103 protein-coding genes (2 of these 103 only partly in view) are annotated in these 112,715 nt (G+C 72.1%); 32 read left to right on the top strand and 71 right to left on the bottom strand.

Annotation, left to right across the window (positions count from 1 at the left end; genetic code table 11):
* A protein-coding gene (locus ABZ370_RS14735) for a VOC family protein (protein WP_358620189.1) crosses the window boundary here: on the top strand, positions 1-112 show its 3' portion. 209 nt of this gene lie to the left of the window's left edge; the window shows 112 of its 321 coding nt (coding positions 210-321); its start codon lies off the left edge, out of view; the stop codon is at positions 110-112.
* A gap of 45 nt (positions 113-157) precedes the next feature.
* Here the strand turns inward: ABZ370_RS14735 and ABZ370_RS14730 are convergent, their stop codons facing one another.
* The 3 genes from ABZ370_RS14730 to ABZ370_RS14720 all read right to left on the bottom strand — a co-directional run bounded on the left by ABZ370_RS14730 (position 158) and on the right by ABZ370_RS14720 (position 3,775).
* Positions 158-1,480: a methyltransferase domain-containing protein gene (locus tag ABZ370_RS14730; RefSeq protein WP_358620187.1), complete on the bottom strand. Its 1,323-nt coding sequence runs from the start codon at positions 1,478-1,480 to the stop codon at positions 158-160.
* Positions 1,481-1,520: 40 nt separating this feature from the next.
* Positions 1,521-2,003, bottom strand: coding sequence for a molybdopterin-dependent oxidoreductase (locus ABZ370_RS14725; protein WP_358620186.1), 483 nt, complete (start codon positions 2,001-2,003; stop codon positions 1,521-1,523).
* Between the two features lie 227 nt (positions 2,004-2,230).
* Complete coding sequence (locus ABZ370_RS14720) at positions 2,231-3,775, bottom strand: cytosine permease (protein ID WP_358620184.1); 1,545 nt, start codon at positions 3,773-3,775, stop codon at positions 2,231-2,233.
* Between the two features lie 260 nt (positions 3,776-4,035).
* Between ABZ370_RS14720 and ABZ370_RS14715 the strand changes: the two genes are divergently transcribed.
* On the top strand, positions 4,036-5,340 hold the full coding sequence (locus ABZ370_RS14715) for an MFS transporter (RefSeq protein WP_358620182.1): 1,305 nt from the start codon (positions 4,036-4,038) through the stop codon (positions 5,338-5,340).
* Positions 5,341-5,381: 41 nt separating this feature from the next.
* Here the strand turns inward: ABZ370_RS14715 and ABZ370_RS14710 are convergent, their stop codons facing one another.
* From ABZ370_RS14710 to ABZ370_RS14680, 7 genes are all read right to left on the bottom strand, one after another.
* Positions 5,382-6,419 carry an LLM class flavin-dependent oxidoreductase gene (locus ABZ370_RS14710; protein WP_358620181.1) on the bottom strand — a complete coding sequence of 346 codons (1,038 nt, stop codon included), beginning with the start codon at positions 6,417-6,419 and terminating at the stop codon, positions 5,382-5,384.
* Positions 6,416-8,272, bottom strand: a complete 1,857-nt coding sequence (locus tag ABZ370_RS14705) for an ABC transporter ATP-binding protein (protein ID WP_358620179.1) — start codon at positions 8,270-8,272, stop codon at positions 6,416-6,418. The genes ABZ370_RS14710 and ABZ370_RS14705 overlap by 4 nt, the downstream gene beginning before the upstream one ends.
* Positions 8,269-9,132 carry an ABC transporter permease gene (locus ABZ370_RS14700; RefSeq protein ID WP_358620177.1) on the bottom strand — a complete coding sequence of 288 codons (864 nt, stop codon included), beginning with the start codon at positions 9,130-9,132 and terminating at the stop codon, positions 8,269-8,271. Before ABZ370_RS14700 ends, ABZ370_RS14705 begins: the two co-directional genes overlap by 4 nt.
* Positions 9,133-9,151: 19 nt before the next feature.
* A complete protein-coding gene (locus ABZ370_RS14695; protein ID WP_358620175.1) occupies positions 9,152-10,096 on the bottom strand; it encodes an ABC transporter permease in 945 nt (314 codons plus the stop codon).
* A gap of 2 nt (positions 10,097-10,098) precedes the next feature.
* Positions 10,099-11,688, bottom strand: coding sequence for an ABC transporter substrate-binding protein (locus ABZ370_RS14690; protein ID WP_358620173.1), 1,590 nt, complete (start codon positions 11,686-11,688; stop codon positions 10,099-10,101).
* Positions 11,689-11,946: 258 nt separating this feature from the next.
* Positions 11,947-12,042, bottom strand: coding sequence for a putative leader peptide (locus ABZ370_RS14685; protein WP_358620394.1), 96 nt, complete (start codon positions 12,040-12,042; stop codon positions 11,947-11,949).
* A gap of 55 nt (positions 12,043-12,097) precedes the next feature.
* Positions 12,098-13,324 carry an ROK family transcriptional regulator gene (locus tag ABZ370_RS14680; RefSeq protein ID WP_358620171.1) on the bottom strand — a complete coding sequence of 409 codons (1,227 nt, stop codon included), beginning with the start codon at positions 13,322-13,324 and terminating at the stop codon, positions 12,098-12,100.
* A gap of 419 nt (positions 13,325-13,743) precedes the next feature.
* Between ABZ370_RS14680 and ABZ370_RS14675 the strand changes: the two genes are divergently transcribed.
* Positions 13,744-14,706: a TauD/TfdA family dioxygenase gene (locus ABZ370_RS14675; protein WP_358620169.1), complete on the top strand. Its 963-nt coding sequence runs from the start codon at positions 13,744-13,746 to the stop codon at positions 14,704-14,706.
* 63 nt (positions 14,707-14,769) lie between these two features.
* Here ABZ370_RS14675 and ABZ370_RS14670 read toward each other — a convergent pair whose 3' ends face one another.
* Positions 14,770-15,753, bottom strand: a complete 984-nt coding sequence (locus ABZ370_RS14670; protein ID WP_358620167.1) for a chlorophyllase — start codon at positions 15,751-15,753, stop codon at positions 14,770-14,772.
* Between the two features lie 451 nt (positions 15,754-16,204).
* Between ABZ370_RS14670 and ABZ370_RS14665 the strand changes: the two genes are divergently transcribed.
* From ABZ370_RS14665 to ABZ370_RS14655, 3 genes are all read left to right on the top strand, one after another.
* A complete protein-coding gene (locus ABZ370_RS14665; RefSeq protein ID WP_358620165.1) occupies positions 16,205-17,617 on the top strand; it encodes a family 2B encapsulin nanocompartment shell protein in 1,413 nt (470 codons plus the stop codon).
* Positions 17,618-17,733: 116 nt separating this feature from the next.
* Positions 17,734-18,960, top strand: a complete 1,227-nt coding sequence (locus ABZ370_RS14660) for a family 2 encapsulin nanocompartment cargo protein terpene cyclase (protein ID WP_358620163.1) — start codon at positions 17,734-17,736, stop codon at positions 18,958-18,960.
* A 17-nt stretch (positions 18,961-18,977) separates the two neighbouring features.
* Positions 18,978-19,877 (top strand): geranyl diphosphate 2-C-methyltransferase, encoded by a 900-nt coding sequence (locus ABZ370_RS14655; RefSeq protein ID WP_358620161.1) that lies wholly within the window; start codon positions 18,978-18,980, stop codon positions 19,875-19,877.
* A gap of 93 nt (positions 19,878-19,970) precedes the next feature.
* Here the strand turns inward: ABZ370_RS14655 and ABZ370_RS14650 are convergent, their stop codons facing one another.
* Complete coding sequence (locus ABZ370_RS14650; RefSeq protein ID WP_358620159.1) at positions 19,971-20,159, bottom strand: DUF4236 domain-containing protein; 189 nt, start codon at positions 20,157-20,159, stop codon at positions 19,971-19,973.
* Between the two features lie 155 nt (positions 20,160-20,314).
* Between ABZ370_RS14650 and ABZ370_RS14645 the strand changes: the two genes are divergently transcribed.
* Together ABZ370_RS14645 and ABZ370_RS14640 are read left to right on the top strand one after the other, a co-directional pair.
* Positions 20,315-24,922, top strand: a complete 4,608-nt coding sequence (locus ABZ370_RS14645) for a hypothetical protein (protein ID WP_358620158.1) — start codon at positions 20,315-20,317, stop codon at positions 24,920-24,922.
* Positions 24,919-25,581, top strand: a complete 663-nt coding sequence (locus ABZ370_RS14640) for a hypothetical protein (RefSeq protein WP_358620156.1) — start codon at positions 24,919-24,921, stop codon at positions 25,579-25,581. Before ABZ370_RS14645 ends, ABZ370_RS14640 begins: the two co-directional genes overlap by 4 nt.
* Here ABZ370_RS14640 and ABZ370_RS14635 read toward each other — a convergent pair.
* The 21 genes from ABZ370_RS14635 to ABZ370_RS14535 are packed head-to-tail and all read right to left on the bottom strand — an operon-like array spanning position 25,569 to position 50,061.
* Positions 25,569-25,844 carry a hypothetical protein gene (locus ABZ370_RS14635; RefSeq protein WP_358620154.1) on the bottom strand — a complete coding sequence of 92 codons (276 nt, stop codon included), beginning with the start codon at positions 25,842-25,844 and terminating at the stop codon, positions 25,569-25,571. The genes ABZ370_RS14640 and ABZ370_RS14635 overlap by 13 nt on opposite strands.
* 6 nt (positions 25,845-25,850) lie before the next feature.
* Positions 25,851-27,965 carry an ATP-binding protein gene (locus tag ABZ370_RS14630; protein ID WP_358620153.1) on the bottom strand — a complete coding sequence of 705 codons (2,115 nt, stop codon included), beginning with the start codon at positions 27,963-27,965 and terminating at the stop codon, positions 25,851-25,853.
* A gap of 5 nt (positions 27,966-27,970) precedes the next feature.
* Entirely contained in the window at positions 27,971-29,848 is a 1,878-nt protein-coding gene (locus ABZ370_RS14625; RefSeq protein ID WP_358620151.1) for a hypothetical protein, read from the bottom strand.
* Positions 29,845-30,387 (bottom strand): hypothetical protein, encoded by a 543-nt coding sequence (locus ABZ370_RS14620; protein WP_358620149.1) that lies wholly within the window; start codon positions 30,385-30,387, stop codon positions 29,845-29,847. The genes ABZ370_RS14625 and ABZ370_RS14620 overlap by 4 nt, the downstream gene beginning before the upstream one ends.
* A 2-nt stretch (positions 30,388-30,389) precedes the next feature.
* Positions 30,390-31,526: a hypothetical protein gene (locus tag ABZ370_RS14615; RefSeq protein ID WP_358620148.1), complete on the bottom strand. Its 1,137-nt coding sequence runs from the start codon at positions 31,524-31,526 to the stop codon at positions 30,390-30,392.
* A complete protein-coding gene (locus ABZ370_RS14610) occupies positions 31,523-33,547 on the bottom strand; it encodes a hypothetical protein (protein ID WP_358620147.1) in 2,025 nt (674 codons plus the stop codon). The genes ABZ370_RS14615 and ABZ370_RS14610 overlap by 4 nt, the downstream gene beginning before the upstream one ends.
* A gap of 2 nt (positions 33,548-33,549) precedes the next feature.
* Positions 33,550-34,860, bottom strand: a complete 1,311-nt coding sequence (locus tag ABZ370_RS14605) for a hypothetical protein (RefSeq protein WP_358620146.1) — start codon at positions 34,858-34,860, stop codon at positions 33,550-33,552.
* 11 nt (positions 34,861-34,871) lie between these two features.
* Entirely contained in the window at positions 34,872-36,827 is a 1,956-nt protein-coding gene (locus tag ABZ370_RS14600; protein ID WP_358620144.1) for a phage tail protein, read from the bottom strand.
* A complete protein-coding gene (locus ABZ370_RS14595) occupies positions 36,824-38,881 on the bottom strand; it encodes a putative baseplate assembly protein (RefSeq protein ID WP_358620143.1) in 2,058 nt (685 codons plus the stop codon). The genes ABZ370_RS14600 and ABZ370_RS14595 overlap by 4 nt, the downstream gene beginning before the upstream one ends.
* Positions 38,878-40,824 (bottom strand): putative baseplate assembly protein, encoded by a 1,947-nt coding sequence (locus ABZ370_RS14590; RefSeq protein ID WP_358620141.1) that lies wholly within the window; start codon positions 40,822-40,824, stop codon positions 38,878-38,880. Before ABZ370_RS14590 ends, ABZ370_RS14595 begins: the two co-directional genes overlap by 4 nt.
* The gene (locus ABZ370_RS14585; protein ID WP_358620139.1) at positions 40,821-41,243 is read right to left on the bottom strand and encodes a GPW/gp25 family protein; all 423 of its coding nucleotides are present in this window, start codon (positions 41,241-41,243) and stop codon (positions 40,821-40,823) included. Before ABZ370_RS14585 ends, ABZ370_RS14590 begins: the two co-directional genes overlap by 4 nt.
* On the bottom strand, positions 41,240-41,935 hold the full coding sequence (locus tag ABZ370_RS14580) for a phage baseplate assembly protein V (protein WP_358620138.1): 696 nt from the start codon (positions 41,933-41,935) through the stop codon (positions 41,240-41,242). The genes ABZ370_RS14585 and ABZ370_RS14580 overlap by 4 nt, the downstream gene beginning before the upstream one ends.
* A 2-nt stretch (positions 41,936-41,937) precedes the next feature.
* The gene (locus ABZ370_RS14575; RefSeq protein ID WP_358620136.1) at positions 41,938-43,119 is read right to left on the bottom strand and encodes a type IV secretion protein Rhs; all 1,182 of its coding nucleotides are present in this window, start codon (positions 43,117-43,119) and stop codon (positions 41,938-41,940) included.
* A 10-nt stretch (positions 43,120-43,129) separates the two neighbouring features.
* Entirely contained in the window at positions 43,130-43,801 is a 672-nt protein-coding gene (locus ABZ370_RS14570; RefSeq protein ID WP_358620135.1) for a LysM peptidoglycan-binding domain-containing protein, read from the bottom strand.
* Entirely contained in the window at positions 43,798-43,992 is a 195-nt protein-coding gene (locus ABZ370_RS14565; protein WP_358620134.1) for a putative phage tail protein, read from the bottom strand. The genes ABZ370_RS14570 and ABZ370_RS14565 overlap by 4 nt, the downstream gene beginning before the upstream one ends.
* Positions 43,989-44,507, bottom strand: a complete 519-nt coding sequence (locus tag ABZ370_RS14560; RefSeq protein WP_358620133.1) for a phage tail protein — start codon at positions 44,505-44,507, stop codon at positions 43,989-43,991. Before ABZ370_RS14560 ends, ABZ370_RS14565 begins: the two co-directional genes overlap by 4 nt.
* Positions 44,504-45,997: a phage tail sheath subtilisin-like domain-containing protein gene (locus tag ABZ370_RS14555; protein ID WP_358620131.1), complete on the bottom strand. Its 1,494-nt coding sequence runs from the start codon at positions 45,995-45,997 to the stop codon at positions 44,504-44,506. Before ABZ370_RS14555 ends, ABZ370_RS14560 begins: the two co-directional genes overlap by 4 nt.
* A 1-nt stretch (position 45,998) precedes the next feature.
* Positions 45,999-46,454 carry a phage tail protein gene (locus ABZ370_RS14550; protein ID WP_358620129.1) on the bottom strand — a complete coding sequence of 152 codons (456 nt, stop codon included), beginning with the start codon at positions 46,452-46,454 and terminating at the stop codon, positions 45,999-46,001.
* A 31-nt stretch (positions 46,455-46,485) separates the two neighbouring features.
* Complete coding sequence (locus tag ABZ370_RS14545; RefSeq protein WP_358620128.1) at positions 46,486-48,750, bottom strand: phage tail sheath C-terminal domain-containing protein; 2,265 nt, start codon at positions 48,748-48,750, stop codon at positions 46,486-46,488.
* A 10-nt stretch (positions 48,751-48,760) separates the two neighbouring features.
* Entirely contained in the window at positions 48,761-49,486 is a 726-nt protein-coding gene (locus tag ABZ370_RS14540) for a carboxypeptidase regulatory-like domain-containing protein (protein WP_358620127.1), read from the bottom strand.
* Complete coding sequence (locus tag ABZ370_RS14535) at positions 49,483-50,061, bottom strand: DUF4255 domain-containing protein (RefSeq protein WP_358620125.1); 579 nt, start codon at positions 50,059-50,061, stop codon at positions 49,483-49,485. Before ABZ370_RS14535 ends, ABZ370_RS14540 begins: the two co-directional genes overlap by 4 nt.
* Before the next feature lie 183 nt (positions 50,062-50,244).
* Here ABZ370_RS14535 and ABZ370_RS14530 point away from each other — a divergent pair, with 183 nt between their 5' ends.
* Entirely contained in the window at positions 50,245-50,442 is a 198-nt protein-coding gene (locus ABZ370_RS14530; RefSeq protein ID WP_358620124.1) for a hypothetical protein, read from the top strand.
* Positions 50,443-50,735: 293 nt separating this feature from the next.
* Positions 50,736-51,428: a bacterial transcriptional activator domain-containing protein gene (locus ABZ370_RS14525; RefSeq protein ID WP_358620123.1), complete on the top strand. Its 693-nt coding sequence runs from the start codon at positions 50,736-50,738 to the stop codon at positions 51,426-51,428.
* 21 nt (positions 51,429-51,449) lie between these two features.
* Here the strand turns inward: ABZ370_RS14525 and ABZ370_RS14520 are convergent, their stop codons facing one another.
* Positions 51,450-51,965: a hypothetical protein gene (locus ABZ370_RS14520; RefSeq protein WP_358620121.1), complete on the bottom strand. Its 516-nt coding sequence runs from the start codon at positions 51,963-51,965 to the stop codon at positions 51,450-51,452.
* Between the two features lie 291 nt (positions 51,966-52,256).
* Between ABZ370_RS14520 and ABZ370_RS14515 the strand changes: the two genes are divergently transcribed.
* Positions 52,257-53,816 (top strand): serine/threonine-protein kinase, encoded by a 1,560-nt coding sequence (locus tag ABZ370_RS14515; protein WP_358620120.1) that lies wholly within the window; start codon positions 52,257-52,259, stop codon positions 53,814-53,816.
* A gap of 25 nt (positions 53,817-53,841) precedes the next feature.
* On the opposite strand, the gene ABZ370_RS14510 is transcribed toward ABZ370_RS14515, so the two are convergent.
* The 17 genes from ABZ370_RS14510 to ABZ370_RS14430 form a co-directional block, all read right to left on the bottom strand.
* Positions 53,842-54,882, bottom strand: coding sequence for an MBL fold metallo-hydrolase (locus ABZ370_RS14510; RefSeq protein WP_358620119.1), 1,041 nt, complete (start codon positions 54,880-54,882; stop codon positions 53,842-53,844).
* Positions 54,883-54,962: 80 nt separating this feature from the next.
* On the bottom strand, positions 54,963-56,480 hold the full coding sequence (locus ABZ370_RS14505) for a class I adenylate-forming enzyme family protein (RefSeq protein ID WP_358620118.1): 1,518 nt from the start codon (positions 56,478-56,480) through the stop codon (positions 54,963-54,965).
* 12 nt (positions 56,481-56,492) lie between these two features.
* Positions 56,493-56,813 carry an EthD family reductase gene (locus ABZ370_RS14500; protein ID WP_358620116.1) on the bottom strand — a complete coding sequence of 107 codons (321 nt, stop codon included), beginning with the start codon at positions 56,811-56,813 and terminating at the stop codon, positions 56,493-56,495.
* A 30-nt stretch (positions 56,814-56,843) separates the two neighbouring features.
* Complete coding sequence (locus ABZ370_RS14495; RefSeq protein WP_358620115.1) at positions 56,844-57,221, bottom strand: hypothetical protein; 378 nt, start codon at positions 57,219-57,221, stop codon at positions 56,844-56,846.
* Entirely contained in the window at positions 57,218-57,586 is a 369-nt protein-coding gene (locus ABZ370_RS14490) for a nuclear transport factor 2 family protein (protein ID WP_358620114.1), read from the bottom strand. Before ABZ370_RS14490 ends, ABZ370_RS14495 begins: the two co-directional genes overlap by 4 nt.
* Before the next feature lie 201 nt (positions 57,587-57,787).
* A complete protein-coding gene (locus ABZ370_RS14485; protein WP_358620112.1) occupies positions 57,788-58,408 on the bottom strand; it encodes a TetR family transcriptional regulator in 621 nt (206 codons plus the stop codon).
* A 120-nt stretch (positions 58,409-58,528) separates the two neighbouring features.
* Complete coding sequence (locus ABZ370_RS14480) at positions 58,529-59,677, bottom strand: acetyl-CoA C-acetyltransferase (protein ID WP_358620111.1); 1,149 nt, start codon at positions 59,675-59,677, stop codon at positions 58,529-58,531.
* A gap of 64 nt (positions 59,678-59,741) precedes the next feature.
* The gene (locus tag ABZ370_RS14475) at positions 59,742-60,533 is read right to left on the bottom strand and encodes an enoyl-CoA hydratase-related protein (RefSeq protein WP_358620110.1); all 792 of its coding nucleotides are present in this window, start codon (positions 60,531-60,533) and stop codon (positions 59,742-59,744) included.
* Entirely contained in the window at positions 60,530-61,321 is a 792-nt protein-coding gene (locus ABZ370_RS14470; protein WP_358620109.1) for an SDR family oxidoreductase, read from the bottom strand. The genes ABZ370_RS14475 and ABZ370_RS14470 overlap by 4 nt, the downstream gene beginning before the upstream one ends.
* Positions 61,318-62,094, bottom strand: coding sequence for an SDR family oxidoreductase (locus tag ABZ370_RS14465; protein ID WP_358620107.1), 777 nt, complete (start codon positions 62,092-62,094; stop codon positions 61,318-61,320). Before ABZ370_RS14465 ends, ABZ370_RS14470 begins: the two co-directional genes overlap by 4 nt.
* Positions 62,091-63,314: an acyl-CoA dehydrogenase family protein gene (locus ABZ370_RS14460; RefSeq protein WP_358620106.1), complete on the bottom strand. Its 1,224-nt coding sequence runs from the start codon at positions 63,312-63,314 to the stop codon at positions 62,091-62,093. The genes ABZ370_RS14465 and ABZ370_RS14460 overlap by 4 nt, the downstream gene beginning before the upstream one ends.
* Before the next feature lie 30 nt (positions 63,315-63,344).
* Positions 63,345-64,319 carry a phosphotransferase family protein gene (locus ABZ370_RS14455; protein WP_358620104.1) on the bottom strand — a complete coding sequence of 325 codons (975 nt, stop codon included), beginning with the start codon at positions 64,317-64,319 and terminating at the stop codon, positions 63,345-63,347.
* A complete protein-coding gene (locus ABZ370_RS14450; RefSeq protein ID WP_358620103.1) occupies positions 64,316-65,518 on the bottom strand; it encodes an acyl-CoA dehydrogenase family protein in 1,203 nt (400 codons plus the stop codon). The genes ABZ370_RS14455 and ABZ370_RS14450 overlap by 4 nt, the downstream gene beginning before the upstream one ends.
* A gap of 56 nt (positions 65,519-65,574) precedes the next feature.
* Positions 65,575-66,720 (bottom strand): thiolase family protein, encoded by a 1,146-nt coding sequence (locus ABZ370_RS14445; protein ID WP_358620102.1) that lies wholly within the window; start codon positions 66,718-66,720, stop codon positions 65,575-65,577.
* The gene (locus ABZ370_RS14440) at positions 66,717-67,097 is read right to left on the bottom strand and encodes an OB-fold domain-containing protein (protein ID WP_358620101.1); all 381 of its coding nucleotides are present in this window, start codon (positions 67,095-67,097) and stop codon (positions 66,717-66,719) included. Before ABZ370_RS14440 ends, ABZ370_RS14445 begins: the two co-directional genes overlap by 4 nt.
* 5 nt (positions 67,098-67,102) lie before the next feature.
* On the bottom strand, positions 67,103-67,891 hold the full coding sequence (locus tag ABZ370_RS14435; RefSeq protein WP_358620099.1) for an enoyl-CoA hydratase/isomerase family protein: 789 nt from the start codon (positions 67,889-67,891) through the stop codon (positions 67,103-67,105).
* Between the two features lie 123 nt (positions 67,892-68,014).
* Positions 68,015-69,169: an acyl-CoA dehydrogenase family protein gene (locus ABZ370_RS14430; RefSeq protein WP_358620097.1), complete on the bottom strand. Its 1,155-nt coding sequence runs from the start codon at positions 69,167-69,169 to the stop codon at positions 68,015-68,017.
* A 226-nt stretch (positions 69,170-69,395) separates the two neighbouring features.
* Here ABZ370_RS14430 and ABZ370_RS14425 point away from each other — a divergent pair, with 226 nt between their 5' ends.
* Positions 69,396-70,436, top strand: coding sequence for an NAD(P)-dependent alcohol dehydrogenase (locus ABZ370_RS14425; RefSeq protein WP_358620096.1), 1,041 nt, complete (start codon positions 69,396-69,398; stop codon positions 70,434-70,436).
* Positions 70,437-70,527: 91 nt separating this feature from the next.
* A complete protein-coding gene (locus ABZ370_RS14420) occupies positions 70,528-71,274 on the top strand; it encodes an SDR family oxidoreductase (protein ID WP_358620094.1) in 747 nt (248 codons plus the stop codon).
* A 37-nt stretch (positions 71,275-71,311) separates the two neighbouring features.
* Here ABZ370_RS14420 and ABZ370_RS14415 read toward each other — a convergent pair whose 3' ends face one another.
* Together ABZ370_RS14415 and ABZ370_RS14410 are read right to left on the bottom strand one after the other, a co-directional pair.
* The gene (locus ABZ370_RS14415; protein WP_358620092.1) at positions 71,312-72,613 is read right to left on the bottom strand and encodes an MFS transporter; all 1,302 of its coding nucleotides are present in this window, start codon (positions 72,611-72,613) and stop codon (positions 71,312-71,314) included.
* 185 nt (positions 72,614-72,798) lie between these two features.
* Positions 72,799-73,602, bottom strand: a complete 804-nt coding sequence (locus tag ABZ370_RS14410; protein WP_358620090.1) for an SDR family NAD(P)-dependent oxidoreductase — start codon at positions 73,600-73,602, stop codon at positions 72,799-72,801.
* Between the two features lie 170 nt (positions 73,603-73,772).
* Between ABZ370_RS14410 and ABZ370_RS14405 the strand changes: the two genes are divergently transcribed.
* On the top strand, positions 73,773-75,113 hold the full coding sequence (locus ABZ370_RS14405) for an FAD-binding protein (RefSeq protein ID WP_358620088.1): 1,341 nt from the start codon (positions 73,773-73,775) through the stop codon (positions 75,111-75,113).
* A gap of 21 nt (positions 75,114-75,134) precedes the next feature.
* On the opposite strand, the gene ABZ370_RS14400 is transcribed toward ABZ370_RS14405, so the two are convergent.
* Entirely contained in the window at positions 75,135-76,154 is a 1,020-nt protein-coding gene (locus ABZ370_RS14400) for a glutathione S-transferase C-terminal domain-containing protein (RefSeq protein ID WP_358620393.1), read from the bottom strand.
* A 142-nt stretch (positions 76,155-76,296) separates the two neighbouring features.
* Here ABZ370_RS14400 and ABZ370_RS14395 point away from each other — a divergent pair, with 142 nt between their 5' ends.
* Entirely contained in the window at positions 76,297-77,151 is an 855-nt protein-coding gene (locus ABZ370_RS14395; protein WP_358620086.1) for a GNAT family N-acetyltransferase, read from the top strand.
* Here the strand turns inward: ABZ370_RS14395 and ABZ370_RS14390 are convergent.
* Positions 77,141-77,923 (bottom strand): aminoglycoside phosphotransferase family protein, encoded by a 783-nt coding sequence (locus tag ABZ370_RS14390; protein WP_358620084.1) that lies wholly within the window; start codon positions 77,921-77,923, stop codon positions 77,141-77,143. The genes ABZ370_RS14395 and ABZ370_RS14390 overlap by 11 nt on opposite strands.
* Before the next feature lie 179 nt (positions 77,924-78,102).
* Between ABZ370_RS14390 and ABZ370_RS14385 the strand changes: the two genes are divergently transcribed.
* A complete protein-coding gene (locus ABZ370_RS14385; protein WP_358620083.1) occupies positions 78,103-79,209 on the top strand; it encodes an amidase domain-containing protein in 1,107 nt (368 codons plus the stop codon).
* Positions 79,210-79,269: 60 nt separating this feature from the next.
* Here the strand turns inward: ABZ370_RS14385 and ABZ370_RS14380 are convergent, their stop codons facing one another.
* Complete coding sequence (locus ABZ370_RS14380; protein ID WP_358620081.1) at positions 79,270-79,941, bottom strand: helix-turn-helix domain-containing protein; 672 nt, start codon at positions 79,939-79,941, stop codon at positions 79,270-79,272.
* 215 nt (positions 79,942-80,156) lie between these two features.
* On the opposite strand from ABZ370_RS14380, the gene ABZ370_RS14375 reads away from it, so the two are divergent.
* The gene (locus ABZ370_RS14375; protein ID WP_358620079.1) at positions 80,157-81,113 is read left to right on the top strand and encodes an ADP-ribosylation family protein; all 957 of its coding nucleotides are present in this window, start codon (positions 80,157-80,159) and stop codon (positions 81,111-81,113) included.
* A gap of 10 nt (positions 81,114-81,123) precedes the next feature.
* Here ABZ370_RS14375 and ABZ370_RS14370 read toward each other — a convergent pair whose 3' ends face one another.
* Together ABZ370_RS14370 and ABZ370_RS14365 are read right to left on the bottom strand one after the other, a co-directional pair.
* Positions 81,124-81,663, bottom strand: a complete 540-nt coding sequence (locus ABZ370_RS14370; RefSeq protein ID WP_358620078.1) for a hypothetical protein — start codon at positions 81,661-81,663, stop codon at positions 81,124-81,126.
* A gap of 12 nt (positions 81,664-81,675) precedes the next feature.
* Positions 81,676-82,929 (bottom strand): cysteine desulfurase-like protein, encoded by a 1,254-nt coding sequence (locus tag ABZ370_RS14365; RefSeq protein WP_358620076.1) that lies wholly within the window; start codon positions 82,927-82,929, stop codon positions 81,676-81,678.
* Between the two features lie 338 nt (positions 82,930-83,267).
* On the opposite strand from ABZ370_RS14365, the gene ABZ370_RS14360 reads away from it, so the two are divergent.
* The 7 genes from ABZ370_RS14360 (at position 83,268) to ABZ370_RS14330 (ending at position 89,998) form a co-directional block, all read left to right on the top strand.
* The gene (locus tag ABZ370_RS14360; RefSeq protein WP_358620392.1) at positions 83,268-84,278 is read left to right on the top strand and encodes an AI-2E family transporter; all 1,011 of its coding nucleotides are present in this window, start codon (positions 83,268-83,270) and stop codon (positions 84,276-84,278) included.
* Positions 84,279-84,314: 36 nt separating this feature from the next.
* Entirely contained in the window at positions 84,315-84,764 is a 450-nt protein-coding gene (locus tag ABZ370_RS14355) for an Rrf2 family transcriptional regulator (protein WP_358620075.1), read from the top strand.
* Between the two features lie 111 nt (positions 84,765-84,875).
* Positions 84,876-86,096 (top strand): globin domain-containing protein, encoded by a 1,221-nt coding sequence (locus tag ABZ370_RS14350; RefSeq protein WP_358620074.1) that lies wholly within the window; start codon positions 84,876-84,878, stop codon positions 86,094-86,096.
* 209 nt (positions 86,097-86,305) lie between these two features.
* Positions 86,306-87,124 carry a class I SAM-dependent methyltransferase gene (locus ABZ370_RS14345; protein ID WP_358620072.1) on the top strand — a complete coding sequence of 273 codons (819 nt, stop codon included), beginning with the start codon at positions 86,306-86,308 and terminating at the stop codon, positions 87,122-87,124.
* Between the two features lie 106 nt (positions 87,125-87,230).
* Positions 87,231-88,967 carry a right-handed parallel beta-helix repeat-containing protein gene (locus ABZ370_RS14340; protein WP_358620070.1) on the top strand — a complete coding sequence of 579 codons (1,737 nt, stop codon included), beginning with the start codon at positions 87,231-87,233 and terminating at the stop codon, positions 88,965-88,967.
* Between the two features lie 39 nt (positions 88,968-89,006).
* Positions 89,007-89,486 carry an Appr-1-p processing protein gene (locus ABZ370_RS14335; RefSeq protein WP_358620068.1) on the top strand — a complete coding sequence of 160 codons (480 nt, stop codon included), beginning with the start codon at positions 89,007-89,009 and terminating at the stop codon, positions 89,484-89,486.
* Positions 89,487-89,524: 38 nt separating this feature from the next.
* Positions 89,525-89,998, top strand: a complete 474-nt coding sequence (locus tag ABZ370_RS14330; RefSeq protein ID WP_358620066.1) for a nuclear transport factor 2 family protein — start codon at positions 89,525-89,527, stop codon at positions 89,996-89,998.
* Between the two features lie 13 nt (positions 89,999-90,011).
* Here ABZ370_RS14330 and ABZ370_RS14325 read toward each other — a convergent pair whose 3' ends face one another.
* Positions 90,012-90,182 carry a hypothetical protein gene (locus ABZ370_RS14325; protein WP_358620064.1) on the bottom strand — a complete coding sequence of 57 codons (171 nt, stop codon included), beginning with the start codon at positions 90,180-90,182 and terminating at the stop codon, positions 90,012-90,014.
* A gap of 156 nt (positions 90,183-90,338) precedes the next feature.
* Between ABZ370_RS14325 and ABZ370_RS14320 the strand changes: the two genes are divergently transcribed.
* Together ABZ370_RS14320 and ABZ370_RS14315 are read left to right on the top strand one after the other, a co-directional pair.
* Positions 90,339-92,273 (top strand): glycoside hydrolase family 97 catalytic domain-containing protein, encoded by a 1,935-nt coding sequence (locus ABZ370_RS14320; protein ID WP_358620063.1) that lies wholly within the window; start codon positions 90,339-90,341, stop codon positions 92,271-92,273.
* 122 nt (positions 92,274-92,395) lie between these two features.
* Positions 92,396-92,968, top strand: coding sequence for a YceI family protein (locus tag ABZ370_RS14315; protein ID WP_358620061.1), 573 nt, complete (start codon positions 92,396-92,398; stop codon positions 92,966-92,968).
* Between the two features lie 59 nt (positions 92,969-93,027).
* Here ABZ370_RS14315 and ABZ370_RS14310 read toward each other — a convergent pair whose 3' ends face one another.
* The 4 genes from ABZ370_RS14310 to ABZ370_RS14295 all read right to left on the bottom strand — a co-directional run bounded on the left by ABZ370_RS14310 (position 93,028) and on the right by ABZ370_RS14295 (position 98,209).
* A complete protein-coding gene (locus ABZ370_RS14310) occupies positions 93,028-94,074 on the bottom strand; it encodes a PHP domain-containing protein (RefSeq protein WP_358620060.1) in 1,047 nt (348 codons plus the stop codon).
* A 27-nt stretch (positions 94,075-94,101) separates the two neighbouring features.
* On the bottom strand, positions 94,102-96,447 hold the full coding sequence (locus ABZ370_RS14305) for a glycosyl hydrolase family 65 protein (RefSeq protein ID WP_358620058.1): 2,346 nt from the start codon (positions 96,445-96,447) through the stop codon (positions 94,102-94,104).
* Positions 96,444-97,187, bottom strand: coding sequence for a beta-phosphoglucomutase family hydrolase (locus ABZ370_RS14300; RefSeq protein WP_358620057.1), 744 nt, complete (start codon positions 97,185-97,187; stop codon positions 96,444-96,446). The genes ABZ370_RS14305 and ABZ370_RS14300 overlap by 4 nt, the downstream gene beginning before the upstream one ends.
* A 125-nt stretch (positions 97,188-97,312) precedes the next feature.
* Entirely contained in the window at positions 97,313-98,209 is an 897-nt protein-coding gene (locus tag ABZ370_RS14295) for a Gfo/Idh/MocA family oxidoreductase (protein ID WP_358620055.1), read from the bottom strand.
* Between the two features lie 316 nt (positions 98,210-98,525).
* On the opposite strand from ABZ370_RS14295, the gene ABZ370_RS14290 reads away from it, so the two are divergent.
* The 3 genes from ABZ370_RS14290 (at position 98,526) to ABZ370_RS14280 (ending at position 101,537) form a co-directional block, all read left to right on the top strand.
* A complete protein-coding gene (locus ABZ370_RS14290; RefSeq protein ID WP_358620390.1) occupies positions 98,526-99,683 on the top strand; it encodes a beta-propeller fold lactonase family protein in 1,158 nt (385 codons plus the stop codon).
* Between the two features lie 174 nt (positions 99,684-99,857).
* A complete protein-coding gene (locus tag ABZ370_RS14285) occupies positions 99,858-100,289 on the top strand; it encodes a MarR family transcriptional regulator (protein ID WP_358620389.1) in 432 nt (143 codons plus the stop codon).
* 12 nt (positions 100,290-100,301) lie between these two features.
* The gene (locus ABZ370_RS14280; RefSeq protein ID WP_358620053.1) at positions 100,302-101,537 is read left to right on the top strand and encodes an MFS transporter; all 1,236 of its coding nucleotides are present in this window, start codon (positions 100,302-100,304) and stop codon (positions 101,535-101,537) included.
* Positions 101,538-101,553: 16 nt separating this feature from the next.
* Here the strand turns inward: ABZ370_RS14280 and ABZ370_RS14275 are convergent, their stop codons facing one another.
* From ABZ370_RS14275 to ABZ370_RS14265, 3 genes are all read right to left on the bottom strand, one after another.
* The gene (locus tag ABZ370_RS14275; RefSeq protein WP_358620051.1) at positions 101,554-101,928 is read right to left on the bottom strand and encodes a toxin Doc; all 375 of its coding nucleotides are present in this window, start codon (positions 101,926-101,928) and stop codon (positions 101,554-101,556) included.
* A gap of 2 nt (positions 101,929-101,930) precedes the next feature.
* Positions 101,931-102,170 carry a hypothetical protein gene (locus tag ABZ370_RS14270; protein WP_014057435.1) on the bottom strand — a complete coding sequence of 80 codons (240 nt, stop codon included), beginning with the start codon at positions 102,168-102,170 and terminating at the stop codon, positions 101,931-101,933.
* A 79-nt stretch (positions 102,171-102,249) separates the two neighbouring features.
* Positions 102,250-103,224 carry a carbon-nitrogen hydrolase family protein gene (locus ABZ370_RS14265; protein WP_358620049.1) on the bottom strand — a complete coding sequence of 325 codons (975 nt, stop codon included), beginning with the start codon at positions 103,222-103,224 and terminating at the stop codon, positions 102,250-102,252.
* 268 nt (positions 103,225-103,492) lie between these two features.
* On the opposite strand from ABZ370_RS14265, the gene ABZ370_RS14260 reads away from it, so the two are divergent.
* The gene (locus ABZ370_RS14260) at positions 103,493-104,476 is read left to right on the top strand and encodes an aldo/keto reductase (protein WP_358620048.1); all 984 of its coding nucleotides are present in this window, start codon (positions 103,493-103,495) and stop codon (positions 104,474-104,476) included.
* Positions 104,477-104,523: 47 nt separating this feature from the next.
* On the opposite strand, the gene ABZ370_RS14255 is transcribed toward ABZ370_RS14260, so the two are convergent.
* Together ABZ370_RS14255 and ABZ370_RS14250 are read right to left on the bottom strand one after the other, a co-directional pair.
* Positions 104,524-106,380, bottom strand: a complete 1,857-nt coding sequence (locus ABZ370_RS14255; protein ID WP_358620047.1) for a cellulase family glycosylhydrolase — start codon at positions 106,378-106,380, stop codon at positions 104,524-104,526.
* A gap of 188 nt (positions 106,381-106,568) precedes the next feature.
* Positions 106,569-107,975 carry an FG-GAP and VCBS repeat-containing protein gene (locus ABZ370_RS14250; protein WP_358620046.1) on the bottom strand — a complete coding sequence of 469 codons (1,407 nt, stop codon included), beginning with the start codon at positions 107,973-107,975 and terminating at the stop codon, positions 106,569-106,571.
* A 314-nt stretch (positions 107,976-108,289) separates the two neighbouring features.
* Between ABZ370_RS14250 and ABZ370_RS14245 the strand changes: the two genes are divergently transcribed.
* A complete protein-coding gene (locus tag ABZ370_RS14245) occupies positions 108,290-109,114 on the top strand; it encodes an SDR family oxidoreductase (protein WP_358620045.1) in 825 nt (274 codons plus the stop codon).
* Positions 109,115-109,162: 48 nt separating this feature from the next.
* On the opposite strand, the gene ABZ370_RS14240 is transcribed toward ABZ370_RS14245, so the two are convergent.
* Complete coding sequence (locus tag ABZ370_RS14240; RefSeq protein WP_358620043.1) at positions 109,163-109,906, bottom strand: GntR family transcriptional regulator; 744 nt, start codon at positions 109,904-109,906, stop codon at positions 109,163-109,165.
* Positions 109,907-110,059: 153 nt separating this feature from the next.
* Here ABZ370_RS14240 and ABZ370_RS14235 point away from each other — a divergent pair, with 153 nt between their 5' ends.
* Positions 110,060-111,043, top strand: coding sequence for an alpha/beta hydrolase (locus ABZ370_RS14235; RefSeq protein ID WP_358620042.1), 984 nt, complete (start codon positions 110,060-110,062; stop codon positions 111,041-111,043).
* Here ABZ370_RS14235 and ABZ370_RS14230 read toward each other — a convergent pair.
* Together ABZ370_RS14230 and ABZ370_RS14225 are read right to left on the bottom strand one after the other, a co-directional pair.
* Positions 111,018-111,545, bottom strand: coding sequence for a carboxymuconolactone decarboxylase family protein (locus ABZ370_RS14230; protein ID WP_358620040.1), 528 nt, complete (start codon positions 111,543-111,545; stop codon positions 111,018-111,020). The two genes, ABZ370_RS14235 and ABZ370_RS14230, sit on opposite strands and share 26 nt — an antisense overlap.
* Positions 111,546-111,565: 20 nt before the next feature.
* Positions 111,566-112,715, bottom strand: partial view of a carboxylesterase family protein gene (locus ABZ370_RS14225; RefSeq protein WP_358620038.1) — the 3' portion only. It continues 332 nt past the right edge of the window; only the last 1,150 of its 1,482 coding nucleotides appear in the window; the start codon falls outside the window, past its right edge — the gene reads right to left on this strand; it ends in the stop codon at positions 111,566-111,568.

Here is a 112,715-nt window from a genome sequence, read left to right as displayed (position 1 = left end):
TGTGCGGCTGGGCTTCACCGTCGACAGCCGGACCGTGACACCGCCGCTGGCTCCCGGCCGACACGTCGTGGAAGACCCGGATGGGCGTGCCGTGGAACTCTACGTGGCCTGACGGCGCGGCGTGTGATGGCCTCGCGGGACGCGGGCCCCGAGGGGGTCAGCCGGTGCGCACCGCTCGGGCCAGGAAGTGGTGTGCCGCGTCCTCGTAGCGGTGCAGGTCCCAGCCCGTCGCGTGCAGTACGGGGCGCAGGTTCTCCTCGGCCAGCAGGTCGTCGGGGGCCAGGGGGCGGCCGTGGCGGGCGGCCCGTTCGGCTCGGCCCGAGCGGTGGAAGAGCAGCAGGACACCGCCGGGGGCCGTGACGCGGGCCCATTCCCGCAGCGCGGCCGCCGGGTCGGGGACGTGGTCGATCAGGCCTGCGCTGAAGATGCCGTCCAACGACTTGGTCGGCAACGGCAGGCGGCAGGTGTCGGTGAGCAGCAGACGGGCGAGGTCGGCGCGTCCTTCGCGTGCGGCGGCCGTGAGCATGGCCGGGGTGAGGTCCACGCCGAGTACGACGCCCTCGGGGCCGACTTCGGCGCGCAGCGCGGGCAGGGCGAGGCCGCTGCCGCAGCCCATGTCCATGGCCCGCTGCCCCGGGAGCAGCTCCATGCGGGCGACGGCGGCCGCGTACCGGGGGCCGTCGGTGGCGAAGCGCTCCTCCCAGGTGGCCGCCTGTAAGGTGAAGAAGGCGCGGGTCGTGGTCCGGGCCGCGCGGGATGCCACCAGGGCGGCGAAGCGCTCGAAGACGCCGTCGCGGTGCGGCGCGAGTGCGGCGAGTTCGGCGGAGGTGGATTCGTGGAGGTCCGGCGCGGTGGCCGCTTCGTCGGGGAAGGCGGTGGCGAAGGCGCCGACGGCTTCCTTGTCCACCTCCAGGTGGAACTGCAGTCCCCAGGCCGAGCCGCCGATGCGGAACGCCTGGACCGGGTAGCGGTCGCAGGTGGCCAGCAGGGTGGCGCCGTCCGGGAGGTCCATAGTGTCGCCGTGCCAGTGCAGTACGCGAAGGTGGCCGGGGGCTGAGGACGCCGAGGACGCCGAGGCGAACAGCGGGTCGGCGGTCGCGGCCGAGGTGGTTCGTACGGCTCCCCAGCCGATCTGCGGGCCGTCGCCGGGGCGGGCCGTACCGCCCGCCGCCACCGCCAGCAGTTGCGCGCCGAGGCACACCCCGAGCACGGGGACCTCCGCTTCCAGCGCGGCGCGCAGCAGTGCCAGCTCGGCCGCCAGGGTCGGAAACGCCGGGGAGTCGTCGTACGCCGCCATCGGTCCGCCCATGACCACCAGCGCGGCCAGTCCGTCCGGCGTTTCCGGGACCGGGTCCCCGGCCCAGATCCTGCACACCCGCACCGGCAGCCCGGCCGCTTCCAGCGCGGTGCCGATGGCATACGGGCCCTCGTGCGGCAGGTGCTGGACGACCAGGACGCCCCTCGGTTCCGCCCAGCTCACGGGGCACCCTTCGCCGTCGCCGGGCAGGGGTCGCGTTGTGTCACGTCCACGAGGTGTAGCCGCCGTCCACGCGGATCGCGGTGATGCCGCTGATGTGCCGGGCCCCGCAGCGGTCCTGCGGCAGGACGAGTTGGGGGCCCGCGTGGTCGAGGGGGACGCCGTCGATGCCGACCGCGAGCAGGACCGGCGCACGGCCGAAGTCGGGGTCGATCTCCGCCCAGGACAGCAGGGCGTGATGGCCGTCCGTGCCGGACACCGCGATCAGAAAGCGCAGGCGGTCCTTGCGGCGCGCGGGGTCGAAGACGGGACCGGCCGCCGCCAGCACGTCGTGGAGCAGGGGGCCGGTGAAGCGGTGGTGCCGGATACCGCTGGTGGCGCACTCGAAGCTGACGTCGGCCTCGTGCTGCGGCCAGGCGAGCAGGTCGGACACCGTCAGCCGGGCGGGACGGTTCAGATCGCCGGTGAGGACGAGGTCCGCCATCGGGCGGACGGCCGTACCGGCAGCTGCGAGGGACTGACTCACGGGCTACCACCTCCCGGATGACCGTACCCGGACCCATGTCCCGTACAAACGCGCATGCCAGCCTTGTCGAAGATGGATACGGCTTCTGCGATGCGGTGGAGACCTTTCTCCTTGAATTTGCGGGGGCGCTGTCGCCCGGATGGCATCCGGCCGGGCCGACGCGGAAACGGTCGAGCAGGGCTTCGGCGGCATCGAGATCGTCGGGCTGCCGCCGTGGTCATCGCCGCTCAGGTGTGCTCGGGAGCGGCGGCGGAGTGGCCGTCGGGGCCGCCCGGGGCGTCGGTGATGGGCGGGGTGTCGGCGGCGGAGGCCCGTACGAGGCGGGGGCCGTCCGGCCCGTACACCGCGCGCGGTTCGGGAAAAGCGGCCAGCAGGCCGAGGTAGCTCACGGCCGCGAGGGCGAGGCCGACCGGCAGGGAGATGTCGGCCCCGTCCGCGAGATCGCCCAGCGGGCCGACGAACTGGCCCGGCAGGTTGACGAAGAGCAGCGCCACGACGGCGGACACCAGCCAGGCGGACATCCCGCGCCAGTTCCAGCCGTGGGTGAACCAGTAACGGCCGCCGCGCTGACGGCGGTTGAAGACCTGCAGCGCCTCCGCGTCGTACCAGCCACGGCGGGTGACGTAGCCGAGGACCATCACGATCATCCAGGGTGCGGTGCAGGTGACGATCAGCGTCGCGAAGGTGGAAATGGACTGGGTGAGGTTCAGGGCGAACCGGCCGAGGAAGAGGAACACGATCGACAGTGCCCCGATGAGGAACGTCGCCCGGACCCGGCTGAAGCGCGGAAAGACGCTGGAGAAGTCGAGGCCGGTGCCGTAGAGCGCCGTGGTGCCGGTGGACAGGCCGCCGATCAGCGCGATCAGGCACAGCGGGAGGAAGTACCAGCCGGGCGAGACCGCCAGCAGCCCGCCGACGTAGTTGGGGGCGGCCGGATCGACGTACCTGGGGGCCTTTGTGGCGATGATCGAAGCGGTGGCCAGACCGAAGACGAACGGCAGCAGGGTGGCGACCTGGGCGAGGAACGCGGCGCCCATCACCCGGCGGCGCGGTGTCGCGGCCGGGATGTAGCGGGACCAGTCACCGAGAAAGGCGCCGAAGGAGACCGGGTTGGACAGCACGATCAGCGCGGCGCCGATGAACGACGGCCAGAACAGCGGGTCGGCGGTCGAGTCGAAGGTGCCCGCGTAGCCGGGGTCGAAATCGCCGCCGAAGGCGACGGCGCCCAGTACGAAGAGCGCCGACGCGGCCGTCACGGCGACCTTGTTGACCAGCAGCATGAAGCGGAAGCCGTAGATGCAGACGATGAGCACGAGGACCGCGAACACCGCGTAGGCGGCGCCGTACGCGACCTCCGACTCCGGTACTCCGGCGAGCCGGTGGGCCCCGCCGATGAGCGCGTCGCCCGAGGACCACACCGAGATCGAGAAGAACGCGATCGCGGTGAGCAGCGAGAGGAACGAGCCGACGATCCGGCCGTGTACTCCCAGGTGTGCCGAGGACGAGACCGCGTTGTTCGTGCCGTTGGCGGGGCCGAACAGCGCCATGGGGGCGAGCAGCAGCGCCCCGGCGACCAGCCCGAGGACGGTCGCGGCGAGACCTTGCCGGAAGGAGAGCCCCAACAGGACGGGAAAGGCGCCGAGTACGCACGTCGCGAAGGTGTTGGCGCCGCCGAAAGCCAGCCGGAAGAGGTCGATCGGGCGGGCCGACCGGTCCTCGTCCGGTATGCGTTCAACGCCATGGGTCTCGATCTCGGTGATCGACGTGGTCACGGGCTTCACCCTCCGGTCCGGCTGTGGCACCGCCCCGTGATCAGGGACGGGGCCACAGTCTGCGTCCCGCCCCTGACCAGCGGCAACCGCCGTTGGCGCGGGAGGACGGGGCGAGTTACTCGTCCAGGGCCGGTGCACGAGGATGAGCACTGCACGAAACCACGCACACGCCCGTACCCGCCCGCGCAGACCGACAGACCGACAGGCCGACAGGCCGACAGGCCGACAGGCCGACAGGCCGACAGACCGATGGACACCCGATGACCGATCTCCTCTCCCGGGTCCTGGCCCGAACCGGCCGGACCACCCGGGCGTCCAAACCGCCCCGCGAACGGACCTGGAAGGACCTGTCGCCGCTGCTGCGGCTGCTGATCCTGACGCAGCTCGCCTTCAACGTCGGGTTCTACGCCGTGCTGCCGTTCCTCGCCGAGCACCTCGGCACCGCGATCGGCATGGCGGGCTGGCTGGTCGGGTTCGTCCTGGGCTTGAGGACCTTCAGCCAGCAGGGTCTGTTCGTGGTCGGCGGCTGGCTGGTGGACCGGCACGGTGTGCGGCCGGTCGTGCTGGCCGGATGTGTGCTGCGGATCGCCGGGTTCGCCTGGCTGGGGTACGCGGAGTCGGTCTGGACCGTGGTCGGCGCGGTGCTGCTGATCGGTTTCGCCGCCGCGCTGTTCTCACCGGCGGTGGAATCCGAGGTGGCCCGGCAGGCGGTGATCTGGGAGGAGGAGGGCCGCGGTCCCCGGACCAGAGTGCTGGCCCTGCTCAGCGCGGCGGGGCAGGCCGGGGCCTTCATCGGGCCGCTGCTCGGCGGTCTGCTGCTGGTCGTGGACTTCCGCACCGCGTGCCTCGCGGGCGCGGGGGTCTTCGTCCTCGTCCTCGCCGGGCACGCGCGGCTGATGCCGCAGCACATCCCCGGCCGGGCCCGCACCCGGGAGCGGGGCGGGGTGCGCGCGATGCTGGCGAACCGCCGCTTCCTGGCGCTGTGCTGCGCGTACGGCACCTATCTGCTCGCCTACAACCAGCTCTATCTCGCGCTGCCGGAGGAGGTGGAGCGCGCGACGGGTTCCCAGACTTCCCTGTCCTGGCTGTTCGCGCTCTCCTCCCTGCTGGTCGTGTGCGCCCAGCTCCCGGTGACCCGCTGGGCGGGTGAGCGGCTCGATCTGCGCCGCTCGATGGCGGGCGGGCTGCTGCTCATCGCGGCGGGTTTCGCGGTCGTGGCCGCCGCCCGCCCGGCGGAGTGGTCGGGGGCCGTGGGGCTGCTGCCCGCCGCGGGGTTCATCGTCCTGCTCACCGTGGGCCAGATGCTGGTCGTCCCCGCCGCCCGCGCCTGGGTGCCCGACCTCGCCGAGAGCGGACGGCTCGGCCTCTACACCGGCGCGCTGTCCTCCGTATCCGGCCTGATCGTCCTCATCGGCAGCTCGGCCACTGGCTCCCTGCTCGACCTGGGCCTCCCGGTCGCCGTGCCCTGGCTGGTGCTCGCCGCCGTTCCGGCCCTCGCGGTGCCGCTGCTCCCCCACCGCCGGGAACCGGCCGGGGCCGCGGAAACGCGTTCCGACCCGTCCTGACCGGCTGCCCGCTCCCCCGTTGGGCAGGCGAATTCGCCGGTTCAGGCGGCCGGGTGCCAGCCCAGGACCGGGCCGAGGCGGGTGGCGATGTCGGTGAGGATCTGGACGTAGTCCTCGTGGCCGAAGGTGAAGGGCAGCGCGAACGCGACCTCCTCGACCTCCCGGAACGCGGCGTGGGAGGCGAGGCGTTCGGCGATCTCCTCGGAGGTGCCGACGAGATCGGGCGCGAACATCATGCGCGCCGGTCCCTGGGGCGTGGCGGTGCGCGGCAGCCGCCCCCGCGCGTACTGCTCGTACTTCGCGCGCTGCTCCGCCGAGGCGGTGTCCGTGGGGATGACGACGAGTCCTTGGGAGACGCGGGCCCGGTCGCCGTCGGGGTGGTGGGCGCGGAAGGTCCGTATGTGGGAGAGCTGGATCTCGGCGAAGTCCTCGGACTCCTCCGCCTTCACGACGCTGCTGGTCAGCAGGTTCATTCCCTGCTCACCGGCCCAGCGGGCCGACCGCAGGCTGCCGCCGCCGTACCACATGCGGCGGCCGAGCCCCGGGGCGTGCGGCTGGACGCGGTCGGAGAACACCTCGAAGCCCTCGGTACCGCTGAAGTCGGTGACCGGTTCGCCGCGTACGCAGTCCAGCAGGCGTCGTACGCGCTCGTGGCTGAAGTCCTCGGTGTCGGCCGTGTCGGGGTAGAGCGCGCCCTTGACCTGGTCGTAGTGGCCGGGCGGGCCGACGCTGACCCCCGGGTTGAGGCGGCCGCGGGACAAGATGTCGACCGTCGCCAGGTCTTCGGCCAGCCGCAGCGGGTTCTCCCACCCCAGCGGGATGACGGCCGTGCCCAGCTCGATGCGGCTGGTGCGCTGGGATGCCGCCGCCAGGACGGCGACGGGCGAGGAGATGCCGTATTGCAGATGCCGGTGACGCACCCAGGCGCTGTCGAATCCCAGGCGTTCGCCCAGTTCGATGATCTCCAGTGTCGACTCGTGGCCCCGGTGGGGGTCGGCCTCGTCGAACAGCCCTATGGTCAGGAAGCCGAGCTTCCGCAAGGGTTTCGAGGTCACCGGCGTCCGCTTGTGTGTCGTCATACCGTGTGAGTCTCCAGCACCGCGGCGGCGGCCGGGGCGGGATCGGGGGCAGCCGCCAACAGCGCGCTGGTGTAGGGGTGCTGCGGGTTGACGCACACCTCGTCCGCGGGTCTCGTCTCGACGATCCGGCCCCGGTGCATGACCGCGATGCGGTGGCTGACCTGCCGTACGACCGCCAGGTCGTGGGCGATGAACAGCAGGGCGAGGCCGAGGTCGCGCTGCAGATCGGCCAGCAGGTTGACGATCTGGGCCTGTACCGAGACGTCGAGGGCCGAGACGGGTTCATCGCACAGCAGCACGGACGGTTCCGGGGCCAGGGCGCGGGCGATGCCGATGCGCTGGCGCTGGCCGCCGGAGAACGCGCGGGGCAGCCGGTCGGCGACGGCCGGGTCCAGCCCGACCAGTTCCAGGAGTTCGGCGACCCGCTGCGCGCGGGCGGCGCGGTCCGGGTGGAGCCCGTGGACGAGGAGGGGTTCGCCCACGATGTCGCCCACGGTCATCCGCGGATTGAGGGAGGCGTACGGGTCCTGGAAGACCATCTGTACCTGGCGGCGCAAGGCCCGCAGCGCGGTGCGGGAGGGCCGGGTCACGTCCTCGCCGCGGAGCCGGATGGTGCCGCCGTCTGCCGGGTGGGCGTGCGCGAGCAGCCGGGCCAGGGTGGATTTACCGGACCCGGACTCGCCGACGATGCCGAGGGTGTCCCCCGCGTGCAGGGTGAGGGAGACGTCGTCGACGGCGACGAGCGGGGCGTGGCGGCGCCCCCGGAACTCCTTGCGCAGGGCGGTGGCCTCCAGCAGCGGTACGGCCTGTTCGGCGGTGGTGCGCGTGACGGGTTCGGCGGGCACGGCGGGCACCGCGACCGGGGACGGCCGCTCGTCTGGGTGCCAGCAGGCCACACCGTCGGCCAGGGGTGGCGCCTCGGCCCGGCACCGCTCGTCCGCCGACGCGCACCGCTGGGCGAACGCGCAGCCGGTGAGCGGCAGCGACAGGTCGGGCAGTGCGCCGGGAATGCCGGTGAGCCGGGTGCCGGAGGGGGAGGACAGCCGCGGTACGGCGGCCAGCAGCCCCGTGGTGTACGGGTGCCGGGGCCGGGTGAGGACGTCGGCCGTCGGGCCGTTCTCGACGACCGTTCCGCCGTACATCACCAGCGCGCGGGCGCAGGAGCGGGAGACGACGCCCATGTTGTGAGTGATGAGGAGCAGGGCCGTGCCGGTCTCCTCGTTAAGCGTGGCCAGCAGCCGCAGGATCTGTTCCTGCACGGTGGCGTCGAGTGCCGTGGTCGGCTCGTCGGCCACCAGGACGTCCGGTTCGCCCGCGAGGGCCATCGCGATGAGAATGCGCTGGCGCTGGCCCCCGGAGAACTGGTGCGGGTAGTCGTTCAGCCTGCGCCGCGGATCGGGGATGCCCACCTGGTCGAGCAGTTCCTCGGCGCGTGCCCGGCGAGTGGCGCGGTCGCCATGGCGGTGGGCGCGCAGCACCTCGTCGAGCTGGGTGCGGACCGAGAGGACGGGGTTGAGGGAGGTCATCGGGTCCTGAAAGATCGTCCCGATCCGGGCGCCGCGCACCGCGCGCAGCTCCTCCTCGGTGGCGGCGGCGAGGTCGGTGCCGTCCAGCAGCACCGATCCGGCCGTGATCCGTCCCGTCCCGGGCAGCATCCGGGTCAGCGCCAGCGCGGTGGTGGACTTTCCGGAGCCGGACTCGCCGACGACGGCGAGGGTTTCGCCGCGCTCCAGGGTGAAGTCCACATCGCGTACGGCGTGGACGGTGCGTCCGTCCGGTGTGCGGAAGTCGACGCTGAGGCCGCGTACGTCCAGCAAGGGGGATACTGAAGGGGGTGCCAGGGGGGATGTCATCGGCGGATCTCCCGGTTCAGGGCCTCGGACAGCAGCGAGAAACCGAGGACGAGCAGGGTGACGGAGAGCATGGGGCCCGCGGCGAAGAAGGGTGCCTGGGCCAGATAGGGCAGCGCCTGGCTGAGCAGGCTGCCGAGGGTGGGTTCGGGCGGGCGTACGCCGACCCCGAGGAAGCTCATCGCGCCTTCGAGGAAGACGGCGATGGTGAAGGAGACGCCGAGCTGGACGACCAGCGGGTCGGCGCAGTTGGGCAGGATGTGCCGCAGCAGCAGCCGCACCCGGCCGGTGCCGCCGACCCGCGCGGCGACGGCGTACTCGCGCTCACGCTGGACGATGATGGCGCCGCGCAACTGCCTGCCGAACACGGGGATTTCGGCCAGCGCGATGACGACGATCACCGGTAGCCGCCCGGGGCCGAGGACCGCGGTGATGGCGAGCGCCAGGATCAGCCCCGGGAAGGCCAGCACCAGGTCGAACAGCCGCTGTGCCACGGTGTCCAGCACCGGGTGTACCGCGGCGAGCAGCGCGAAGGCGCAGCCCAGCAGGGCTCCGAGGGGCACTCCGATGGCGATCACCTCCAAGTCGGCGCGGATGCCGTACAGCACCCGGCTGAACAGGTCGCGGCCCAGGTCGTCGGTGCCGAGCAGGTGTCCGGCGCCGCCGGGGCCCAACAGGGTGTCGCCGCTCTGGTCGGTGGGGTCGTGCGCGGTGAGCAGGGGTGCGAGCAGGCCGCCGAGCACCACCAGACCGACCAGCAGCAGGCCGATGCGGCCCCGGGTGGTGGTGAGGGCGGTGAGATAGGGGTGGCGGGCGGCCCGCTTGCGCACCCTTCGTGCCGTCGCGGTCGAGAGCGTGGTCATGGTGGAGTTCACTCCCGTTTCAGTCCCACCGGATGCGCGGGTCGAGCAGCGCGTAGACGATGTCGGTCAGCAGTTGGACGATGACGAACACGGCGACCAGGAGCAGCAGCACGTCCTGGACGACCGGGTAGTCGCGCCGGGTCAGCGCCTGGTCGGCGAGTTGGCCGAGGCCCGGCCAGGCGAAGATGGCCTCCACCAGGACGGCGCCACCGAGGAGCTGGCCGGTCTGGATACCGAGCAGGGTGACGACGGGGGGCAGGGCGTTGGGGAGGGCGTGCCGCCACAGCAGTCTGCGCCGATGTACTCCGGCCGCGGTGGCGGTGCGGATGTAGTCCTCGCCGAGGGCGCGTTCCAGGCTGTCCTTCAGGTAGCGGCCCAGCACGGCCGCGCTGGGCAGGGCCAGGCACAGCGAGGGCAGCAGCAGGTATTGCAGCTCCAGGTCGGGCGCTTCGAAGAGCCCGACCCGGCCGCCGGACGGCAGCACGACGAACTGCACCGCGAGGATCAGTACCAGCACCACGCCGGTCACGAACGGCGGGACCGCGAGGGCGGCGGTGGTGAACGCCCGTACGGCCGCCCGCACTATGGGGCGCCGGGAGGTGGCGCCGAGCACGCCGAGCAGCAGGCCCAGGGCCACGGTGAAGAACAGCGCGCCCGCGGTGAGTTCGGCGGTGGCCGCGAATCCGTCACCGATCAGATCGGCGACTTCTCCGCCGATGGCGTACGACGGGCCGAGCTCGCCGGTGACCAGGTCGCCGATCCAGCTCAGGTACTGGGTCAGGATCGGCTGGTCGAGGCGGAGTTGGTGGCGGATGGCCTCGACGGACGCGGGTGAGGCGTCCGGCCCGGCGAGCGCGTCCGCGGCGTCGCCGGGGACGAGCCGGAGGATCGCGAAGATCAGGAAGGAGGCGAGGAGGAGGACCAGCAACGCCGAGGGGATTTTCTTCAGGAGATAGCCACGCATGGTCAGTCCAGGTAGGCGTTGTCGAGGTTGAGATAGGTGTATTTGTTGAGCGTCGGCCCGTGCAGTCTCTCCGTCGCCACCTGCACCGCGTCCTCGATGGCGAGGTCGATGATGAACGCCTGGTCGAGGAGGAGGTCGGAGACGTGTCGGTAGCGGGCGTGCGCCTCGGCTCCGTCGGCGTCCTTGTGCTTCCAGGCCGCGTGGACGGCCTCGGTGTACTCCGGGGAGCGGTAGTGCGAGGTGTTCTTGGCCTCGTTGAAGGGGTACGCGCTGATGGCCAGGGTCGAGGGGTGTACCTGCGCGAAGGCGTGGCTGTTGATCCACAGCGTGGGCATCGTGCCGGAGATCAGCTGCTTCTGGAACACGGCCGCGTCGGTGGGTTCCAGCTGGGTCTTGATGCCCGCCTCCTTCAGGTCGTTCTGCACGATCTCGGCGATGGTGGTGTGCACCGAGGTGGTGGGGTGGCCCAGCGGCAGGGTCTGCTTCGTGGACACCCCGGAGGATTTCAGCAGTTCACGGGCCTTGGCCGGGTTGTGGGTGTAGTGGGAGCGGGTGGCCTCGCTGTGCGCGGGCGAGGACCTGGGCCAGGGCGCCGCCGAGGCGAGGCCGTAGCCGCCGAGTGCCTGCGCCACGATCCGCTCCCGGTCCACCGCCCAGGCGATGGCCTGGCGGAACGTCTTGTTGTCGGCCGGTGCCTTGGTGACGGTGGCGCCGATGTACATGGCGCCGGTGCCGGTGTCGTATTGCTCGATGCTGAAGCTCGCGCCGACCTTGAGCGTGGCCAGGTAATTGCCCGGGACGCGGTACGACAACTGCGCCTGTCCCGAGCGCAGCGCGGACAGCAGGGCGTCCGGCTGGGTGTAGACGCGGAGTTCGACGGCGTCGAGGTAGGGGCGGTCCGGAACCCAGTACCTGTCGTTGCGTACGAGGCTCAGGCCCACCCCCGGCTTCCGGCTGACGAACTTGAACGGGCCGGTGCCGTTGAGCTTCCTGCCCGCCACCGTGTCGTCGATCGTGTGCCGGTCCGCGATGATCATGAATTCGAAGAGGTCGAAGAGGTTGCTCACCGGGTGGGCGAGTCTCAGCACCAGCTCATGGTCGCCACGTTTCTCGAAACCGTTCACCGCCTTCGCGGTGGCGGCGAGCTGGGACGAACGCTCCGGCTTCCGCAGGTTCTTGACGGCGAAGATGACGTCGTCCGCGGTGAACGGGCGGCCGTCGTGGTAGGTGACGTCGTCGCGCAGCTTGAGCGTGATGCTGCGGCCGTCGGCGGCGTAACTCCACGACGTGGCCAGCTCCGGATGGGGCCGCAGCTGTTCGTCGTAGCGGATGAGGGTGTTGTAGATCAGCCGGTTCTGCAGCGACTGGTCGGCCTGGGTGAACAGCAGGGAGGGCTCGAAGTCCTCGTCGACCGCGACCGTGAGCGTCCCGCCGCGCTTGGGTCCGCCCGCCGACCCGCCGACCGACGAGACGGCGGAACGGCAGCCGGTCAGCGCGCCACCCGCCCCGAGCAGCAGGGCACCGGAACCGGCGGCCCGCAGGGCGGTGCGCCGGGACAGCGGGTCCGGCGGCGGGAGGGGAGGTGTGCGCATGAGGGAAGACCCATTTCTTTTCGCTTCGGCAGGAAGTAATCGAGGCCGGGCGGGAACCGCGCGGTCACCGGCGCACGGCAGCGCGGGGACGGCGTCCGCCGCGCGGTGGGGGTGGGGCAGGCGCGATGAGCTGATGCGCTGTGAGGTGGTCCGGGCCGCCGGACGCGGAGTCAGGCTGGGTCGGCGGCGGACCAGCGGTGCGTCACCGGCTGCGCTTCACCGACTGTGCGTCACCGGCTGCGCTTCACCGGGTGCGCGTCACCGGCAGGCAGCACAGATCGCGCTGGCCTGTCGACACAGATCGACATGGCAGCGGGAGACGAGGCGCAGGTCCGGGGGCACGCGCAGCAGAATGGCAGCGGTCCCGCACGATGGTCAACAACCGTGCGGGCAGGGTGGCTTGCCTGGCCTACGGGAGCATTGCGGCCGTGTTGCGACAAGCTTGCAGCGGGCTTGTGAGCAGCGGATTCAGTACAACGGTGGCGGCCGCCACCAGAAGTGCCACCGGTCCAGCATGTGGGACCACGATCCGCTCGGGGTCGTCGCAGACATGTGCGTGCGCGATCGCGGCCGTCCGGATCTCCTCCAGGTACGCGGGCTGGAGCGTGCTCGACCGCTCGGTGATCACCACCAGATCGGGGTTGAGCACATCGAGGAGCAGCCCGGTCGCCCGGCCCACCGCCCGCGCTCGTTCCCGTAGCAGCGTGTCGGCCCGCCGGTCCCCCGCTGCCGCCGCGTCCACGAGCAGACCGGCGTCGGGCTCGGGGATCAGGCCCGCCGCCACCGCGCGCCGGGTGAGGACGGTGTCGGAGACGGTCGCCTCCAGGCAGCCGGTGCGGCCGCACGGACACGGCGCCGTGCTGTCCGGCACCGGCAGGTGCGCCACGTCACCGGCCCCCGACCTGGGTCCGCTGTGCACGACGCCCGCGATGGCGAGCGCCGCGTCCACCACGTTGCCGACGAACAGGTGCACCAGGGAGCGCCGTGCCTCCGGCCGCCCGAACAGCAGCTCGGAACGGGCGACGGCACGGGCGTGGTTGTCGACCCGGACGGGCAGCCCGGTATGCTGCCGGAGGTCCGTTCCCAGCGGGTAGTGGTCCCAGCCGAGCGCCTCATGCCGTACGACGGTGCCGAGGTCAGGGTCCACCCAGCCGCCGATGGCCGCGCCCACGCCGAGGAGCTTGGCACCGTCCGGTGTGCGTTCGGCGAGGAAGGTGGCCAGCGCCCGCCCGAGGCGTTCCCGCAGCTCGGTGGTGGGTATTCCGTCGTGCGGGAAGTCCTGCCGGGCCACGACCGTGCCGCGCAGATCCGTCAGGCCGAAGCCCGATCCGGGGACGCCGATGTGCACGCCCGCCACGAGTGGCCCGCCCGCGTCGCCGGTGTGCAGGTCCACCGGGATCTGCGGTCTGCCCACCCCGCTCGCGGCGACCAGCTCGGGCACCTCGCGCACCAGACCGAGCCGGGTCAGGTCGGTGCACTGCCGGGAGACGGCCGCCGGACTCAGCCCGGCCAGCCGGGCGATGCCGCTGCGGGCCACCGGGCCGTGGTCGAGCACGGCACGCAGCACCGACGCGGCATTGGCCTCCCGGCGGCCGTCGCCGGAGGTACGGGCGCCCGGGGGCGGGCTGGTGGGCATGGCGGTCCTCCTGGTGGGTGGAGTGATGAGCTCCCAACATGCCGTGCGCGGTGGTGTTCTGGCGACCTGCGGCGGGCCCGGGTGTCAGGCGTGTTGCAGGGTCGTGAAACCGACCCTGGACACCTTGACCGGCCATCAGCACGATGCCCAAGCTCGTGGACGTGACCGCGATGACTCTCCGCGCTCCGCGGCCTTGTGCGGGCCCGGGGCGCCCCGCCGCCCGCGCCGGGTGTGCGTGTCGCTGACCGCACGGCGCCCTCCCCCTCTCCGCTCTCGCGGGCTTTCGAGCCTGTGAGCCTTCGGGCCTTGCGGGCCTCGCTGGCCCATCCAGTTTCATCCGCGTCGCGTTTCACCTGCGCGGATTTCCTTCCGCTCCGACAGCAACGAAATCGACACCCACCCAGGCGAAGGGACCCTCCATGACGTTCACCGCACCCGCCCCGGCCACCACCGCCCTCACCGTCGAGAAGGTCGGCGGCCGCATCGGGGCCGTGATCTCCGGAGTGCGGCTCGGCGGCGATCTGGACGAGGCCACGGTGGCCGCGATCCGCGCCGCCGCGCTCCAGCACAAGGTCGTCTTCTTCCGCGACCAACACCACCTCGACGCCGACAGCCACGAGGCGTTCGGCAGGCTCCTCGGCGAGCCCGTCGCGCACCCCACCGTGCCCTCCGCCGACGGCCGCTACGCGTTCCCCATCGACAACGAACACGGCGGCCGCGCCAACCAGTGGCACACCGACGTCACGTTCGTGCCCGCGTATCCGGCGTTCTCCATCCTGCGCGCCGAGGTCATCCCGCCCTACGGCGGCAACACCCTCTGGTCCAACACCGCCGCCGCGTACGCGAAACTCCCCGAGCCGCTGCGGGTGCTGGCCGACAGCCTGCGCGGCGTGCACACCAACGACTACGACTACGCCGCCAGCCGACCCGACGCACCGGCCGCGGCGCTGAAGCAGCACCTCACGGTGTTCACCGCGGTCAAGTTCCAGACCGAGCACCCGGTGGTACGCGTCCATCCCGAGACCGGCGAACGCACCTTGATCCTGGGGAACTTCATTCAGAAGCTCACCGGCTTCAACCGCCACGACTCGCGCGCCCTCATCGACATCCTCCAGTCGCACGTCGAGCGTCCGGAGAACACGGTCCGCTGGCAGTGGCGCGCCGGTGACGTCGCCATCTGGGACAACCGCGCCACCCAGCACTACGGCGTCGACGACTCCGACGCCCACGAGCGCACCCTGCGCCGTGTCACCATCGACGGCGATGTGCCGGTCGGCGTGGACGGCCGCCACTCGGTGCTGCTCGCGCCGGAGTCGGTGCCCGAGCCCGCGTACGGCATCGCCTCGGGTGCCTCCACCGACGGAGTGGTGGCGCAGGCCTGACCCGACGAACGCCCGCGGCGGACCGGCCACACCTCGTCATCTGGTCCGCCGCGCCTCGTCGGTCTACTTGGACTCGGCCTTGGACTCGACCTTGGACTCGACTCGTCCGAGCGGGTCGGGGCCGGAGGTCAGGGCGTCACACGCCGTCTGCCAGGCGGCGTCCCCGGGGTACAGCTCGGTGCGGAGGTAGGCCCAGGTGAGCCGCTGGACGGCGGACACCCGATCGAGGTTCTCGTCCGTGGTCTCGGCGACGTCGTATCCGGCGACCCCGCCGAGCCCGTGCTCCGCGTCGAACAGCGTGAGCAGGGACTTGGGGCCCGGGGAGAGGACGTACGGATCGGTGTGCCAGCCCGGTCCCATGACCGTCAGGTGGGCGGAGGCGTCCTTGTCTCCGGCGACGACGAGCGTGGGCGTCGTCATCGTGGTGAAGTCCGTGGTCAGGAAGAAGGGCATGTTCTCGGCCACGGACGGGGTGAGGGCGTCGCCGCCTCGGCCGGGCGCGGCGAGCAGGACACCCGCCTTGACGCGGGGTTCGGCCAGGTTCACTTCCCGGCCGTCGTGCGGATCGGTGAGCCGGGCACCGAGCAGCAGGCTCGCGGTGTGCCCGCCCATCGAGTGCCCGGCCACGGCGACCTTGCTGTGGTCCACTCGCCCGAGGAGCTGCGGGACGGCCGCCTCGATCGCGTCGAGCTGGTCGAGGACGCGCCGCATGTCCTCGGCCCGTGACCGCCAGAACAGGGGCGCCCCGGGGGTCTCGGGATCGAGGCTCAGTGTCCTGGAGCTCAGATGGGTGGGCTGGATGACGACGAAGCCGTGCGCCGCCCAGAAGTTGGCGAGGGGCGCGTAGCCGTTCAGCGAGGAGAGGTGGTTCGAGTAGCCGTGGCCGTGAGAGAGGAGAAGGACCGGCAGGTCGCTCCCGGTCATGGGCGCCGAGACGCGTATCTCCAGGTCCACGGCCCGGCCGGGGGCGGGCAGCGCCAACGGGCTGACCGAGAGGACAGGTGCGGGCGAGCCGAACGGGTCGGCTGTGTACGTCGGTTCACTCATGATGCGGGGTTCCCTTCCATGGCCTTCGACGGCCTTCGCCGCCGCTCGCATGCGACAGGCGGCGTGCGACGGGTGAGGCGGGCAGAAAGCGTCCGGCCTCGGCCACAACCGAAAGCGGAGCGCTGTTCCGATTAATATACGGAGCAGCGTTCCGTTTCGTCAACGGGTCTCGGACGTGCTTCGTGCGCGGAGGCGGAGAGGGAGCGGCGCCGCGCTTCGCGGCGGCGGCGGGCGGGTCTGCGTTCACCGTCGATGACGTCAGCAAACCCCGGGCGGGCCACGATCATCTTATCGAGTTAATGCTGACGGCTTCCTGAGGCCGACCGGGCGCACCGGCCACTACTGTTCCCCGGGTCCGGACGGATTCCCGGACGTTTGTCCCCTCCTTTCCTCTTTTCCGGTGACGCGCATGTGCGCGAGGCCACCGCCGTTACGAAGGAGAGCTCGCCCGATGACTGTTGGTACCAGCCCGGAAGCCCCTCAGGAGTCGCCTCGGCAGTCCAGCCTGAGCACGGCGGCCGCCCGCAACCTTGCCACCACGACCAAGTCCGCGCCGCAGATGCAGGGGATCACCTCGCGCTGGCTGCTGCGGGCACTCCCCTGGGTCGAGGTCAAGGGCGGCACCTACCGGGTGAACCGCCGGCTGAGCTACACCGTCGGCGACGGGCGCGTGGAGTTCGTCCAGGACGGTGCCACCGTGCGGGTGATCCCCCGCGAACTGGGCGAACTGGCCCTGCTGCGCGGCTTCGACGACGTAGACGTGCTGACCGCGCTCGCCGACCGGTGCGTCCAGCGCGACTTCCGTGCCGGGGAAACCCTGGTCGAACGCGGCACGCCCGCCGAGCAGTTCCATATGATCGCCCACGGCCGCGTCCGCCGGACTACGGTCGGCAAGTACGGTGACGAGGTCGCCGTCGCCGTGCTCGCCGACGGCGACCGGTTCGGGGAGGACGCCCTGCTCGACGAGGACGCCCAGTGGGACTCCACCACCACCGCCGAGACCGCGGGCACCCTGCTCACCCTGTCCCGCGCCGACTTCGCCGCCGTGCTGTCCGCGGCGCCGAGCCTCCAGGACCACGTCCGGGAGTTCCGATCACTCCTCGACCGGCGGCAGAACCATCGCGGCGAGGCCGAGATCGCCGTGTCGGCCGGTCACACCGGAGAGCCCGCGCTGACCGGCACGTTCGTCGACTACGAGCTGAAGCCGCGCGAGTACGAACTCTCCGTCGCGCAGACCGTTCTGCGGATGCACACCAGGGTCGCCGACCTCTACAACGAGCCGATGGACCAGACCGAGGAGCAGCTCAGGCTCGTCATCGAGGCGCTGCGGGAGCGCCAGGAACACGAGATGATCAACAACCGGGAGTTCGGTCTGCTCCACAACGCCGACTTCAAGCAGCGCATCCAGACCCACTCCGGGCCGCCCACCCCGGACGACCTCGACGAGCTGCTCTGCCGCCGCCGCGGCTCCAAGTTCTTCCTGGCCCACCCCCGGACGATCGCGGCGATCGGGCGCGAGTTCAACTCCCGCGGGCTCTATCCGACCCACGTCGACCTCGGCGGGCAGCAGGTTCCGGCCTGGCGCGGCGTACCGATCCTGCCGTGCAACAAGATCCCCATCACCAAGGAGAACACCAGCTCGGTGCTGATCATGCGCACCGGGGAGGACAACCAGGGTGTCATCGGTCTGCGTCAGACCGGTCTGCCGGAGGAGTACGAACCGGGGCTGTCGGTGCGCTTCATGGGCATCGACGAAAAGGCGATCATCTCCTACCTCGTCAGCGCCTACTACTCCGCCGCCATCCTGGTGCCGGACGCTCTCGGCGTGCTGGAGAACGTGCAGATCGCCCGCAGCCGCGATTAGCGGGCCTCCCCTGCCCGGCGGCTACGACGGCCCGGCCCCTGCCCGGGCGGGCCGGGCGTGTCGGGCGTGCCCGGGGTCCGTCCGGGACAGCCACCCACCCCATCGAGGAGTCATGGATGCCCGCGCCCGAGTTTTCCCCTCCGACGTGCTTGCCCGGCCCGCCTCGCATCGCCCCTCCCACCGATGCCCCTGCCGTCGACGCCCGTCCCGCAGGCGTCGCCGCCGTCGAGGTGCGCACCGCGGGCGTCGGTCTGGAACGAATCCTGTGTGGCCCCAGCGGCCTGGGCACGGCGGGCCTGCACCCGGCCGCCCGGCGCGCGGAGCCGCCGACTCCGGCGGAGGCCCCGGTGGAGGCTCCGGCGGACGGCACCCCGGTCCCGGGCCTCTACTACCACCCGGTGCCCGAGCCCGATCCCGGGCGGGTGGAGGAGGTCAGCCGCCGGATCAAGGCCTGGGCACTGGACGAGGTCGACCTGTACCCCGACAACTGGGAGGACCAGTTCGACGGCTTCTCGGTGGGGCGCTACATGGTCGCCTGCCACCCCGACGCACCCACCGTCGACCACCTGATGCTTGCCACGCGCCTGATGGTCGCCGAGAACGCGGTGGACGACTGCTATTGCGAGGACCACGGCGGCTCGCCCATCGGTCTCGGCGGACGCCTGCTGCTGGCGCACACCGCCCTCGATCCGCTGCACACGGCGAAGGAGTACGAGCCGCAGTGGGCGGAGTCGCTGCGTTCGGACGCGCCCCGGCGCGCCTACCACTCGGCCATGGAGTACTTCCTCCGCGAGGCCAGCGCCTCCCAGGCCGACCGGCTCCGGCACGACATGGCCCGGCTGCACATGGGATACCTCGCCGAGGCCGCCTGGGCCCAGACGGACCACGTCCCCGAGGTGTGGGAATACCTGGCGATGCGCCAGTTCAACAACTTCCGGCCCTGCCCCACCATCACCGACAGCGTCGGCGGCTACGAACTCCCGGCGGACCTGCACGCCCGGCCCGCCATGCAGCGGGTGATCGCGCTCGCCGGGAACGCCACCACGATCGTGAACGACCTGTACTCGTACACCAAGGAACTCGCCAGTCCCGGCCGTCACCTGAACCTGCCGGTGGTGATCGCCGAACGTGAGGGCGTCTCCGACCGCGAGGCCTATCTGAAGGCGGTCGAGGTCCACAACGACCTCATGCACGACTTCGAGGCCGAAGCCGCGGCCCTGGCCGTCGCCTGTCCCGTCCCGGCCGTGCAGCGCTTTCTGCGGGGCGTGGCCGTGTGGGTCGACGGCAACCACTACTGGCACCAGACCAATACCTACCGCTACAGCCTGCCCGACTTCTGGTAAAGAGAACGGACCTACCCATGACCAGCACCGAGTTCACCGCCGACGTCGCCACCTCCGACGCCGCCGCCCCCGTGTTCATCCCGGCTCCGGTGACGCCCTACCAGGGGGACATCGCCCGTTACTGGGATGGCGAGGCCAGGCCCGTGAACCTGCGTCTCGGCGATGTCGACGGCCTGTACCACCACCACTACGGCATCGGCGCCGTCGACCACGCCGCCCTCGGCGACACCGACGACAGCGAATACGAGAAGAAGCTGATCGCCGAGTTGCACCGCCTGGAGTCGGCGCAGGCCGAACTCCTCCTGGACCACCTCGGGTCCATCGAGCGCGACGACACGCTCGTGGACGCCGGATGCGGCCGCGGCGGCTCGATGGTCATGGCCCACCAGCGCTTCGGGTGCACGGTGCGGGGCGTCACGCTGTCGGCCAAGCAGGCCGATTTCGCCAATCGGCGTGCCCACGAACTCGGTATCGACGACCACGTCAGTGCCCGCGTCTGCAACATGCTCGGTACGCCCTTCGAGACCGGGCAGGCCGCGGCCTCGTGGAACAACGAGTCGAGCATGTACGTCGACCTGCACGACCTCTTCGCCGAGCACGCCCGCATCCTCTCGGTGGGCGGCCGCTACGTGACCATCACCGGCTGCTGGAACCCGCGGTACGGCCAGCCCTCGAAGTGGGTGTCCCAGATCAACGCGCACTTCGAGTGCAACATCCACTCCCGCCGGGAGTATCTGCGCGCCATGGCCGACAACCGCCTCGTACCGCAGGCCGTCGTCGACCTCACTCCCGCGACCCTCCCCTACTGGGAGCTGCGGGCCACGTCCTCCCTGGTCACCGGCATCGAGGAAGCGTTCATCAACTCCTACAAGGACGGCTCCTTCCAGTACTTCCTGATCGCAGCCGACCGCGTCTGACCGCCTGTAGGCGAGCAGGGCCGGACCCGTCCCCGACGGGCCCGGCCCTTCGGCTATCCGGTCCGGCGGTGGTCGCGGTGGCCGGGCGGGAGCTCAGTGGCGTGAGGTGGTCTTGCGGTAGCCGAAGGGGCCGGGGAGGTCCATCGACGTCGTCTTGCGGCCGGTGGAGGAGTAGGTGCGCTTGGCGTCGCCCTTTCCGACCGTGAGGGAGACGGACTTGCGGTTGATGTTGAGGCGGACGCCGGGGAACACGCGGAAGCTCTTGCGGAAGGTGACGGGCACGGGAACTCCTTTCCTCGGCTTTCGGGTTCCCCGCGGGCACGGGAGTACGCGGGCCGGGCGGATGGAGACGCGTCGAGGACAGCGGGGTGACGGGCGGGTCACGCCTGTGCTGGCACCCTGCGTCGGGAAGTACGTGCCGTGGGAGGTGCCGTCCGATGCCACCGCCGAAGGCCCTCGCGCTGCGGCCAAGGGCGTCGAAGAGGGGTCCGAAGAGGGTTCCCGCCCCGGCACAGGAACGGCCGGACGTACGCGGGCCCGCGCGGCCCCCGTTTCCCGCGTCCAACGCGTCCAACGCGGCGGTATCGGCGGCACTGGCCGGTGGGCGCGGGCCGGCGCCGCTGCCGCATGCCGGGCAGAACACGGTCGGCAACAGCGCGGTCGCGGCGGCTCGCCGTACCGAACCGGCGGCGCCGTTGGAGGCGGAGGCGCCGGAGGCTGCCGCGGCCTCCGGGGGTGGGCCGGAGGCGGCGGCGCGGCCCGGGCCGGACGGAGATCCGAAGTTCGCGGCGCTCAAGAAGGACGTACGGCGCAAGAAGCGCTCGGTGGCGGCCTCGCACCCGCCTCCCAGGACCGAAGCGGCGGCGGCGCAGGACGCGGCCCGGCCGCCCAAGGACGACGAAGAGGCGCAGGGCAAGACCGCCAACGCCGAGAAGATGAACGAGGCCGAGCCGAAGGAGTTCGACAAGGCCGCGTTCATCAGGGCGGTCGAAAAGGCGATCGCCGAGAAGGCGCCGAAGAACCTCGACGAGGCGGACAAGTTCGCCGACTCCGGCAAGGCCGATGAGGTGCGGGCGGAGGTGCAGGGCCAGGTCGGCCAGGGCAAGTCGGACTCCGCCGAGCAGATCGCCACCACGACCGCCGCGCCGCCGGACACCTCGGCGGCGGTGCCCAAGACCGTCGTCCCCATGACCGCCGACCGGCCGCCCGGGACCCCGGGGGCGCCGAATCCGGCGAACGCCGTACCGGACAGGCTGCCGCCGTCGGCCACCGACATGTCCGCGGGGCCTGCCCAGGTCGACCAGCGGATGGCGGACGCGCAGGTCACCGAGGCACAGTTGCAGAAGTCCAACGAGCCGACGTTCGGCAAGGCGCTGGGCGAGAAGAAGGCCGCCGAGCGGCATTCCGCGGTGGCCCCCGGGCGGTTGCGCAAGTATGAGGCGGGCGAGCTGCACGCGTCCACCGCGCGGGCGAAGCGGATCGGCGCCGCGGCCATGGGTGCGATGGGTGCCCACCGGGTGCGCACCGGGCAGCAGGTCGGCGCGGGCAAGTCCGGCGCCAAGGGCCGGGACGAGGACAAGCGGGCCCAGGTCACGGCGGTTCTGCAAGGCGTCTTCGACACGATGAAGAAGGACGTCGAGTCCATCCTCGACGGGCTCGACAAGCTGGTCGACGACCAGTTCGGCAGGGACGAGAAGGCGGCCCGTGACGACTTCACCGCAGAGCACAAGCGGAAGATGGAGGAGTACAAGGACCGGCGGTACTCGGGTGCGACGGGCAAACTGCGCTGGGTGCGGGACCTGTTCGCGGGGCTGCCCGCGGAAGCCGACAAGATCTTCGAGGAGGCCCGCGACCACTACGTCCGCCGGATGCGGCAGGTGATCTCCGACGTCGCCGACACCATCGGCGGGGAGCTGAACCGGGCGAAGCGGCGTATCGCGCAGGGCCGGGGCGAGTTGCAGGCCGCGGTGCGGGGGCTGCCGGCCGATCTGCGGTCGATCGGGCAGCAGGCGGCCGCCGAGTTCACCGACAAGTTCGACGAACTCACGCAGTCCGTGGACGACAAGGGCACCCAGCTCGTCGACACGCTGGCCACCAAGTACACCGATGCGCTGAAGTCGGTCGACGACGAGATCGCCACGGAGAAGGAGAAGAACAAGGGCCTCGTCGACAAGGCCGTGGAAGCGGTCAAGTCCGTGATCAACACGATCCTGGAGCTGAAGCGGCTGCTGCTGTCGGTCCTCGCCAAGGCCGCGTCGGCGGTCATGCTGATCCTCAAGGACCCGATCGGTTTCCTGCGCAATCTGGTCTCGGCCGTCGGCGCCGGTCTGCGGCAGTTCCTGCAGAACATCGGACACCATTTGCAACAGGGCATCCTCTCGTGGCTGCTGGGCAAGACGGCCGAGGCGGGCATCGAGGTGCCGTCGAAGTTCGACGCCCAGGGTGTCCTGCGGATGCTCGCCTCGGTGCTCGGGCTGACCTGGGGAAACGTCCGCGCCCGGATCGTGCGCAAGGTACCGACGATGGAACCGGCGGTCACGGCGGCCGAGACCTCGGTGCCGCTGGTCGCGGAGGTCCGCAAGCGGGGCGTCGCGGGGATGTGGGACGACCTCAAGACGCGGGTGGGCGACCTGAAGAAGGAGCTGCTCGACAAGGTCATCGCGTATGTGACGCCCACGATCATCGAGGCCGGGATCATGTGGGTCCTCTCGCTGCTCAACCCCGCGTCGGCGTTCGTCCGAGCGGTGAAGCTGATCATCGACTTCGTGCGCTTCATCGTCACCCAGGCACGCCAGATCTTCGAGTTCGTGAGCGCCATCCTGGATGCGGTGATCGCCATCGCCAAGGGTGGCAGCGGTGGCGTACCGGGCCTGATCGAACGCGCCTTGGCCCGCTCCATCCCGGTCCTGCTGGGCGTCCTGGCGGCAGTCCTGGGCGTGGGCGGTATCGCCGCCCGGGTGAAGCAGATCGTCCAGGCGATGTCCAAGCCGGTGAACCGGGCGGTGGACTGGGTGATCGACAAGATCGTGGGCCTGGTGAAGAAAATCTGGGCCAAGATCAAGTCGAAGTTCGACAAGAAGAAACCCAAACCCAAGCCGAAGACCAAGCCGAAGACCAAGCCGAAGCGGCGGCCGGGGAAGGCCAAGCGGCGGCGTCCCGACCGGCGACGGCCGAAGCGGCGGCGCGACCCGAAGAAGAAGCGGCCGGACAAGAAGCGACCGGACAAGCGGACCGCGGCGGCCAAGAAGCGTGCCCTCGACGCCGCCGTGCGGGACGCGACACATCTCCTCAACGAGGAGTCGGCGACGGTCAAGTCCGTACAGCGCGGGCTCCCGGCCATCAAGCGGCGGCACCACCTCACCCGCATCCGGCTCAAGAAGGTGACCGGGGACAAGTACCGCATCAAGGTGGCCATCAACCCGGAGGCGGAGACCCCGGTCGAGGACCTGGGCGAGAAGTTCCCCTACAAGATCGGTCCGGCCGAGGGAAACTTCAAGATCAGGAAGCATGGGAAGGCGGTCGACCAGCTCAACCCGATCAAGAAGCTTCCCATGGCGGGGAGCGACCGGCGGACCGGCTTCGTCGTCAATATGGCGGCCGTGCCGGGCGAGGTGAAGAAGAACCCGGGCATGGCCGCCCGCTACCTCCACGACGCCTGGAAGAGCCCGGAGACCAAGCACTTCGGCCCGGTGAGCACCGCCGTCGTGATCGGCGTCAACACCTTCGAGCACCTCGACCAGAAGGAAGACAGCAAGGTCCTCAACCAGGCCATCGACGCGGTCAAGCGGCCGGTCAAGCTCATCATGGCCGTGTTCGGCTTCATCTGGACGCCCAAGTGGCTCCACAAGGACGGCCATGAGGTCCCCATGTCGGAGGTGCGCAAGAAGTACCGGAAGCTGACGAACGACGAGAAGCGCGTGGCCGAGAAACACGAGAAGGGCCTGCGCGACAAGGGCGCGCTCCCCTACGGCCTCTTCCGCGAGGAGGTGACCAACTCCTCGTACACCCGCGAGGCGACGGCCATCCTGTCGCACGCCAACGACCAGGTCCACATCCTGGGCCAGGACGCCGACACCGGGGTCGCGGTGTCCGAGACGACGGGCGTCCTCGCCGCGTACAAGCAGATCCTGGACACGATGGAGAGCCATCCGCAGATCACGATCGGCGGCTACCACTTCAAGGGCTTCAACTGGAGCCCGGAGGGCGACCAGCGCCCCAAGCAGCTCACCCTGCTCGCCAACGAACTGGACCGGGCGATCCGGGTCGTCATCGGCAAGCGGTTCCCGCAGATGCTCTACCCGACCGAGCCGAACATGCTGATCAAGGCGTGGGACCGGCACCGGCCGGACGGCCTCTTCCAGAACAGCCGGCTGGCCGCCCTGCGGCGCGTCCAGGGCGGGCTCTACGGGATCGGCAGCGCGGAGGGGCGTACCCTGCGCATCCGGTACATGGAGGTCTTCGGCGAGGCGCTGCCCGTCGCCTACGCCCCCGGGGCGTCCACCACCACGAGCCCGGAGCCGGGCGACCGGGACCGCGGGCTGGCCCGGGAGCCAGGGGACGTCCATCTGGCCGCCCGGGGCAAGATGCGGGGCAAGGGCGGTGCGGAGGAAGCCATCCGCGTCGCGCACCGGATGTACGCGCTCATCATCCAGTCGCAGTCCTACACCAGCGCCCACACCCTCTCCCGGGAGTACTTCTACGCGAATCCCGGGCTGTCCAAGAGGCTGCGGTTCTCGCTGCGGGACAGCGTCTTCGTCCACGTCGAGAACGTCGCCATGCTCATGGCCGACAACCCCAGGCTGACCGCGCAGAGCGCGAGCGTCCAGGCGGAGCTGCAGCGGCTGTCGGAGGCCGTCGACCGGCTCGTCCAGGGCTCGGGCGGCGACGAGCGTCGCAAACAGGCCGTCCAGCGGGCCCGCGATCTGACCTCGGACATCATCAAGGCGATGACCGCCCCCGAGCTGCACACCTACTGGGAGAGTGTCCGCACGGCCCTCGACGAGGCCATGAAGGACGCGCCGGAGAGCGGAGGAGAGCAGCGGTGAACCCGGAGAGTGTCGGACGGCTGCGGGAGGCGGCGTCGCGCGACGACTACGCCTCGATGGCTCGCCTGGCGCGGGCGCTGTACGGGAGCGGGCTGGGGCCGCGCGAGGTGCTGCGCGAGGCTTACGGCGCCGACTTCCCCGAAGAGGTGTTCGTCATCGTCACCGCCGGGCTGTCCTCCCTCGACCTGCTGGCCTACTTCACCAATCAACCCTGGCAGCTGGCCATCCCGCCCGCGCAGGGCGGTCCCGCCGAGGTACCCGGTCCGCTGGCCGACACCGAACTGCTGGTGCTGGCCCTGGATCCCGGTCTGCTGCCGCTGGTGCAGATTCCGGCGGCCACCTCCGCCGGGGACGATCACATCGTGTGCTACCGGACCGAGGAACTGCGGGCGGGCCGCGCCACGGCCTTCTGCCTCCGCTCGGCGGCCTACCCCTACAGCGAGGTACGGGACGCCGAGGCGGTGCGCTGCGGGGATTCCCTGCTCGACGTGTTGCACGAGGTGCACGCCGACGAGGCGCGCAGGCTCGACGAGGAATCACGTCAGCCGTGGAACCGGGGCGCGGGATCGGTGGACCGCGGGGAGGTGGAGGAGGCGCGCGCATCCCTCACACTGGTCGAGGAGCTGCGGCGGAAGGCGGCCGGGCGTCAGGAGGGCTGAGCGGCCTTCGGCGGCGCCACCACCGCCACCACGACCGGCGGGGGCGGGACCGGACTCGTCTGGGCCGCCGCGCCCGCCACGGCCGCGTTGCCCACCTGGTTCTGGCCCGCCGTCAGGAGCCGTTCGAGCGGAGTCGGGGGCTGTGGCGCGGCGGGGGCGGGGGCCGGGGTCTGGCGGGTGGCCGTCGCCGTCTCCTGCGGCCGTGCCGGTGGGACGGGGGCCACCAGGCGGTGCAGGGAGAGCGGGGGTTCGGTGGGCAGCATCGGCGGTCACCCCTGGGTCGCGTCGTCGAGAAAGTGGGCGTGGGGGCCCAGTTCGGCCGGGCGGAGCAGGCGCGCCTCGCGCTGGAACTGGCGTGCCACGCCGCGGACGATGTGGCGCATCCCGATCGTAGCGCTGTCGCCGTCCGCGGCGGAGAGGGCGGCGGTGCGGGCCGCCGCGGTGATGCCCGCGCCGGTCATGTCGAGACGCGCCAGGGTGTCCAGGTCCACGCCGGGGGCGAGCGGGGCCTCCTGGGGGAAGGCGAGGCGCCACAGTCTGCGGCGTTCGGCGGCGGCCGGGCGGGGGAAGTGGACGACGAAGTGGAAGCGGCGGGTGAACGCCGGGTCGATGTTGTCCTTCAGGTTGCTGGTGAGGATCACCAGACCGTCGCTGGCCTCCAGGCGCTGCAGGAGGTAGCCGACTTCCAGGTTGGCGTAGCGGTCGGTGCCGTGCTTGACCTCGCCGCGCTTGCCGAACAGGGCGTCGGCCTCGTCGAAGAGCAGCACCGCCTGGCTCTCCTCGGCCTGCCGGAACGCGGTCTCCATGTTCTTCTCGGTCTCCCCCACCCATTTGGAGACGACCTGGGCGAGGTCCACCTTGAGCAGTTCCAGGCCCAGCATGCCGGTGACGATCTCGGCGGACATGGTCTTGCCGGTTCCGGGCTCCCCGGTGAAGAGCGCCTTGACCCCGCCGTGTCCCGAGCGGCGGGCGAAGCCCCAGCTCTCGGCGATCCGGGGCCAGGCGCGGAAGGCCGAGGCGATCTCCAGGATCTGGCGGAACTGGACGTCGGGCAGGACCAGGTCGTCGACGGTGCGGCGGGGCACGATGGAGTGGACGGCGCTGCCGCTGCGTCCGCGGGTGACGGTGGCGATGGCGGGTCCGACGTGGTCGGCGACCGGCTCCGGGTGTCCGTTTCCGGCCAGGCGGGCCCCGGCGTCCGCCACCGAGGCGACGGCGCGCAGTTCGCCGCCGCTCATCCGGTACCGGACGGCGAGGTCTTCGAGGAGCGGCCCGTCCAGGTCCGGGAGCGCGGCCGACCACATCGCCCGCCGGTCGGTGAACTCCGGTGCGGGCACCGTGAGTTCGGCGTAGGCGCGGGCGGCGAGCAGACCCGAGGGGCGCCAGGGCTTCAGACCGGTCAGGCACACCGGCACACGCGAGCGCAGCAGCGCGGCACAGACCGCGTCGGCGTGGGGCCGTTGCTGCTCGCCGTGCAGGTCGTCGGTGGCGATCCACAGCACCGCGCCCAGCGCGGCGGCCGTCCGCAGGTCGTTCTCGGGGTCGGCGGTCAGGGTCCGCAGCGGTGCTCCGGCGGCCCGGGCCAGCGCCTGGACGGCGTCGAGCTGGCCGCCGGGCGGGCAGCCCCACAGCCCGGCCAGGTCGATGTCGCCGCGGCCGAGCGCGCGGCCCAGCCGGATGAGCCGGTCCGAGGACAGGTACGGGGACAGGACGCGCGGTTCGGGTGGCGCGACGTCGCCGGGGTCGTGGCCGAGCAGTCCGACGTCGCCGCCCCAGCCCAGCAGGAAGTCCAGCAGCCCGGGGCCGAGGATCAGTTCCTGGGCCAGCTCGACGGCGGCCTCGCCGTGCGCGCGCAGCAGACCGTAGCGGCGCAGGGGTCCGGCCGGGCCGAGGGAGCGGCGCAGGGCGAGGCGGGCGGGCGCGCTGTCCGCGCCGGTGCCCGCGCCCACGGTGACCAGCAGTTCGACGCTGGGCAGGCGGCGGTTGAGGTTATCCACGATGTAGGCGTAGATCCGCTCGTAGCCGCGGTCCAGCTCGGGCGCGGCGACCAGCAGCAGCGCGTCCTGTTCGGCGCGGGTCAGGCCGAACCGGGTGGCGAGGGCGTCCAGGGGCAGGGTGGTGCCCTCGGCGGCCGCGCGCCGCCGCAGGTCGCGTTCGGGCTCCGGCTCCTGTTGGCGGGCGGCGTACGGTGCGGCCATGGTGTCGGTGAAGGCGTGCACCTCGCCGAGGAGTACGCCGACCTGTTCGTCGGTGACGCAGTACGGGGTGAGGTCCGGCCGGGTGAGCCGGGCCGCGAGCCGGGCCTGGCCTTCGACGGCGGCGTGCAGTGCCCGGTGTGCGTCGGCCAGTCGGATGCGCAGATGCTCCACCGCTGGTTCGCCCATATGTCTCACCCGGCCGAGAAGGTCAGGGTCCGGCCGCCCAGCCAGACCACGTCGGGCACGTCGGCCAGCAGGCCGCCGCGCAGGAGGTCGGCGTGGCGCCGTCCCATCGGTACGCGGACCCGGACGGACGCGGGCTCGAACCGCACTGTGGCCTCCAGGTCGGCGAACCGGTGCAGGGCCAGGAGCGGATCTGGTGTCTCGCGGTCGCGCCAGAGCGTCCAGGCGATCGTGGACAGGCCGAGCGCCGCGGCCAGGGTGACGGTGCGTTCCAGACCGCCGTCCGGCGCGAGCGGTACTGCCCGGCGCTCGGCGACCAGGGCGGTGACCAGGCCCGTGAACCGCTCCGCGTGGGCGGGCAGTTCGGCGGCGTGGCGCGGGTCCGGGGCGGCGCCCGCGGCGGTCCACAGCGGGGTGCGCCAGGGCAGCCGCGCCACCGGATCGCCGCGCAGCGGCCGTACTCCGGTGAGGAACGGCACGCCTCCCGACGCCAGGTCGCGCAGGGTGCCGGGGGGCAAGGGTCCGTCGCAGAGCAGTACGGTCGGCCGTCCGCACGCCTGCCAGTGCGGCAGCAGCCCGGCGGCGTCGGCGGCCCAGGCGATGGGGAACATGCCCTGGGCGTCGACGAGGAGCAGCGCGTCGTCGGCACCGGTGATCAGGAGCGGGTCGGCGGGGTCGTGGCCGCGGCACACCGAGAGCGCCAGGACGCCATCGAGGACCGGGAGCGCGGGGCGCACCCGGCGGGCGAAGGCGGTCAGGTGTTCTTCGGCGACGGGTGGACGGAGCCCGGCGAAGGCGGCCGCGGCGTCGCCGTCGCGTTCGGTGCGGCGCCAGCCGCGTGCGGTCGCGCCCAGCACTTTGTACGCGAGGGCCGCCGCGAACAGCGGTGCGTCCTCGGCGAGTTCGAGGCCTGCCAGGGCGGGTCCGATCGCGTCGAGGTATCCGATGCGGGCCAGGGGCCCGGCGAGCAGGAAGGGCAGCGCGGACCACACCCGTACCTCGTCGGTGGTGCGGGGCGTGACGCTGCCGCCCGCCGTCCCGGGCGGGGCCGCGGTGGTGTCGTCCGGTGTGACGACCGGCGCCGCGGCGGTGACGGACGGCTCCTCACCGGGTGGCTCCTCACCGGGTGGGCCGGTCAGGGTCCGGACCAGCCGCAGCGCCTCCTCGGGGGCCGCGGACGCCAGGTGGGCGGCGAGCACCCGGGGCAGGTCGGCACCGTCGGTGTGCGCGGCCATGGCGCGCAGCGGCTCCGGCAGCGCCTCGGCGGGCCCTGCCGCGAGGGCCCGCCCGACGAGTTCGGTCAGCAGTCGGGCGGCCGTTGGGTCGTCGGCGCCGAGGAGGGCGGGCAGATACGCCCGTACGGATTGGTCCGGCAGCAGCGCGAGCAGCGCGTCCAGTTCGCCGCGCTCGGCGAGTTCGGCGAAGAGCGCGGCGGCGCTCGGGGCGGTCCACGGGGCGGGCGCCGCCGCGAAGGACTCTTCCAGCGACATGTCATCGGTATCGGCGCCGGGCGCGTCGGTGGGGATCTCCACCACCGGCACGGGCGCGAAGTGGACCTCGACGGGCAACCCACCGCTCGCTGTCCCGCCGGGGCTTCCCGCCCGGCCCGCCCGGCCCGCCCGGCCCGCCCGGACGGTGACGGTCAGCGGTTCGGTGATCTCCACGTCCGGTCCGTCCCTCCCCAGCCGCTCGGCGAAGTGGTCCGCCAGCAGCTCCGGGAGGGCGTCGACCACGTGGCGGACCAGGCCGCGTGGATCGGGCCCCCAGCTCCACCCACCGCGCCGGACCACCGTCACGGTGCAGCGGTGCACCGTGATCTCGCCGGTCTCGTCACTTTCGCCGGTCGAGCCGTTCGAGCCGGTGGCCGACGCGGTGGGGGCGTTCATGTCACGACCTTCCTCTCCAGGCGGCCCGCCCAGCCCGCCGCGAGCACCAGCACACCGTGCGTACTGCCCGCGACGAGGGTCACCGGCAGTTTCACCTGGGTCTGCTGGGCGGGGATCTCCCCGCCCAGCACATGGGTGTTCTGCTCGTCGGACACCAGGGCGACCACGGGCGTGGGGCGGGCCACGGCGATCCGCACGGTGATGGTGAGGCCGTCCGTGGCCAGCGCGATGCCCTCGGTCCACGACGGGAGGCGCAGCAGCGCCGGTTTGGGTTTGTTGTCGGTCGTCACCTCGACCGCGAAGGCCAACGGCTCGGCGAGGGCGCCCGGTTCGTCGTCCACGGCCGCCACGGCCAGCTCCCTGGCGCTCAGCGGAAGGGTCGCGACGCGGCCTTCGCCCAGGGAGACGCGCAGCGGCAGCGCGGGCCCGACGAGGTCGGCCGCCTCGGCCGGGGCTCCGGTGCCGGTACGGGTGCCGGTCAGGGCCAGTGCGCCCACGACGTGGCCGGTGTCGGCCGCGTACACCACGGAAAGAGCCATCGTCAGCCACCGCCGTTCGTTGGTGCGACCGTCGCCACGACGAGGAAGTCCACCGCGCCGGGCTCTTCGACGACCTTGGCCGGGGTCACCAGGGGGTTGTACAGGCGCACCCGGCACCGGACCCGCCGGTCGCCGTCCACGGTGGCCTCCACCGGGCTGTACAGCGTCGCCTCCGGCAGGGGCGGGGTGCGCGGGGTCAGCTGGACATGGATGACGACCCGGCCGTCCGCGACCTGTTCCGGGGTGATGCCGGAGGGCAGGGGCAGCAGCATCCCGTCGGTGGCGGTCCCGGACGCCACCAGTGTGCTTCCGGCGGGCATCCGGCCGCTGAAGCTGCCCTCGATCGTCAGGTTGCCGTTGGCGGCCAGGGTCATCAGCGGGGCGACCGTGCCGCTGCCCTGGTAGAGGCCGAAGACCAGGTTCGGTGTGTCGCCTCCGGACAGGACGAGCGCGGGCTTGCCCTCCTCGGCTTCCGCGCCCGTCCGCAGGGTCAGCGCCCCCGACCGGGCCGATACGGTGTCCGCGCGCACGCCCGCGTAGCGCACCGCCACGCTGCGCGCCGTGGTCTCGACGCCGCTGAAGTGGCCTTCCGTCCAGCGGACGTAGCCGAGCAGGACGAGCCAGCGGGCGGGCGGGTCGGCCGGTGGGTCGCCGATCGCGGGCGGCCGTTGCTCCGCGACCAGCCGCTCGTCGCCGCGGCGGCCGAAGAGGATCTGGTACGACTCCTCCACCCGGGTCTTGGTGGCGTCACCGGAGCAGGACACCGGTCCGGGCCGCTGGGTGGGTTCCCGGTCGGCGGAGGTGAGGAAGACCGGGTAGGGCTCGTCCGTCGCCTGGTCCGCGCCGTTGACCTCTTCGAAGTCGCTCTCGCGCAGCACGACCGGCGCGGTGACGACCAGCTCGCGGCCGGTCCCGTCGACGGCGATGCCCGCCGCGACGCTCACCTCGGTGTAGCGGACATTCGTCAGCGGGTCGGTACGGGGTTCGGCGGCGAGGCCGAGTCCTTCGACGACGCCCCACTCGTGCAGGTGGCGCGCGTGCCGGGCGGCGTTCGCGCGCGCGTACCCGACCGTGGCCGACAGGTCGGCGGCGGCGAGTACCTGGCCCTCGTGGAAGGCGGGGCGCAGCGGGCCCGTCATGGTGTCTCACCGGGCTTCTGGGTACGGGGGCGGGGCGACCGGGCGCGTTTGGCCGGGGGTTTGGCGGACTCGTCCGCACCGTCCGGCGCGGCGTCGGGTGCCGGGTCGGGGGCCGGGGCCGCTCCCCCGGCCGCGCCCGGGTCCGGTGCCGGGTCCGGTGTGCCGTCGTGCGGCCCGAGGTGTTCCTCCAAGTGGGCCATCTGCGTTTCGGTGCTGCCCAGGTGGGCGCGGAGGCCCTCCACGGCGGCGGTGAGATCGGCGACCTGTGTCCTGAGCCGGGCGAGTTCCCGCATGCTGTCGGTGACTTCGCTGGGGGTTGTGTAGACCTGTTCGTGCAGCGCCTTGGGCGGTGTCTCGCCGGGCGCGGGGGTGAGCAGCAGGGACAGCATCTCCTCCAGGTCCCCGCCGCGCGGCCAGTCGCCGAGCAGTGCGTCGGCATAGGGGCGCGCCACCGGGCCCTCCGTCGGGAGCGTGGGCTGCTGGTACCGCGGCAGGGGCGCGCAGCACACGCGTTCGGCGAGTTCGCGCAGCCGGTAGAGCTTGGGCAGCCACTCGCCGTAGGCCGAGCCGCCCGGCAGCACCTGTTCCCGGGTGGCGGAGCAGACGCGTACGACATCGCAGCCGTCCAGCTCCACCTGGGCGAGGAGGACGTCGGTGTCGGTGCAGTCGCCGCACGGCGGGTTCAGCGTGGCGCACGCCGCGTCGGTCAGGAACCGGCGCATCGCAGTGGCCAGTGCCGTGGCCGCTTCGGCGATCTGCCGCACCTCGGCGATGGACGCGGTCTCGGTGCTGTCCGGTGGCGGGGCCGGCAGCGGCGGCGGTACATCGGCGGCGGCGACGTCGCCGCGCAGCGCGCAGTCGGCGAGGCCGTCGGCCTGGTCCAGGCGGCAGAGCAGCCACTCGCGGATCAGGCCGAGGTCCGCGCGGAACTCCACCCGCAGCGCGTGGCCGAGCGGGGTGCCCTGGGCGAGCATGCGCACTTCCAGTGGCGCGTCCGGGTCGCCGCGCTCCGGTACGACGCGGGCCGCGGTCTCGGTGACGGTGGCGTGGGCGATCGTACGGCGCAACGGATCGGGCCACGCGGCTTCCATGTCGGCGCCGCGGAGCCGTTCGCACGCCGTGCCCAGGACGCCGCGGGCCTCCCGCACGGTGGCGAGGTCCGGGTAGTTCTGCCTGAGGTAGTCCTGCCCGGCCGGGTCGTACGTGTCGAACCGGGCGACGGCGGCGGCGAGCCCGCGCACATGCTCGGCCATCTCACAGGCCGTCGGCGGGAGCGGGGAGCCCTCGCCGCCCGCGTTCTCGCGCAGCCAGGCGAGGGCGGTGGCGTACCGCTGCGCGTCGGCGGCGTCGAAGCGGAAGGTGCGGCCGACGCCGGACGACGCGAGGAACAGGGCGTCGGCGTACATGGCCAGCCGCCGGTCGCGGATGCGGGCCCGGTCCGCCCTCGGGAGGTCGCCGATGCTCGCGAGGAGCCGGGTGCCGGGGTTGTGACGGTGGTCCTCGGCGTCGTCGCACTTGACGACGAAGCGGAAGCCCTCCTGAATCCTGGAGGGCACACATCCCGGTGAGGGGCAGGGCTCCTCCGTGGCGTACGGGGCCACCGGTTCGACGGGAAGCTCCTGGTAGCGCACGTAGAGCCCGTAGCGGCGGCCCCCCTCGTCGTCGCACGGCTCCCCGCAGTCCACGCCGAGGGCGCCGATGCGCCGCTCCCGTACCAGGGCGGTGATGTCGACGCGTTCGGTGCAGGACACGACGATGTCGTTTCCGGCGCAGTCGAGGGCGTGTCCGGGATGGACTGCCACGGTTCCACCGCCGCACGGGTCACAGGTCACGCCGAGGCCGCAGATGACTCCCGGCCCGTACAGGGACCGGTTGTGCAGTCTGCGCTTCGCCGTCGTGTAGTCGAGCAGCAGGCTGAGATCGTCCTCGGTCAGCAGTTGCCCTGCGAAGAAGCGAGGACGTACGAAGGCGGACGTCCGGGTGGCGTCGCCACCGCAGCCGCATCCGCAGTCTGTTCGCATGATCAGCGCTCCTTCACAAAGAACCAGCTCTCGAAAACGTCCCCGCCCGCACCGGTGCCGGACGTCCAGGGGCCGATGCCCGAGGGCGGGAGGTCGCAGCCGCCGTGCGCGGCCGACCGGGTGTGGTGGTCGTCGATGGTCGGTACGCGCCCGCCGACGTGGGTGCCGTCGACCGGGCGGCAGCAGCGGTCGAGGATGAACGCGGCACGGACGGTGATCAGTACGCGGTCGCCGTCCTGCAAGGTCTCGCGGGTGGTCTGGCGGTAGCGGAACCGCTCGGTGAACTCGGCGCAGTCGCCGTCGGGTTCGGGGTCCGCTCCGGTGGCGGACGCGGTGGCCGACGCAGTGTCCGGTTCGGTGTCCGGTTCCGCGAATTTGCCGCCCATGTACCAGGTGGAGGCGTTGCGCCCGCTGCCGCCCTCGATCACCTGGATCTCCACCACGCCGGGCCGCAGCGTGTCGGTCCGTACGCCGGAGGAGAACCGCACCACGAGGCCGCCGTCCTCGTCCTGGGTGCCGAGGAGGGCCTTGGCCTCGTCGATGGTGTAGGTGTATCCGTGGACCCAGTTGATGCCAGTGATCACGGTGGGCACGTGGCGGCCGAACGGGCGGCATACGTTCATATGGATCTGGTCGCACCGCACCGGCTCGTGCCAGTCCACGCAGTCGATCCTGGCCAGCCACAGCACCTTGTGCTCGCAGGCCGAGCAGCAGGTGTCGCAGCGTTCGTCCGCCGGGGGTTCGCACCCGGTGACCCGCACCGTGTAGCACTCCTCCGTCCAGCCGAACTCGCAGTCGGAGGTGTCCGCGCAGGCGTCGTTGTAGACGGCGCGTGTGGGCTCGACGGGCCGCTCGGCGTATTCGACGCCGACCCAGACGGTGTCGGTGTCGCGCTCGTGCGGGGGCAGCGCCTTCCACAGGTCGATCACGCAGCCGCCGCGCACCACGACCTCGTTGCCGTCGCAGTCCACACCGAGGCCGGGGCTGATCGTCACCTTGGCCCGGCGCCGGGTCTGCGTCCGGCCGGTCTGGTCGCTCTGGTCGGCCGGTGGCGTCCCGGCGTCGGCCGGTGGCGGGCAGTCGTCCTCGTCCCGCGGCGCCGGTTCCACGTACAGGCCGCACACCACGCCGTAGCCGAGCAGTGCGCGCATCCGCAGCTTCAACTTCTCGCGGTGGTAGTCCTGTTCGCGCTGGAAGTCCCGCGCGCCCAGCATCTGGCCGTGGAAGTACCGCAGCCGCCGCAGCGGCGGCGCGTCGAACCCCGCCGTGCCCGACCGTGATGTGCCCGACCGTGATGTATCTGTCTCCGTCATGCCCCGTCCTCTCACGACACCTGTGTGTGCACACCGACGGCGGAGACGACTCCCACGCCCACCCCTCGGCGCAATCCTCTGGACCCCGGCCTCAGCACCCCGTCGCGGCCGAGCCGCAGGGGGTGCGCTCCGCCGAGTACGGGCGCGGGCAGCGGGACGAACGCGGTGTCCACGCCGACCGTGGACCGCGACCCGACCACGAACCCCGCGCCGCCGGTCCGTACCGACCCCACCGTGTGCGCGGGCGCCTGCCGCTCCACCAGCCGTGCGAGCGCCGTCCCGTCCGCCGACCCGGCGGGCAGGGCCACCCGGAAGCGGTGCGCGTGCGCGGTGAACGGGTCGCTGTCGGGGGCGCCGAACGCGCGCAGCGGCGCCGCGCCCAGCGTCGAGCCGCCGACCCGGAACCGGCTCGCCGAGCGGCCGAACAGCCTTATCGAGCCCAGCCCTTGGTCCTGCCCCGGGCCCGCGCCCGGGCCGCCGACGGCCGCGCGCAGATGTGCCCAGCGGCGGTCCGTCGCCAGCTCGTCGACGACCGGGGTCACGCCGAACACGATGCGCACCGCCTCCCGCAGCGCCCATGGTGTGCCCCGGCGCCGGTACAGCTCCGGGGCGGCGGCCAGCAGGGCGCGCCGGGTACGGGCGTCCCAGCCCGCCTCGAACGACAGGCCCAGCAGCCCGGCCAGCCACGGCAGCACCCGGTCCGGGACCCCGGCCGGGTCGAGGAGGGCCGGATACCGTTCGATGACCCGGTCGAGCTGGTCGAGCGTGGCGTCGAACAGCGACAGGAAGCGTTCGGTGAAGTCGTCGGCCGCGGGGTCCTGGCGGAAAGCGGGCGGCAGCAGGTCGGCGCTGGTGGTCCGGGGGAAGTCCAGCCGGACGCGGCGGACGACCGGCGTCATGGCGCCGTCGCCGAGGAGCCGCAGCCGCAGCCGCAGATAGCGGCCGGGCGGCTGGTCGACGAGGAAGTCGGTGGCGCCCGGGGCCGAGGTCTGCCAGTCGCTGTCGTCGTACCGGCCGTCCTCGGTCACCACGATCCGCACGGCGACGGCCGTCCCGTCCGGCACGTCGGCGTCCACGCGGACGCGGTGCCAGCGGCACCGCGAGATGCCGCTGTCGATCAGGGTGGTGACGTACGAACCGCTGGTCTCGTACGCGTCGGTGGCGGGCGGCGCGGGGTCCCGGGGCAGGCCCTGCCAGGTGTGGCAGGTGGTGGCGGGGCCGTCCGGGCCCTGCTCGTTCAGGCAGAAGCCGTCGTCGTCGGCCGAGGTGAGTGCGGACGGCGGCAGGGCGGCTGCGAGTTCGTCCACGGTGGCGGTGCGGAAGGGGCGGCGGTGGCCGCCCCGGTGGATCGTGAACCGTCCGCCGTCGTCGGTGAGCAGCCACACGGTCCGCTCCGGTCCGGTGCGCAGACCGACGACCTCGCCGGACGCGCCGGTGCGGAGCACACCGCGGAAGCGGCCCGCCTGGTCGTACCGCAGCAGGACCGTGCTGCCCTGACAGGCCACCAGTATCCCGTCGCCGGGGGCCGGAGCGGCCCAGCTGGCCCGCTCCGCGCGGATCACCCCGGCGAGTTGTGCGCCCTCGCGGCGCCACACCAGGACGCGGCCGGAGTCCACCACGGTCAGCCGGTGTCCGCGCGCGGCGACCGAGACCGGGTCGCGCAGCAGGCCGGGGTCGCAGTCGGACGGCCAGACGGGGGCGAACGCGCCGCAGGCGTCGCGGCGCAGCAGCCGCCGCTCGCCGGGGACGAGCAGGTACCAGGCGCACGGCCCGCACCCCGGGGCGAGGCGGGGGTCGGGGAACCACGGCAGGAGTTGGCTCCTGGTGGGGCCTTCCGGCACGCCGCGGTAGGCGAGGCGGAGGCCGGACGGGGCGTCGAAGCCGACGATGCCCTGTGTCTCCTGCTCGTCCCAGCCGGTGTAGGCGTCGAGCGGCCGGAAGGTCGCGGGGTGTGGTGTGCACGTCATGGCTGGTCTCCTACCGGGATCAGCAGCGGGCGCTCCGGCCAGACGAGGGTGTGGGGCGGGAGGGCGTGGTCGGTGCAGGGCGGCAGGCGCACGCCGTCGACGGTGAGCGAGAGCCGGGTGACGGCCAGCACCCCGTCGACCGCCAGGAGCGCCCGGACCAGCGACGTGTGCCGCAGCGCGCCGCCGAACGGCCAGCCCGCGCCGTCCTCCCCGCCGCGCAGCGGGTCCAGGTAGGTGCGCACCGCGTCGCCCGCCCGGGCGAGGACCGCGGCCCGGTCGAGGTCCGGGTCGAGGGTGACCCAGGACTCCACGCCCACCCGGGCGTAGGGCGCGGGGGCGGCGACCACGGTGACCCCGGCGGGGGCGGCTTCGCGGGAGAGGAAGTCGGCGACGGCCCGCAGGGTCGCGGCGGTGGGGACGGGCGGTTCGCCGGTGTCGTCGCCCTGCGGTACGGGCGGTACGACGAGGACTCCGACGACGCCGGGGATCGGCGCCCCGGCGAAGTCGGGGTGCAGGCCGGGCACGCCCCGGGCGCGGGCCACCGAGGCGCCGGGCGCGCGGACGGCGAGCTGCCCGTAGTCGGCGGGGGCCACGGCCCGGCCGCGGGCCCGCAGTTCGCCGACGCCGCGGCGCATGGCGTCGGCGTCGGGTTCGGCGTCCGTACCGCCGGAGGCCGGGAAGGGGTTGGCGACGCCGGTGACGAACGGCAGCGCGGTCACCACCCCGCTCACGGCTCCGGCCCGTACGGCGCCCGCGCTGCCGCCGCCCACGCGGTAGCGCACGGCGCGGACGTTGCGGAAGCCGGGCGGGACGGCCGCGCCGTTGACGCCGTCCCCGAAGGTGACTTCGCCGGAGTCGTGGTCGACGGTGAACACCCGGTCGTCGGCGCCGTATCCGGCCAGGCTCTCCACCTCGCGCCAGCGGGACGCGGTACCGGCGGAGGTGCCGAACACATTCCCGCCCGCGTCGTCGTCGACCTCGATGACCACCGATCCGGCGAGGATGGGCACCTGGCTGAGCTTCATGCGCCGCCGCCCGGTCGCCGTACCGTCCTGGACGGGCTGCAGCGGCTCGTCGCGGATGGTGCGGGCGGCGGTGGCGGTGACGACGTTGAGCCGCAGCCCGGACAGGACCGGTGCCGCGTCGGGGAAGGCGCCGTGGGCGATGCGCAGCCGCAGCCAGCGCAGCAGGGGCCGGGGCCGGGTGCCGGGCGGGCTGCCCGGCTGCCACGAGCGAGGCACCCTCAGCTCGACGGTGCCGTTGGCGGTGAGTCCGGCCGTGGAGTCCCGCATCACCTCGGCGGGGACGAGCCGGGTGCCGTCCAGCACGTCCCAGCGCAGCAGCGGCGCGGGCGGCAGGGGCAGCGGCACCAGCCCGCCGGAGGCGGCGGGTGCGGGGGGCGCGGCGACGACCACGAAGCCCAGCGAGAGCCGCGGGTAGGGACCGGCCGGTCCGGCGAGTCCGATCCACAGCCCGTTGCCGGGTTCCGGGTCCCGGCCGAAGGGGGCGAAGGGGCGGCTGGGCCCGGACGGCCCCAGCGGCAGGGTCTCCAGCCGTCCGGCCTCCTGGACGGCGAGGGCGCCGAGGGTGGCCGGTGTGGCGTACAGGTCCTGGTCGGTCTCGTAGACGACCTGCCCCTCGGGAGTGGAGGCCGCGCTCTGGAACCCGGCAGGGACGAGCACGGAGGAGCCGTCGGGCGGGTTGACGGTGAACTCCAGGAGCGCGGCCGCCCCTCCGGCCGGGCGCCGCCGCACGCCCGCCGTGGCCAGGTGGTCGGCGAGCACCTTCTCCGGCAGCCGGTTGACGCGGCCGAGTACGGGTTCGGCGAGGGTGCCGAAGAGGCGGACGAGCGCGACACCGGCGTCCTGGCGGTCGGGGTCGGTCCAGTCCGGGGTGTAGCCCGCGATGCGGCCGCGTACGGCGGTGCGGACCGCCTCGCGGGTGGCGTCGACGAGTTCGGGCTGCACGCCGGTCGGCCCGGGTCCTGGCACGGTCCGCCCGTCCGCCCGGTCCTCTTCCCCGGCGTCCCTCTCCCACCACACGTCGCCGGTCATGCCAGCCCCTCCCCCGGTTCGACGGCGGGCACGATCCGGGTGCGGACCGTGCGCAGCACGGGAAGCTCCCCGGCGCCGAGCGGCACCTCGTCGCAGGCTTCGTCCGGGTCGGCCCCGTCGAGGCCGACCGCGACGGCGGCGATGTCCGCGAGGTCCCCCAGCGCCCGCTGTGCGGCCCGCAGCAGGGCCGAGGGCCGCAGCGGCTGTCCGAAGGGCCAGCCGTCCTGGTCGTCGCCGCCCACCAGCGGGTCGAGGAAGCGGCGCAGCGCCGCGGTGACGGCGGTGGCCACGCGGGTGCGGTCGGCCGGGTCGCCGGACAGGTCGATGCGCAGGGCCACCTCGCGGTAGCGGGGCCCGCGGACGAAGACCTCGGAGGTGAGCAGCCGCGCCTGTTCGAGGTGGGCGGCGACCGCGCACAGCGTGCCGGGGTCGGGGAGCGGTGCGGCCACGAAGTCCTCGCGGCCGAGGTCGTCCCGGGGTGCGGCCGGGACGATGTGGACGGTCACCGCGCCGGGCACCGTGGCGCACGGGAAGCCGGGGTGTTCGCCGAGGGCGGGGTGGGCGCGGGCGACGGCGACGCCCGGGGTCGTACGGGCCAGGGTGACGAAGTCGTCGGCGGTGACGGCGCGGGTGACCTCGCTCAGGGAGGCGGCCGCGCGGCCGCGCGCCTCGCTGATCGTCTCCGGGTCCGTGCCGCCTTCGGCGCGTACGAGGTTGGCGGCGGCGACCGCTTCCGACGCCGGGAGGTCCGCGGCCGGGGACCAGTTGGCGGTCATGCCGCCGTTGCCGTCCCTGCCGCCGCCGGTCACATAGGCGACGTGCACGTCCGGGTCGGGGCGGGGGATGCGGCCGGTGAGTCCGTCGCCGAACACCAGCGCGCCTTCGGTACGGTCGGGGACGAAGGTGAAGTCGGCCGGGGCGCCGAAGGTGAAGTACGGCACCGGCTGCCACTCCTGGCCCGCCAGGCGCAGGGTGGCCTCCAGGAGGCGGTCGGCGGCGTCGGGGAGGACGAGGTGCTGGCCGGGCAGCCGGAGCCAGGCGGCGATCTGCTCCTGGAGGTCGGTGCCTTCCGCGGTGCGGTGGGTGCGGTGGTGTGCGGCGGACACGTTGACGGCGAGCTGGAGCAGCCGGGGCGGGGCGGCATAGGTGGCGGCCGGTGTCGACAGCAGCAGCCCGGTGTCCTGAGTGGTCCAGCCGGCCGGGGGATGGAGTCTGACGACACCGGAGCGCCGGAGCCCGGCCGTGCCGTCCTCGACCGTCTCGAACCCGCCGGAGATGTCCGTACCGGGCCGGAACCAGGACCAGGTCAGCTCGGCGGGCGGCGGCACACCGTCGACCGCGCCGGGCAGCCACGACGGTACGGACGCGGCGGGCGCGTCCAGCTCGATCAGCAGGCCTATCGGTCCGGGCGCGGGGTGCGCTCCGGCGAGCGGGAGGGTGAACCGGGCCTGCGCCGGGGCGCCGTCGCCCGCGAGCAGGGCGATGCCGCGGCGGGCCCGCAGGTCCGCCGTGCGGTCGCGGTCGGTCCACACGGTGATCTCGCCGTCCTCGGTGAGCGGGAGGACGGCCACGTCGTCGTCGAGGGTGAAGACGATCCGGCCGGTGGGGTCCCGGGTCAGCGCCGTCCCGGCGGGGACGACGGGCACGGCGGCGCCCTCCTGCCGGGCGTCCAGGCGCAGCACGGTGGCGGCGGGGCGGGCGGGGCGCGGGGGTTCGAGGCCGAGGAGGCGCAGTATGGCGACGACGAGCGCGTCCGGCACCTGGTCGAGCCAATACAGCCGCTGTTCGAGGAGGTAGGCGAAGAGTTCGAGGAGGGTCACGCCGGGGTCGACTGGCGCGTGCAGCGTCCAGGTGCCGTCCGACTCGGCGGGGATGCGGCGGCGGATGGCCGCCATCATGTCGGCCCAGGTGAGGTCGTCCAGTGTGGGCGCGGGCAGGGTCATGACGCGCCCCCGATGGCGCCCGTGGAACCCGTGAGTCCGGTGTAGAAGGGGAACACCAGGTTGGCCTTGGTGTTACTGCGCCGGATGCGGTAGACGACCGAGACGGTGATCCGTGACTCGTCGGACGGGTCGGCCTCGGCCCGGACCTCCTCCAGTTCCACCCGCGGCTCGTGGTCGCGGACAGCGGCGGCGATCGACTGTTCCAGGTCGCGCAGGTTCTGCACACTGCCCGGCGCGAACAGCAACTCGTGGGCGCGGGTGCCCAGTTCGGGCCGCATGACGCGCTCGCCGGTGCCGGTGAGCAGCAGGGCCCGCAGACAGTGCTCGATGCTCTCCTCGCCGACCGCGTAGCCGAGCCGCCCGGACGCGTCGGGCAGGATCGGGAACCGCCAGCCGGTCCCGAGGAACTCCTCGCTCATGCCGTCCTCGCCTTCTTGGCCAGCACGGCGGGGGTGAGCGGCGGGGCCGGGGGGCCGGTCGGCCCGGCGGCGGAGGGGTGGGTGTGGGTGTTGAACGCCTGGAGCAGCGCGTTGCCGAGGACGAGGGGTTCGGTGGCGCCGCCGCCTAGGTCGATGGACGGCGAATCGACCGTCAGCTTCGGCGCCTTGAGGGTGATCTCGCCCTGGGCGGTCACGGTGACGCTGCCGCCCTCGGCCGCGGTGATCCGGACCGCCTTGCCCTGGTCGTCCAGCTCCACCACGTGTCCGGCGGCGGAGGTGATGCGTACGGCGGCCTTGGACCCGGTGTCGTCCAGGAGCACCTGGTGGCCGTGTTTGGTGCGGATGGCTTTCTGGTCGCGGCCCTCGGTGCGGGCGGTGGGTGGTTTGTCCTTGCCGTTGTAGAGGCCGCCCAGGACGATCGGGTACCGCATGTCGCCGTGGACGAAGGCGACGAGCACTTCGTCGCCCTTCTCGGGCACGAACACCGAGCCGTAGCCGTTTCCCGCGTACACCTGGCTGACCCGGACCCAGTCGGTGACGGTGGTGTCGTCGAACCAGGGGAACTTCAGCTTGACCTGGCCCTCGTCGTCGCCCTCGTTCTCCACGACGAGCGCTTCGACGACGCCGTAGTAGCGCTTGTCGGTGGAGCGGGCGCGTGGCGTGCCCCTCATGGTCACTGGTCCCCCTGATGGATACGCCGTGCGGTGAACTGGGTGAAGAAACCGCTGGTGTTGAGGGTGTGCTCGACCCGTTTGACGAAGTAGGTGCCGGAGAAGCGGCGGCCCAGACCGTAGATCTCCAGGTTGTCGCCGGGGCGCAGCTCGGGCAGCCCCGCCACCTTGCCGGTGGCGGTGATGAATTCGTACGCCCGCTCGCGCAGCAGGCTGATCGCCAGTTCGCGGGCCTCCTGGTCGCTGCCGACCGGGGCGTCGATCATGACCTCCTGGCGGCCCTGCAGGGTGGATTCGGCGACCTGGGGCCCGCTCTGCCCGTCGGCCGTGTTCTGCCCGGCGGGGAGGTTCTCGGCGGTCGCGGTGAACGCGATGGGCTGTTTGGTGCGAGGGTCCCAGCCGCGCACGGTGACCTTGCTGACCTGCTGGGACACCGTCAGCGTCGGGGTGAACTCGATCAGGTTGGGGACCAGCCCCGCGGGCTGGCCGGTGGGGCCGGTGCTCAGCCCGGGCGCGTACGCCAGCCGGTACACCCGGATCGGGCGGCCGTCGCGGCCGTCGGTGGGCTTGATGAAGTACAGCGTGTCCTCGCCGGTCTTCGCGTCCGGCAGGAGGTAGCAGTCGAAGTCCAGCCGCTTGGCCCGCTCCAGCAGGAACGTCGCGTCGTCCTGGTTCTTCTGCACCACCAGGTCGTGGGTGGGCCCTTCCCGGGTGACCTCGATGCGCAGATGGTTGCGCTGGGCGATCTGCTCGGCGATGCGCCAGTCGGGCAGATTGCGGTAGACCTTGGTCTCGTTCTCGGTGGGCTTGCGGTCCTTGAGCCGCAGCAGCCCGTCCACGCCGCTGACCTGGACGGTGGGCGAGGCGCCATCGGTGAACTTCGGGCTGAGCGTGGAGATGGTCCCGGTGGCGACGGTGAGCAGTTTGTCGGCGTAGCCGAGCCGGACCGAGACCCGGCCGCCGAGCCGGAAGCTGGGCGAATCGCTGTGCTTGAACCGCAGGTTGGCGTCGTCCCAGTTGTTCAGGGTGAGGTCGAACCCGGACATCTCGTCGATGTCCCGGTTCACCTTGATGTCGATGATGTCGTTCTTGGTGGACGGGTCCACCTCCAGGCCCTCGATGCGCACGTCGAACTCGGGCGCGTACCGGTCGGGCGAGGCGACCTCGGGTGCCGGGGTGCTCATCGCGCGCTCCTCACGGCAGCCGGGGCACGGTCAGCACCCGGCCCGGCCGCAGGTCGCGCGGGTCGCTGATGCCGTTGGCGCGCGCCAGCTCCCGCCAGGCGTCGGGCCGCCGGTACAGCGCGGCGGAGATGGAGCTGAGCGTGTCGCCCCGGCGCACCACATAGCTCTTCTCCACCGTGGGCGAGGAACGCGGTGTCTGGGCGACCTGTACGGCGGCCGTACGGAACTCCTTGAGCGAGAGGTCGAGCATGGCGCGCAGCGGCACCCCGTCCGGCCGGAACAGCTGGTAGTTGACGTCGAGCTTCTCCACGACGCCGGTGAAGACCTCCTCGTCCCAGACGAAGCGGACGACCGGCGGCGCGTGTTCGCGGCTGTCGGGCCGCAGCAGGTCGCGCAGCGCGTTGACGTAGGCGGTGCGTACGTTCTCGAGGGTGTCGGAGGTGTCCACCAGCGCCTGGACGGTGAGGGTTTCGGTGCCGCCGCGGACGTACTGCAGGGGCGGGGTCTCCAGGCCGGGGATGGTGATCTCGGCGAACGTGTTGCTCTTGCTCAGCTTGTAGTCGGTGGGGTTGAACCGCAGCGGGATACGCCGCTTGCGCTCGTCGGCGATCACCGGGCGGACGATCTCCAGCCGGGCCCGGGCGGCACCCTGCCGGGCGAAGGACACGGGCGTCACGCTCATTGCGGCACCTCCCCGTCGCCGAAGCGGCGTTCGGCCTTGGTGTGCTCGGCGCGGGCGCACTGGTCCTCGTACAGCCTGGCCCAGGCCTGGATGTGCTTGTTGAACAGGCGGGTGAACACGGCGCCGTCGTCGCCGTCCACCTGGAACCGGACCTCCAGATGGTGAATGGTCACCTTCGGCACGCCGGTCACCTCCCCTGGCTCAGTCGCGACAGGGCGTTCGCCGCGGCGTCCTGCAGGACCTTCGTCAGCCCCTCGTGCGCGATCTCCAGCGACTCCACGGCGATCGCGTTCTGCTCCGCGTGCAGATCCGGGCCGCTCCACTTGGCGGCGAGCCCGCCGTGGAAGGCCCACGCCGCGCCGGGCACGCCGTCCGGGCCGAGCACGATCACCGCGCCGTCGCGGCGGGCGCCGAGGGAGTCGGCGAGCCCGGCCTGATACCAGGACCACAGCCCGGGGTCGCGGACCACGCCGCGCTTGAGCGTGATCCGGTTCCAGGAGTGGCGCAGCGGCAGCTGGTGGACCGAGTCGTTGCGGCCTCCCTCCGGGTAGCTCGTCACCTCCAGCTGCGCCCCGAGCCCAGTGACCTCCTGGAAGGCGCCGGACGCGGCCAGCGGCAGCAGCAGCGCCTGCGCGGGCGGCAGATAGGCGTCACCGGGGTCGAGGGTGACCAGGAAGCGGTATTTGGGCAGGGGGTCCAGAGTCATGCCTCGATTACCTCCAGGTCTCGGTCCTGGCCGAGTACGAGACGGAGCCGGATGAACTCCATGGGGACGGCCGGGGCGACCTCGATCTCGCAGACCAGCTGCCCCGGGTCCTGCTCGGGCGGGTTGTTGGTGTCGTCGCACACCACCCGGAACGCCTGCTCGGGCCGGTCCCCGGCGAGCGCCCCGGCGCGGAAGGCGGACAGGAGTACGGAGGTCAGCGCCCGCACCAGGGTCAGCCGCAGTTCGGGCGAGTTGACGTCGAACACCAGCGGGCCCGCCACCCGCCGGATGGCCCGCACCAGCAGGTGCACCAGCCTCCGGTGGGCGATGTAGCGGGTGCGCGGGTCGGCGGACAGGGTGCGCCCGCCCCACACCGTCAGCCCCCGCCCCCGGGTGCACCGGATCAGGTCGATCCGCGCGTCGAACAGCCGGACCTGCTGCGGCTCCGGATACTCGGCCGCGAGGTCGACCGCCTCCAGGATCACGGCGTTCGCGGGCGTGTGGTGGGCGCCGCGCTCGCCGTCGAGGCGGGCGACGACGCCCAGGACGTGCCCGGACGCCGGGACGGTCCGCAGATCGTGCCCGTCGGGGACGCGCAGCGGCGGGTGGTAGACAGCCGAGCAGCCGAGCAGCCCGCTGTCGCCGGTGGCCGCCAGGGTGTCCGCCCAGCCGGCCGCCTCGTCCACGGAGGTCAGCCGGGGCGGTACGTCCAGGACGGCGAGGCGGTCGTGCAACGGCTCGATGCTCCGCAGCAGTTCGAGCACCAGGTCGGTGTGGGTGGTGCCGGACAGGTCGGTGCCGAGGTCCGGCAGCGCCACCAGCGCCGGTTCCGGGAGTTCGGCCTGCGCGGTCACGGCGCCGGTGTACGCGTCGCGGGTGGGCGGCGCGTCGGTGCCGCCCGCGAGGGTGAGGTCCCAGGACAGCGAGATCGGGCCGTCCTGCTGTGGCGGTGGCGGTGGCCCGTCCGGGACCAGCCGGATGTAGCGGGACGCGGTCAGCCGGTCGGCCACGTCGGCGAGCGGCAGCCCGGGGAAGGTCTCGGGCGGCTCGCCGGGCAGCATGACCCGTACGCCCACGGTGGGCGGTCCGGCGACCGTGCTGGCCTGGTAACGGATGGCGACGCGCGCGCTGTTGGCCCACGCGCCGGGGCTGGTGGCGACCACCTGGTAGCCCGTGGCGGACAGTCCGCGTAAAGGTCCGGCGGGCCACCGGGTCCGGGCCGTGGTGGCCGGCCCGGACACCCGGAGTACCCAGGCGGTGCGGCCGCCGTTCTCGAAGAAGCCGCGCAGCGCGTACGGGGTGGCGGAGGCGCCGTCCGGCGGGCCGAAGGCGGCCACGACGTCGTTCCAGCTCTCCACGCGCACCGGAGTGCCGACCGGGCCCCGGCGGAGCCGGCCCAGGAACGCCGCCACGTCCGTGCGCAGCGGCTCCGTGCCGGGGTCACGGGGCGCGGACGTCAGGGTTACGCCGGGAAGCGCTTCGCCGGTCATGTCAGGCGTCGATCTCCAGCTTCTCGACCGCCAGGACGAGGGTCTCCATGGCGATCTCGTTCTTGGTGGCGCTGAGCGTCGGCCCGGTGTACTTGGTCGGCCAGCCGCGGTCGAAGTTCCAGCGCATGGCCTCCTGGCGGTTCTCGTCCAGCAGCACGATCGACCCGGAGGTGCGCCGCACCTTGCCGTTGAGGGCTTCGACCACCCAGTTCCAGAAGCCGACGTGGCCGGTGACGCCACGTTTGAAGGTGAGGTTGGTGAACTTCTTCAGCCCCGGGATCTTGCGGACGGTGATGTCCTCGCTCCCGGTGCGGTACTCGATCGGCGGGATCTCCAGCTCCAGCCCGCTCACCTCGGTGAAGGACCCGCTCACCGCGACCCCGTCGTCGCTGACGTTGGTCACGATGATCTGGAAGTTGTATGACGCGTAGGGATCGTCCCTGGTGACGGGCGGCATGATGGCCTCTCCTCAGTCCTCGGTCGGACGCTCAGGCGAGCTGGTTCTCGCGGGTCTTCTGCTGAATCCGGAAGATCACGAACTCCGCCGGGAAGACCGGCGCGACGCCGATGGCGCAGATGAGACGGCCGTTTGCCAGGTCGTCCTCGGTCATCGTGGTGCGGTCGCAGGCGACGAAGAACGCCTCATCGGCGGTCGTCCCGGCGAGTGCGCCGCTGCGCCACACGGTGGTGAGGAAGTTGGTGACCGTCTGGCGGACCAGGGCCCACAGCGCCTCGTCGTTCGGCTCGAACACCACCCACTGGGTGCCCTCGTCGATCGACTCCTCCAGGTAGAGGAACAGCCGCCGGACGCTGACGTACTTCCACGAGCTGTCCGAGGAGAGCGTGCGCGCGCCCCACACCCGGTGGCCCATTCCGGGGAAGAAGCGCAGTGCGTTGATGCCCTTGGGGTTGAGCAGGTCCTGATGCCGTTTGGTGACGTCCTGGGCGATGCCGTCGGTCAGCCGGATGCCCCGGATGACCGCGTTGGCCGGTGCCTTGTGCACCCCGCGCTCCACGTCCGTGCGGGCGTAGATCCCGGCCATGTGGCCCGACGGCGGCACCTCGGTGTCGCGGCCCGTCGACGGGTCGCGGGTGACCAGCCACGGGTGGTAGAGCGCCGCGTACTTGGTGTCGAACGGCTCGCGGAACGCCTGGATGCCCTCGGTGTCCAGGCCGTCCTGCGGATCGAGGATCGCGAACCGGTCCCTGAGCAGCTCGCAGTGGGTGATCAGGGCCGATTCGACGGTCCCGGACCACACCCCCGGCACCGCGCAGACGGCGACCTCGTCGATGTCCTCCAGCGCGGCGATCCCGGTGCGCTTGCCGCTGCCGCCGTCCTCGCCGACGAAGTCGGCGACGCTCAGGCTTCCGTAGGCGTCGTCGCCGTCCGCCAGGGTCAGCCAGGAGCCGACCGCGGGCACGGGGAACTTCGCCGGGTCGGTGGACAGCCCTGACAGGGCGGTCGCCCGCACCAGCTGGGAGCGGCCGGCCAGGGTGGTGGCCAGGTTCGACGGCGCGTCGCCGGTGAGCCTCAGACCGGGGTACGTCTCCGTCACCACCGTCCCCGAAGGGTCGGTGAACCGGGCGTCGACCTGCGCCTCGACCAGGTGCAGCCGGTCGGTTTCGAACAGCGTCCCGGGCACGTTCCCGTCGAGGGTGACGACATCCGCGGCGACCGACTGGACGGTGCGGATGGTCAGGTTGGTGCCGTCGTCGAGCTGGACGACGGCGCCCTTGTACAGCCTGCTCGCCCCGCCGACCCGCAGCGCTGGGCCCGCCGCGGTGTTGCCCCGGCGCACCCGGCGCACCAGCAGCCCGCGGCGCCATGCCTCATGTGAGGTGCCGGATGGCAGGGTCAGCGTCACCTTCCCGTCCGCGGGCTGGCTGAGCTGGACCTTGAACCGGCCGGAGCCGATCTGCACCCATACGTCGGCGGGCAGGTCGTCGGGGTCGAGTCCGGTTCGCGCGGCGACCTCGACGGTCTCGCTGTCGGCCGCGGCGTCCGCGGCCAGCTGCGTGACGAACAGCGCGCCCTCCTGCGGCTCGGGCAGGACCGGCAGCGCGGCCGAGGCCACCGGCTGGACGCGCACCTGGACGGCGCTGCCCCACGAGCCGGGGCTGACGGCGCTGAACTCCAGCGTCTCTTCCGTGCTGCGCGTCCCGATCTGCACATAGTCGCCGCGGGCCGTCCTGACCTCCGCGGGCAGCCCGGCGTCCAGTTCGATCCGGCGGGCGGTCGCGTCGTAGGCGGCGACACCAGCGGTGTGGATCGTCTGCTGGTCGTCGCCGCGGAAGATCTGGATCTGCTGCCCCACGCCGGTGAACCCGATCAGATGGCCGAGTTCCAGGCGGGTCGCGCCCTTGGCGGCGTCCCCGGCGACCGGGGACACCAGGCCGTGGCCCAGGACGCCCGAGGCCGGTGTGGCCTGCTTGGCCGCGACCCGCTTGATGTACAGGCGCTGGCCGCCGTTGTCGAAGAAGCCCTTGACCGCGAGCGGGAACAGCCACCAGCGGCCGCCCTCGGCCGGATCGCCCGCCCAGGTGTCCCGGATGAGGGGGTCGGGCTCGGGGACGAACCCGCCGAAGGTGGTCTGGAACTCCAGGAAGTTGGTGACCAGCTTGGGCTTGCCGGTGTACGGGCCGCGCACGGTGACCCCGGCCATCCCGGCCGTGCTGGTGCTCACCCCCGCGATCGGCCGTGGGCCCGCATCGATCTCCTCGATGTAGACCCCGGGGCTCAGATACTCCGCCATGGACGGCTCCTTAACTCTCGCGGATCTCTATGACGTGCCGGCGCTCGGTGTCCTGGGGCAGCCGCACGACCAGCGATCCGGATCTGCCCGGCCGCTCGGTGGCCCGCAGGCGGAAGGTCTCCTCGACGGCGTGCTCACCGGCCTTCTCGCCCTCCCACCGCAGGGCCAGCCGGAAGGCGCCCGTGGCGTCGGACAGGGTGCGCTCGTGCCAGGGCGTCAGGTCCCGGCTGGTCGCCCCCTGGGCCTCCACCAGCGCATTGGCGATCGGCTCGGCGGTGGCCGCGTCGACCACGGCGCCGTGCACGGTGCGCACCCCCGGCGGATAGGGGAAAGAGACGCCCGGCAGCAGCCGGACCAGCCGCGGTGCGGTGGCCACCATCGGCGGGTGGACGTCGTCGTACGGGTACGCCAGGAACTCGACGCCCACCAGCGCGGCCGAGAACGGCTGACCGTCGGCCGGGTACAGCGGCTGGTATCCGGCGGCCGCGAAGCGGGCCCGGTGGCGCCGCGGCGGGGCCGCCCATGGCTCGGCGCACCGGCCCAGCCCCGGATAGGCGAAGGCGGCGCTGGGCGTGCGGACCGCCACGTCGTCCAGCGGCAGCCAGGTGCCGTCCTCGAACCGGTCCAGCTGGACCGTCACCCCGGCGGCACGCGCCCGCCGGGCGTAGTCGTCGAACGGGATGAACCAGGCGGGGCTGTGGAGCGCGGATCGCTCCAGCGGTCGGAAACGGCTCATGACGTGGCGACCCCGCTGATGACCCGGCTGTGCACGGGGCGCACCGCGGTCGCGGTGGCGGAGTCCAGGTTGACGACGCGGACCTCGTAGTTCAGCGAGAGCCGGTACGGCTTCTGGATCGCGTACCAGACCCAGGACTTCTGGTCGAGGGTGAGCGGGGTCAGGCTGAGGTGCAGCGAGTCGGTGCTCGCCGCGAGGCTGCCGGACAGCTGGGCGCCGTCCAGGATCGCGTCGTCGTAGAACGTCTGCATCGCCCGGCCGAGCATGCGGTGCTGGGTCTCCTGGTCGCCACCCCAGGGGGTGACCAGATACCGCAGCAGCAGCGCCATCGGCGGTTTGCGGGTGACCGGCGGGTCGGGTGGCTGGGAGCGCACCGGTGGCCGGTTGCGCGATGTCGGGTCCTCGGCGATCTCGTAAAGGAACACGGTGAGTTTCGGCGGCGGGGTCTGCACCGTCTCGGAGAGGTCGTTGAGTTCCGCGATCGGCGGTTCCACCTGGCTGAGCCCGCGCAAGGACTGGGTCAGGGTCTCCACGATGACCGTCGAGACGTCGGCGATGACGCCGAAGTCACCCATGCGAATCCTCCCCGTGCTCCGCGCCCGAAAGCGTGCCTCGACGAGGATGCCGGGCCCGGCGTGGCCGCATCGCGATTCGCCCATCACACGAGCGTCACCAGCCCGTTCCCGTCGTCCGGAGATGACGTCGGCGGTCACGCGCCGACAACGCCGGGGTGACACGGATAAGGCATATTTTCCTTCATGGAAAACCACTCAGAGCAGGCCGGCGTCCTGATCCTCCGAGTGTGGGTGGAAGAGGGCAGGCCGGACGGGTTCCGTGCGCGCATTGTGCAGACGGGCGGCCGTCACCAGGCGCCTCCGACCGCGGTGAGCGCGGTCGACGACGTACTCACCACCGTGCGCGACTGGCTCGATCATTTACTCGAACCCGAGAGGTGACGTTTCCGCGACGTCCCGGTGATGCCCGGCCATATAACATTTCGTACCCGAAGGGCTGGACACACGATCATGAATTGCTCGTAACATGGCTGGGCAGTATCCCGATTGCCGGTATGGGATCTTTCACCGAGGATCTTTCACCGAAGCCAATATCGCCCGGGGGGCCGATGAGCGCAGAAGGCCATGTCATTACGTTGAGGCTGCTCAAAAGCTTCACGCTATCGGTCGATCAGAAACGCGTTCCCCTTTCTTCCAGCGCCCAGCGCCTCCTCGCGTTCCTCGCCCTGCAGAACATGCCGCGCACCCGAACGTATGTGGCCGGAACGCTGTGGCCCGACGTGACGGCCCCCCGCGCCAACGCCAACCTCAGATCGTCTCTGTGGCGCGCCACCCGGACGGGACATCAGGTCATCGACGCGTCCACACAGGAACTCGCGATCGCCAAACACATCGCCGTGGACATCCACGCGGCGGCCACGCGCGCCCACCGGCTGCTCGACATGTCCCGCCCGTGCGACGACATCCTCACCACCGAGACGCGGGCGGACCTCTCGTCCGATCTGCTGCCCGAGTGGTCGGAGAACGAGTGGGTGCTCGTCGAGCAGGAGCAGTACCACGAACTCCGGCTGTACGCCCTGGAGGCGATGACCGAGCGGCTGACCGCGGCGGGCCGCCACGGCGAGGCCGTCGCGTCGGGGCTGGCCGCCGTCCGTGCGGAACCCCTGCGGGAGAGCGCCCATCGCGTACTGATCACCGCGCATCTCGCCGCCGGGAACAGAGGCGCGGCCCTGCGGCAGTTCGAGCAGTGCCGCCGTGTGCTGCTCGACGAGCTGGGCCTGGAGCCCTCCCAGGCGCTGAGAAGCCTTGTACCGTCCCAGCCGTCCCAGCCGTCCGCCCCCGAGGGGGCCGCGCCCCCGGCACAGCCACGCGTCGTCGTCCGCCGCCCGGCGAACGATGTACTGGTGGAGGGCGCGGGCGGACGGTGAAACCGGCTCCGCCTCCGCGGCTCAGCCCAGCCCGTCCCGGTGGGCCCAACGGGGCTCACCGGGGCTGTCGTACGGCTGCGGGGGCTCCTGCCTGGACTCACCGCGGGCGGCGCCCCGCGCGGCCCGCATATGGTCGCAGGCCCGGGACTCGGGGCTGAAGTCGATGCCGGTGGCGGCCGCGAGTGCCGCGAAGAAGCTCTCGCCGAACTCCGACTGCTTGGTGGTCGTCCAGGTGTACGTCTCACAGTCGCGCAGGGCCCGCATCATCATGCGGCTCCCATAGCCCCGGCGCTGCCATCGGTCGGCGACCCGGATTCTGCGGACCAGGCCCCTCCGGCACAGGCCGCACTCCTGCCAGGTGAGCCGGGCGAAGTCATCCCCGCCGGGCACCTGGCACACCCGCAGTTGACGGCAACCGGCCGGGGCGCCGGACGGGGTGTACGCCCAGACCTCCCCCTCCTCCGTGGGGCGTCCGGGCTCGCGCCCGCGTAACGCCTCCACCAGACGGCCCCACAGCCCCGCCCGCTCGCCCGCCATCAGCGGCGATTCTCATCGGCGATGCCGCATCTGTGCACGTCCTCGACGGATAAACCTCTCACGTCCCACGCCTCTTTCTTCCGTCCCAGGCCCCCTATGGGGCCCGGGCCTCACCCTGACAGGTCGCAATCCGGCGACGCGCGGTTCCGGACGCCGGGCGGCGGGCACGGTGTTGACACGCGCGGGACGGCATCCCGGCGCGCGGGGAGGGCCGTCGGGGCGTGGGCGCTCGCGCCGGTTATCGTGTCGAAGCACAACGAGCACGCGCAGGGCGGAACGAAGAGGGATGCGGTGTCGGACAAGGGGTGGCTGGTCGCAAGCCGGTACCGGCTGACCGAGCGGATCGGCAGCGGCGGCATGGGCACGGTGTGGCGGGCCGAGGACGCCGTACTGGGCCGCCACGTGGCGGTCAAGCGGCTGCACGCTCCGCACCACCTCTCCGAGGACGAACTCTCCACGCTGTACGAACGCACCCGCCGCGAGGCGCGGAGCGCCGCCCGCATCACCCACCCGAACGTGGTCGTCGTCCATGACGTCGTGGACGACGAGGAGGGGCTGCCGTGCATCGTCATGGAGTACGTGGCCTCCACCACCCTCGGCGCGCTACTCAAGGAGCGCGGCACCGTGCCGCCCCAGGAGGCGGCGCGGATCGGCCGGGGCATGGTCGCCGCGCTCCGGGCAGCGCACGCGGCCGAGGTGCTGCACCGTGACGTCAAGCCGGGCAATGTGCTGCTCAGCGCCGACGAGCGGATCGTGCTCACCGACTTCGGCATCGCGGTGGCCAGCGGAACGTCGACGCTGACCCGGACCGGCGAGATGATCGGCTCCATCGAGTACATGGCGCCGGAGCGGGTCAGGGGCCAGAAGCCCGGCCCCTACTCGGACCTCTGGGCGCTGGGCGCGACGCTTTACCAGGCGGTGGAAGGACACCCCCCGTTCCGCCGGGACACGGCGATCGAGACGGTCTACGCGACCGCCGCCGACCCGCTGCCGCCCCCGCGCCACGCCGGTCCGCTGGGACCGCTGATCGAGGCGCTGCTGGCCAAGGAGCCCGGGGAGCGGCCGTCGGCGGAAGAGACGGAGCGGCAGCTGAAGGCCGTGGCAGCGGAGGAGCTGACGGCGTCGCGGCAGCACACCCCTGACCCAGCACCTGACACGGCCCCTGACCCGGCCCCTGGCACGGCCACGGGCACGGGCACGGGCACGGCCGAGCGCCCCGCGTCGGCCGCCGCCCCGCCGCCGACCGGCGCCGTGGCCGCGCCGGAGCAACACGGCGGCACCCGTCGCAGGGGCCGCCGCGTCCTGTGGAGCCTGGCGGCGGTGGCGCTGACGATCGCGGCGGCGGCCGGGGCCTACTCGGTATGGCCGGACCACGGCGGACAGCGGGGCGGCGAGGCGAAGCCCCGGCCGGTCCCCCACGGCTACCACCTGGTCGAGGAGGAGAAGCTCGGCGTCTCCTTCCCCGTACCGAACGGGTGGAAGATGGACAAGCGCACCAGCGAAGGCGTCAGCTACATCGACCCGTCCCGCCTGGTCGAGATCACGATCGGCACGGTGGACCCGGCCGGGCCGACGCCCGTGGCGCACTTCCGGGACATCGAGGCGAACACCAAGCAGAACTACGACGTGTACCGGCGGCTGCGGCTGGACCGCACCACCTTCCGGGGGCAGCCCGCGGCCATCTGGGAGTGCACGTTCGAAGGCAGAGTGCGCACCTTCCGCGCCATCGACCTCGGCTACGGCCGGGAGGGCGGCACGGAGTACGACGTCTACCTCTCGGCGCCCGAGGCGCAGTGGGACACCTACCGTCCCGTCTTCGACAAGGTGAAGCAAGGCCTGCACACCCGCTGACCGCTTGCGCCCTGACGGGGGCTCATCACCGCACGCGCGTGTACTGGTTCACCCCGTCGGAGAACGCCACCGTCACCTGCTCGCGGAGCACGAGGACGTCCAGGTGCGCGGCGGTCTCGTTGACCGCGAGCATCTGGTTGAAGGCGCTCAGGCTCCCGAACGGCACGGCCCGGCGCGTCCAGGCGAGCCCCCGCGCCACCGCGTGGGCGTCGAGCGTGTCCTCGCCCAGCGCGGTCAGGCTTGCCGCCAGCCGGTCGTCGTGGTGGGTGAGCAGTTCGGCGACCCGGGTGTGGGCGCTGTCGGTGACCGGTCCGTGCGCGGGCAGCAGGCGGGCGTCGGCGTGGCGGGTCATCAGCCGCAGCGAGTCCAGGTAGTCGGCGAGCGGACGGCCGCCCGGTTCGGCCAGTTCGAAGCCGATGGAGGGGGTGATGTGCGGCAGGACGTGGTCCCCGGAGAACAGCAGTCCGCGCTGTTCGTCCAGGAAGACCACATGGCCCTTGGTGTGTCCGGGGGTGGGGACGACCCGCAGTTCGCGGTCGCCGAAGCGCAGGGTTTCGGCGCCGAGCCAGCGGTCGGGGGCCTCCCACACGCTCGGGTCGTAGCCGCCGTGGTCCATCGCCTCGATGTGATCGGCGAGTTCCCCGGCGCCCGCCGCGCGCAGGGTGTGCAGTGAGCCGACCGGCTGGTCGCTGCGGAGCCGGTCGAGCATCTCCAGTCCGGGGCGTTCGCCCGCGCCGAGGTAGACGCGTGAGCCCAGCAACCGGCGCAGCTCCACGGCGTGGGTGTAGTGGTCGCGGTGGATGTGGGTGACCAGGATGTGGCTGATGTCGCCGGGGTCGCGGCCGATGGCGGCCAGGGCCTCCTCAAGTGTTTTGCGCGCCTCGGGGATCGCCCAGCCGCCGTCGATCATGACGATGCCGCCGTCCTCGTCCAAGTCCTCCAGGAGGTAGACGTTCACGGCGTGCAGGCCGTCGTTCGGCAGCGGCAAGGGCACGCGGTGTACCCCGGGCTGTACGGTCTGGACTCCGGCCGCTGCCCACGGGCCCTGGTCGAACCGCGCTGTCATGATCCTCCTCGTTGATGAACTGCCTGGATCACGAGGGAGTGCATGCCGCGGCGGCAGCCGCCGGCGCATGCGCCCCCTCGTCAGGCCCGGCCGGGCTCGTGAGCGTGCAGGCCTTCGGCCAGTTCCCGGGCCCCGCCCCGGTCGAGCTTGCCGACCTTGGTCTGGGGCAACTCGTCGGTACCGTACACGTATTCGGGCCACTTGGTCTTGGACAATCCGATGCTCTCCAAGTGGCCGGTCATCTCGGCCAGATCGACGGGCCGGCCGTCCGTGGTGACGACGAGCAACGCCACGCGTTCGCCGAGGATGTCGTCGGGGACCGGCACCACACACGCCCGGGCCACGCGCGGGTGACCGGCGACCGCGCGCTCGATCTCGGTGATGTCGATGTTGCGGCCGCCGCGGATGATGATGTCCTTCTCGCGTCCCATGATGGTGAGGGTGCCGTCCTCGTGGGCCATCAGCAGATCGCCTGTGGGCAGATAGCCGTCCTCCGTCAGCGCCGGGGGAACGGCCCGCCCGTCGCCCGCGTAGCCGAGGAAGAGGGACGGGCCGCGCACCTGCGCCCGGCCGGTCACCCCGGGCCCGGCCACCTGACCCTCGGGAGTGAGCGCGCGCACGTCCGTACCCGGGAAGGGGCGGCCGTCTCTGCCGAGCCGGATCTCCTCGGGGTCGTCGGGGCGCGGCGAGGTGTGGCCGAGGCATTCGGACATGCCGAAGACCCGCAGGATCTTGGTGCCCAGGGACTGTTCGGCCCGGGCCAGGGCGGCGCGGTCCATGGGCCCGCCGCCGACGGTGATCGAGCGGACGCCCTTGAGGACGCCGGAACCGGCCGCCTCGTCGCCCATCTGCAGCGCCATGGTCGGTACGCACATGGTCCAGCGGACCCCGGTGTCGGCCATCCGCCGCAGCGCGCGGGCCCGGTCCCACTTCGCCGTCATGACGAGCGGTCCGCGCAGCAGGAGGGAGACGTAGACGCCGAAGCAGTACGCGGCCGTCGACGACAGCGGGACGATCGCGGCGACTGCGTCGCCCGGCGACAGCCCGTTGACGGTGATGGTGGTCTCGGCGGCATAGCGCAGGGCCTGCTCGGACTGTACGACGCCCTTGGGCCGCCCGGTCGACCCGGAGGTCAGGCCGATGAGGACGCCGCCCGACCACCGGGACGCCTCACGTTCGCCGGGGGCGGACCGGCACGTCCAGCCGTCGAGCACGGTCCGCGCCGGGCCCGGCAGCTGTTCGGACACCGCCCACTCCGCGATCGCCGAGGGCTCGGCGACCACGGCGTCCGGGCGGATGTCCGCCCAGGCGGTGGCGAATTCGGCCGGGGTGGTATGCCGGTTGACCAGGGCGATGACTCCGCCGTCGCCGCCGCTGAGGCCCGCGGCGAGGGTGGCGGCGACGGTGCGCCATGAGTTGTCCGCCTGGATCAGGACGGTGCCGACGGCGCCGTCAGCCGTGTCCGCGGACAGCGCCGCGGCCAGCCGCGTGGCCTCGTCGAGGAGCTGCCGGGCCGTGTGGCTGCCCGTGTCGTCGATGACGGCGACGAAGTCTGCCTCGGCGGCCCGCCGTTGGAACTCCCGCACTACCTGTCGCATCTCGTCCCCTCCTCAGGCGGCGAACAGCTCCGCCTCGTGCCCCATGACCGCGATGCGGCGGCCCTTCATGTCGCCCACCTGGGCGACTGCAGCGGCCCATTCGGGGCTCGCGAGGGCCTTCTTCAGGTCCTCGGGGGAGTCGAAGCCGAGGACGGAGAGGCCGTCCCAGCCGTCGGAGCGCGGCTCCAGCGCGGCGTCGATCTCGGTGTGCCGCCAGCTGCGCAGTCCGGGCAGGCGGCAGGTCAGCTCCGCGTGGTCGCCGCGCCACCACGTGATGAACTGCTCGTGTGTCCACTCCGGGGGCCCTGCTGCCAGCAGAACGAGGTTGTACATGAAGCTCCTCCGCACGGTGAGTGGTCTGGGTCAGGTGAAGCGGATCTCCGACGAGCGCCCGATCAGCAGGCGCTGCAGCCTGCCGTCGCCGTTCACCCGCCCGGTGGCGACGAAGGTCGCCTCGGGAACCCCCGCACGCCGTACCTCGCCCAGAAAGAATTCGTCCCGGCCGAGCGTGGTCGCCGCGAGCCGGTGGTGGGTGCGGGTGCCCTTCTCGCGCTGTTCGAGATAGCCGACGAGGGCGGCGCGGCCTCCCGCGAAGTCGGTGGCGTTGCCGTCGCCGGTGGAGAACAGGATGGACAGGGCGAAGTCGTCGCTGATCAAGTCGAGGATCCGGGAGGGTTCGTCCCCGTCGAGGATCTCGAACCACGCGGTGAGGAAGGGGGCCGCCACCGGGGTGTCCGTCATACCCGGCTCCTGTCCCCGGCCCAGTCGATCAGCTGGAAGGAGACGGTGAAGAAGGCCTGGTAGCGGGCGATGAGTCCGCCGGGCGAGAGCACCGCGGCCGAGTGGAAGGAGCCCTTGTACTCCCCGCCCTCGGTCACCACTCCGTAGACGGTCTCCAGGTCGCCGTCCCGGCTGTGGCGCAGGATCTCGTGGGTCCGGTCCACGGGATTGCGGCCGCCGATGTACGCGGCGAAGTCATCCCTGGAGGTGCCGGTGACCTCCTTGCCCGGCAGGGCGATGAGGAACCGGAAATCGGGTTCCAGCAGTTCGAGCGTCCGTTCCGGATGCCGGCTGTCCATACCGGCGAAATACGCGCGCAACGCCATGAGGGGGCCCTTTCGATTGGCGGGCCGAGTGCCCCGGGACCCGGGACCTTCTCGACCCCCCAGATCAACCTGAGTTCAGTTCAATTCATTCTGGATGGTAATCCCGGTGAAACACGGCTGACAAGGGTCTGGACGGACGGGAAAACGGCCCCCGGCGGATGGTTCCGCCGGGGGCCGGAGAGAGTGGATTCGCTCAGCGCGTCACGTGGCGACCATCCGCACGCAGGCGCCCTCGATCAGCTCGCTGATCTCCGACAGCGGCGTCGGCCCCGACGGCCGGTACCACCGCCAGACGCTGACGATCAGGCCGAGCACGCCCGAGCCCAGCAGCTGTGCGTCCCGGAGCGGGAACGCGCCCTGCGACATGCCCCGTACCAGCAGGTTCGTCCAGTCGCGCTCGACGAGCTGGACCAGTCGGCGGGCCTCGACGCGCTCGGCCTCCTCCCGCTTGGACTTGCGCGGGCCGGAGAGCAGATCCATGTGGTTGTGCAGGATGCGCATCTGCAGAACCTCGTGGTCGGAGACGTCATACGCCGCGCGCACGGCCGCCCGGAGAGCCTCGACCGGGTCCGTGACGTCCGCGGTCGCCTCCGTGAACTTGTCGTGGGAGCGCTGGAGCTCCAGCCGCATGATGGTGAGCAGACAGTGGGTCTTGGACTCGAAGTAGTGGTAGAGCGCCGTCTGCCCGATGCCGACCCGCTCCGCCACGGTGGACCACTTGGTGGCCTCGAAGCCCGTCTCGCCGAAGCAGTCGACGGCGGCCGCCAGAATGGCGGCGCGCTTGGACCTCGGTCCCGCTTCCGGTTCAACCCTTGTCGCCATGACCCCGTCTCCTGGCCGCCGTCCACCTCGTCCGTACCCGAGAGTAGACCCAAGCTGAACTCAGTTGCCAATCGACGCGGGCCGACCCGGACCGACCCGGACCGAACGGCGCCGGCTTGGTCAGAGGCGCTCAAGCACGGTCGCGTTCGCCATGCCGCCGCCCTCGCACATCGTCTGCAGGCCATAGCGTCCCTGGGTCCTGCGCAGTTGGTGGACGAGCGTCGTCATGAGCCGGGCACCGGTCGCGCCCAGCGGATGTCCGAGCGCGATCGCCCCGCCGAAGGCGTTGACCCGCTCCGGGGCGGCGCCGGTCTCCTTCTGCCAGGCGAGGACGACGGAGGCGAAGGCCTCGTTGATCTCGACCAGGTCGATCGCGCCGATCGGCAGCCCGGCCTTGGCCAGGACCTTCTCGGTGGCGGGGATCGGGCCGGTCAGCATGTGGATCGGGTCGGAGCCGACGACCGCCATGGTGTGCACCCGGGCGAGCGGGGTCAGACCATGGCGGCGCACCGCCTCCCCGGAGGCGATCAGCAGGGCGGCGGCGCCGTCGGAGATCTGGCTGGAAACGGCCGCGGTCAGACGGCCGTCCTCGGTGAGGGTCTTCAGCCCGGCCATCTTCTCCAGGGTGGTGTCGGCGCGCGGGCCCTCGTCGGCGGTGAGGCCGAAGGCCGGGGTGATCTCGTCGTCGAAGGCGGCGTCGGCCTGAGCGGCGACGGCCCGCCGGTGGCTGGTGAGCGCGTACTCCTCCATGTCCGTACGCGAAATGCCCCATTTCTCGGCGATGAGTTCGGCCCCGCGGAACTGTGAGACCTCCTGGTCGCCGAAGTGTTCGCGCCAGCCGTCCCCCGCGTACGGGCTGCCGAAGCCCGCCTGTTCCCCGACGTACATGGGGCTGGCGATGGGCACCAGGCTCATCACCTCCACCCCGCCCGCGACCACCAGGTCGGCGGCGCCGGAGCCGACCGCCTGGGCCGCGAAGTGCACGGCCTGCTGGGAGGAGCCGCACTGGCGGTCGATGGTGGTGCCGGGCACATGGTGCGGCAGCCCCGCGGACAGCCAGGCGGTGCGGGCGACGTTGCCGGTCTGGGCGCCGATCTGGCCGACGCATCCGAAGTACACGTCGTCGACGGCACCCGGGTCGGCGCCGGTGCCCTCCAGCAGGGCGCGCAGCACATGGGCGCCGAGGTCGGCGGGGTGCACACCGCTGAGCGCGCCCTTGCGGCGGCCGACGGGGGTACGGACGGCTCCGGCGATGAAGGCTTCGGGCATGGCGGGCTCCATGGTTGTTCGGGTTGGGGGTTCAGGCGCTGGAGGGGGGCAGGCGCTGGGGGATTCAGGCGCTGGGCGTGGCGCGTGGGAAGTCGGGGGCCCGCTTGCCCAGGAAGGCGGCGACGCCCTCGCGGCCCTCGGCGGAGGCGGCCGCGGCGGCGATCGCGCGGGCCTCCCGGTCCAGGTGCGGACCGAGGTCGGCGGTCAGCCCGGCGGCGACGAGACGGCGGGTGGCGCCGAAGGCGGCGGTGGGTCCGCGGCGCAGCGCCTCGGCCGTGCGCGCGGCCTCGTCGGCCAGCCGGGCGGGGTCGACGACGCGGCTGACCAGTCCGATGTCCACGGCTTCGGCCGCCGTGACGCGGCGGTTGGTCAGCAGCAGGTCCAGGGCCCGCTTGGGGCCGACGAGCCGGGGCAGGAACCAGCTGGCCCCGGCGTCGGGCGTGTAGCCGATGCCGGTGTACGCGGCGGTGAAGGAGGCGGTGTCGGCGGCGAGGGTCACATCGGCGGACGCGGCCAGGCCGAGCCCCGCGCCCGCGACGGCGCCCTGTACGGCGGCCACCATGGGCGCGTCGCTCGCCGCGAACGTGCGCAGCGCGTCGTGGAGGGCGTCGGTCACCGCGGTGAGGTGCTTCTCCAGTGCGGCGCCGGAGAGCCGGGAGAACTCCTTGAGGTCGCCGCCGACGCAGAAGGACTTTCCCTCGCCGGTGAGCAGTACGGCCCGTACGCCCTCCGCCGCGCAGGTCCGGGCCGCGTCCAGCAGTCCGCGCGCCATGTCCAGGCCGATGGCGTTGCCCGCCTCGCCGCGGCGCAGGGTGAGCCGGGCCAGGCCGTCGTCGATGTCGATGCCTACCGTCATCGCGCGGTCCATCCGCCGTCGACGGTGAGGATCTGTCCGGTGCAGTACGAGGAGGCGTCGGAGGCCAGGAACAGCAGCGCGCCGTCGAGTTCATGGCCGTCGCCGCCGCGCCGCAGCAGGGTGTTGCGCTCGACCCAGCGGGCGGAGCGCTCGTCGCCGAAGAGGTCCGCGGTCATCTCAGTGCGGAACCAGCCGGGGGCGAGCGCGTTGACGCGGGTTCCGCCGGGGCCCCACTGTCCGGCCAGCTCCCGGGTCAGCCCGATGAGTCCGGCCTTGGAGGCGGAGTAGCTCGCGCCGCCGAGCGGGGCGGCGGTGACCAAGCCGAGGATGGAGGAGACGTTGATGACGCTCCGGCCCGGCGCACCCTGCGCGGCGGGTGCCTCGGTGGGTGCCTCGGCCACGAGACGTGCCAGGTGGAAGGGTGCGGTGAGGTTGACGCCGAGGACATCGGCGAAGGCGTCCGGGGATTCGTCCTCGGCGCGGGTCTCGCCGGAGCTCGCGGCGTTGTTGACCAGGATGTCGACGCGTCCGGTGGCGGCGCGCGCGGTCTCGACGAGCCGCCTGCGGTCCGCGTCCCGCGAGACGTCGCAGACGACGGGATGGATGCGTGCGTCGGAGTCGGCTAGTTCCTTCAGCCGGTCCGGGCGCCGGGCGGCGGCGAACACGGTGGCACCGGCCTGCGCGAGGACGGCGGCGAAGCGTGCGCCGAGCCCGGCGGAGGCGCCGGTGACCAGGGCCGTCCTGCCGTGAAGCGAGAACAGTTCGGTGGCGGATCGCGGTGCGCTCATGCTTCCACCCCGATCGGCAGGGCGGTCGCGCCGCCGTCGAGCACCAGGGTCTGGCCGGTCATCCAGGAGGAGGCGTCGGAGGCCAGGAACAGTGCCGCGTGGGCCACGTCCTCCACCGTGCCGAGGCGGCGCAGCGGCAGCTTGGCGGTGAGGATCGGCTCGCGGACCTCCCACACCGCCCGCGCCAGCTCGGTCTTGATCAGTCCGGGGGCGATGGCGTTGACGCGGGCGCGCGGCCCGAGTTCGTAGGCGAGCTGCCGGGTCATGTGCAGCATGGCGGCCTTGGTGGCGTTGTAGTAGCCGATGTGCGGGTCGACGACGAGCCCGCCGACGGAGGAGATGTTGACCACCGCTCCCCCGTGTTCGGCCATCCAGGCCCGCCAGGCGTACCGGGTCCAAGCGATCATGCCGTACTGGTTGACGCGGACGGTCTTCTCCGCGCGCGGCAGGTCCAGGTCGAGCAGATCGCCGTGGTACGGGTTGGTCGCCGCGTTGTTGACGAGGATGTCGAGGCGGCCGAAGCGGGCCATGGTCTCCTCGACGCACATCTGCGCCTGCTCCGGTTCACCGGCGTTCGCCACCACGGTGTGGATGTCGCCGTCGCCCTTGGCGCGCAGCAACTCCTCGCGCGCCGTGGTGAGTCCGGCCGCTTTGCGGGCCGCGAGCACGACGTGTGCTCCGGCCGCCCGGTAGGCGGTGGCGATGCCGAGGCCGATGCCACGGGAGCCGCCGGTGATGACGGCCACCTTGCCGTCGAGACTGTTGTCGCTCACGCTGCCCCCTTGTCGGTCTTCCGGTATCGCGCGAGTTCCTGGCGGGCCACCGTCCGCAGATGGACTTCGTCGGGGCCGTCGGCGATGCGCAGTGCCCGGGTGATGGCGTACAGCCGGGCCAGTACGGTGTCGTCGCTCACGCCCGCCGCGCCGTGGGCCTGCACCGCGCGGTCGACCACCTTGTGGGCCACCTCCAGCGCGGCGACCTTGATGGCGGCCACCTCCATGCGGGCGGCGGCGTTGCCGACGGTGTCCATCAGCCAGGCCGATTTGAGGACGAGGAGACGCAGCTGCTCGATCTCGATGCGGCTGCGGGCGATCCATTCCCGGACCACGCCCCGGTCGGCGAGCGGCCCGCCGAAGGCGGTGCGTGCGGTGACGCGTTCGCACATCAGCTGGAGGGCGCGCTCGGCGAATCCCACGGCGCGCATCGCGTAGTGCATCCGCCCCGGGCCGAGCCGTCCCTGGGCGAGGGCGAAGCCCTCGCCCTCGCCGCCGAGGATGTTCGCCACGGGGACGCGGACGTCTTCGAAGAGCACATCGCCGTGTCCGAGCCGGTCGGTGTAGCCGAACATCGGCAGGTCGCGCAGGACCGTGACGCCGGGGGTGTGCCGGGGGATGAGCAGCATGCTCTGCTGCCGGTAGGTGGGCGCCTCGGGGTCCGTCTTGCCCATCAGGATGATGAGCTCGCAGTCGGGGTCGAGTATCCCGGAGGTGTACCACTTGCGGCCGTTGACGACGTACGAGTCGCCGTCGCGGGTGATGCGGGTGCGGATGTTGCGGGCGTCGGAACTGGCCACTTCCGGCTCGGTCATGGCGAAGCACGAGCGGATCTCCGCGTCGAGCAGGGGGCGCAGCCAGCGCTCCTGCTGCTCGGGGGTGCCGTACAGCGCGAGGAGTTCCATGTTGCCGGTGTCGGGCGCCGAGCAGTTGAACACCTCGGGGCCGATGATGGAGCGTCCGGCCAGTTCCATGAGGGGCGCGTATTCGAGGTTGCTGAGCCCCGCGCCCCAGTCGCCGTGTGCCATGAAGAGGTTCCACAGGCCCTCGGCGCGGGCCTTCTCCTTCAGCGCGGCCATGACCGGCGGCAGCGCGTGCGGGTCGTCCGCTTCGGCCAGCTGCCGGTCGTAGACCGCTTCCGCGGGGAGGACGTGCTGCTCCATGAACGACCGTATGCGGTCCTGGAGTTCACTCGCGCGGGGCGAGAATCCGAAATCCACGATTGCTCCTGTTCGGGTGGCCGGTCCGGATCAGCCGAGGATGTCGCGTGCCGTGCGGATCATCGCGGCGATGGTGGGCGGCAGACGCTCCTGGTCCGGGTCGTGGTGCTTGCCCTCGCGGTGGCGGCGCAGGTTGTGGCCCATGATCGCGGCCATCTTCATGCGGCCGAGCGCCCGGAACCAGTCCATCGCGGGCAGGGCGGGCCGCCCGTCGCGGTAGGTGTCCAGGAGGTCGGTCTCGCCGGGCAGGCCGGGCACGGGGTGTCCCAGCCGGGGGAAGTTGCGGTGGTCGGCGAAGAGCAGGAACCAGCCGAGGTCGATGCGCGGGTCGCCGACGCTCCAGATCTCCCAGTCCACGACGGCGACGGCGCGCTCGTCCACGCACAGGACGTTGCCGAGCCGGAAGTCCCCGTGCAGCAGCACCGGCGGGAGGGCGCGCGGCACACCGTCGGCGAGACGTGCCAGCAACTCCTCCCCGCCGGGCCGCAGTTCGGGGGGTACGGCGTGCAGGGTGCGGCTCCACCGCTCCAGCTCACCGGTGGCGTCGAGGGGTTCGGGTGCGCCGAGGCCGGGCGTCCGGACATCGGTGGTGTGCAGCCGCCGCAGGACGGAGCCGATCTCCAGCATCCGGGCGCGTGCCGTCGCCGGGGGCACGTCGTGTTCGTCGAGGACCGGCTCGACGGCCTCCCCGGCCGCGAAGTCCATGGCGAACCAGCCGGGCTGGGTCTCGTCGACGGCCACGACGCCCGGCACCGGCACCTCGGAACCGGCCAGCGCGCCCAGCACCCGGGCCTGGCGCAGGACGTCGTTGCGTCCGACGGGCCGCTGCCCGGGCGGGACCGCCTTGATGACGTAGCGGGCTTCTCCCGCCGTGACGGAGTACGTCAGCCCCGAGTGGCCGCCGGGCAGCACCGTCAGCGGGCCGACCGCCGCGCCCGGGTGGTGGCGGGCGAGCCGGTCGCGGACCCGGGCGGACAGCTCCGGCGGGTGCGTGGTCGTACTCATCGGACAGGCTCCTTGGGCAGGCCGAGGACGCGTTCGGCGAGGATGGTGCGCTGGATCTCGTCGGTGCCGCCCGCGATGCTGTAGCCGGGGGCGCCGAGCAGATGCTCCGTCCACGCGTAGGTGCCCCACTCCCCCGTGTCGGCCACGAGGCTCGGCCCCAGCAGTTCGGACACCAGGTCGCCGGTGCGGCGCATGGTCTCGGTGGCGTACAGCTTGCCGACCGAGGCCTCCGCGCCGGGTTCGCGTCCGGCGACGAGGGCGGCGGTGACCCGCAGTCCGATGAGCCGCTGGATCAGGGTGCGGATGTGGAGGTCGGCGGCCCGCTGCTGTTCGCCGCCGGTGAGGGGGCGGGGCAGATGCGCGGCGAGGTCCAGTGCCCGGTCGGCGTTGTCGAGGCCGAGGCTGCCGGAGTCGAGCCGTTCGGCGGCGAGCACGCTGAGGGTGACCCGCCAGCCCTCGCCGACGGGGCCGAGCCGGTCGGTGTCGGGCACGCGCACATCGTCGAGGTAGACCTCGTTGAAGCTGGTGCCGCCGGTCATCTGCCGGATGGGCCGTACGGTGACGCCGGGCGCGTCCATGCGCACCAGGAAGACGGTGATCCCGGCGTGTTTGCGGACGTCGGGATCGGTGCGGCACACCGCGACGCCCCAGGTGGCGACGCGTGCTCCGGAGGTCCACACCTTGTGCCCGGTCAGCACCCAGGTATCGCCCTCGCGCACCGCCCTGGTGCGCACCGCGGCGAGGTCGGAGCCCGCCTCGGTCTCCGAAAACAGCTGGCAGGCCAGTTCGTCGGTGCGCAGTATGGGCCGCAGCAGGCGCCGCTTCTGTTCCCCGGTGCCCCAGATGGCGATCGCGGGGGCGACGAGCGCCTGGGTCACCGGGAAGATCTCGGGGCGGTGCGGTACGTCGAAGGCGGCTTCCTCGGCGCGGTAGAGCTGCTCGTAGTACGCGGGCAGGCCGCGGCCCCCGTACGTCTCCTCCCAGTGGAGCGCGGACCACCCCTGGTCGTAGCGGGTGCGTTCCCACTCCTGGACGCGGGCGGTGTGCGCGTGTTCCTGTTCCTCGGTCCAGTTGTCGAACACGGCGACGGAGTCGGAGCCGCTGCCCCACTTTCCGTCGGCGGTCCGGGGCCGGGCGACGGTGCCGAGCCACTGGCGGGCGCGGGCGCGGAACTCCTCGGGGTCCGGGATGCCACTCATCTCTTCTGCCACCTCCGTTCGGCGGGACATGCGGCGGGACGTTTCAGCGGGGCGTTTCAGCGGGACAGCACCGTGCAGGCGCTCACGCCGGGGGCGCCGTACACATGGGTGAAGCCGACCCGGGGCCGGTCCGGGACCTGGCGGTCACCGGCCCGGCCGCGCAGTTGCTGGACGATCTCGTAGACCTGGCGCAGTCCCGAGGCTCCGATGGGTTCGCCGTTGGCGATGCAGCCGCCGTCGGTGTTGACCGGCAGCGTGCCGTCGATTCCGGTGGCGCCGGAGGCGACCAGCCGCTCCTGCTCGCCGTCCTCGCAGAATCCGCACTCGGCCAGGTGCATGACCTCGGCGCCGCTCTCGGTGTCCTGCAGCTGGCAGACGTCGACGTCGCGGGGGCCGAGCCCGGCCTCCTCGAAGGCCGCGGCCGAGGCGTCGCGGCTGACGCTGGTCGGCTCGCCCGCGGGGACCGACGGGCTGAAGACCTCGAACGAGCCGAAGCGCCGGGTGCGCAGCGCCGCCGAGCGCAGGGTGACCGGCGAGCCGTCCACGGTGCGGGCGGCCTCCGGGGAGCAGAGCACCAGCGCGGCCGCGCCCGCTCCCGGGGAGCAGAACATGAAGCGGGTCAGGGGGTCGCTGACCATGCCGGAGCCGAGGATCTCCTCGGCTGACAGCGGCTTGCGCCGCCACGCCTCGGGGGTCAGTGCGCCGTTGCGGTACGCCTTCTCGGCGACCAGGGCGAGGGTCCGCGAGGTGATCCCGTGGTCGTGCATATAGCGCTGGATCTTCATGCCGAAGAACTGGGTGGTCACCATCAGCCCGTCGCTGCCGTATTCCGCTCCCAGGCCCCAGTCCTCGGGCCTCGGGTCGAAGGCGCCGCGCGGATGCTTGTCGAAGCCGACGGCAAGGACGACGTCCGCCATGCCGGAGCGGATCGCGTTCACGGCGGAGATCAGCGCGCTGCCGCCGGTGGCGCAGCCGTTCTTGACGTTGACGAACGGCACTCCGGTCAGGCCGAGCCGGGACACCAGGGTGTCGGCGAGACCCGCGCTGTCACTGCCGCCGAACGCGGCCCGCACACGCGACCAGCCGATTCCGGCGTCCGCGAGCGCCGCGTTCACCGCGTCGGCGGCCAGCTGCCGGCCGGTCGCCTCGGACCGGCCGAACGGGGTGCGCCCGGCGCCGCAGATCAGGACGTCGGTACTCATGTTCCCTCCTCCCCGGGAGCGGTGGGCCGGGCCCGCGGGACGCCGGGGCCCGCGGTCACGGTCAGGGCCATGCCGATGCGAATGTCCGCCACATCGTCGATGTCGAGGACGGCGGCCACCCGCACGCCCTCCGCCAGCTCGACGTAGCCGAGCGCGAACGGCACGAAACCGCCGGGCGGGGCCTGGTAGGGCGGCGACTTGGGGGCGTACCGCTGCACCGTCCAGGTCCACAGCGTGCCCGTGCCCCGGAGGGCCACCGGATCGGCGGACCCTCCGCAGCGCGGGCACTCGCCCTCCGCGGGGTACGTGGTCACCGCGCAGCCGGAGCACCGTGAGCCCTGGAGCCCGGCGGCCGGACTCCGCGGTTCGGCGGCCATCCGGCTCAGCGTCCCTGCCACTTGGGTTCACGCTTCTCCAGGAACGCCGACACGCCCTCGTTGGCGTCCTCGGAGTTGAGCGCCACGCCCACGGCGAGGTGCTCCATCACCATCAGCGACTGGGTGTCGGCGTCCAGGCTGCGGTCGATCGTCATCTTCGTGAGCCACATGGTGAAGGGGCTCTTGTCGGTGAGGTTCCCGATGAACTCCTCGACCGTCGCGTCCAGCTGGTCGGCCGGTGCGGACTTGTTGATGAGCCCGAACTCGGCGGCCTCGACGCCGGAGAGGAGCTTGCCGGTGAGCATCAGCTCCTTGGTCTTGCGGATGCCGATCATGCGCGGCACCCGGTAGATCGGACCCGCCCCGCCGAACAGCGCGCGGCGGATGTGGAAGTCGCCGATCTTGGCGTCGTCGGCGGAGATGGCGAAGTCGCAGGAGATCATGATCTCGAAGCCACCGGCGGTGACGTGGCCCTCCAGGACCGCGACCGAGGGAGTCTTCATCGAGTAGAGGCGGTCGCACACCTTCGCGGACTTCACCGCCACGTCGATCGCGTTGGACTTGCCGACGTATTCGGCCTTCAGGCTGTCGAGGTCGAAGCCCGAGCAGAAGGTGCCGCCACGGCCGCGGACCACCAGGACCCGCAGCTCGGGGTCCTCGTCGACCTCGGTGATGATCTCGTCGAGCCGGTCCAGGATCGGCACGGTGACGCAGTTCTTCTTCCAGGGGCGGTTGAGCCACACCCGGGCGATGTGGCCGTCACGCTCGAACTGGATCTCGTCTTCCACGGTCATATCCTCACCCCTTCAAACTGAACTGAATTCACTACAACTCTGGAACCACGGAGCGGCGCTGTCAACCCCTTGATCGGGACAGGCTTGATCGCAGCAGGCTCGGCCGAGGCGGCGGTGCGGCGGTCAAACCGAATGTGGTTCAAGGACGAGCCCGGCGAGCCGGGCGCGGTGCCGGTCCGCCGTGCCGAACAGCACCTCGGCGCCGCGGGCGCGGCGCACATACAGATGGGCCGGGTGCTCCCAGGTGAAGCCGATGCCGCCGTGCAGCTGGACGTACTCGGCCGTGGCCAGCCGGAAGGTCTCGGAGCAGACCACGGCGGCGGCACAGGCGGCCACCGGCAGCTGCGGCGGGTCGACGGCGGCGCAGGCCGTGGCGTACGCGGATGCCGAGCGCGCCGCCTCCAGCGCGACGAGCACATCGGCCAGCCGGTGCTTGACGGCCTGGAAGGAGCCGATGGGGCGGCCGAACTGGTGGCGCTGTGCGGTGAATTCGACCGTGGCGTCCAGGGCGTGTCCGCTGCCGCCGATCTGTTCGGCCGCCAGCGCGGCCCGTCCGGTGTCCAGCGTCGCCGAGACGGCGGCCTCGGCGCCCTCCGCCGTCCCCACGGCGGTGGCCGGTGCGCCCCGGAACTCCAGCAGCGCCTGGCGCCGCGTCTCGTCCAGGACGCGGCGCGGCGTGCGCCGGCAGGTGCCGGGGTCCGGCTCGCAGGCGAACAGCCGGGGCCCCGCGGAGGTCCCGGCCCGCACCAGGACCAGCCCCGCACCGGCCCCGTCGAGCACGAAGTCCGCCCGCCCGCGCAGCACCCATCCGGCGCTCCCCCGCTCGGCGGTGACCCCGGGCCCGTCGTCACCGGACCCGTCGTCGCCGAACCCCGCCACGGTCGCGGTGAGCGTGCCGTCGGCGATCCGGGGCAGATAGCGCTCGCGGGCCGCGCGGTCGCCGCCGTACAGCAGGGCGTGCGCGGCCAGGACCACCGTGGACAGCAGCGGCGCGCACATCAGGGCCCGCCCGGCTTCCTCCAGGGCGACCGCCAGCTCGGCGAAGGTGAAGCCCGCCCCGCCGTACTCCTCCGGAACGGCCAGCCCGTGGACCCCGATCTCGCCCGCGAGCCGCGCCCAGAGCGCTTCGTCGTATCCGCGCGGTGCGGCCAGGTGGGTGCGGACGCCCTCGGGGCCGCCCGCCTCGGCGAAAAGGTCCCGCAGGACGGTGCGCAACTGCCGCTGTTCGTCCGTTTCGGACAGCAGCCGGGGGGCGATCTCGGGATGGCGACGGTGCATGGGGGCTCCATCGTGCTCGTACGACGGGATCAGATCTGAGGGATCAGACCTGAGGATCGGATCTAAGAATTGAACTCAATTCATGACCGTAGGCAGGGAACCCCGGACGGGCAAGGCCCCCGCCAAGACCTCCGCGCGATCCGGCCCCGCCCTTGGCCATCTACTGAAGTCACTTCACCTCTGTTAACGTGACGGCCGCGGCCCGACGAGACCAGGGACGGTGACGATGAGGGCACTGCGGCTGACGGCGTGGGGCGAGCCCCCGGAACAGGCGGACGTCGAGCGGCCCGTCCCCCGCGGCGCCCAGGTCCTGGTGCGGGTCGAGGCCACCGGGCTGTGCCACTCCGATCTGCACGTCATCGACGCGGCTCCGGGGGCACTCCCCTACCGGCTGCCGTTCACGCTCGGCCACGAGGTCGCCGGGCGGGCCGCGGCCCTGGGGCCCGACGCCGACGGGGTGGCGGTGGGTGAGCCCGTGGTGCTCTACGGACCGTGGGGCTGCGGCGCCTGCGGCCGTTGCGCCGTGGGCTGGGACAACTACTGCGACCGGCGTGACACGCTCCGCTGGCACGGCGCGGGCCTGGGCCGGGACGGCGGAATGGCCGAGTACGTGCTCGTCCCGTCCGCCCGCCATCTGGCGCCGGCCGGCGATCTGACGGCCGAACAGACGGCGCCGCTCTCCGACGCCGGTCTGACCTCGTACCATGCGGTGGCCGGGCTCCGGCCCGCGCTCGGGGAGGGCGCCACCGCCGTCGTCATCGGCATCGGCGGGCTCGGCCACCTGGCGGTGCAGATCCTCCGCGCGACCACGGCGTGCCGTGTGCTGGCGGTCGACGTCCGGGAGGACGCCCTGGCTCTCGCGGACCGCTCCGGCGCGGACTTCGGCACCCTGATGCGGGCGGACACCGCCGGGGTGCTGAGGACACGCGGCGGCGGTGCGGGAGCGGACGCCGTGCTCGACTTCGTCGGCACCCCGGAGACGCTGGAACTCGCCACCGGCATCCTGCGGCCCGGTGGCGAAGTCGCCGTCGTCGGCAGCGGAGGCGGCCGTCTGACGGTCTCCAAACCGGGCGTTCTGCCACCCGGCTTCCGGCTCTCCCTGCCCTTCTGGGGACCCCGCCCCCAGCTCGCCGAGGTGGTCGCGCTGGCACGTTCGGGTGCGCTGCGCGTCGAGACGGAACGGTTCCCGCTGTCCGCCGCGCCGGAGGCCATCGAGCGGCTTCGCCGGGGCCGGGTGCGGGGGCGGGCCGTGCTGGTGCCCGACTGATCGCCATGGATACGGAATCGCCATGCGTGCGGAATCGCCATAGGTACGGAATCGCCATGGGTACGGAATCGATACGGAGAGGAAGCCCGGTATGCGCTTCGAAGGAAAGGTCGCGCTCGTCACCGGCGGAGCCCGGGGCATGGGCGCCGCACATGTGCGCGGACTGGCCGCCGAGGGGGCCCGGGTCGCCGTCTGCGACCTGCTGGACGACGAGGGAGAGGCCCTGGCGGGCGAGCTGGACCATGCGCGGTACTGCCATCTCGATGTCACCGACGAGGCGCGGTGGCGGTCCGTCGTCCGCACGGTCGAGGACACCCTCGGCCCGGTGGACGTCCTGGTCAACAACGCCGGGATCATTCACTTCGGCGGTGTGGAAGAGCAGTCGCCCGAACACTTCCGCCGGATCGTCGACGTCAATCTGGTGGGCGCCTTTCTCGGCATGCACACCGTCCTGCCCGGCATGCGCGCCCGTGGCCAGGGGGCGGTCGTCAACATCTCCTCCGCCGCGGGCCTCATGGGCTTCGCCAACGGCATCGGCTATGTGGCGAGCAAGTGGGGGGTGCGTGGGATGACCAAGGCCGCCGCGCTGGACATGGCGGGCACGGGGGTGCGTATCAACTCCGTGCATCCGGGCGTCATCCGCACGCCCATGGGTGAGAGCGCCTCACCCGAACTGTTCGCCCGTCAGCCCGTGGCCCGCATCGGCGAGCCGGACGAGGTCACCCGCATGGTGCTCTTCCTCGCGAGCGACGACGCCTCCTACACCACGGGCGGGGAGTTTCCCGTCGACGGCGGCCAGACCATCGGCCACGTCGGCCACGCGGCGGACGAGGTCTGACCGGCGGCCGCCTCCGCGGATGCGGCCGCCGGTGTCCCTACACATCCTTGCGGACGGTGAACAGGGCACCGAGCCCGATCAGGCAGACGGTCATCACGAAGAACGCCGGTGAGAGCAGGTTCCCCGTCCGCTGGACCAGGAACGCCGCGATGTAGGGAGCGGTACCGCCCGCGAGGACGGTGCCGATGTTGTACCCGATGGCCATACCGGTGTACCGGACCCGGCGTTCGAAGAGATGCGGCCACAGGCTGGCCGCCGGGACCTGCACGAACGCGCTGCTGACCATGAAGAGCAGATAGGCGAGGCCCGCCATGGCCAGGCTGTGCCGCCCCATGAGCATCATCGCGGGATAGGCCGTCACCAGGAAGCCCAGCAGCCCGGCCAGCAGGACGCGGCGACAGCCGAACCGGGCGGCGAGCTTGCCCGCCGGGACCATCAGCAGCACGGTGACGAGCACGACCCCCGCGGTCAGCCAGAACACGTCCGTGGGCTCGTAGCCCAGGTTCGTGGTCATGTAGATGCCGATGTACGTAAGACCGAGGAAGATGGCGCCGCCCTGGGCCATGGCCAGGCCGATGGACTGCAGCAGCGCGGTGCGGTGGGTGGACAGGACCTCCCGGACCGGTGCGGTGGGAATGTCGGCGCGCCGCGCGGCCTCCTCGAATTCCGGGGTGTCCTCGATCCGCAGCCGGGCCCACAGACAGATCAGGGTGAGCGGCACGGCCATCAGGAACGGCAGCCGCCACCCCCAGTCGGCCATCTGGTCCTCGGTGGTGAGGGCGGAGATCGTCCCGGCGGTGGCGGCCGCGAACATGAATCCGAGGTTGGACCCGATGGGTGTGACGGCCCCGAGGAACGCCCTGCGCCCGGGCGGCGCCGACTCGTAGATATAGGTGTAGGCGCCGACCGACTCACCGCCCGAGGAGATGCCCTGTACCAGCCGGGTGATGAACAGCAGCACCGCGGCGAACACACCGATCTGGCTGTAGGTCGGCAGCAGTCCCGTGATGCTGCTGGCCACGCCCATGCAGAGCACGGAGGAGACGAGCGCCTTGCGCCGGCCCCACCGGTCGCCGATCCGCCCGAAGAAGATACCGCCGATCGGCCGCACCACCAGACCCGTGGCGAACACCGCGAGCGCCGCCAGCACCGAGGCCGTCGGATCGTCGCCAGGGAAGAACTGCGGGGCGATCGCCACGGCGAGATAGCCGTAAACGCTGAAATCGTAGTATTCGATCAGGGTGCCGATGCTTCCGGCGAGCATCGCGCGGCGCACCGTGCGGGGAGCGTACGCCGATGGCTCGGCCCCCGGCGGGGCGGGCTGCTCAGTGGTGCTCATGTCGGGCTCTCCTTCCGAACGGCACGTATCCGGGCCGTGCCGACGCCCGGGACGCTACAGAACTGAACTCAGTACAGCTAGCCTTCGGCACGGATTTCCCGGCTGGGCCGGGAAGCGGCGAGGAGCGCGAAGCGCGATGATCTGAATTTGATTCGGTTCAACGGAGTCGGCAGCGCCGATGAGGGTCAGGCGGTGAACCGGCCGCCGTTGGCGAGCAGCACTGCGCCGACCAGGTTCGCCGCGGCGTCACCGGCCAGGAACAGGGCGATGTCGGCGATCTCCTCCGGGGTGGCGTACGGGCGCACCCGCGGATCGGCGAACCCCGTGCGCAGAACCTCCGGTGTGCGCGCTGCCATCCCCGTCTCGGTCGGCCCGGGCGCGACCACGTTCACCCGGATTCCGGCGGGGATGACCTCCTTGGCCACGGCCTGGCACAGCGCGTGCACACCCGCCTTGGACGCGGCGTAGTGGGGGTAGCCGACCGGGGTGTCGAAGGCCGACGACGAGCCGATCACGACGATCGCCCCCGCCTTCGCCGGACGCATGGCCCGCACCGAGGCACGCAGCACATGGAAGGTGCCGTCGAGGTTGATCGCCATGACGCGCCGCCAGGCCGCGTCGTCGAGCACGTCGGTCACCTCGGGCACGCGGCCCTCCACCACGGCGTCCGCGATGCGCTGCTTGGCCTGCGGATCGTCGGCCCCGGCGGCATGCACCACAAGGTCGAGCCCGCCGTGCCGCCGCAGTACGTCGTCGACGGCGCGATCGACCGCCGCGGCGTCCGCCACGTCGACGGTGAGCGCCCGGCCGGCCGGCACGTCCCGCGCGACGGCCGCCGCGCTCGCGCCGTCGACGTCGGCCAGGACCACGGCCCGGGCCCCTTCGGCGGCCAGCCGCCGGACGATCGCCGCCCCCATGCCCGAGCCCGCGCCCGTCACCAAGGCGACCTTGCCCTCGAACCGGCCCGCGTGTGCCCCTTCATGCGCCATGACGGCCTCCCTCACTACCAGTATTGAACTGACTTCATCTCTCCTATCGCGTCGGCCGCGGAACCGGCAAGACCCGAGCAGGGCCTTGAGGTATGAATTGGATTCGGTTCTACTGAGATACGGAGAAGCGGGGAAGCGGGAAGTCGCGGACACCGGCGGAGGAGATGCGCGTGGACTCGGAAGTCGTCGATCTGCTCATCATCGGAGCGGGCATGGCGGGCCTGACCGCCGGTGCCCGCGCCGTCCGCGATGGCCTGTCCGTGGTGGTCGTGGAGACGGGCGCGGACGTCGGCGGCTCGGCGCGGTTCGCCGGTTACGCGTGGACGGCCCCGAGCCACGCGATCATGGACCAGCACAATCCACGAGGAGATCTCGCGCTGAAGCGCGCCCTCGTGGACCGGTTCGACGAGGGTGTGTCATGGATTCGCTCCACCGGGGTGGAGGTGAAGGACGCCCAGCGCATCCTGAGCTTCGGCCGCGGACACCAATTCGACACCAACCATTACCTCGACACCTGCCGTCGGCTCATCCTCGACGGCGGTGGCCGGTTGCTGCTCGCGACCCACACCGAGCACCTGCTGACCGATCACGGTGGTGTCGTGGGCGCCCGGCTGAGGTCGGCCGACGGCACGATCAGCGATGTCGGCGCCCGCGCCACACTCCTGGCGACCGGAGGGTTCCAGGGCGACCCCGCGCTCCGCGCCGCCCATGTGCACCCCCACGCCGACCGCATGGAACTGCGCTCCAATCCCCACAGCCGGGGCGGCGGCTACCGCCTGGCCACCGGCGTGGGCGCGGCCACCGGCCACGCGGACGCCGGTTTCTACGGCCACCTCATTCCCAGCCGCGTGCCGTTCGCCGATCCGGTGGACTTCGTCGACCTGTCGCTGTACTACAGCGAGCACGCGCTCCTGTTCAACCTGCGCAACGAGCGTTTCGTGGACGAGACGCTGGGCGACCACCTCACCGCCATGGCACTGCTGGACCAGCCGGAGAGCCGGGGCCTGCTCATCGCCGATGCCCGGGTCTTCCGCGACTGGATCACCGGCTCCTACGTCGAGGGCGCGGTCGCCGTCGACAAGTTCGCGCTGGCGAGCAAGCGCGGCGGCCGCGCGGGACTGGCCGAAGACCTCGACGAACTGGCCTGCCTGCCCGAGGAATGGGGATACCGGGGCGACTCCCTCCGCGACGGCGTCGAGCGGTTCAACGAGCGCGCCTCGGCGGGGCTCGCCACGGCCCCCGGCCGGGAGCTGGACGCGCTCCCGCTGGACGAACCGCCGTACTACGTCATCGAGACGGTACCGGCCATCACCTTCCCGTTCCACGGAGTGCGCATCGACGACCGGGCCCGGGTCCTGGCCGGGAACGGGGAGCCGCTGCCCGGGCTTCTCGCCGCCGGTTCGGACACCGGTGGCCTGTGGCACCGGGCCTACGCGGGCGGCATCGCGTCCGCCCTCGTCTTCGGGCTGACCGCGGCGGATACCGCCGCGGCGTCGGCCCACCGTCCCTGACACCGGCCCCTGAGCGGGGGCTCAGTGGGCGCGTCCGGCCTCCGGGACCGTTTCGCCGGGTGGCACCGGATCGGGAGGGGTGCCGTCGCCGAAGGGGCGCCCGCCCAGTTCCTCCCGTCCGTGCGGGGCCGACCAGCCGGAGAGGCCGGGGCCGAGGGGGACGATGCGCCGGGGGTTGATGTCGGTGTGGACCTGGTAGTAGTGCCGTTTGATGTGGTCGAAGTCCACCGTGTCGCCGAATCCGGGCGTCTGGAAGAGGTCGCGTACGTACCCCCACAGCACCCGGTCCTCGCTCAGCTTGTTCCGGTTGCACTTGAAGTGGCCGTGGTAGACCGCGTCGAAGCGCACCAGGGTGGTGAACAGCCGGATGTCGGCCTCGGTGATGGTGTCGCCGACCAGATAGCGCCGCGTGGCCAGACGCTCCGACAGCTGGTCCAGACGGGCGAAGAGACGCCGGAAGGCATCGTCGTACGTGTCCTGGTGCTGGGCGAAACCGGCCCGGTAGACGCCGTTGTTCACATCGCGGTAGACCCCCACCATCACCTCGTCGATCTCCTCGCGGTGCCCCTCGGGGTAGAGGTCCGGCGCGCCCTGACGGTGGAGGGCGGTCCACTCGGTGGCGAGGTCGAGGGTGAGGGTCCGGTAGTCGTTGGTGACCAGCTTCCCGCTGGGGATGTCGACGATCGCGGGCACGCTCACACCGCCCGGGTACTCCCGCTCGCGGGCGTCGTACGCCTCGCTGAGGTACGCGATGCCCAGCACCGGGTCCCGCTCCCCCGCGTCCAGCGTGAAGCGCCAGCTCCGCTCGTCCTGGATGGGGTCCGCGACCGCCACTGAAAGGGCCGGTTCCAGGCCGAGCAGCCGTCGCGAGACCAGCGCCCGGCTGGCCCAGGGGCAGGCCCGGCTGACGGCCAGCCGGTAGCGCCCGGCCTCGACGGGCCAGCCGTCCCGGCCGTCGGCCGTGATCCGGTCGGAGAAGTGCGGTCCCGACCGGGCGAATTCCTTTCCGTCACGGGGTGTCTTCTGGCCAGCGGTGTTCAATTCGGCCACCTCCCGAAGCATGCGGCGCGTCCGCGTCCGCCGGCGTGTGTACGGCTCGCCTCATCACCTACCCTGCCCCCATCCGGGGAGACATGCGACGCGGCTCGCTGCCCCACCGCACGACGGCGGAGGCGGACGCAGGGTGAGCCATCTTTCGGTACGGCCCTGCGCACCGGGCGACGCGCCCGCGGTGCTCGACCTGATCGCGGCCGACCTCCTGCCCGGGCAGCCGCCGACCACCCCCGCGATGCTCACCGAGGCGCTGGCGGGCCGCTCCCCCGTGGACAGCGGCTGGTGGGCGGAGCTGGCGGCGCCCGTGACCGAGGTGATCCACGACGTGGCGGGCACGGTGCTCGGTGTCGTCTCGTCCGCCATCCGTCCGGGCGACGGCGCCGGGTTCCTGCTGTGGCTGCACTGCCGCGAGGACCCGCCACTCGCCGAAGCCCTGATCGCCCACGCGCTGGACCGGCTCGGCGCGCGGACTGTGTACGCCTTCGAGTTCGCCTCCGCGCTCACCCTCGGTTTGGAGGGCCTCCCGGTCCGCCATCGCCCGGCGACCCGTCGAGCGCTGCGGGATGCCGGATTCACCGGCCGCGACCTGTGGCGGTACATGCGCGCGCCACTGCCGGTCGGCGGCCTGCCGCATCCTGCCGCCCACCTCACCCTCCACGGATCCGAACACCCGCGGGGCGTGAGCCTGGAGGTCTGGGAGGACGGGGTCCTGGTCGCGGAAGCCACGGTCGGCCGCCCGGTGGCCGGTATCGGGGTGCTGTGGTGGATCGGCGTCGTCCCCTCGGCCCGGGGCCGTGGCCTGGGTGCGGGTCTGCTCGGCCGGGCCATGGATCTGCTCGCCCGGCTCGGAGCCCGGGAGGCGATCCTCTACGTCGACGACGACGCCCCGCCCGGAGGCGCCGAACGCGACCGCGGCGCCGCCAACGCCCTGTACGACCGGGCCGGTTTCACCGAGGTCGACCGGCTGCACTCCTTCAGCCGGTGAGCAGGGCGCGCGCCCACTGTTCTTCGCGTTGCTCGATGTACTCGGCATCGCTCCGCCACGCGTCACCGTGGCCTTCCGCCCAGAGGGTCGCCCAGGGCTGGTGGCCCAGGGCCGCCTGGGCGCGCAGGAAGTCGTGCATGGAACGCGTGCGGCGGCCCAGCAGCGGTACCAGGTCGCGGCGTTCGGCTTCGTCGAGCCCGTAGGCGTCGACGAAGATCCGCACCCGGTCCGCGGCGTCGGCGCGCCGCCACGAGGGATGCGCGGACAGCGGGACGAAGCCGTGCAGGGCATAGGCGACATCCCACAGGCGGGAACCGGGGGCGGCCGTGTCCCAGTCGATGAAGGCCCACTCGTCCTCGCCGCCGGTCACCAGGTTCCACGGAGCCAGGTCCTGATGGGCGATGATGTCGGCCCCCTCGGCGGGGATGAGCACCTGCCACTGGGCGTCCGGCGGCGGTGTGAAGCCCTCCACCGCGTCGTGGAAGTCCCGGATCAGACGTGCGACACGGGCCACCCGCCGCGCGGGCTCCAGCAGGGCGAACCGGTCGGGCCAGACCACCTGGCCCGGTACGAAAGTCAGCACTTCGCGCCCCTGGTCATCGATGCCCAGCGGACGGGGCGCGGTGCGGAAGCCGGTGTCGTGGAGGTGCGTCAGGAGCGCGTGCACCGCCGGGGTCCACGGCCCCGTGGGGCGGCGGACCGTGTCGCCGACGCGCACGACGCCGTCGCTGACGTTCCCGCCGGACAACGGCTGCTCTTCGGGCTGCTGCACAGGGTCAGTCTACGAAAGCGGCCGATCCAGGGAAGTGGGCATTATGCCGTAGGTGGAGGACTCGTGAACGCCACTTCGCCATCTGAGCACAAAATCACCAAAGAGGCATCGCATGTGCAACGATCCCACCCCCCGGGTCGATCCGACCCGGATGCGGAGGGGAAACCAACGTGAAATCAATGACCTTCAGATCCGCTGCCGGGGCGGCACTGACGGTGGCGCTGTCGGCCGTGGCACTGCCCGCCTCTGCCGCGAGTGCGGCGCAGACGGGTGTGGTGGACGGGGCGACCGCCACGTCCTTCGGGCAGTTGGCCGACGCGGTGCTCACGGAGCGTACGGCGGCGCTGCTGGACGGGCAGCAGGTGCGGAGTGCGGCGGCACCGGTCACCAAGAAGGCGCGGCTGTCGGCCGGTCTGACGCGGAACGAGAAGTCGGCGCTGTCCACGCTGCGGACGCGCAAGGCGCGGCTGGCCGCCATGGGCGAGGCGTACACGAAGGCCGACACCAAGGTCACCGTGGGCAAGACCCGGGTCACGGGCGGGCGTGCGACCGTCCAGGCCACCGAGACCACGACGCTGACGTACAAGAAGATCCGCGGGGACGAGCCCGCGACGACCGGCTTCCAGGCCCACCACGAGCTGAGCTTCACCGCCGGGACCGGCGGGAAGTGGGAGCTGACCGGCATCAGGCCCACCGACGAGGGGCCCCGGGCCATCAACGAGCCCGCCACGGTGGCGGTGAAGGCGGCGGCCCTGCCCAGCGCCACCCCCGCGGCCACGTCGAAGCCGTCCCAGCAGGTGAGCAAGCCCGCCGGGGCGTACAACTACGCGGCGATGGCCACGTACGCGGAGAAGTACTGGAGCAACTACAACTCCGCCTACCGGAAGTTCAACGAGGCCGGTGGGGACTGCACCAACTTCATCAGCCAGGCCCTGAAGGCGGGCGGGTGGAAGCACGCGCCGGGCGACGGGACGGACTACCGCACCTGGTGGTACGACACCTCCACCCAGGCGACCGCGTGGGTGGGCGCCAATGAGTGGTCGTGGTTCACGCTGGACGCCAAGCGGGCGACCAACCTGGCGAACGTGTACTACATGGGTGTCGGCGACGTCATGCAGATGGACTTCGACCGGGACGGGTCCAAGGACCACACCATGATGGTCACGTACCGCTCCTCCAGCGGTGTCCCGTATATGACCTACCACTCGGTCAACACCTACCGGAAGTCGGTGGCGAGCATCATCGCCTCCAACCCGAACTCGCTGTACTACGCGTACCGCACCTGACGGGACACACCACCGGTGACCGTGGCCCTCGCCCTTCGGGTGGGGGCCACGGTCCGTTTGTCAGGGGCGGTGTTCGGTGGGCGCGTGCTCCGCCGCCGTCGGCGTCTCGGGGCTGAAGGCGTGCTCCGGTTCCGGGTGGCCGGGGCCCGGGCCGAGGAGGCGGTGGGTGGCGCCGGGGCGGAGTCCGTCGAGGTGGACGGCGATGTGGCGGCGGGCGGTGGTGTCGAGCCACTCGGGCGGGGTGTTGGGGAGCGGGCGACTGATCATGGCCGCGGCCATCAGCAGATCGGTGGAGTTGACGTCGTCACGCACCGCGCCGCACTCCCGGCCGAGGACGAGGATCGCGTCCAGGCAGCCGGTGACGCGGTGTCGCAGGACGGTGGCTTCCTCGTCGTGGAAGCCCGGGCCGCCGAACAGCGGGAGGACGAGGCGCGAGCGCTGTTCGACGACGCCGGTCAGGAAGCGTTCGACGGCCCGCAACGGAGCGTCCGGACCGTCCTCTTCGGCCACCTCCCGCGCGGCCCGCGCCTCGGCGAGCACGGTTTCGTAGCCCTCGACGCCCACCTGCCGGCAGAGCGCGGCGCGGTCGGGGAAGCGGCGGTAGAGCGTCGCGATGCTGACGTTGGCGCGGCGGGCGATGTCGTCCAGGGGCGCGGCGGTTCCGTACTCGCCGAACATCGCACGGGCCGCGTCCAGGATGCGCTGCTGGTTGCGGCGGGCGTCGGCTCGCATCGGGGGCTTCGACCGTATGGAATCCTGACCGTCCCTCACGTCCTCCGCGCCTTCCCCTTGTGGCGTACAACATGTCGTGGATCACACCGCACGACTGAGCCTAGCCGGGCGGCGGGCGGGATCCGACCGTGGTGTACGGGGCATCGGCGGCCGAGGGGCGGTTCGGTAGCCTCGGTCCTCGGCACGGTGGCCGGGTGTGGATCGGGGGATGTTCGGTGGATCGGACAAAGGCGGGCGTCGAGGAGCGGGTCCGGCGCGACTGGGGGCTCATATTGCCGGAGTCGTTCTTCCGGCTGATGGAGTTCCTGGGACGTCTGGGGCCCGTCGAACGCCGGGCGCTGGCGGACATGGAGGTGTCCCCGTACGGTGTCGCGGACGTGTACGAAGACCCTGGCGCGCGGCCCCGCGAGGGCGTCGATGTGCGGGTGCACGGGCGCTACTACCGGGACCCGCCGGAGTTTCTGACGTTTCTGCACGGCGGGTCCGACGGGCTGCACTACGGGCTGTGGTCCGACGACGGGCGCACGTGCGATGGGGTCGCCTCGTACTACACCCACGACGGTGGCGGGATCGAACGGCGCACGGGAACGCCGCTGGAGGCGGTGCGGGCGCTCCTGGAGCGTCACTGGCAGGACCTCGCGGACGACGACGGGGACGAGGAGTACCTGGCAGGGCGGCGGTCGGGGCTCGAGGCGCTGCGGCTGGCGCTGACCGGCTTCGAGACCGGGGACCGGGCGGAGGTGGGCATCGCCTACTCCAGGATCCACGATTTTGCCGCCCTGCCCGTTGAACCGGGGCGGATCACCACCCTGGACGGTGCGGGCGCGCTCGTCGCGGGCGGCACCGCGCTGGACCGGCCCCCGCACAACGGCGCCGACGATTACGCGTTCGCGCAGTTCATGTACGGGTTCGTCGAGGACCACGCCACCGTGGAGCGGAGCGTGGAGGAGGCGCTGCGGCGGTGTGCCGCGGGGGATCCGGCGGAGGCGCTGGTGCTGGGGCGCGATCTGCACTGGGCGTCAGGGGGCGAGCCGGCGTTGGAGGAGTTCGCGCGGGATCTCCTCGCGGCGGCCTACGGCGCGCTGGGCCGCCCCGCGCTGGCGGGGATCGCCGCCGCCCATCACCGCCACCGTGGTCTGCCCCGGGTCGATGTGCTGGTCCCGAGCGGCTGACCGGAGGGCGCTACGCGCCGTCGGCCCAGCCGGTGGCGGTCACCAGCTCACGTGCGATGTCCACCACCAGCCGCCCGTCGGTGGCCACGCGCAGGGTGTCCGCGGGGGCCTGCTCGTCCAGGAGGCGGGCCTTGCGGGCGCTGCCGCGCAGTTCGTGCTCCAGTTCCGAGCCGAGTTCCCGGCCCGTCAGCCGCTCCTCCGTCGTGGCGTCCGAGGCGGTGAGCAGGACGCGTACGATCCGGGCACGGGGCCCGGTGGCGCGCTCGATCATGTCCGTGGTCTCGGGCAGCACGCTCACGGTGTTGGTGTAGACAAGGCGCCGGTGGCCGAGTTCGGCGTAGTTGGCCCAGAGGGCCGTCAGGTTGCGTTCGGCGATCTTCGTGCGGCGCGGATCGTCCTCGGGGGCAGGGTGCACCTGGGCCATGAAGTCACCCTCCAGGATCGCGTGGGGCACCGACGCGGCGCGCAGCCGCGCCGACACCTCCCAGCCGACCGTCGTCTTGCCGACGCCCGCGCGCCCTCCGATGACGAGTACTTCGGTGCGTTCCATGGTGGGAGGGTGTCAGTCGTGGGCCGCCGGGCGCGACGCTTTATCCGGGGCGTCGGCGGCGTCCGGCGACAGGAAGTCCGACAGGCCCTCCAGCAGCCGGTCCACGTCCTCGGCGCTCGTGTAGGGGGCCAGCCCGACGCGGAGTCCGCCGGTGTCGCCGAGGCCCAGCCTGCGGGAGGTCTCGATCGCGTAGAAGGCTCCGGACGGGGCGGCCACGCCGCGGTCGGCCAGGTAGCGGTAGGCGTCGTTGGTGTCACGGCCGTCGATGGTCATCAGGAGGGTGGGGGTGCGGTCCGCCGCGCGGGAGTGGACCGTGATCCCTTCGAGGGCGGCCAGCCCCTTGTCGAGGCGCAGCCGCAGCGTGTCCTCGTGTTCTTCGAGGGCCGCGTACGCCGACGCCAGGCGTTCGCGGCGGCTGCCCCGCGCCCGCGGGTCCAGACCGGCGAGGAAGTCGACGGCGGCGCGGGTTCCGGCGAGGACTTCGTACGGCAGGGTGCCCAGCTCGAACCGCTCGGGGATGGCGTTGGTGGAGGGGAGCAGCTTGTCGGGGTGCAGGGTTTCCAGGAGTTCGGGGCGGGAGGCCAGGACGCCGAGGTGCGGGCCGAGGAACTTGTACGCGGAGCAGGCGAAGAAGTCCGCCCCGAGCGGGCCGACGTCGACGAGGGAGTGGGCGGTGTAGTGCACACCGTCGACGTACAGCAGCGCCCCGGCCCGGTGCGCGCGCCGGGCGATCTCCGGTATCGCCGGGCGCGTGCCGATGAGGTTCGAGGCGGCGGTGACGGCGACCAGCCGGGCGCGCTCGCTCAGGACGGCGCTGATGTCGTCGGGGGTCAGCTCGCCCGTCGCCGGGTCGAAGTCGGCCCAGCGCACGGTGGCCCCGGCCCGGGCCGCGGCCTGGGTCCAGGGGCGGACGTTGGCGTCGTGGTCCAGCCGGGTGACCACGATCTCGTCGCCCGGCGACCACGTCGTGGCGAGCGTACGGGAGAAGTCGTAGGCCAGTTGGGTGGCGCTGCGGCCGAAGACGACCGCGGTGGGGTCCGCGCCGAGCAGGTCGGCCATCGCCTGGCGGGCCGCGGCGACGATCGCCTCGGCGTTGCGCTCCCCCGCGGTGTTCCGGCCCCGGTTGGCCAGCGGGTGCGCGAGGGCGTCGGTGATGGCCTCGATGACGGATACGGGGGTCTGCGTACCGCCGGGGCCGTCGAAGTGGGCCGAACCGGCCTTCAGGGCGGGAAACTGCGCGCGGATGGCGGTGATGTCGTACGTCACGGCAACTCCTTGCTGCGGTGCGGAGGGCGGTCGGCGGATGAGGCACCGTGGTGATCGATTATGGAGTTCGCCGGGGCTGTGGGGAACAGCGCCGCCGCCGGTGATCAGGCGCGCGGTCGGCCGCCCTGATTGAATCATCACATCAGGCCCATAACGGGAAGAACCCTCACCCCGTCCCGCCGTGTGGAACCGGGGCGCGGGACCGGCACACGGAGGGCGGTGGCACCGGCGTGAACAGCGAGTCTCCCCCTCCGGAGCCCGCTCCGAAGCCGCCTCCGGGGCCCGCTCCGGCGCCAGGTGCGGGCGGGGTGGGCGATCGGGTGCATCCCGGGCTGCGGATGGCCGCCGCGTACGCGTGGCGGCTGGTGGCCGTCGGGGTGGCGGTCTATCTGGCGTTCACCGTGCTGGGGCGTTTTCAGCTGGTGGCGGTCGCGGTGTTCCTGGCGCTGGTGGGCACGGCGCTGCTGCGGCCGTTGGCCGATGTGCTGGCGCGCCGGTTGCCCCGGCCGCTCGCGGTGGCGCTGGCGGTGTTCGGGAGTCTGCTGGTGGTGCTGGGGCTGCTGGCGCTGGTGGGGAACGCGGCGGCGGGCGAGGTGGGCAGGCTGGTGGGCGAGTTCCGCGGCGGGATCGGCCGGATCACTCGCTGGCTGGAGGGGCCGCCGTTCCATATCCGGCACCGCACGCTGACCGGGCTGCACAACAGGATCAGCTCGTTCGTCACGGCCCATCGCGCCACGCTCATCAGCAGTGCGCTGAGCAGTGCGGGCCGGGTCGTGGAGGCGCTGACCGCGGTGGTGCTGGCGCTGTTCTGCTCGCTGTTCTTCGTCCATTCCGGCGACGGGATGTGGCGGTGGTTCCGCGAACAGCTTCCGGAGGCGGCCCGCTCCCCGTGGGACCGGGCGGGCCGGGCGGCCTGGAGCACCTTCGCGGGGTACACCCGGGGAATCATCGTGGTGGCGGCCGCCAACGCGGTCCTGGTCGGCCTGGCCCTGTTGCTGCTGCGGGTGCCGCTGGCGCTGCCGCTGACCCTGCTGGTCTTCTTCGCCACCTTCATCCCGCTGATCGGCTCACCGATCGCGCTGGCCGTCGCCACGGTGGTGGCGCTGGCGGGACGGGGGCCGGTCATCGCGGCGGTGGTCCTCGCGCTCATCGTCGTGGTGGGGCAGTTCGAGGGGCATGTGCTGCATCCGCTGGTGATGAGCTGGGCGGTGCGGCTGCATCCGGTGATGGTGGCGATCTCGGTGATCGCGGGAAGCATCGTGGCGGGGGTGGTCGGCGCGATCGTGGCCGTGCCCATGGTGTCGGTGGCCTGGTCCGTGTTCCGCGCACTGCGTACCCCGCCTCGATAAATTGCATCTCAGATTCGTATTATCTAATCTGGCGTCATGCGGCTGACGAAATCGACCGACCTGGCCCTCCGCGCCATCATGCGACTGGCGGTCACCGGGGCCGAGCCGTGCACCGCGCGGCAGATCGCCGGGGAGATGCGGGTGCCGTACAGCCACTTGGCGAAGGTGGCCGCCCGGCTCCAGCACCTCGGGATCATCGAGACGCGCCGGGGGCGGGGCGGCGGGCTGGCGCTCACCGGGACCGGCCGCACCGCGTCGGTCGGCCAGCTGGTCCGGGAGCTCGAAGGAGCCGGTGAGGTGGTCGACTGCGAGGGCGACACCCCGTGTCCGCTGCGGCAGGGCTGCCGGTTGCGGATGGCGCTGCGGCAGGCGCAGGAGGCGTTCTTCTCCTCGCTCGACCCGCTGACGGTCACCGATCTGGTCGACTCCCCCACCGGGCCCGTGCTGCTCGGTCTGGTCGGCCGGGGCCCGGGGGCGGAGCGGTGAGCCCGCCGGGAACGCCGCTCCGCCCCGCCCGCCCCTGTACGGCGACGCTCGCCGCGCCGGGTCTCTTCGCGCCGTTGAATACGAATCACACGTACCACTTAGGAGCCGGTGATGCTCTCCCAGAAGTCCGCTGACACCGTCCGTGCCACCCTGCCCGCCGTCGGCGCGGCCATCGGGTCCATCACCGACCTGTTCTACCGGAGGCTCTTCGAGGCCCACCCGGAGCTGCTGCGGCACATGTTCAACCGGGGGAACCAAGCCGCCGGCGTCCAGCGGCAGGCCCTCGCCGGGGCCATGGCCGCGTTCGCCACCGCGCTGGTGGAGCACCCCGGCGTCCGCCCCGACGCGATGCTGAGCCGGATCGCGCACAAGCACGCCTCGCTGGGGGTGAGCCCCGCCCAGTACCCGCTCGTACACCGCCATCTGTCGGCCGCGATCGCGGAGGTGCTCGGCGGCGCGGTCACCGAGGAGGTCGCAGCCGCCTGGGACGAGGTCTACTGGCTGATGGCCAACTCCCTCATCGAGATCGAGCGGCGGCTCTACGCCGAGCAGGGGGTGCTGGCGGGCGGGACCTGGCGGCCATGGGAGGTGGCCGAGCGGGTCCGGGAGACCGCGGACGTCGTCACCTTCCGGCTGCGGCCCGCGGACGGCCGCCCGGCACCGGCCTTCGCGGCGGGCCAGTACGTCTCGGTCCAGGTCGAACTGGCCGACGGGGCGCGCCAGATCCGCCAGTACAGCCTGACCAACCCGCCCGGTGCGACGGTGCGCTCCATCACCGTCAAGCATGTGCGCGGCGGCTCGGGGCCGGACGGCGAGGTCTCGGGCCATCTGCACGAGCACCTCCGGGAGGGCGATGTGCTCAGCGTGTCCGCACCGTATGGCGACCTCGTGCTCGGCTCCGGGGACGCCCCGCTGCTGCTGGCGTCGGCCGGTATCGGCTGCACACCGATCGTCGCCATGCTGGAGGACCTGGTCGACCGGGGGCATCAGGCCCCGGTCGTCGCGGTCCACGCCGACCGCTCCCCCGCCGACCACGCGCTGCGCGCCGATCAGGAGCGGCTGATCACCAAACTCGCCCAGGGCTCCGCGCACCTCTGGTACGAGCGGCCGGAGGACGGGGCGACGGCCCGGCCGGGGGACGGCGAGACGGCCGGGCGCACCGGCCGGATGGACCTGTCCGGCGTCGAGATCCCCGAGGGCGTCCACGCCTATCTCTGCGGGCCGCTGGAGTTCATGCGGTCGGTGCGCGCCCAGTTACTGGAGCGCGGTGTGCGGCCGTCGGACATCCACTACGAGGTCTTCGGCCCCGATCTGTGGCTCGCGCAGGACTGACCCCGGCTCACCCGGCGGCCGTTTCCAGCCGTTTCCGGTCGTCTCCGGCGGCCGCCGGGCCCGGGATTCCGGCGTGAAGGACACGAATGGCCCAGGGTCCGGTCGCCTTGGTCCGGGTACTCATGGGACGGTACGCCCCACGGATTCCACCCATCCCGGATGAATCGCCGGAAATGGCCGTCGATACCCCCGCACTCGACCGAGGAACCATGGATCGCGAAAAGATCACTCTCACCGGTACGCAGGAGACGATGCTCGCCACGCTGTACGGCAGGGCGGTGGACAGCCGCTCGCCGCACTCCGTCCTGGGCGATCACACGGCGCAGGAGGCGGTGGAGCGCGTCGCCTACGACTTCGGCAAGACGGGCATGACGGAGACCACCGCCGTCGGCATCGCGCTCCGGGCCAAACAGCTCGACGACTGGACCTCCGCGTTCCTGGCCGAGCACCAGAAGGCGACCGTGCTGCACCTGGCGTGCGGGCTGGACACCCGGGTCCACCGGCTCGCCCCGTCGTCGTCGGTGCGCTGGCTGGACGTCGACTACCCCGACGTCATCGAACTGCGCCGACAGCTGCTGCCCGAGCCTTCGGGGAACTACGAGATGGTCGCCTCCTCGGTCACCGAGGAGGCATGGCTCCGCGAAGTGCCCGACGACCGGCCGACCGTGGCCGTCTTCGAGGGGCTGACGATGTATCTGCGCCAGGAGGAGGGCAAGCGCCTCATCCAGCGGATCACCGACCGGTTCCCCGGCGGCCAACTGCTCTTCGACGTCTACGGATCACTGGGCATCCGCCTCCAGAAGATGGTCCCGGCGGTACGCAACGCGGGCGCGACGCTGCACTGGGGCCTCGACGACCCGCGGGAGATCGAGGGCTGGCACGACGGGCTGACCCTGATGGACGCGGTGCGCAGCGTCGACATGCCGGGGATGGAGGCGATGCCCACCGCGGGCAGGATGAGCATGAAGGTGATGTCGCATCTGCCCGGCTTCAAGGACGTGGGCCGCATTCTGCGCTACCGCTTCTAGATGCCCAATCCCGCCTTCGCTCTCCAGGACCGGCCGTCGGCAGTGGTGTATTCGCCTGCGCCGCACACACCTTGACAGTACAGATGACAGCGCTTTCTATGGCGTGATGACCTCTGGACGACGATCCGTCAGACCTGTCAGATCCGTCAGATCCGGCCGACGGCCACTCGGCCTGTTCACCGCCGCCGCCCTCGGCGCCGCCGCCACGCTCATGGCGCTCCCCGCCCCCGCACAGGCCGCCACGGCGGCCTCGGGCACCACCTACTACGTCGACTCCCGGTCCGGGCACGACGACGCGTCCGGCACCGGCGTCCGCGCGGCGTGGCGCAGTCTGGAGCGGGTCGGCCGGACGACGTTCCGGCCCGGTGACCGCATCCTGCTGAAGGGAGGCGGCTCCTGGAAGGGCCAGTTGTGGCCGAAGGGCTCGGGCGAGAAGAACCGGCCCATCGCGATCGGGCGTTACGGCGCGGGCCCCAAGCCCCGCATCCGGGCGGAGGGCCGGGTCGATGACGCGGTGCGGCTGTTCAACCAGGAGTACTGGGAGATCCGTGACCTCGACGTCAGCAACGCGCTGCCCGCCACGGGGACTCCGGGCGAGAATCTGCGCGATCTGCGCGGCATCCATGTCTCGGGGGACGACTCACGGCAACTGGATCACTTCGTGATCGACAGGGTCGATGTCCACGATGTCACCGGCGAGGTGAACTGGATCAGCGGCGACACCGCGGGCAACGCCCCGGGCGTGCGCTTCAAGACCGGATGGGACCGGTCGAAGAAGACCGGCGGCATCGTCTTCGACACCACCGTGCCCGACATCACGGCGCCACCCGCCGCCCCGACCGTGCTGAACGACGTACGGGTCCAGAACTCCACGGTGCGCGATACCTCGTTCGCGGGCATCGTCGTGAAGCAGTACACCGGTGACATGAAGGACGCCAACGGCGACCCGGTCGCCAAGCCGACCGGCTGGGGCACCCGGACCTCGGCGTCCGACACCACGTTCACCCCGCACACGGACATCACCATCCGGAACAACCACATCTCCCAGGGCGGCACCGCGTACGGCTGCAACGCCATGTATCTGACCAACGTGCGCGGCGCGCTGGTCGACCGCAATGTGGTCGACCAGGCGGGGACGTCGGGCATCGAGGCGTACTACGCGGACGACGTGGTGATCCAGCGCAACGAGGTGTACCGGACGGAACGGAAGGCCGGGGGCGCGGACTCCAACGGCATCGACGCGGACAAGGGCACCACGCAGGTGGTCATCCAGTACAACTTCGTCCATGACAACGGCGACGGCATCCTGCTCTGCCAATTCGCCTTCGGCGACGTCGTGGTGCGGTACAACGTCCTGAACGGCAACTCGCGGTATCCGCTGTATCTGCATTCGGACAAGGCAGCGTCGGCCGAGGTCTACAACAACACGGTGCACAACGCGGCGAGCGAGTACCTGGTCTATGGCTACGGTTCCTCGCTGAACGCGCGCTACAACCTGCACGACAACGTGTTCTCCTCGGCGGTCGCCGACGCCACCCTGACGACCAGCCCGACCATCACCTACGACCGCAACTTCTACGGCGGCGCCGCGCTCCCGGTACCCGCCACGGACTCAAACGCGCGCACCGGCGACCCGCTGTTCGTCAACCCGGCCGTGTCCGGCCCGTACGGCACACCTACCAGCGGTCCGCGGCTGCGCACCGGCCTGGCCTTCGCTCCCCGCCCGGGCTCCCCCCTGATCGACAGCGGCGCCCCCACCCCCGACAACGGCGGCCGCGACTACCGGGGCACGCCCCTCTACCGCGGCGCGCCCGACATCGGGGCGATCGAGGGCCCGCGTTAATCGCTGTCGATTGTCAGTGGTGCCTCGTACCGTGAGGACATGGCGGAGATCGAGTACGTCCGGGGGGACGCCACCTCGCCCCACGGCAAGGGAGTGAAGATCCTCGCCCATGTCTGCAACGACCTGGGCGGCTGGGGGAAGGGCTTCGTGCTAACGCTGTCACGGCGCTGGCCGGAGCCCGAGGCGGCGTACCGCCGGTGGCACCGTGAGCGGGCGGGGAACGACTTCGGGCTGGGCGCGGTGCAGTTCGTCCAGGTGGGCCCGTATCTGTGGGTCGCGAACATGATCGGTCAGCGCGGGATGCGCCGTGGCAGCAAGGGCGTTCCCGTGCGGTACGAGGCGATCGACACGGCGCTGGGCGCGCTCGCGGCCAGGGCCGCCGAGGCAGGTGCGTCGATTCATATGCCGCGCATCGGCTGCGGGCTGGCGGGCGGCCGGTGGTCGCGGGTCGAGCCCCTCATAGAACAACGGCTGACAGCGCGGAACATCCGCGTCACGGTCTACGACCACGGCGGCTGAGTCGGCCCCGCGACCCGGGCTGCGGTAAGGAGGCGGAGATGGAGACCGGCACACTCGATCCGATGGAGCGGCTGCTCGCCGAGCGGGCCTGTGAGCGTCTGCTCGTGGAGTTCCTGTGGCGGCTGGATCTGGGCGAACCCGGCGCGGTGGCGGAGTTGTTCACCGCCGACGGGATATGGGAGTGGCCCGGCGGCGATCGTCTGGTGCGGGGGCGGGACGCGCTGCGGGAGTATTTCGCCTCGCGGCCCGCTGACCGGTTGTCGCGCCGGGTGTGTTCCAACGTCCTGGTCACGGTGGACTCCGCGACGACGGCAGGTTCGACGTCGTACTTCGCGACGTACCGGGTGGACGGCTATCGCGGGGGCATCGTGCCGACGCGGCCGCCGGTCAATGTGGGGCACTACGAGGACCGGTTCCGCCGGGTGGAGGGGCGGTGGCTGCTGGCCTCGCGCACCACGCATCTGGCCTTCGGCGGGGAGACGGAGCGGCTCGGGGGCGCGGAGCAGGGCTGAGGCGGCGGCTAGGTCAGTGGTCCTCCGCGGGCGCGCCGCAGCGCTCGCAGCGGTCGAAGGGGGCGGTGTCCTGGATGGCACCGCAGGCGGCGCACACGCGGTCCAGCCAGCAGGCGGCTTCCCCGCCCTCGGGCTCGGCGGGGGCGCCGTCAGCGGGCTGCCGGGGGTCCGTGTCGTCGCTCATCGACGGTGTCCTTCCGATTATCCGGATGCCAAGGGTGCCATGCGGTAGATAGGTCGGATCTATGAAGCACACTTGGGCCTTGATGGGCCGTCATTCGGTCTCACCCCTCCCCAGTTATCGGATGACTCGGTAACGTATCCGCCTCGGGAGGCAAACATGGAGAGATCTGTCAGACGCTCCGCCCTCGTCCTTCTCCTCTGCGGCGCACTGGCCATGACGCTGTTCGTCACGGGCCCGGCGCGGGCGAAGGAGCAGGCGAAGGACTCCGCGTGGACGGTGGGCGGTCCCTTGACGAACGGTCCAACGTCACGCGCGGACTCCGGTCCGCTCGCCCGGTTACGGCTCGACCGGGCCTCGGGCGCGCTGACGCTTCAGGTGTCCCGAGCCGGTCGTACGGTGGTCGAGCCCTCGCCCGTGGGCATCGTCACCGAGCGGGCGGACTTCTCGCGCGGGCTGCGGTTCCTGGGCCGCGTCGACCGTACGGTGGCCGAGCGGTACCGGTCCACGGTCGGCAAGGAGCGCTCACGCACGGTCCGCATGACCGAGGCGCGCTTCCGGTTCCGGGGCAGCGGCGGCGCCCGGCTGGACGTGCTGGTGCGGGTATCCGGCGACGGGGTGGCGTACCGCTACGCCCTGCCGTCCGGCAGCGGTGATGTGCTGGGCGAGACCTCGGCGTTCACGCTGCCCGCGAACGCGGACGCGTGGCTCGGCGACTACCGCAAGGACAACGAGAACCTGTTCAAGCAGTACACCGCGGCGACGGCGCCCGCCGGTGAGTACATGGCGCAGGCCCTGTTCCAGACGGGCGGCACCTACGCCCTGATCGCCGAGTCGGACCTCACCGGCCGCTACTCCGCCGCCCGCCTGGTCCACGAGGAGGGCAACCCGACGTACCGCATCGGGCTGTGGGACCAGCGGGTGGAGTCCGACGGTCCGCTCAGCACTCCGTGGCGCGCGATGGTCGTGGGCGATCTGGCGACGGTCACCGAGTCCACCTTCACCGACGATCTGGCTCCCGCGTCGAAGGTCGCCGACACCTCATGGGTCCGGCCGGGGCCCGCGCTGTGGACCTGGCTCGCGGGCGGGCGTCCGGCCGGGCAGAGCCTGTCGATGCAGAAGGGGTACGTGGACTACGCGGCACGCCGCGGCTGGCCATATGTGGTGGTGGACGCGGGCTGGTACTTCGACCCGGATCAGTGGGACGTCACCGACCCCGACTGGCAGCGCGACAGCTGGATTCCGGAGCTGGTCCGGTACGCCCGGGAGCGGAAGGTCGGCATCCAGGTCTGGATTCATCAGCGCGATCTGGACACCGCCGAGGAACGCGAGCAGTGGCTGCCGACCCTGGAGAAGTGGGGCGTCAAGGGGGTGAAGATCGACTTCATGGACTCCGAGTCCCAGGCGACGCTGCGCTGGTACGACGAGATCCTTCCGGCCACCGCTGCCCACCATCTGCTCGTCAACTTCCACGGCTCGACCATCCCCAAGGGCATCCAGCGCACCTGGCCGCAGGTGATGACGATGGAGGGCGTCAACGGCGAGGAGAAGCGGGTGAACACCCCGCAGCACCTGGCGACGCTTCCCTTCACCCGCAATGTCATCGGCTCCATGGACTTCACCCCGGGCGCCTTCCACCGGGCCGAGCGCCCCAACGCGGCCTCGGACGCGGGCGAGCTGGGCCTGTCGGTGCTGTACGAGTCGGGCATCCAGAACCTGGCGGGCACTCCCGAGTCGTACGACGCCCGTCCGCAGGCCCGGCGCTTCCTGGAGCAGATACCCGCCTCCTGGGAGCGCACCCGGCTGCTGACGGGGCGGCCCGGGGAGAGCGCGGTGCTCGCGCGGGAAAACGGCGGGCGCTGGTTCATCGGCGGCATCTTCACCGGTGACGCGCACACCGCCGCCGTGCCGCTGCGGCTGGGCAAGGGGAAGTGGCTGGTCGACCTCGTCCTCGACGGGGCGGACGGCCTGGTGCGCACATCACGGGTGGTACGCGGCGGGGACACCGTGTCCGTCCCGGTGGTGAAGGACGGCGGCTTCGCCGCCATCGCCTGCCGCTGGCGCCCCGGCGTCACCGGCTGCGACCGGTCCTGACGCGCGGCGGCGGCCCGGGACACCAACGGTGACCCGGGCCGCCGCCGGAGCGGCGGATTCCGCGCGCCTGACGCATGATCGTTCCGGGGCGACCGAAGCGGATCACACGTCAGGAAGCGGATATGGCGATCACCAGATGGTTCTTCGAGCCCGGCCACACGGCCGCAGAATTCAGGGCCAGGCACATGATGGTCACGTACGTACGCGGGCAGCTCAAGAATGTCGAGGGCTCGATCGAGGTGAATCCCGACCGGCCGGAGGACGCCCGGATCGAGGCGACCATCGACGCGACGCAGGTGTACACCGGGCAGCCGCAGCGGGACGCCCATCTGCGCAGCGCGGACTTCTTCGATGTCGAGCACCATCCGACGTGGACGTTCACCGGTACGGGCGTCACCCAGCTGAGCGAAACCGAGTTCGAGGTCGCGGGCGATCTCACGGTGCGCGGTGTCACCCGCCGGGTGCCGCTGCATGTGACCTATCTGGGGCATTGGAGCACGCCCTGGTGGGAGGGCGACCGGGATCTGGGGCCGAGGCGGCGGGCGGGCTTCCTCGCGACGGGCCGGGTCAACCGGCACGACTTCGGGGTGTCCTGGAACGACACGGTGGACAAGGGCGGGGTCGTGGTGAGCGACATGGTCGACATCACCCTCGACATCGAGGCTGTCCTCGATCCCGACGGCGGGCGCTCCTGAGCGTCCGGAGGACCAACCCGTCAGCCGGTCAGCCAACCGGCCGCCTGAGGATTAACCGGTCAGCCGGTGCGGGTCCGGCGGCCCGGGGGCTTGCGGGTGCGGGTCCACTCCCCCAGCTGCCGGGCCGTCCAGGTGTTGACGATCCGTTCCCCCGGCACGCCGCATTCCACCGCCCGGGCGCATCCGTTGATCTGCCAGTCGAGCTGGCCGGGCGCGTGGGCGTCGGTGTCGACCGAGAAGAACGTCCCCGCCCGGACCGCCTCCCGGAGCAGCCGACGCGGCGGATCAAGGCGCTCCGGACGGCAGTTGATCTCCACGGCGGTGCCCGACTCCGCGCAGGCCGCGAAGACCTCGGCGGCGTCGAACGCCGACTCGGGGCGCTTGCCGCCCAGCAACCGCCCGGTGCAGTGCCCCAGCACGTCGACGTGGCGGTCGCTGACGGCGGTCACCATCCGGCGGGTCATCGGGCGCGCGTCCATCCGCAGCTTGGAGTGGACGGAGGCCACCACCAGGTCCAGCCGGTCGAGCAGTTCGGGCTCCTGGTCCAGCGTGCCGTCGGCCAGGATGTCGACCTCGATCCCGGTCAGCAGCCGGAACGGGGCCAGCGTCTCGTTGAGCGCCGCCACCACGTCCAGCTGCTCGCGCAGCCGGTCCGCCGTCAGTCCCCGGGCGATGGTCAGCCGTGGGGAGTGGTCGGTGAGCACAGCCCAGTCGTGGCCCAGCCGGGCGGCGGTACGGGCCATCAGCTCGATCGGGGAACCGCCGTCCGACCAGTCCGAATGCAGATGGCAGTCGCCGCGCAGCGCGGCCCGCAGCTCCTCCGCCTCGGCCTCGGGCCGGTGAGTGCCCTCTCCACCACCGGGTTCCAGCTTCCGCAGATATCCCGGCACCTCCCCCGCGAGCGCCTCCTTGACCACCAGCGAGGTCTTGGGGCCGAGGCCCTTGAGCGAGGCGAGGGTCCCCGCCGCCACCCGTCGCTCCACCTCGTCCCGGGACAGCCCGGCGAGCACCGCCTGCGCGTTGCGGAAGGCGCGCACCCGGTAGGTCGGTGCCTGCTCGCGCTCCAGCAGGAACGCGATCCGGTCCAGGGCCGTCAGCGGGTCCACCACGCCCTCCCTCGTCCTCGCGGTGTCTCAGGCGCGCCGGTCCGGGCGGCGGCCCGGGGGCTGCCGGGGCTCGGCGCGGGCGGTCTGTTCGGGCACGTCGCAGGTCTGGGGCGACTTGTCGGAGACGGTGATGGGACGGCCGTAGTGCTGGATCTCCAGCGGCGCGCCCTCGACCAGGGTGTAGGTGGCGGTGAGGTCGGTGATCTCCACACGCAGCCGCCGTCGCAGCACCTGCACGCTGAACGCGAGCCGGGCCAGCTTCTCCGGCAGCTTGGGCGAGAAGCACAGGCTGCCCTCGCGGTACCGCATCCCGCCGAACCCGGCCACCAGCGCCATCCAGGTACCGGCCAGCGAGGCGATGTGCAGGCCGTCGCGGGTGTTGTGCTCCAGGTCCCGCAGGTCCATCAGGGCCGCCTCGCCCAGGTAGTCGTAGGCGAGGCGCAGATGGCCGACCTCGGTGGCCATGACGGCCTGGGCGCAGGCGGACAGGGAGGAGTCGCGGACGGTCAGGGGCTCGTAGTAGGCGAAGTCGCGGGCCTTCTCCTCGTCCGTGAAGCACTCGCCGCGCAGATACATCGCCAGCACCAGGTCGGCCTGTTTGACGACCTGTTTGCGGTACAGGTCGAAGTAGGGGAAGTGGAGCATGAGGGGGTACTGGCTGGGGTGGGTGTTCTGGAAGTCCCACTCCTGGTGGCCGGTGAAGTCGGCGGACTGTTCGTGGACGCCCAGCGTCTTGTTGTACGGGACCGCCATGGCCTCGGCCGCGTCCCGCCAGGTCGCGGCCTCCTCGTCGTCGGCGCCCAGCAGCGAGCCCTTGTCCGGGTGGCGCTCCACGACGTCCGCCGCGGCGCGCAGGTTCGACTGGGCCATGAGGTTGGTGTAGACGTTGTCGTCCGCGATGGCGCTGTACTCGTCCGGGCCGGTCACCCCGTCGATGTGGAAGCGGCCGTGGTGGTCGTGGTGGCCCAGGGAACGCCATAGCCTCGCGGTCTCCACCAGAATGTCCACCCCGGTCTCGCGTTCGAACTCCTCGTCGCCGGTGGCGGCGATGTAGCGCACCACGGCGTCGGCCACATCGGCGTTGATGTGGAAGGCGGCGGTACCGGCCGGCCAGTAGGCGGAGCACTCGGAGCCGTCGATCGTGCGCCAGGGGAAGGCGGCGCCCTCGTGGCCCAGCTGGCGCGCCCGCTCCCGGGCGGCGGGCAGGGTGGACTGGCGCCAGCGCAGCGCCTGGGCGACCGCCTCGGGGAAGGTGTAGGTCAGCAGTTGCAGGACGAAGGTGTCGGCGTCCCAGAAGGAGTGGCCGTCGTAGCCCGAGCCGGTGAGGCCCTTGGCGGGGATGGCGCGTTCCTCGGCGCGCGCACCGGCCTGGAGGACGTGGAAGATGCCGAACCGCACGGCCTGCTGGATCTCGGCGTCGCCCTCGACCTCGACGTCGGCGCGGGCCCAGAAGTCCTCCAGCCAGGCGCACTGCTGCTCGACCAGGCCCTTCCAGCCGGTGGAGGCGGCTCCGGCGAGCGCCGCCTCGACCTGGTCGCGGACGGCGGGCAGGGAGCGCGCGCCGGACCAGCCGTAGGCGACCAGCTTCTCCAGCCGCAGCTTCTCGCCCGGCTTGAGGACGGAGGTGACGGTCAGGCGGGCGACGTCGTCGCCGCTCTCACTGGCGTGCCGGGTCGGCGGCGGTCCGGTGATCAGGTGGTCGGCGGCGGCGGCGACCCGCAGCTGGCTGGCCCTGGTGCAGTGGATCAGCAGCAGCCGCTTGTCGACGGCGGCGTTCTCCTCGGCATCCAGCGGGCTCTCCAGCGCGGAGGCCACCCGGGGGTCCCCGCCGCGCTCGGGCAGTTGCTCGTTGGCGACCAGCTCGGACTGGACGACGACCCGGATCTCGGCGTCCAGCGCCTCCACCTCGTAGGCGATCGCGGCGATGGACCGCTGGGTGAGGGAGACCAGCCGGGTCGAGCGGACGCGCACGCTGGTTCCCGAGGGGGAGGTCCATTCGCAGGTGCGGTGCAGAAGACCGGTCCGCAGGTCGAGCACGCGCTCGTGGGAGCGCAGCCGTCCGTAGCGCAGGTCGAAGGGCTCGTCGTCCACCAACAGCCGGATGATCTTGCCATTGGTGACGTTGATCATGGTCTGACCGGCCTCGGGATAGCCGTATCCGGCCTCCGCGTACGGCAGCGGGCGCAGCTCGTACACACCGTTGAGGTAGGAGCCGGGCAGACCGTGCGGCTCGCCCTCGTCGAGGTTGGCGCGCCAGCCGACATGGCCGTTGGAGAGCGCGAAGACGGACTCGCTCTGCGGCAGCAGGTCGAGGCGGAGCGCGGTCTCGCGCAGCTGCCACGGCTCGACGGCGTACGAGGCATCGGTGATCACGAGGGGTCCTCCAGCAGCTCGGCGAGATCCTTGACGACGATGTCGGCGCCGTGTTCGCGCAGCGCGCCCGCCTGACCGGTCCGGTCCACGCCGACGACGTGGCCGAAGCGGCCCGCGCGGCCCGCCGCCATGCCCGCCAGAGCGTCCTCGAAGACGGCCGCCTCGGCGGGGGCGGCGTCCAGTTCCCGGGCGGCCTCCAGGAAGGTGTCCGGACGTGGTTTGCCCGGGAGCCCGCGCTCGGCGGCCACCACGCCGTCGATCCGCACCTCGAAGAGCTGCTCGATACCGGCGGCGATCAGCACGTCGCGGCAGTTGGCGCTGGAGGAGACGACCGCGGTGCGCAGCCCCGCTCCGCGTGCGGCCTCGGCGAAGCGCACCGATCCGGGGTACGCCTCGACGCCTTCCTTACGGATCTTCTCCAGGACGAGGGCGTTCTTCCGGTTGCCGAGCCCCTGGACGGTGTCCTTGTCGGGCGGGTCGTCCGCGCCGCCCTCGGGGAGGTCGATGTTCCGGGAGGCCAGGAAGGTGCGTACGCCGTCGGCGCGCGGGCGGCCGTCGACGTATGCGTCGTAGTCGCCGGTCTTGTCGAAGGGGCGGAAGGAGGGTCCGTCGCGGTGCCGCAGGAACTCGTCGAACATCTGCTTCCACGCCGCCGCGTGCACCACCGCGGTCCGGGTCAGCACGCCGTCGAGATCGAACAGGCAGGCCCGGATGTTCGCCGGGAGGCAGAGCTTCGTCATGGCCCCCGGTTCCCCCGCGCACGCCGGAATATGCGGCGGATTGTCCGGCGGGTCCGGCAGGGTCCGGTTCACCGGCCGTCCGGCGGGGTCCGGTTCACCGACGGTCCGGCGGGGTCCGGTGGGTCTCAGCCGGGTACGGCGGTGCGGCCCTCGCGGCGGGAGCGGTCGGCGGCCTCCAGCACGGCGACCACCTCGCGGCCGAACCGCACGTCACAGGGGTCGGCCGCACCGTCCCGGGCGCTCCGCAACAGCCGGTCGACGGCCGTGGTGAACGCCTCGACGGCTGTGGTTCCGGGGTCGGGCACCTCGGCCGTTCCCTGTTCCCCGTAGAAGTCGCAGCCGAATCCGGTGGCGGCGGGCGGGGCGTCCAGGGTGAGCACGAGGGTGCCGACCGCGCCGGAGCGGTGCCGCAGCAGTACGTGCACGGCGCCGCGCGGTCCGTCGAGGGCGGTGACCTCGGCCACCGGGCCCAGCACCGGCAGCAGCAGGGACAGGGCGTGCGGGCCGACATCCCACAGCGCACCGCGTTCGCGGCGCCAGGGAGAGGCGCCGTAGGGGCTGCCGGAGCGGAAGATGGAGCCGAAGCCGGTGGCGCGGCCGCCGTCCCAGCCCCCGGCCGCCGCGGCGCTGTCCAGGAACGATGCGACGGGCGCGGCGAAGCGCCGGGTGAAGAAGACCACCGAGGCGGCCGCGTGCTCGTCGGCGGCGGCCACGATCCGGTCGGCGTCAGCGGTGGTGAAGGCCACCGGCTTGTCGAGCAGGAGATGGCGCCCGGCCAGCGCGGCGCGCTCGGCGAGCCCGCTCTGGATGTCCGGCGGGAGGGCGACGGCGACCGCGTCGACATCGCTGATCAGTGCGTCGGCGTCGTCGTAGGGGCGGGTGCCGTAACGGTCGGCCAGCGCCGCCGCCTTGGCCGGGTCGCGGCCCCAGATCCCGGCCAGTTCCACGCCGGGGTGCGCGGCGAGCGCCGCGCCGTGGGTCTCCGCGGCCCAGTGTCCGGTGCCCAGCAGTCCGAAGCGCATCCGTCCGCCCTTTCGCCCGGTCCGCCACGGGGTGCTCCCGTGGCCGTCCGCGATCCTACGGCGCCGCCCCGGTCGCGGCGGGTCGGTCGCCCGCGGTACGCCGCTCACCTGCTTGGACGTGGGCGGGTGCCGGTGTGCGGGGGCGGTGACAATCTTGGGCCACGGCCCCGCCACAGCCCGGGCACGGCCGCGCTCCCCTCACCGCTGGAGGACCGCCGTGGCCAGCCCGACCCGCCCGAGCCCCACCGCATCGGGCCCTGCGAGGCGGCCTGCCCCGCCACGCCGCCGCATCGCGGGGCGCGCGGTCGCGGCGCTGCTGCTGTGCTGTGCGGCGGTGCCATCCTGTGCGTCCTCCCCCGAACACGCCTCCCACCCGCGGAAGTCGGCGGCGCCGCACCCCTCGGCCCAGGTGCGGTCCGCGGCCGAGAAGGCGGCCCGGGCCCGGCTGCTGCCGGGCATGCCCGCGCCGCTCGATCCGCATGACCTGTACGCGGCCGACCGGCCGGGGAGGCTGTCGCGGGCGGTGAAGGGCTTTCCGTCGCGGGTGTACGTGCCCAACACGCTGTCGGACACGGTGAGCGTGATCGACCCGAAGACGTACAAGGTGGTCCGCACCCTCCGGGTCGGCCACCAGCCGCAGCACGTGGTGCCGTCGTGGGATCTGAAGACGCTGTGGGTCAACAACGACCTCGGCAACAGCCTCACCCCGATCAATCCGGCGACCGGCCGGGTGGGCCGCCCGGTGGATGTCCACGATCCGTACAACCTCTACTTCACCCCGGACGGCAAGCACGCCGTGGTGATGGCCTCCAAGGACCGGACCCTGGTGTTCCGGGACGCGCACACCATGCGGGTGGTGAAGTCGGTGCCGGTGCCGTGCCTCGGCGTCAACCACGCGGACTTCTCCCCCGACGGGCGCTACTTCATCGTCTCGTGCGAGTTCTCGGGCGAGCTGCTGAAGGTGGACACGGCCCGGATGAAGGTGGTGGGCCGGCAGCGGCTGCCGCTCGCGGGGGCCATGCCGCAGGACGTCAAGATCTCGCCGAACGGGAAGACCTGGTATATCGCCGACATGGTGGCGAACGGGGTGTGGGTCCTGAACGGCGACACCTTCCGCCGCCCCCGGCTGCTGCCCACCGGCAAGGGCACCCATGGCCTCTACGTCAGCCGGGACTCCCGAACCCTCTACATCTCCAACCGCGGCGAGGGCACCGTCTCTCTGCTGTCCTTCAAGACCGGCAAGCTCACCGGCCGCTGGCGGCTGCCCGGTGGCACCAGCCCCGACATGGGCGGTGTGTCCTCCGACGGCAAGGTGCTGTGGCTCTCGGGCCGCTACGACGGCGAGGTGTACGCGATCGACACCCGCACCGGGCGGCTCCGCGCCCGTATCCCGGTGGGCGGCGGCCCGCACGGGCTCGCCGTCTATCCGCAGCCGGGCCGCTACTCCCTCGGCCACACCGGCATCTTCCGCTGAGCCCGGCGTCATCATCTGGCGCTGATGTATAGCCCGCCTATATAGACCCGTGATACGTATGTACGTGTGGAGTACACGCATCAGTCCGACTCGCCGGAGACCTCACCGGGGACCTCGCCGCAGGCCTCTCCGGAGGCCGAGGCCGCCGCGGACCGTGAGGAGGTCGCGGAGGCGCTGGAGCAGCTGGCGTTTCTCGCGGTGCGCCATCTGGCCACCCGGGACATCAGCTTCACCGCCGCCTCCACGCTCGGCCGCCTCAGCCGGGAGGGCCCGGCCCGGCTCACCGCACTCGCCGCCGACGAGGGCGTCAGCCAGCCCTCGATGACCCAGCTGATCCAGCGACTGGAGCGGCAGGGCCTGGTGACCCGGGTCGACGATCCGCACGACGGGCGCGTGGTGCTGGTGGCCGTCACCGACGGCGGGCGCACCCTGCTCGCCGAACGGCGCGGCGACCGTACCGCCCGGCTGGCCGGACTGCTCGCCACCCTGCCCCCCGAGGACGAACAGGCGCTCGCCGCCGCCGTCCGCGCCGCGGCCCCCGCCCTCCAGCGGCTGGCGGCAGGTGCGGGGCGGACCCGCAGGCCCCCGGGGAATTCCGCTTCCTGAACGGAGCCCTTCTTGTCCGCCTTGTCCGCTGATTCGCGCACCGCCGGCCCCTTCAAGCAGCCCAAGGCGGTCTGGGCGGTCGCCTTCGCCTGTGTCATCTCCTTCATGGGCATCGGCCTCGTCGATCCGATCCTGCCCGCCCTCTCCAGCAAGCTGCACGCCACGCCCAGTCAGGTGTCGCTGCTGTTCACCAGCTATCTGGTGGTCACGGCGGTGGCCATGCTGGTGACCGGCTTCGTCTCCAGCCGCATCGGCGCCAAGCGCACCCTGGTCGCCGGTCTGGTGCTCATCGTGCTCTTCAGCGCGGCGGCGGGGGCGTCCGGCGGCATCGACGGGATCGTCGCCTTTCGCGCGGGCTGGGGACTGGGCAACGCCCTGTTCATCGCGACCTCGCTCGCCGTCATCGTCGGCTCGGCCAGCGGCGGTTTCGCGGGCGCCATCATCCTCTACGAGACAGCGCTCGGCATCGGCATCGCGGTCGGCCCGCTGCTCGGCGGGGAACTCGGCGGCATCAGCTGGCGCGGGCCGTTCTTCGGGGTGTCGGTCCTGATGGCCATCGCCCTGATCGCGACCATCGTGCTCGTCGAACCCACTCCCGCCCCGGTGCGGCGCGCCTCGGTCATGGACCCGCTGAAGGCGCTGCGCCACCGCGGACTGCTCACCATGGGGCTGACCGCGCTCTGCTACAACTGGGGCTTCTTCACGGTGCTGGGCTACGCGCCCTACCCGATGGGCCTGGGCGCCCATGAGCTGGGCTATGTCTTCACCGGCTGGGGCCTGTTCGTCGCCTTCTTCGCCGTCTTCGGCGCGCCCTGGCTGCAGGCCCGGCTGGGCATAGCCCGCGCGCTGTATCTGAACCTGGCGCTGTTCGCCGTCGACATCCTCGTCATCGCGGTGTTCACCACCTCGAGGACGACGCTGATCGCGGCGGTCGTCGTGGCCGGTGCCTTCATCGGCGTGAACAACACCATCACCACCCAGGCGGTGATGACCGTCGCGCCGGTCGAACGGCCCGTCGCCTCGGCCGCGTACGGCTTCGTCCGCTTCATCGGCGGCGGGCTGGCCCCGTACGCCGCGGGCAGGCTCGCCGAGCGCTTCGGGGTGCACGCCCCGTTCTACGTCGGGGCCGCCGCCGTCGCCCTCGGCATCGTCGTCCTGGCCACCGGCCACTCGCTGCTCGCCGAGGCGGAACGGGCGCAGGCGGCGGAAGGGCAGGCCGCCGAGGCCGCCCCGGCTCCTGCCGCCTGAGGCGCGTACGCCATGGTCAGATGCGCCAGGAGCGGATGCGCCCGGCCGCGTCGAAGACGTCCGCCTTGCTGGACAGGATGTCGCGGACCAGGTCGATCAGCGCGCCGTACGGCGGGTCGATGCCCTCGCCGGACGCGTGCATATAGGCCACGGCGGTCGCACTGGCGAAGCGCGCGTTGCTCGCCGGGAGCGGCCTGAGCGTGGCGAGCGTGTGCAGCAGCGCGGCGGCCCGCCACGCCGGGTCGGGATCGACACCCAGGCGCGGCGGGTCGACGCGGTGGCGGGCCACGGCGGCGACCAGCCCCGAGTAGTCGGAGATGGCCGGCTGTTCGGGCAGGACCTCCTCATGGCGCTGGAGCAGCCACGGGATGTCGATGTGCAGCGGCGGCATCGTCAGGCGGCCTGTCCCGGGTGCCGGTGCTCGTCGTCCGGGAACGCGTCCGCGAAGGCGTCCGCGTTGTCCGCGAAGAAGCGCCGGAAGACCTCGGCGCCTTCCTGCAGGGCGCGGTGGCGGGCGATGTCGGCGACGGTCGCCTCGCGGACGAGGGCCTTCATCGTCGTACCGCGTTCCTTGGCGATCTGGCGGAGGTCCTCAAGTTCCCGATCGCTGAATTCCACGTTGAGTGCTGACATGCGGCACACCCTACTTGTCGGGTACCGCGTCGGCAATCGCCCCAGCTCACATGGTGTTTTTGTAGGTACTCGACAAGGCTTACGGAGCGTCTGCGCCGGGTGGCCGGGCACCTCCCCGGTCCACCCGGACGAACGGCTCGCGCACCTCATGACCGGTCAGGGCTCGGTACGCGGCGGGGCGCCGGAACGCGTTCCCCCAGGTTTCGCGGCGCCGGTAGTCGCGGAGCGCGTCGAGGTCGAAGTACGCCGGGTAGATCCCCTCGGCCTCGCCCGCCTCGATCACGAGCATGTCCCGGGAGTGCCCGTCGGCGAAGGCGATGCCGTCGAAGGCGAGGGAGTGCCCCCATCCGGGGCCCGCGTAGTTGGCCATGGCCAGGGCGGTCATGTTCTCGTAGGCGCGGGCCCGGAACTGGCCGATCCGGTTGATCTCCAGATCGCAGGCGTTCGGGGTGAGGACGAGTTCCGCCCCGGCGAGCATCAGGGTCCGGGCGCTCTCCGGGAACTCCCGGTCGTAGCAGATCATCGCCCCCGTCATGACCTCGCCCACCGCCGTGTCCAGGGCGCACACCTCGAAGCCGTCCCCCGGGGTGAGGGCGGCCTCGGGCAGGTCGAAGGCGCAGGTGTGCACCTTGGCGTAGGTGAGGGCGAGGCGGCCGTGGCGGTCGATGAGGGAGACGGTGTTGCGCGGCGGGCCGTCCCACCGCTCCAGATAGGTGAGGGCGATCGCCATGTCGAGTTCGGCCGCCAGCTCGCGGAAGTGGGCGACGAAGGGCCCGTCGCGGGTGATCGCGTCATCGCCCCAGACGGCCTCGGGCGCGGGCAGCGGCGGTGCGGGTGGCGTGCCGTCCCACAGCCCGGGGTGGCGGTAGAGCTCGCCGGTGGCCTGGTCGGCGACGGCCGGGCGGTAGCCGTTGCTCCACATCTCGGGGAAGAGCGCGATGTCCGCGCCGATGGCCTTGGCCCGGCGGCAGGCGGCATCACCGGTGGCGAGGTTCGCCCGCGGGTCGCGGCCGGGAGGGGCGAGCTGGAGCAGGGCGACGGTCAGGGTGGTCATGACGGGTCTCTCCTTCGTCGGCTGATGAAGCGGAGGCGAAGGAGTGGGCGGTGGACCCCGGGCGCGGGGCGGGCGTCAAAGCATGCCCGCCACGCTACCGGGCGCCGGGGGCCGTCCGCGAGAGGGCGTCCCCGACGATCGGGCCGATGCGATCAGGCCGACGGCACGGTGCACGGCCGGTGAGGGTACGGTGAGCCGCATCACACGAGATCACACGAGATCACAGAAGATCGCGGAATCGCGGGAATCGCGGGAGGAGAGCGTCACCATGGAGCAGCGGGTGTGCGGCCGGACCGGCCGCGAGGTCTCCGTCGTCGGGCTGGGGACCTGGCAGCTGGGCGCGGGCTGGGGCGACGTCAGCGAGGCGGAGGCCCTGGCCGTGCTGGAGGCGGCCGTCGAGTCGGGGGTGACGTTCTTCGACACCGCCGATGCGTACGGGGACGGGCGCAGCGAGCAGCTCATCGGGCGCTTTCTGCGGGACCGGCCGGACGCCGGGATCTTCGTGGCCACCAAGATGGGGCGGCGGGTCCCGCAGGTCGCGGAGAACTACACGCTGGACAACTTCCGTGCGTGGACCGACCGTTCACGGGCCAACCTGGGTATGGACACGCTCGATCTGGTGCAGTTGCACTGCCCGCCGTCGTCGGTGTACGCCACCGACGCGGTGTTCGACGCGCTGGACACGCTGGTCGACGAGGGGCGGGTGGCGGCGTACGGGGTCAGCGTGGAGACCTGTGAGGAGGCGCTGACCGCGATCGCGCGGCCGGGGACGGCGAGTGTGCAGATCATCCTCAACCCGTTCCGGCTGAAGCCGCTGGAGAAGGTGGTTCCGGCAGCGGCGGAGGCGGGGGTGGGAATCATCGCGCGGGTGCCGCTGGCGTCCGGTCTGCTGTCGGGCAGGTACGGCAAGGACACGCTGTTCGCCGACGACGACCACCGCACGTACAACCGGCACGGCGAGAAGTTCGACCAGGGCGAGACCTTCTCGGGGGTGGACTTCGAGGAGGGCGTCGAGGCGGCGGCGGAATTCGGGAAGCTGGCGCCGGAGGACGCCACCGCCGCGCAGACGGCGCTGCGGTGGATCGTCCAGCAGCCCGGGGTGACCTCGGTGATCCCCGGCGCGCGCTCGCCCCGGCAGGTCGAGGCGAACGCGGCGGCAGCGGCGCTCCCGCCGCTGGAGCAGTCCGCTCTGGACGCCATCGGCGAGCTGTACGACCGGCGGATTCGGGCGCAGGTGCACCACCGCTGGTGAGGCGCTGGTGAGGTGCTGCCGGGGCTGACGCCTGCCGGGCTGATGCCTCAGAAGCCCCCGGCCGCCGCCCATCGGGTCAGTTCCTGCTGGGCGGCGGCGCGCAGTTCAGCGGAGGGGGCGGCGGTGCCGTCGGCGACCAGGGCGTAGTGCAGGGTGCCGGTTTCGCCGGGTGCGGAGAGCACCAGACGGCGGGCATCCGTGCCGCCGGGCTCGGCGGCGGTGGCGATGGGGTGGTCGGCGGTGTGTCCCTGCGCGGTGTACGCGGGCGGGCCGGTGACGGTGCTCAGGTCGGAGACGACGGTGGTGGTGGCGGGGTCGAAGTCGCGGGGCAGGTGCAGTTCGGTGGGGGCGTCGGTGTCGCCGTCGGAGCGCCACACCAGCATTCCGTAGCGGCCGGAGCCGGTGAGCTTGGCGACGTTCGGGAGGGAGCCGGGGATGCGGTCCCAGCTGAGGGTGGTGCTGCCGTCGCGTGAGCGGTCCTCGAAGGTGAACGCGAGCGTGCGGCCCGCCACCGCGCGCGGGTAGAGGCGGTCGAGCAGCCGGGCGTCCTGGCGCAGTTGGGCGTTGCCGGAGTCGTCGAGCCGCACGGCCGAGAGGTCCTCGTCGTTCCAGGCGTCGCCTTCGGTGAGGACCTTCGAGGTGTTGCCGTTCATCGCCTCGCGGTGGCGGCCGTTGTAGAGGTCCCACTGCCACTGGTTGGAGGAGAGGACGGGGCCGGAGGTGGCGGGCTTGCTCCACCAGGTGGCGCCGGGCAGGCGGGAGTCGAGCGCCTGGTACATGCCCTTGAGGACGGTGGGCGCCTTGTCGGAGGTGAAGCCGGTGAGCGGATGGCCGAACTCGCTCATGACGGCGGGGGTGTTCAGGGCGGTGGCACGGTCGCGGACGGCGCCGAAGTCGGTCGAGTACTGGCCGTCGGCGGCCTTGCCGGGCATGAAGATGCCGGAGATGGCCTTCTGGTCGTAGTAGTGGGTGTTGAAGACATAGCGGGAGCCGGGCTTTCCGGTGTCGAGCAGCCCGCCCTCCTGGCGCTGGAAGTCCAGGTTGGAGTTCCAGAACATGTTGGGCTCCACGAAGGCGGGTTTGTCCTGCCAGCCCGCGGCGTCCATGCGGGCGCGGAACTTCTCGTAGAACGGCCACAGCACGTTCTTCTCCCAGGTGCGGCTGTTCTGGCCGTCATCGTAGACGCCCGCGTAGGGCTCGTTGAGCGGGTCGAAGCCGGAGACGCGGGCGAACGCGTCGGCGGGGAGGTGTCCGGCGAGGTAGGACATGGTCTTCTGAGCGGTGGCGAGGAAGGCGTCCTGGACGCGCACCGTCCCGGCGCCGATGGTCAGGGCGCGGTTGTGCCAGAAGTCGCGAGTGGCCTTCATGACGGCCTGGTTCTGGGTGATGTTCTGGCCCCAGTGGGCGCAGATGCCGCAGGACTCCTTGCCGTAGCCGCCCGCGTCGACGACCCACTTCGGGGCGCCGTCGCCGCTGTACCAGCTGTCCTTGTCGAAGATGTGGCGGGAGTAGAGGTCCTGGTGGAAGTCGGGGTAGACCCGGATTCCGGCGTCGAGGAAGGCCTTCATCTGGGCGGTGACCTGTTCCAGGTAGCCGGTGTCCACCTCGCCGGGACGGGGTTCGGCGTGGGCCCAGGAGAGCAGGAAGCGCACCGAGTTCGCGCCGGTCAGGTTCCGCATCGCGGTGGCGGATTTCCGGGCGTCGGCGACGCCCGCGAAGGGGAGGCCGTTGTTCTCCTCCAGTTTGGTCTCGCCGGAGACGTTGAAGCCGCGGAGCACGACCTCGCGGCCGTGGCCGTCGGCGAACCGGGCCCCGTCCGTGGTCACCTCGTCCGCGGCCCGTCCGTCGAACCAGGGCGTCTCGGCGGCGGCCGCCGGGGTGCCGGGGGCCACGATCGCGGCCACCAGCAGAACGGCCGCCCCGAGCAGCCCTGTTCGGCCCGCTCGGGACCGGCCGTTCCGTATGACTGAAGTCGCGGTGCCTCGCGTCGCATGCGTCGCCATGGACACTACCGTCCAGTAGACATGAGGAATCGTCAACTAGTGGCGCATGGTGAATCGTTCAGCGTCCGCGAGCCTTCGCGGCGTTCAGATTACCGCGAGTAACCGCTGCCCAGGAAGGCACCCGCTTCCGGGGCGCCGAGCGTGTCGGGCCCGAAGGAGACAATGCCGTCGGTCGTCAGACCGGCCGCCTTGCCGCGCAGCACCCAGGCGGCACCGCTGGAGGTGTAGGCGCCGTCCTCGTCGGGGGCACCTGCGGAGAGGTCGTCCGCGCCGTCGCCGTTGGTGTCGGCGAGCTGCACCGCGGCGCCGAAGCGGTCGCCCGCCTCCGCGACCCCCGGGACCCCGGCGGTGTCCTGGGTGAACGCCTGGGCGCCGGTGCCGGACAGTCCGCCCGAACCGCCGTACAGCTGGACGACGCTGCCCGCGTCCTTCTGACCGGCCTCCAGGTCCTCGTACGGGATGCCGACCGCGACGTCCGCGTAGCCGTCGCCGTTCACATCCCCGGCGCTGAGCGAGTAGCCGAACTGGTCGCCGTCCTCGTTGACGCCCGGAACGCCCGCGGTGTTCTGGTCGATGGTCTTGGTGCGAGTGGTGCTCGGACCCGACGCGGTGCCGTAGAACACCTTGAGCGTGCCGTGGTCGTACGGCAGCTCCTCGACGACGTTGTCGGGGACGGTACGCATGATCAGGTCACCGTAGCCGTCCTTGTCGACGTCGCCGATGGCGGTGGTGGCGGCGTCGGTGAGCTTGGTGGGCGTCTTCCCGAGCCCGTCCGTGCCGCCCTTCCAGACGAGGGTGTCCTCGGACATCTCCTCGAAGGCATGGGTGCTGACGAGTTCGTCCTTGCCGTCGCCGTTGAGATCGCCCGCGGTCAGGCTGGTCGGCCGGTCGATCTTGTAGGTGTCGACGGTGGCGCTCCCCGCCGCTTCGCCCGCGCGGTTGAACGGTCCGAACCGGACGCGCAGCCCGGTCCTCTCGTCAAAATCCGAGCCCTTGTTGACGATGACCTGATCGACCAGGTCGGCGTGGCCGTCGCCGTTGAAGTCGCCACCGGCGATGATGCTGGAGCCGAAGTTGTCGCCGTCGCCCTCGGGCAGCTGGGTGCCGCCGGTCAGGCCGTTTGCCGAGCCCCACAGGACGGTGACGGCCGGTTTGTCGCCGACCTCGATCGCCAGGTCCGTGTAGCCGTCGCCGTCCAGGTCGCGGGCGACCGTCCGGCCTCCGAAGTACGCCGAGGCGTCGGGGTCACCGGGGACACCCTCGGTGGCCTGGCTGATGATCTGCCGGTGGCCGGTGGCCGCACCGGAGGCCGAGCCGTAGACGACGGCGACATAACCGGCCTTGGCCTTGCCGTCCACGGTTCCGGCGGGCGCGGAGACGGCGAGGTCGGCGTATCCGTCCTTGTTGAAGTCGGCCCGCGGCGCGGAGGCCGCGGTGGTGGTACGCGCCTCGGCGGCGCCTGCCGCGGGTGCGGCGAGTAAGACGGGGGTGGTCACAAGAGCGACCACCGTCGCGCAGCGCGCGACGGTGGAAAGGGAACGGGACCGCACAGATCCTCCAGCTCGTTGAGGAGCGTTTACCTCAAGTACACCCATCAGGACAGCCGGAGTCGCCCAACGGTTGCACAGCGAAACCCAGGTAATCCCCTAGGGGGACGCATGAGGGGAACAGTGTCGACAGTTAAGGCCAAAATGGAGAGAAAGCCTTGCTATTTTCGCCTAGTGTCGACACTGTGCGCTGTGTGCGGTTACGCTCGACGCCGCATACAGCAGGCCTCGACAGGTTCGGCCAATCGGCCAAGGAGGACGGCATGACCGATTCCCGGCGCGGGCGCCCGGATCTCGTGGCGCCCGGTCTCGTGGCGCCCGGCAGGCTCTCCGGCAAGGTCGCTCTCGTCACCGGCGCGGGCGCCGGGATCGGCCGGGGGTGTGCGCTGCTCTTCGCGGACCAGGGCGCGACCGTCGTCGGCTGCGACATCGACGCGGACGCGGCCGAGCGCACCCGCGAGTTGGCCGCCGGGCGCGGAGGGCGGGTCGATGTGCTGGCACCGCTCGACATGTCCGTGCCCGCCGACGCCAGGAGATTCGCCGACGAGGCGTACGCACGGCGCGGGCGGGTCGACGCGCTGGTGACCGCGGGCGCGATCGCTCCCCACCTGGCGAGTGCGGCGGAGATGGACTTCGACGCGCAGTGGGCGCCGACGTTGCGCGGCGAGGTCGATGTCGTCTTCCTGCCGGTCCGGGCCGTGTGGCCGCACATGGTGGCGAGCGGGGGCGGCTCGATCGTCAACTTCGCCTCGGTGAACGCCTTCCGCGGCAGCGGCACCTTCGGCATGGTCGCCCATTGCGCGGGCAAGTCGGCGGTCCTCGGGCTCACCCGCCAACTCGCCGTCGAGGGCGGCCCGGCGGGCATCCGCGCCAACACCATCTCCCCCGGCATGGTCCGCACCCCCGCCACCGAGTCGGCCGGTGCCCACGAGGGCGCCGCCCGCGAAGCCCTGCTCGCGCGCATCCCCCTGGGCAGGGTCGGCACACCCGAGGACATCGCATGGTGTGCCGTCTACCTGGTGTCCGACGAATCGGCGTGGGTCACGGGCGGCAACTTCCCCGTGGACGGCGGGGTGCTGGCCACGTGAGCGCCCCGGCAGTCCCCTGCGACCGTCCCGTACGACAGGGCCCGCGACTCAGGAGGCGGCGGCCCGGCGCCGCCGCGTCGGCTTCCGCGCCTGTCCGGCGTCCTGCTCCAACTGCTCTTCGACCGCCCGCAGCGCGCGGACCGTCGCCCCCGCGATCAGCGCCGACGCCAGTTCCCCGTCCCGCTCCTCGCAGGCCTGGAGCAGGCGCTCCTGGTCGTCGACGCTGTAGGCGAGGCGGCCGGACCGGGTCAGGCTCAGATGGCGCAGCATCAGGGTGCGCAGGGCGAGGGAGTCGAGGATCTGCTTCAGGGTGGCGTTGCCGACGATCTCGGTCATCCGCTCCTGGAGCCGCACATGGCTCCAGAAGTAGGCGTCCACATCGCCTCCGTCGGCGAGCCCTCTCATCTCCTCGACCCTGGCGCGCAGTCCGGCCAGCTCCTCGTCGGTGGCGCGCTCGACGAGCAGCCCGGCGAGCATCGACAGCAACTGGCGCCGGACCTGGTAGATGTCCCGGATGTCCTGGGGCGAGGGCGCGGCGACCCGGGGCCTGCGCCGCGCCTTCATCTCGACCAGGCCCTCCTGTTCGAGCAGCATCAGGGCCTCGCGCACGGGCGTCCGGCTGGTGTCGAAGCGGCGTGACAGCTCCACGCTGTTGAGGTCCTGACCGGGCTCGAGGCGGCCCTCGATGATGCCCGACCCCACCCATTCGGCGATCTGCCAGACCATCGGCTCGCGCCGGTCCCGCAGCCGCAGCAGACGCGCGAGCACGACATGCGTGTCCTCATCGCTCATGCGGCAATCCTCTCCCCGTTCACAGCCAATTCAATGGTGTCGACACTATCGCACCTCTAGTTCGACCCTCATCCCCGATCCGTGCCACCTGTCGACAGACGACGGCCCTTGAGGCCTTCCAGCCCTCCACTTCCATGACTGCCAGGAGGAACCATGCACACTCACCGCACGCCCGGGCAGGGCAAGGGGGCCGCGCTCGGCCGACGTGCCCTCGTCGGCGGTGCCGCACTCGCCGCCTTGACGTCCGCTGGAGCGGGGCGGGCGGCCGCCACGCCCTCGTCGGCCTCCGGCGCGGGTTCCCCGGCGGAGGGGGCCTGGGTGCCCGTGCCCGTCCCCGAGCAGGTACCGGTGACGGAGCACCGGGTGCCCGTCTCCGGGGGCGGCACCCTGTGGTGCTGGGACACCGGCGGCCGGGGGCGGCCCGTCATCCTGTGCCATCCCGGTTCCGGCAGCGGCGAGAGCTGGCCGTACCAGCAGCCGGTGCTCGCCGGGGCGGGCTTCCGGGTCATCGGCTACTCGCGGCGTGGCGCGTACGGCTCGGTGGCGGGCAGCAAGACCGAGGCGGGCACCGCGTCCGGCGACCTCAACACCCTCGCCGACTTCCTGAAACTGGACCGTTTCCATCTGTCCGGCTCGGCGGCGGGCGGGATCGTGGCCGTCGACTACGCCCTGTCGTACGGGGAGCGGCTGTACGGCCTCACCGTTTCCGGCAGCAAGGCGGGCGTCCAGGACGCGGAGTACGCGGAGCTGGAGGAGGCGATCCAGCCCGCTCCCTTCGGCGAGATGCCCGTCGACTTCAGGGAGCTGGGCCCCTCGTACCGCGCCGGTGACCGGGACGGGGTCGCGGCCTGGCTGGAGATCAACGCCCGTGCCAGGACCTCCGACGCGTTCCCCCAGTCGCTGACGAACACGATCACCTGGGACGCGCTGGAGTCCCTGGCCATGCCGGTCCAGCTCATCGCCGGGGACGGCGATCTGTACAGCCCGCCGTCGATGATGCGGCTCCATCTCCCGCATCTGCGCCACGCGGAGTTCCAGGTGGTCCGCGAGGCGGGGCACAACGCGCACTGGGAGCAGTCCGTGCAGTGGAACCGCCTGCTCAGCTCCTTCCTCAGGAGGTGCGCGAACTCCCGCTAGCCTCCTGAATGTGCAGGGCCACCAGGAAGCGGGACACCATGTTGTACGCGGCCGCGGTGGCGGTCAGTTCGACCAGCTCCGCGTCGGTGAAGTGGGGCCGCAGGGCGTCGAAGAGCCCGTCCGGGACCTGAACGTCGAGGGTCATCGCGTCGGTGTACGCGATGACCCTCCGCCGACGTGGGTCGAGTGGCGGGTCCTCCTCGCGCAGCGCCGCGAGTTCGGCGTCTCCGAGGCCCGCCGCCCGGGCCGGTCCCTCGTGCGCGGCCCATTCGTACGGCGCCCGGTTGAGGACGGCGATCCGCAGGATCACCAGCTCACGGATGTCGTCGGGCAGTGCCATGCGCTGTCGTACGGCGCCGAGCAGGCTGTTCCAGCCGTCGGCCAGCCGCGGGCTGTGCAGAAGCATCCGGTCGAGGGGGTGCAGGGTGCCGCCGCGGCGCTCGCGGATGCGGTCGGCGATCACGCCTGCGCCGTCGGCGTCGCCGTCGGGGATTCGGGCCACGGGACATTCCTTTCACCAGGTCACAGCGGACGTGGCAGGTTCGCCAGCAGCCGCATCGCGTCGGGGCGCTCTAGATGGCCGGGGCGGGCCGGGTCCGTGTCACCGAAGACCATGGCCTCCGTGGCGGTGAAGCGGCGCCAGGTGGGCAGCGCACCGCCGTTCGGGTCGCCGGTGGTGGCGAAGCGCGCCCAAGTGTCCGCCATCACGCGGGCCAGTTCGCGGTCCACGGCGGTCCAGTGCCAGGAGCGCCGGTCCAGGTTGTCGAGGACGTAGGGCAGTTCGGCGGTGTGGTGCGCGCCGTAGCCGGGCAGTCCGTCGCGCGGCGGGGCCAGGTCGAGTCCCGGCGGCAGCGGCGGGGTCCGGGTGAAGCGGTACATCCAGGTCGGCGCGCGACCGCTGTGTGCCCGCGCCCAGTGCCACACGGGATAGGTGAAGCGGCTCTCCCCGGTGAACCTCCGTGCCGTACGGCAGGCCTCGTCCGCGTCCCGCACCGGGTACAGCGCGCCGATGCCGGAGTGGGCGGGCAGCCGCCGCAGGACGTCGAGGGTGGCGTACGCCGATCCCTCGTCGTCGTTGCTGCCCACCAGCAGCGGTACGGCGTGCTGGCGCCCGGTGCCGAAGACGTCGTCGGTGGGCTCGGTGAGCAGGCGTCCGTCGACGACCGGCCCGAAGTGTCCGGCGAGGATCAGCTCGGCACCGCTGATCCGGCGCAGCCCGGTGATGTCACGGTCCCCGAACTCCCCGGCCCAGCACAGGCCGTGCGCCTGTGCGGCGGCCTGGTCCGGGAGCGGTCCCTCCGCCCGTCCGACGCCGGAGGCGCTCTGTCCGAGGGCCGCGTGGAAGAGGGGCCGGGCCGCCGCCGAGGCCATGAGGTGGCAGAGGTGGGCGGCACCGGCGGAGTTCCCGGCGAGGGTGACCCGGCCGGGGTCGCCGCCGAAGTGGGCGGCGTTCTCCCGTACCCAGGTCAGGGCGGCGACGATGTCGAGCAGCCCGTAATTGCCCGAGGCGCCGCGCTCGTCCTCGGCGGCCAGGCCCGGGTGGGCGAGGAAGCCGAGGGCGCCGAGCCGGTGGTTGAGGGTGACGACGACGATGCCCCGGCGTGCCAGGGCGCGGCCGTCGTGGATCTCCTGCCCGCCGTGGCCGTAGCGGTTGCCGCCCCCGTGGACCCAC

Origin of the sequence: Streptomyces sp. NPDC005962, from assembly GCF_040629205.1 — a bacterium.
Lineage (GTDB): Bacteria > Actinomycetota > Actinomycetes > Streptomycetales > Streptomycetaceae > Streptomyces.
Note: the sequence above shows the minus strand (reverse complement) of the source record. Positions and strands in the feature narration are given on the sequence as shown.

Bases quoted from the DNA above. Each gene is read 5' to 3' on its own strand.
- ABZ370_RS14715 (WP_358620182.1), top strand. From the start codon at position 4,036: ATGACCGATCTCCTCTCCCGGGTCCTGGCCCGAACCGGCCGGACCACC.
- ABZ370_RS14710 (WP_358620181.1), bottom strand. From the start codon at position 6,419: ATGACGACACACAAGCGGACGCCGGTGACCTCGAAACCCTTGCGGAAG.
- ABZ370_RS14705 (WP_358620179.1), bottom strand. From the start codon at position 8,272: ATGACATCCCCCCTGGCACCCCCTTCAGTATCCCCCTTGCTGGACGTA.
- ABZ370_RS14700 (WP_358620177.1), bottom strand. From the start codon at position 9,132: ATGACCACGCTCTCGACCGCGACGGCACGAAGGGTGCGCAAGCGGGCC.
- ABZ370_RS14695 (WP_358620175.1), bottom strand. From the start codon at position 10,096: ATGCGTGGCTATCTCCTGAAGAAAATCCCCTCGGCGTTGCTGGTCCTC.
- ABZ370_RS14690 (WP_358620173.1), bottom strand. From the start codon at position 11,688: ATGCGCACACCTCCCCTCCCGCCGCCGGACCCGCTGTCCCGGCGCACC.
- ABZ370_RS14680 (WP_358620171.1), bottom strand. From the start codon at position 13,324: ATGCCCACCAGCCCGCCCCCGGGCGCCCGTACCTCCGGCGACGGCCGC.
- ABZ370_RS14675 (WP_358620169.1), top strand. From the start codon at position 13,744: ATGACGTTCACCGCACCCGCCCCGGCCACCACCGCCCTCACCGTCGAG.
- ABZ370_RS14670 (WP_358620167.1), bottom strand. From the start codon at position 15,753: ATGAGTGAACCGACGTACACAGCCGACCCGTTCGGCTCGCCCGCACCT.
- ABZ370_RS14665 (WP_358620165.1), top strand. From the start codon at position 16,205: ATGACTGTTGGTACCAGCCCGGAAGCCCCTCAGGAGTCGCCTCGGCAG.
- ABZ370_RS14660 (WP_358620163.1), top strand. From the start codon at position 17,734: ATGCCCGCGCCCGAGTTTTCCCCTCCGACGTGCTTGCCCGGCCCGCCT.
- ABZ370_RS14655 (WP_358620161.1), top strand. From the start codon at position 18,978: ATGACCAGCACCGAGTTCACCGCCGACGTCGCCACCTCCGACGCCGCC.
- ABZ370_RS14645 (WP_358620158.1), top strand. From the start codon at position 20,315: ATGCCACCGCCGAAGGCCCTCGCGCTGCGGCCAAGGGCGTCGAAGAGG.
- ABZ370_RS14635 (WP_358620154.1), bottom strand. From the start codon at position 25,844: ATGCTGCCCACCGAACCCCCGCTCTCCCTGCACCGCCTGGTGGCCCCC.
- ABZ370_RS14630 (WP_358620153.1), bottom strand. From the start codon at position 27,965: ATGGGCGAACCAGCGGTGGAGCATCTGCGCATCCGACTGGCCGACGCA.
- ABZ370_RS14625 (WP_358620151.1), bottom strand. From the start codon at position 29,848: ATGAACGCCCCCACCGCGTCGGCCACCGGCTCGAACGGCTCGACCGGC.
- ABZ370_RS14620 (WP_358620149.1), bottom strand. From the start codon at position 30,387: ATGGCTCTTTCCGTGGTGTACGCGGCCGACACCGGCCACGTCGTGGGC.
- ABZ370_RS14615 (WP_358620148.1), bottom strand. From the start codon at position 31,526: ATGACGGGCCCGCTGCGCCCCGCCTTCCACGAGGGCCAGGTACTCGCC.
- ABZ370_RS14610 (WP_358620147.1), bottom strand. From the start codon at position 33,547: ATGCGAACAGACTGCGGATGCGGCTGCGGTGGCGACGCCACCCGGACG.
- ABZ370_RS14605 (WP_358620146.1), bottom strand. From the start codon at position 34,860: ATGACGGAGACAGATACATCACGGTCGGGCACATCACGGTCGGGCACG.
- ABZ370_RS14600 (WP_358620144.1), bottom strand. From the start codon at position 36,827: ATGACGTGCACACCACACCCCGCGACCTTCCGGCCGCTCGACGCCTAC.
- ABZ370_RS14595 (WP_358620143.1), bottom strand. From the start codon at position 38,881: ATGACCGGCGACGTGTGGTGGGAGAGGGACGCCGGGGAAGAGGACCGG.
- ABZ370_RS14590 (WP_358620141.1), bottom strand. From the start codon at position 40,824: ATGACCCTGCCCGCGCCCACACTGGACGACCTCACCTGGGCCGACATG.
- ABZ370_RS14585 (WP_358620139.1), bottom strand. From the start codon at position 41,243: ATGAGCGAGGAGTTCCTCGGGACCGGCTGGCGGTTCCCGATCCTGCCC.
- ABZ370_RS14580 (WP_358620138.1), bottom strand. From the start codon at position 41,935: ATGAGGGGCACGCCACGCGCCCGCTCCACCGACAAGCGCTACTACGGC.
- ABZ370_RS14575 (WP_358620136.1), bottom strand. From the start codon at position 43,119: ATGAGCACCCCGGCACCCGAGGTCGCCTCGCCCGACCGGTACGCGCCC.
- ABZ370_RS14570 (WP_358620135.1), bottom strand. From the start codon at position 43,801: ATGAGCGTGACGCCCGTGTCCTTCGCCCGGCAGGGTGCCGCCCGGGCC.
- ABZ370_RS14560 (WP_358620133.1), bottom strand. From the start codon at position 44,507: ATGACTCTGGACCCCCTGCCCAAATACCGCTTCCTGGTCACCCTCGAC.
- ABZ370_RS14555 (WP_358620131.1), bottom strand. From the start codon at position 45,997: ATGACCGGCGAAGCGCTTCCCGGCGTAACCCTGACGTCCGCGCCCCGT.
- ABZ370_RS14550 (WP_358620129.1), bottom strand. From the start codon at position 46,454: ATGCCGCCCGTCACCAGGGACGATCCCTACGCGTCATACAACTTCCAG.
- ABZ370_RS14545 (WP_358620128.1), bottom strand. From the start codon at position 48,750: ATGGCGGAGTATCTGAGCCCCGGGGTCTACATCGAGGAGATCGATGCG.
- ABZ370_RS14540 (WP_358620127.1), bottom strand. From the start codon at position 49,486: ATGAGCCGTTTCCGACCGCTGGAGCGATCCGCGCTCCACAGCCCCGCC.
- ABZ370_RS14535 (WP_358620125.1), bottom strand. From the start codon at position 50,061: ATGGGTGACTTCGGCGTCATCGCCGACGTCTCGACGGTCATCGTGGAG.
- ABZ370_RS14530 (WP_358620124.1), top strand. From the start codon at position 50,245: ATGGAAAACCACTCAGAGCAGGCCGGCGTCCTGATCCTCCGAGTGTGG.
- ABZ370_RS14525 (WP_358620123.1), top strand. From the start codon at position 50,736: ATGCCGCGCACCCGAACGTATGTGGCCGGAACGCTGTGGCCCGACGTG.
- ABZ370_RS14520 (WP_358620121.1), bottom strand. From the start codon at position 51,965: ATGGCGGGCGAGCGGGCGGGGCTGTGGGGCCGTCTGGTGGAGGCGTTA.
- ABZ370_RS14510 (WP_358620119.1), bottom strand. From the start codon at position 54,882: ATGACAGCGCGGTTCGACCAGGGCCCGTGGGCAGCGGCCGGAGTCCAG.
- ABZ370_RS14505 (WP_358620118.1), bottom strand. From the start codon at position 56,480: ATGCGACAGGTAGTGCGGGAGTTCCAACGGCGGGCCGCCGAGGCAGAC.
- ABZ370_RS14500 (WP_358620116.1), bottom strand. From the start codon at position 56,813: ATGTACAACCTCGTTCTGCTGGCAGCAGGGCCCCCGGAGTGGACACAC.
- ABZ370_RS14495 (WP_358620115.1), bottom strand. From the start codon at position 57,221: ATGACGGACACCCCGGTGGCGGCCCCCTTCCTCACCGCGTGGTTCGAG.
- ABZ370_RS14490 (WP_358620114.1), bottom strand. From the start codon at position 57,586: ATGGCGTTGCGCGCGTATTTCGCCGGTATGGACAGCCGGCATCCGGAA.
- ABZ370_RS14485 (WP_358620112.1), bottom strand. From the start codon at position 58,408: ATGGCGACAAGGGTTGAACCGGAAGCGGGACCGAGGTCCAAGCGCGCC.
- ABZ370_RS14480 (WP_358620111.1), bottom strand. From the start codon at position 59,677: ATGCCCGAAGCCTTCATCGCCGGAGCCGTCCGTACCCCCGTCGGCCGC.
- ABZ370_RS14475 (WP_358620110.1), bottom strand. From the start codon at position 60,533: ATGACGGTAGGCATCGACATCGACGACGGCCTGGCCCGGCTCACCCTG.
- ABZ370_RS14470 (WP_358620109.1), bottom strand. From the start codon at position 61,321: ATGAGCGCACCGCGATCCGCCACCGAACTGTTCTCGCTTCACGGCAGG.
- ABZ370_RS14455 (WP_358620104.1), bottom strand. From the start codon at position 64,319: ATGAGTACGACCACGCACCCGCCGGAGCTGTCCGCCCGGGTCCGCGAC.
- ABZ370_RS14450 (WP_358620103.1), bottom strand. From the start codon at position 65,518: ATGAGTGGCATCCCGGACCCCGAGGAGTTCCGCGCCCGCGCCCGCCAG.
- ABZ370_RS14445 (WP_358620102.1), bottom strand. From the start codon at position 66,720: ATGAGTACCGACGTCCTGATCTGCGGCGCCGGGCGCACCCCGTTCGGC.
- ABZ370_RS14440 (WP_358620101.1), bottom strand. From the start codon at position 67,097: ATGGCCGCCGAACCGCGGAGTCCGGCCGCCGGGCTCCAGGGCTCACGG.
- ABZ370_RS14435 (WP_358620099.1), bottom strand. From the start codon at position 67,891: ATGACCGTGGAAGACGAGATCCAGTTCGAGCGTGACGGCCACATCGCC.
- ABZ370_RS14430 (WP_358620097.1), bottom strand. From the start codon at position 69,169: ATGCACCGTCGCCATCCCGAGATCGCCCCCCGGCTGCTGTCCGAAACG.
- ABZ370_RS14425 (WP_358620096.1), top strand. From the start codon at position 69,396: ATGAGGGCACTGCGGCTGACGGCGTGGGGCGAGCCCCCGGAACAGGCG.
- ABZ370_RS14420 (WP_358620094.1), top strand. From the start codon at position 70,528: ATGCGCTTCGAAGGAAAGGTCGCGCTCGTCACCGGCGGAGCCCGGGGC.
- ABZ370_RS14415 (WP_358620092.1), bottom strand. From the start codon at position 72,613: ATGAGCACCACTGAGCAGCCCGCCCCGCCGGGGGCCGAGCCATCGGCG.
- ABZ370_RS14410 (WP_358620090.1), bottom strand. From the start codon at position 73,602: ATGGCGCATGAAGGGGCACACGCGGGCCGGTTCGAGGGCAAGGTCGCC.
- ABZ370_RS14385 (WP_358620083.1), top strand. From the start codon at position 78,103: ATGACCTTCAGATCCGCTGCCGGGGCGGCACTGACGGTGGCGCTGTCG.
- ABZ370_RS14380 (WP_358620081.1), bottom strand. From the start codon at position 79,941: ATGCGAGCCGACGCCCGCCGCAACCAGCAGCGCATCCTGGACGCGGCC.
- ABZ370_RS14370 (WP_358620078.1), bottom strand. From the start codon at position 81,663: ATGGAACGCACCGAAGTACTCGTCATCGGAGGGCGCGCGGGCGTCGGC.
- ABZ370_RS14360 (WP_358620392.1), top strand. From the start codon at position 83,268: ATGGCCGCCGCGTACGCGTGGCGGCTGGTGGCCGTCGGGGTGGCGGTC.
- ABZ370_RS14355 (WP_358620075.1), top strand. From the start codon at position 84,315: ATGCGGCTGACGAAATCGACCGACCTGGCCCTCCGCGCCATCATGCGA.
- ABZ370_RS14350 (WP_358620074.1), top strand. From the start codon at position 84,876: ATGCTCTCCCAGAAGTCCGCTGACACCGTCCGTGCCACCCTGCCCGCC.
- ABZ370_RS14345 (WP_358620072.1), top strand. From the start codon at position 86,306: ATGGATCGCGAAAAGATCACTCTCACCGGTACGCAGGAGACGATGCTC.
- ABZ370_RS14340 (WP_358620070.1), top strand. From the start codon at position 87,231: ATGACCTCTGGACGACGATCCGTCAGACCTGTCAGATCCGTCAGATCC.
- ABZ370_RS14335 (WP_358620068.1), top strand. From the start codon at position 89,007: ATGGCGGAGATCGAGTACGTCCGGGGGGACGCCACCTCGCCCCACGGC.
- ABZ370_RS14330 (WP_358620066.1), top strand. From the start codon at position 89,525: ATGGAGACCGGCACACTCGATCCGATGGAGCGGCTGCTCGCCGAGCGG.
- ABZ370_RS14325 (WP_358620064.1), bottom strand. From the start codon at position 90,182: ATGAGCGACGACACGGACCCCCGGCAGCCCGCTGACGGCGCCCCCGCC.
- ABZ370_RS14320 (WP_358620063.1), top strand. From the start codon at position 90,339: ATGGAGAGATCTGTCAGACGCTCCGCCCTCGTCCTTCTCCTCTGCGGC.
- ABZ370_RS14315 (WP_358620061.1), top strand. From the start codon at position 92,396: ATGGCGATCACCAGATGGTTCTTCGAGCCCGGCCACACGGCCGCAGAA.
- ABZ370_RS14300 (WP_358620057.1), bottom strand. From the start codon at position 97,187: ATGACGAAGCTCTGCCTCCCGGCGAACATCCGGGCCTGCCTGTTCGAT.
- ABZ370_RS14295 (WP_358620055.1), bottom strand. From the start codon at position 98,209: ATGCGCTTCGGACTGCTGGGCACCGGACACTGGGCCGCGGAGACCCAC.
- ABZ370_RS14275 (WP_358620051.1), bottom strand. From the start codon at position 101,928: ATGCCGCCGCTGCACATCGACATCCCGTGGCTGCTCCAGCGCCATGAG.
- ABZ370_RS14270 (WP_014057435.1), bottom strand. From the start codon at position 102,170: ATGTCAGCACTCAACGTGGAATTCAGCGATCGGGAACTTGAGGACCTC.
- ABZ370_RS14265 (WP_358620049.1), bottom strand. From the start codon at position 103,224: ATGACCACCCTGACCGTCGCCCTGCTCCAGCTCGCCCCTCCCGGCCGC.
- ABZ370_RS14260 (WP_358620048.1), top strand. From the start codon at position 103,493: ATGGAGCAGCGGGTGTGCGGCCGGACCGGCCGCGAGGTCTCCGTCGTC.
- ABZ370_RS14245 (WP_358620045.1), top strand. From the start codon at position 108,290: ATGACCGATTCCCGGCGCGGGCGCCCGGATCTCGTGGCGCCCGGTCTC.
- ABZ370_RS14240 (WP_358620043.1), bottom strand. From the start codon at position 109,906: ATGAGCGATGAGGACACGCATGTCGTGCTCGCGCGTCTGCTGCGGCTG.
- ABZ370_RS14235 (WP_358620042.1), top strand. From the start codon at position 110,060: ATGCACACTCACCGCACGCCCGGGCAGGGCAAGGGGGCCGCGCTCGGC.